98 protein-coding genes and 1 pseudogene (2 of these 99 cut by a window edge) are annotated in these 113,685 nt (G+C 67.3%); 48 read left to right on the top strand and 51 right to left on the bottom strand.

What is annotated here, in order from left to right; all coding sequences use genetic code 11:
• Positions 1 to 575 carry the 3' portion of a tripartite tricarboxylate transporter substrate binding protein gene (locus AC1DFC_RS11585; protein ID WP_007833033.1) on the top strand. Its footprint begins 388 nt before the window's first position, so only the last 575 of its 963 coding nucleotides appear in the window; the start codon falls outside the window, past its left edge; its stop codon occupies positions 573 to 575.
• Positions 576 to 727: 152 nt separating this feature from the next.
• Complete coding sequence (locus tag AC1DFC_RS11580; RefSeq protein WP_007833031.1) at positions 728 to 1,291, top strand: thioredoxin family protein; 564 nt, start codon at positions 728 to 730, stop codon at positions 1,289 to 1,291.
• Between the two features lie 220 nt (positions 1,292 to 1,511).
• Here the strand turns inward: AC1DFC_RS11580 and AC1DFC_RS11575 are convergent, their stop codons facing one another.
• On the bottom strand, positions 1,512 to 2,255 hold the full coding sequence (locus AC1DFC_RS11575; RefSeq protein WP_184641902.1) for a response regulator: 744 nt from the start codon (positions 2,253 to 2,255) through the stop codon (positions 1,512 to 1,514).
• 244 nt (positions 2,256 to 2,499) lie between these two features.
• Between AC1DFC_RS11575 and AC1DFC_RS11570 the strand changes: the two genes are divergently transcribed.
• Positions 2,500 to 3,882, top strand: coding sequence for an ATP-binding protein (locus tag AC1DFC_RS11570; protein ID WP_413332016.1), 1,383 nt, complete (start codon positions 2,500 to 2,502; stop codon positions 3,880 to 3,882).
• Positions 3,883 to 4,031: 149 nt separating this feature from the next.
• The gene (locus AC1DFC_RS11565; RefSeq protein WP_413332014.1) at positions 4,032 to 5,765 is read left to right on the top strand and encodes a cytochrome c biogenesis protein DipZ; all 1,734 of its coding nucleotides are present in this window, start codon (positions 4,032 to 4,034) and stop codon (positions 5,763 to 5,765) included.
• A gap of 226 nt (positions 5,766 to 5,991) precedes the next feature.
• Here the strand turns inward: AC1DFC_RS11565 and AC1DFC_RS11560 are convergent, their stop codons facing one another.
• Positions 5,992 to 6,237 (bottom strand): hypothetical protein, encoded by a 246-nt coding sequence (locus AC1DFC_RS11560; RefSeq protein ID WP_007833025.1) that lies wholly within the window; start codon positions 6,235 to 6,237, stop codon positions 5,992 to 5,994.
• A 263-nt stretch (positions 6,238 to 6,500) separates the two neighbouring features.
• Between AC1DFC_RS11560 and AC1DFC_RS11555 the strand changes: the two genes are divergently transcribed.
• The 11 genes from AC1DFC_RS11555 (at position 6,501) to AC1DFC_RS11505 (ending at position 17,401) form a co-directional block, all read left to right on the top strand.
• Positions 6,501 to 6,875: a DUF3761 domain-containing protein gene (locus AC1DFC_RS11555; RefSeq protein ID WP_478179276.1), complete on the top strand. Its 375-nt coding sequence runs from the start codon at positions 6,501 to 6,503 to the stop codon at positions 6,873 to 6,875.
• 210 nt (positions 6,876 to 7,085) lie between these two features.
• Positions 7,086 to 8,423 (top strand): M20 metallopeptidase family protein, encoded by a 1,338-nt coding sequence (locus AC1DFC_RS11550; RefSeq protein WP_007833024.1) that lies wholly within the window; start codon positions 7,086 to 7,088, stop codon positions 8,421 to 8,423.
• 156 nt (positions 8,424 to 8,579) lie between these two features.
• A complete protein-coding gene (locus AC1DFC_RS11545; RefSeq protein WP_413332010.1) occupies positions 8,580 to 10,235 on the top strand; it encodes a long-chain-fatty-acid--CoA ligase in 1,656 nt (551 codons plus the stop codon).
• Positions 10,236 to 10,328: 93 nt separating this feature from the next.
• Positions 10,329 to 11,558, top strand: a complete 1,230-nt coding sequence (locus AC1DFC_RS11540; RefSeq protein ID WP_413312714.1) for an ABC transporter substrate-binding protein — start codon at positions 10,329 to 10,331, stop codon at positions 11,556 to 11,558.
• Positions 11,559 to 11,572: 14 nt separating this feature from the next.
• The gene (locus AC1DFC_RS11535; protein WP_478179275.1) at positions 11,573 to 12,460 is read left to right on the top strand and encodes an SMP-30/gluconolactonase/LRE family protein; all 888 of its coding nucleotides are present in this window, start codon (positions 11,573 to 11,575) and stop codon (positions 12,458 to 12,460) included.
• A 13-nt stretch (positions 12,461 to 12,473) separates the two neighbouring features.
• Positions 12,474 to 13,226, top strand: a complete 753-nt coding sequence (locus AC1DFC_RS11530; protein WP_478179274.1) for an SDR family NAD(P)-dependent oxidoreductase — start codon at positions 12,474 to 12,476, stop codon at positions 13,224 to 13,226.
• Positions 13,227 to 13,246: 20 nt separating this feature from the next.
• The gene (locus tag AC1DFC_RS11525; protein WP_413312709.1) at positions 13,247 to 13,996 is read left to right on the top strand and encodes an ABC transporter ATP-binding protein; all 750 of its coding nucleotides are present in this window, start codon (positions 13,247 to 13,249) and stop codon (positions 13,994 to 13,996) included.
• Entirely contained in the window at positions 13,989 to 14,717 is a 729-nt protein-coding gene (locus tag AC1DFC_RS11520) for an ABC transporter ATP-binding protein (RefSeq protein ID WP_413332005.1), read from the top strand. The genes AC1DFC_RS11525 and AC1DFC_RS11520 overlap by 8 nt, the downstream gene beginning before the upstream one ends.
• 31 nt (positions 14,718 to 14,748) lie before the next feature.
• The gene (locus tag AC1DFC_RS11515) at positions 14,749 to 15,630 is read left to right on the top strand and encodes a branched-chain amino acid ABC transporter permease (protein WP_007833006.1); all 882 of its coding nucleotides are present in this window, start codon (positions 14,749 to 14,751) and stop codon (positions 15,628 to 15,630) included.
• Between the two features lie 11 nt (positions 15,631 to 15,641).
• A complete protein-coding gene (locus AC1DFC_RS11510; RefSeq protein ID WP_478179273.1) occupies positions 15,642 to 16,598 on the top strand; it encodes a branched-chain amino acid ABC transporter permease in 957 nt (318 codons plus the stop codon).
• Positions 16,599 to 16,609: 11 nt separating this feature from the next.
• A complete protein-coding gene (locus tag AC1DFC_RS11505; protein WP_413312706.1) occupies positions 16,610 to 17,401 on the top strand; it encodes an SDR family NAD(P)-dependent oxidoreductase in 792 nt (263 codons plus the stop codon).
• A 38-nt stretch (positions 17,402 to 17,439) separates the two neighbouring features.
• On the opposite strand, the gene AC1DFC_RS11500 is transcribed toward AC1DFC_RS11505, so the two are convergent.
• The 10 genes from AC1DFC_RS11500 to AC1DFC_RS11455 all read right to left on the bottom strand — a co-directional run bounded on the left by AC1DFC_RS11500 (position 17,440) and on the right by AC1DFC_RS11455 (position 29,073).
• On the bottom strand, positions 17,440 to 19,113 hold the full coding sequence (locus AC1DFC_RS11500; RefSeq protein ID WP_478179272.1) for a flavin-containing monooxygenase: 1,674 nt from the start codon (positions 19,111 to 19,113) through the stop codon (positions 17,440 to 17,442).
• A gap of 132 nt (positions 19,114 to 19,245) precedes the next feature.
• A complete protein-coding gene (locus AC1DFC_RS11495; protein WP_007832991.1) occupies positions 19,246 to 20,001 on the bottom strand; it encodes an IclR family transcriptional regulator in 756 nt (251 codons plus the stop codon).
• Positions 20,002 to 20,073: 72 nt separating this feature from the next.
• On the bottom strand, positions 20,074 to 21,282 hold the full coding sequence (locus AC1DFC_RS11490) for a porin (protein WP_007832989.1): 1,209 nt from the start codon (positions 21,280 to 21,282) through the stop codon (positions 20,074 to 20,076).
• A gap of 145 nt (positions 21,283 to 21,427) precedes the next feature.
• Positions 21,428 to 21,991: a nuclear transport factor 2 family protein gene (locus tag AC1DFC_RS11485; protein ID WP_007832987.1), complete on the bottom strand. Its 564-nt coding sequence runs from the start codon at positions 21,989 to 21,991 to the stop codon at positions 21,428 to 21,430.
• Positions 21,981 to 24,092 carry an acetate--CoA ligase family protein gene (locus AC1DFC_RS11480; protein ID WP_007832985.1) on the bottom strand — a complete coding sequence of 704 codons (2,112 nt, stop codon included), beginning with the start codon at positions 24,090 to 24,092 and terminating at the stop codon, positions 21,981 to 21,983. Before AC1DFC_RS11480 ends, AC1DFC_RS11485 begins: the two co-directional genes overlap by 11 nt.
• 10 nt (positions 24,093 to 24,102) lie before the next feature.
• Positions 24,103 to 25,203: an acyl-CoA dehydrogenase family protein gene (locus AC1DFC_RS11475; protein WP_413331994.1), complete on the bottom strand. Its 1,101-nt coding sequence runs from the start codon at positions 25,201 to 25,203 to the stop codon at positions 24,103 to 24,105.
• A 4-nt stretch (positions 25,204 to 25,207) separates the two neighbouring features.
• Positions 25,208 to 26,404, bottom strand: coding sequence for an acyl-CoA dehydrogenase family protein (locus tag AC1DFC_RS11470; protein ID WP_007832981.1), 1,197 nt, complete (start codon positions 26,402 to 26,404; stop codon positions 25,208 to 25,210).
• 42 nt (positions 26,405 to 26,446) lie between these two features.
• Positions 26,447 to 27,418 (bottom strand): Bug family tripartite tricarboxylate transporter substrate binding protein, encoded by a 972-nt coding sequence (locus tag AC1DFC_RS11465; RefSeq protein ID WP_478179271.1) that lies wholly within the window; start codon positions 27,416 to 27,418, stop codon positions 26,447 to 26,449.
• Positions 27,419 to 27,521: 103 nt separating this feature from the next.
• Positions 27,522 to 28,163, bottom strand: a complete 642-nt coding sequence (locus AC1DFC_RS11460) for a TetR/AcrR family transcriptional regulator (RefSeq protein WP_007832976.1) — start codon at positions 28,161 to 28,163, stop codon at positions 27,522 to 27,524.
• Positions 28,164 to 28,299: 136 nt separating this feature from the next.
• A complete protein-coding gene (locus AC1DFC_RS11455) occupies positions 28,300 to 29,073 on the bottom strand; it encodes an enoyl-CoA hydratase/isomerase family protein (protein WP_007832974.1) in 774 nt (257 codons plus the stop codon).
• Between the two features lie 287 nt (positions 29,074 to 29,360).
• Here AC1DFC_RS11455 and AC1DFC_RS11450 point away from each other — a divergent pair, with 287 nt between their 5' ends.
• A complete protein-coding gene (locus AC1DFC_RS11450) occupies positions 29,361 to 29,585 on the top strand; it encodes a hypothetical protein (RefSeq protein ID WP_007832972.1) in 225 nt (74 codons plus the stop codon).
• Positions 29,586 to 29,640: 55 nt separating this feature from the next.
• Positions 29,641 to 29,973, top strand: a complete 333-nt coding sequence (locus AC1DFC_RS11445; RefSeq protein WP_478179270.1) for a uracil-DNA glycosylase family protein — start codon at positions 29,641 to 29,643, stop codon at positions 29,971 to 29,973.
• Between the two features lie 20 nt (positions 29,974 to 29,993).
• Here the strand turns inward: AC1DFC_RS11445 and AC1DFC_RS11440 are convergent, their stop codons facing one another.
• From AC1DFC_RS11440 to AC1DFC_RS11425, 4 genes are all read right to left on the bottom strand, one after another.
• Positions 29,994 to 30,212, bottom strand: coding sequence for a hypothetical protein (locus AC1DFC_RS11440; protein ID WP_478179269.1), 219 nt, complete (start codon positions 30,210 to 30,212; stop codon positions 29,994 to 29,996).
• A gap of 42 nt (positions 30,213 to 30,254) precedes the next feature.
• Positions 30,255 to 30,593, bottom strand: coding sequence for a four-helix bundle copper-binding protein (locus tag AC1DFC_RS11435; protein WP_478179268.1), 339 nt, complete (start codon positions 30,591 to 30,593; stop codon positions 30,255 to 30,257).
• A 271-nt stretch (positions 30,594 to 30,864) separates the two neighbouring features.
• Positions 30,865 to 31,881, bottom strand: a complete 1,017-nt coding sequence (locus tag AC1DFC_RS11430; protein WP_478179267.1) for a CgeB family protein — start codon at positions 31,879 to 31,881, stop codon at positions 30,865 to 30,867.
• 182 nt (positions 31,882 to 32,063) lie between these two features.
• Positions 32,064 to 32,315 (bottom strand): hypothetical protein, encoded by a 252-nt coding sequence (locus AC1DFC_RS11425; protein WP_478179266.1) that lies wholly within the window; start codon positions 32,313 to 32,315, stop codon positions 32,064 to 32,066.
• A gap of 384 nt (positions 32,316 to 32,699) precedes the next feature.
• Here AC1DFC_RS11425 and AC1DFC_RS11420 point away from each other — a divergent pair, with 384 nt between their 5' ends.
• From AC1DFC_RS11420 to AC1DFC_RS11410, 3 genes are all read left to right on the top strand, one after another.
• Positions 32,700 to 33,167: a low affinity iron permease family protein gene (locus AC1DFC_RS11420; protein ID WP_007832956.1), complete on the top strand. Its 468-nt coding sequence runs from the start codon at positions 32,700 to 32,702 to the stop codon at positions 33,165 to 33,167.
• A 111-nt stretch (positions 33,168 to 33,278) separates the two neighbouring features.
• Complete coding sequence (locus AC1DFC_RS11415) at positions 33,279 to 34,361, top strand: glycosyltransferase family 4 protein (RefSeq protein WP_413332024.1); 1,083 nt, start codon at positions 33,279 to 33,281, stop codon at positions 34,359 to 34,361.
• A 3-nt stretch (positions 34,362 to 34,364) separates the two neighbouring features.
• Positions 34,365 to 36,515, top strand: a complete 2,151-nt coding sequence (locus tag AC1DFC_RS11410; RefSeq protein ID WP_413331983.1) for an amylo-alpha-1,6-glucosidase — start codon at positions 34,365 to 34,367, stop codon at positions 36,513 to 36,515.
• Positions 36,516 to 36,531: 16 nt separating this feature from the next.
• Here the strand turns inward: AC1DFC_RS11410 and AC1DFC_RS11405 are convergent, their stop codons facing one another.
• From AC1DFC_RS11405 to AC1DFC_RS11380, 6 genes are all read right to left on the bottom strand, one after another.
• On the bottom strand, positions 36,532 to 40,680 hold the full coding sequence (locus AC1DFC_RS11405; protein WP_478179265.1) for a CheR family methyltransferase: 4,149 nt from the start codon (positions 40,678 to 40,680) through the stop codon (positions 36,532 to 36,534).
• Between the two features lie 121 nt (positions 40,681 to 40,801).
• The gene (locus tag AC1DFC_RS11400) at positions 40,802 to 41,209 is read right to left on the bottom strand and encodes an Hsp20/alpha crystallin family protein (RefSeq protein ID WP_007832948.1); all 408 of its coding nucleotides are present in this window, start codon (positions 41,207 to 41,209) and stop codon (positions 40,802 to 40,804) included.
• A 48-nt stretch (positions 41,210 to 41,257) separates the two neighbouring features.
• Positions 41,258 to 41,695, bottom strand: coding sequence for an Hsp20/alpha crystallin family protein (locus AC1DFC_RS11395; RefSeq protein ID WP_413312669.1), 438 nt, complete (start codon positions 41,693 to 41,695; stop codon positions 41,258 to 41,260).
• 71 nt (positions 41,696 to 41,766) lie between these two features.
• Complete coding sequence (locus AC1DFC_RS11390) at positions 41,767 to 42,102, bottom strand: hypothetical protein (RefSeq protein WP_478179264.1); 336 nt, start codon at positions 42,100 to 42,102, stop codon at positions 41,767 to 41,769.
• Positions 42,103 to 42,246: 144 nt separating this feature from the next.
• Positions 42,247 to 42,915: a phosphoribosyltransferase gene (locus AC1DFC_RS11385; RefSeq protein WP_478179263.1), complete on the bottom strand. Its 669-nt coding sequence runs from the start codon at positions 42,913 to 42,915 to the stop codon at positions 42,247 to 42,249.
• 14 nt (positions 42,916 to 42,929) lie between these two features.
• Positions 42,930 to 43,232, bottom strand: coding sequence for a hypothetical protein (locus tag AC1DFC_RS11380; protein ID WP_007832939.1), 303 nt, complete (start codon positions 43,230 to 43,232; stop codon positions 42,930 to 42,932).
• Between the two features lie 226 nt (positions 43,233 to 43,458).
• Between AC1DFC_RS11380 and AC1DFC_RS11375 the strand changes: the two genes are divergently transcribed.
• Positions 43,459 to 43,611, top strand: coding sequence for a hypothetical protein (locus AC1DFC_RS11375; protein WP_007832938.1), 153 nt, complete (start codon positions 43,459 to 43,461; stop codon positions 43,609 to 43,611).
• 338 nt (positions 43,612 to 43,949) lie between these two features.
• Here AC1DFC_RS11375 and AC1DFC_RS11370 read toward each other — a convergent pair whose 3' ends face one another.
• Both AC1DFC_RS11370 and AC1DFC_RS11365 read right to left on the bottom strand, forming a co-directional pair.
• Positions 43,950 to 45,863, bottom strand: coding sequence for a PAS domain-containing hybrid sensor histidine kinase/response regulator (locus AC1DFC_RS11370; protein ID WP_049965684.1), 1,914 nt, complete (start codon positions 45,861 to 45,863; stop codon positions 43,950 to 43,952).
• 83 nt (positions 45,864 to 45,946) lie between these two features.
• On the bottom strand, positions 45,947 to 46,726 hold the full coding sequence (locus AC1DFC_RS11365) for a metallophosphoesterase family protein (protein WP_007832934.1): 780 nt from the start codon (positions 46,724 to 46,726) through the stop codon (positions 45,947 to 45,949).
• A 153-nt stretch (positions 46,727 to 46,879) separates the two neighbouring features.
• Between AC1DFC_RS11365 and AC1DFC_RS11360 the strand changes: the two genes are divergently transcribed.
• Positions 46,880 to 47,728: a nucleotidyltransferase gene (locus tag AC1DFC_RS11360; RefSeq protein ID WP_007832932.1), complete on the top strand. Its 849-nt coding sequence runs from the start codon at positions 46,880 to 46,882 to the stop codon at positions 47,726 to 47,728.
• A 21-nt stretch (positions 47,729 to 47,749) separates the two neighbouring features.
• Here AC1DFC_RS11360 and AC1DFC_RS11355 read toward each other — a convergent pair whose 3' ends face one another.
• From AC1DFC_RS11355 to AC1DFC_RS11320, 8 genes are all read right to left on the bottom strand, one after another.
• Positions 47,750 to 52,888, bottom strand: coding sequence for a malto-oligosyltrehalose synthase (locus tag AC1DFC_RS11355; RefSeq protein ID WP_478179262.1), 5,139 nt, complete (start codon positions 52,886 to 52,888; stop codon positions 47,750 to 47,752).
• Positions 52,878 to 54,740 (bottom strand): malto-oligosyltrehalose trehalohydrolase, encoded by a 1,863-nt coding sequence (gene treZ, locus AC1DFC_RS11350; RefSeq protein ID WP_478179261.1) that lies wholly within the window; start codon positions 54,738 to 54,740, stop codon positions 52,878 to 52,880. Before treZ ends, AC1DFC_RS11355 begins: the two co-directional genes overlap by 11 nt.
• 16 nt (positions 54,741 to 54,756) lie before the next feature.
• Positions 54,757 to 56,919: a glycogen debranching protein GlgX gene (gene glgX, locus AC1DFC_RS11345; protein ID WP_007832914.1), complete on the bottom strand. Its 2,163-nt coding sequence runs from the start codon at positions 56,917 to 56,919 to the stop codon at positions 54,757 to 54,759.
• Positions 56,920 to 57,669 (bottom strand): mechanosensitive ion channel family protein, encoded by a 750-nt coding sequence (locus AC1DFC_RS11340; RefSeq protein WP_007832912.1) that lies wholly within the window; start codon positions 57,667 to 57,669, stop codon positions 56,920 to 56,922.
• A gap of 33 nt (positions 57,670 to 57,702) precedes the next feature.
• Complete coding sequence (gene treS, locus AC1DFC_RS11335) at positions 57,703 to 61,005, bottom strand: maltose alpha-D-glucosyltransferase (RefSeq protein ID WP_007832910.1); 3,303 nt, start codon at positions 61,003 to 61,005, stop codon at positions 57,703 to 57,705.
• 15 nt (positions 61,006 to 61,020) lie between these two features.
• Positions 61,021 to 63,063 (bottom strand): alpha-1,4-glucan--maltose-1-phosphate maltosyltransferase, encoded by a 2,043-nt coding sequence (locus AC1DFC_RS11330; protein WP_478179260.1) that lies wholly within the window; start codon positions 63,061 to 63,063, stop codon positions 61,021 to 61,023.
• Complete coding sequence (gene glgB, locus AC1DFC_RS11325; protein WP_478179259.1) at positions 63,060 to 64,952, bottom strand: 1,4-alpha-glucan branching protein GlgB; 1,893 nt, start codon at positions 64,950 to 64,952, stop codon at positions 63,060 to 63,062. The genes AC1DFC_RS11330 and glgB overlap by 4 nt, the downstream gene beginning before the upstream one ends.
• A gap of 266 nt (positions 64,953 to 65,218) precedes the next feature.
• Complete coding sequence (locus AC1DFC_RS11320; RefSeq protein WP_007832904.1) at positions 65,219 to 66,130, bottom strand: formate dehydrogenase accessory sulfurtransferase FdhD; 912 nt, start codon at positions 66,128 to 66,130, stop codon at positions 65,219 to 65,221.
• 107 nt (positions 66,131 to 66,237) lie between these two features.
• Between AC1DFC_RS11320 and AC1DFC_RS11315 the strand changes: the two genes are divergently transcribed.
• From AC1DFC_RS11315 to AC1DFC_RS11250, 14 genes are all read left to right on the top strand, one after another.
• Positions 66,238 to 66,822 (top strand): DUF3305 domain-containing protein, encoded by a 585-nt coding sequence (locus tag AC1DFC_RS11315; RefSeq protein ID WP_056599854.1) that lies wholly within the window; start codon positions 66,238 to 66,240, stop codon positions 66,820 to 66,822.
• Positions 66,815 to 67,438, top strand: a complete 624-nt coding sequence (locus tag AC1DFC_RS11310; protein WP_478179258.1) for a DUF3306 domain-containing protein — start codon at positions 66,815 to 66,817, stop codon at positions 67,436 to 67,438. Before AC1DFC_RS11315 ends, AC1DFC_RS11310 begins: the two co-directional genes overlap by 8 nt.
• Entirely contained in the window at positions 67,398 to 69,476 is a 2,079-nt protein-coding gene (locus tag AC1DFC_RS11305) for a 4Fe-4S binding protein (RefSeq protein ID WP_478179293.1), read from the top strand. The genes AC1DFC_RS11310 and AC1DFC_RS11305 overlap by 41 nt, the downstream gene beginning before the upstream one ends.
• Complete coding sequence (locus tag AC1DFC_RS11300; protein WP_007832890.1) at positions 69,473 to 70,090, top strand: TorD/DmsD family molecular chaperone; 618 nt, start codon at positions 69,473 to 69,475, stop codon at positions 70,088 to 70,090. Before AC1DFC_RS11305 ends, AC1DFC_RS11300 begins: the two co-directional genes overlap by 4 nt.
• Before the next feature lie 113 nt (positions 70,091 to 70,203).
• The gene (locus tag AC1DFC_RS11295) at positions 70,204 to 70,425 is read left to right on the top strand and encodes a hypothetical protein (RefSeq protein ID WP_007832888.1); all 222 of its coding nucleotides are present in this window, start codon (positions 70,204 to 70,206) and stop codon (positions 70,423 to 70,425) included.
• A 12-nt stretch (positions 70,426 to 70,437) separates the two neighbouring features.
• The gene (locus tag AC1DFC_RS11290) at positions 70,438 to 73,425 is read left to right on the top strand and encodes a formate dehydrogenase subunit alpha (protein WP_478179257.1); all 2,988 of its coding nucleotides are present in this window, start codon (positions 70,438 to 70,440) and stop codon (positions 73,423 to 73,425) included.
• Positions 73,426 to 73,434: 9 nt separating this feature from the next.
• Positions 73,435 to 74,055, top strand: coding sequence for a formate dehydrogenase FDH3 subunit beta (gene fdh3B / locus AC1DFC_RS11285; protein WP_007832884.1), 621 nt, complete (start codon positions 73,435 to 73,437; stop codon positions 74,053 to 74,055).
• A complete protein-coding gene (locus tag AC1DFC_RS11280) occupies positions 74,052 to 74,303 on the top strand; it encodes a hypothetical protein (RefSeq protein WP_007832882.1) in 252 nt (83 codons plus the stop codon). The genes fdh3B and AC1DFC_RS11280 overlap by 4 nt, the downstream gene beginning before the upstream one ends.
• 12 nt (positions 74,304 to 74,315) lie before the next feature.
• On the top strand, positions 74,316 to 75,575 hold the full coding sequence (locus AC1DFC_RS11275) for a formate dehydrogenase subunit gamma (protein WP_007832881.1): 1,260 nt from the start codon (positions 74,316 to 74,318) through the stop codon (positions 75,573 to 75,575).
• Positions 75,572 to 75,970 carry a hypothetical protein gene (locus AC1DFC_RS11270; RefSeq protein ID WP_007832880.1) on the top strand — a complete coding sequence of 133 codons (399 nt, stop codon included), beginning with the start codon at positions 75,572 to 75,574 and terminating at the stop codon, positions 75,968 to 75,970. The genes AC1DFC_RS11275 and AC1DFC_RS11270 overlap by 4 nt, the downstream gene beginning before the upstream one ends.
• Before the next feature lie 39 nt (positions 75,971 to 76,009).
• Positions 76,010 to 77,263: a molybdopterin molybdotransferase MoeA gene (locus AC1DFC_RS11265; protein ID WP_042673310.1), complete on the top strand. Its 1,254-nt coding sequence runs from the start codon at positions 76,010 to 76,012 to the stop codon at positions 77,261 to 77,263.
• A complete protein-coding gene (locus tag AC1DFC_RS11260) occupies positions 77,260 to 79,179 on the top strand; it encodes a molybdopterin biosynthesis protein (RefSeq protein WP_007832878.1) in 1,920 nt (639 codons plus the stop codon). Before AC1DFC_RS11265 ends, AC1DFC_RS11260 begins: the two co-directional genes overlap by 4 nt.
• Before the next feature lie 42 nt (positions 79,180 to 79,221).
• Positions 79,222 to 80,058, top strand: a complete 837-nt coding sequence (locus AC1DFC_RS11255; RefSeq protein WP_478179256.1) for an ABC transporter substrate-binding protein — start codon at positions 79,222 to 79,224, stop codon at positions 80,056 to 80,058.
• A 71-nt stretch (positions 80,059 to 80,129) separates the two neighbouring features.
• Entirely contained in the window at positions 80,130 to 81,632 is a 1,503-nt protein-coding gene (locus tag AC1DFC_RS11250) for an ABC transporter permease (RefSeq protein WP_478179255.1), read from the top strand.
• A 71-nt stretch (positions 81,633 to 81,703) separates the two neighbouring features.
• Here AC1DFC_RS11250 and AC1DFC_RS11245 read toward each other — a convergent pair whose 3' ends face one another.
• From AC1DFC_RS11245 to AC1DFC_RS11230, 4 genes are read right to left on the bottom strand one after another with little or no spacing between them, the layout of a single operon-like run.
• Positions 81,704 to 83,038, bottom strand: coding sequence for an MmgE/PrpD family protein (locus AC1DFC_RS11245; protein WP_478179254.1), 1,335 nt, complete (start codon positions 83,036 to 83,038; stop codon positions 81,704 to 81,706).
• A 32-nt stretch (positions 83,039 to 83,070) separates the two neighbouring features.
• Positions 83,071 to 85,155, bottom strand: coding sequence for an acetate--CoA ligase family protein (locus tag AC1DFC_RS11240; RefSeq protein ID WP_413331959.1), 2,085 nt, complete (start codon positions 85,153 to 85,155; stop codon positions 83,071 to 83,073).
• Between the two features lie 5 nt (positions 85,156 to 85,160).
• Entirely contained in the window at positions 85,161 to 85,961 is an 801-nt protein-coding gene (locus tag AC1DFC_RS11235; protein ID WP_413312636.1) for an enoyl-CoA hydratase/isomerase family protein, read from the bottom strand.
• Between the two features lie 17 nt (positions 85,962 to 85,978).
• The gene (locus AC1DFC_RS11230) at positions 85,979 to 86,977 is read right to left on the bottom strand and encodes a Bug family tripartite tricarboxylate transporter substrate binding protein (protein ID WP_413331958.1); all 999 of its coding nucleotides are present in this window, start codon (positions 86,975 to 86,977) and stop codon (positions 85,979 to 85,981) included.
• 198 nt (positions 86,978 to 87,175) lie between these two features.
• On the opposite strand from AC1DFC_RS11230, the gene AC1DFC_RS11225 reads away from it, so the two are divergent.
• A complete protein-coding gene (locus AC1DFC_RS11225) occupies positions 87,176 to 87,973 on the top strand; it encodes an IclR family transcriptional regulator (RefSeq protein ID WP_478179253.1) in 798 nt (265 codons plus the stop codon).
• A 33-nt stretch (positions 87,974 to 88,006) separates the two neighbouring features.
• On the opposite strand, the gene AC1DFC_RS11220 is transcribed toward AC1DFC_RS11225, so the two are convergent.
• Both AC1DFC_RS11220 and AC1DFC_RS11215 read right to left on the bottom strand, forming a co-directional pair.
• Positions 88,007 to 88,864 (bottom strand): alpha/beta fold hydrolase, encoded by an 858-nt coding sequence (locus AC1DFC_RS11220; RefSeq protein WP_478179252.1) that lies wholly within the window; start codon positions 88,862 to 88,864, stop codon positions 88,007 to 88,009.
• A 134-nt stretch (positions 88,865 to 88,998) separates the two neighbouring features.
• Entirely contained in the window at positions 88,999 to 89,883 is an 885-nt protein-coding gene (locus AC1DFC_RS11215) for a LysR substrate-binding domain-containing protein (RefSeq protein ID WP_478179251.1), read from the bottom strand.
• 70 nt (positions 89,884 to 89,953) lie between these two features.
• On the opposite strand from AC1DFC_RS11215, the gene AC1DFC_RS11210 reads away from it, so the two are divergent.
• The 5 genes from AC1DFC_RS11210 to AC1DFC_RS11190 are packed head-to-tail and all read left to right on the top strand — an operon-like array spanning position 89,954 to position 93,652.
• Complete coding sequence (locus AC1DFC_RS11210) at positions 89,954 to 90,793, top strand: amidohydrolase family protein (RefSeq protein WP_413331956.1); 840 nt, start codon at positions 89,954 to 89,956, stop codon at positions 90,791 to 90,793.
• The gene (locus tag AC1DFC_RS11205; protein ID WP_007832850.1) at positions 90,790 to 91,590 is read left to right on the top strand and encodes an SDR family NAD(P)-dependent oxidoreductase; all 801 of its coding nucleotides are present in this window, start codon (positions 90,790 to 90,792) and stop codon (positions 91,588 to 91,590) included. The genes AC1DFC_RS11210 and AC1DFC_RS11205 overlap by 4 nt, the downstream gene beginning before the upstream one ends.
• 37 nt (positions 91,591 to 91,627) lie before the next feature.
• A complete protein-coding gene (locus AC1DFC_RS11200; RefSeq protein ID WP_478179250.1) occupies positions 91,628 to 92,587 on the top strand; it encodes a Bug family tripartite tricarboxylate transporter substrate binding protein in 960 nt (319 codons plus the stop codon).
• Complete coding sequence (locus AC1DFC_RS11195; RefSeq protein WP_413312630.1) at positions 92,584 to 93,111, top strand: carboxymuconolactone decarboxylase family protein; 528 nt, start codon at positions 92,584 to 92,586, stop codon at positions 93,109 to 93,111. The genes AC1DFC_RS11200 and AC1DFC_RS11195 overlap by 4 nt, the downstream gene beginning before the upstream one ends.
• Positions 93,112 to 93,124: 13 nt before the next feature.
• Positions 93,125 to 93,652 carry a hypothetical protein gene (locus AC1DFC_RS11190; RefSeq protein ID WP_478179249.1) on the top strand — a complete coding sequence of 176 codons (528 nt, stop codon included), beginning with the start codon at positions 93,125 to 93,127 and terminating at the stop codon, positions 93,650 to 93,652.
• Positions 93,653 to 93,676: 24 nt separating this feature from the next.
• Here the strand turns inward: AC1DFC_RS11190 and AC1DFC_RS11185 are convergent, their stop codons facing one another.
• The 7 genes from AC1DFC_RS11185 to AC1DFC_RS11155 are packed head-to-tail and all read right to left on the bottom strand — an operon-like array spanning position 93,677 to position 99,430.
• Positions 93,677 to 94,975 (bottom strand): MSMEG_0569 family flavin-dependent oxidoreductase, encoded by a 1,299-nt coding sequence (locus AC1DFC_RS11185; RefSeq protein ID WP_478179248.1) that lies wholly within the window; start codon positions 94,973 to 94,975, stop codon positions 93,677 to 93,679.
• 32 nt (positions 94,976 to 95,007) lie between these two features.
• Positions 95,008 to 95,292, bottom strand: coding sequence for an MSMEG_0570 family nitrogen starvation response protein (locus AC1DFC_RS11180; protein ID WP_413331952.1), 285 nt, complete (start codon positions 95,290 to 95,292; stop codon positions 95,008 to 95,010).
• Complete coding sequence (locus AC1DFC_RS11175; protein WP_413331951.1) at positions 95,283 to 96,293, bottom strand: sll0787 family AIR synthase-like protein; 1,011 nt, start codon at positions 96,291 to 96,293, stop codon at positions 95,283 to 95,285. Before AC1DFC_RS11175 ends, AC1DFC_RS11180 begins: the two co-directional genes overlap by 10 nt.
• Positions 96,290 to 96,850: an MSMEG_0567/Sll0786 family nitrogen starvation N-acetyltransferase gene (locus AC1DFC_RS11170; RefSeq protein ID WP_007832837.1), complete on the bottom strand. Its 561-nt coding sequence runs from the start codon at positions 96,848 to 96,850 to the stop codon at positions 96,290 to 96,292. Before AC1DFC_RS11170 ends, AC1DFC_RS11175 begins: the two co-directional genes overlap by 4 nt.
• Before the next feature lie 2 nt (positions 96,851 to 96,852).
• The gene (locus tag AC1DFC_RS11165; RefSeq protein ID WP_478179292.1) at positions 96,853 to 97,923 is read right to left on the bottom strand and encodes an MSMEG_0568 family radical SAM protein; all 1,071 of its coding nucleotides are present in this window, start codon (positions 97,921 to 97,923) and stop codon (positions 96,853 to 96,855) included.
• Complete coding sequence (locus AC1DFC_RS11160) at positions 97,886 to 98,932, bottom strand: Nit6803 family nitrilase (RefSeq protein WP_478179247.1); 1,047 nt, start codon at positions 98,930 to 98,932, stop codon at positions 97,886 to 97,888. Before AC1DFC_RS11160 ends, AC1DFC_RS11165 begins: the two co-directional genes overlap by 38 nt.
• Before the next feature lie 15 nt (positions 98,933 to 98,947).
• The gene (locus AC1DFC_RS11155; protein ID WP_007832834.1) at positions 98,948 to 99,430 is read right to left on the bottom strand and encodes an MSMEG_0572/Sll0783 family nitrogen starvation response protein; all 483 of its coding nucleotides are present in this window, start codon (positions 99,428 to 99,430) and stop codon (positions 98,948 to 98,950) included.
• A gap of 351 nt (positions 99,431 to 99,781) precedes the next feature.
• Between AC1DFC_RS11155 and AC1DFC_RS11150 the strand changes: the two genes are divergently transcribed.
• The 5 genes and pseudogenes from AC1DFC_RS11150 (at position 99,782) to AC1DFC_RS11130 (ending at position 105,496) form a co-directional block, all read left to right on the top strand.
• Positions 99,782 to 101,182, top strand: coding sequence for an aminotransferase-like domain-containing protein (locus AC1DFC_RS11150; RefSeq protein ID WP_413312625.1), 1,401 nt, complete (start codon positions 99,782 to 99,784; stop codon positions 101,180 to 101,182).
• A 246-nt stretch (positions 101,183 to 101,428) separates the two neighbouring features.
• Positions 101,429 to 102,859, top strand: coding sequence for an aldehyde dehydrogenase family protein (locus AC1DFC_RS11145; protein WP_478179291.1), 1,431 nt, complete (start codon positions 101,429 to 101,431; stop codon positions 102,857 to 102,859).
• A 20-nt stretch (positions 102,860 to 102,879) separates the two neighbouring features.
• On the top strand, positions 102,880 to 104,205 hold the full coding sequence (locus AC1DFC_RS11140) for an NAD(P)/FAD-dependent oxidoreductase (RefSeq protein WP_478179246.1): 1,326 nt from the start codon (positions 102,880 to 102,882) through the stop codon (positions 104,203 to 104,205).
• Positions 104,206 to 104,276: 71 nt separating this feature from the next.
• A pseudogene (locus tag AC1DFC_RS11135) lies at positions 104,277 to 104,549 on the top strand (bacterioferritin-associated ferredoxin); the annotation flags it as partial.
• Positions 104,550 to 104,974: 425 nt separating this feature from the next.
• Positions 104,975 to 105,496: an IS3 family transposase gene (locus tag AC1DFC_RS11130; protein WP_478179245.1), complete on the top strand. Its 522-nt coding sequence runs from the start codon at positions 104,975 to 104,977 to the stop codon at positions 105,494 to 105,496.
• A 181-nt stretch (positions 105,497 to 105,677) separates the two neighbouring features.
• Here the strand turns inward: AC1DFC_RS11130 and tcmP are convergent, their stop codons facing one another.
• From tcmP to AC1DFC_RS11100, 6 genes are all read right to left on the bottom strand, one after another.
• Positions 105,678 to 106,862, bottom strand: a complete 1,185-nt coding sequence (gene tcmP / locus AC1DFC_RS11125) for a three-Cys-motif partner protein TcmP (RefSeq protein ID WP_478179244.1) — start codon at positions 106,860 to 106,862, stop codon at positions 105,678 to 105,680.
• Positions 106,863 to 106,925: 63 nt separating this feature from the next.
• On the bottom strand, positions 106,926 to 108,161 hold the full coding sequence (locus AC1DFC_RS11120) for a hypothetical protein (RefSeq protein ID WP_478179243.1): 1,236 nt from the start codon (positions 108,159 to 108,161) through the stop codon (positions 106,926 to 106,928).
• Positions 108,158 to 110,500, bottom strand: coding sequence for an HsdM family class I SAM-dependent methyltransferase (locus AC1DFC_RS11115; RefSeq protein ID WP_478179242.1), 2,343 nt, complete (start codon positions 110,498 to 110,500; stop codon positions 108,158 to 108,160). Before AC1DFC_RS11115 ends, AC1DFC_RS11120 begins: the two co-directional genes overlap by 4 nt.
• A 44-nt stretch (positions 110,501 to 110,544) precedes the next feature.
• Positions 110,545 to 111,819 (bottom strand): three-Cys-motif partner protein TcmP, encoded by a 1,275-nt coding sequence (locus AC1DFC_RS11110; RefSeq protein ID WP_478179241.1) that lies wholly within the window; start codon positions 111,817 to 111,819, stop codon positions 110,545 to 110,547.
• An 8-nt stretch (positions 111,820 to 111,827) separates the two neighbouring features.
• Positions 111,828 to 112,574 carry a DUF5131 family protein gene (locus AC1DFC_RS11105; protein WP_478179240.1) on the bottom strand — a complete coding sequence of 249 codons (747 nt, stop codon included), beginning with the start codon at positions 112,572 to 112,574 and terminating at the stop codon, positions 111,828 to 111,830.
• A gap of 36 nt (positions 112,575 to 112,610) precedes the next feature.
• Positions 112,611 to 112,994 carry a LexA family protein gene (locus AC1DFC_RS11100; protein ID WP_478179239.1) on the bottom strand — a complete coding sequence of 128 codons (384 nt, stop codon included), beginning with the start codon at positions 112,992 to 112,994 and terminating at the stop codon, positions 112,611 to 112,613.
• 524 nt (positions 112,995 to 113,518) lie between these two features.
• On the opposite strand from AC1DFC_RS11100, the gene AC1DFC_RS11095 reads away from it, so the two are divergent.
• A protein-coding gene (locus AC1DFC_RS11095) for a ribbon-helix-helix domain-containing protein (protein WP_478179238.1) crosses the window boundary here: on the top strand, positions 113,519 to 113,685 show its 5' portion. The gene runs 31 nt beyond the window's last position; only the first 167 of its 198 coding nucleotides appear in the window; it begins with the start codon at positions 113,519 to 113,521; its stop codon lies off the right edge, out of view.

Raw genomic sequence — 113,685 nt, 5'->3', positions numbered from 1 at the left:
CCGCGCCCTACAAGACGGTGCCGGAGTTCATCGACTACGCACGCAAGAACCCCGGCAAGCTGAGCTTCGCGTCGGCCGGCGGCGGCACCGGTTCGCACCTCGCCGGCGAGGCATTGAACGAGCAGGCGAAGATCGGCCTGATGCACGTGCCCTACAAGGGCGGCGCGCCCGCGCTGACCGACGTGATGGGCGAGCAGGTGTCGGCCTACTTCGGCAACGTGGCCTCGACGCTGGGCTACGTCAAGAGCGGCAAGCTGCGCGCGCTGGGCGTGAGTTCCATCAAGCGCGTGCCGGGGCTGCCCGACGTGCCGACGCTGGCCGAGTCGGGCCTGCCGGGCTACAACGTGGTCGAGTGGAACGGCATGTTCCTGCCCAAGGGGACGCCGGTCGACATCGTGCAGAAGCTCGGCAAGGCGGTGCAGGCGGCGGTCGCCGATCCGGCCGTGCGGCAAAAGCTGCTGCAGCTGGGCCTGGAGCCCGCGGGCATCGCGCCCGAGGCGTTCGCGAAGTTCGTGCAGGACGAGACGGCGAGAGTGAGTGCGCTGGTGCGCTCGCGCAACATCAGGGTCGATTGACCATGCGCGTCCGCGCGGGATGTGAAACGTAGTGTGTGGGGTTCGTCCCGCGGATACAGAGGCATACGCATTTCGCTCCGCGGCGGGGTGGCCCGGCGAAGAATCGGCTCCGTTCACAGACGAACGCCCGTCACTCTTCCGAAGGAATCGCCATGCGCTTTCGCTCTCCCGCCCTCTTCTTTGCCGTCGCCATCGCGGCCTCTGCGGCAGCCCTCACGCTGACCTTTGCCGCGCCCTCGCCGCTGGGCGGCGAGGGCGCGGCCGGCGAGGCCCTGCCCGCACCGGAATTCCAGAACATCGACAGCTGGCTCAATTCGCCGCCGCTGAAGCTGAGCGAGCTGCGCGGCAAGGTGGTGCTGGTCGACTTCTGGACCTACACCTGCATCAACTGCCTCAACCACCTGCCCTACGTGAAGGAGTGGAACGAGAAGTACAAAGACAAGGGCCTGGTCGTCGTGGGCGTTCACACGCCGGAGTTCGCGTACGAGAAATCGACGAAGAACGTGAAGGACGCCATCGCGCGTCTGCAGATCAAGCATGCCGTGGCGCAGGACAACAGCTACGGCACCTGGAAGGCCTTCAGGAACCAGTACTGGCCGGCCGTGTACCTGATCGACAAGCAGGGAAAGATCGTCTATTCGCACTTTGGCGAAGGCAGCTACGGCACTACCGAGAAGAAGATTCAGGCGCTGCTGGCTGAGCCTTCTGGGACTTGAGACGGCGCAGTAGTTCGGGGTGCGATCACGACGACAGGGGACCTTCGCGGAGGGGAGCGCCCGATGCCATTCGCACGCCCCCAAAACACAAGCAACCACAACACAAGACAAACAAGAGAAATGAACAAGCTCTGGTTCGCCCTCCTCTTCCTCGCAGGCGGCATCTCGCAGGAAATCCGCAACCCGGTGAACTGCCAATGCATCCCCGCCCGCACAGGCGTCAGTCGAGCGCCTCGACGGCCGACGAAAAGACGTAGCCCTCGCTGCGCACCGTCTTGATGTAGCGCGGCTCGCGTGCGTCGTCCCGCAGGCGCTGGCGCAGGCGGCTCACCAGCAGGTCGATGGAGCGCTCGAAGAGTTCCGCCTCGCGACCTTGGGTGAGGCTAAGCAGCTGGTCGCGGCTCAGCACCTTCTGGGGATGATCAAGAAACACCATCAGCAGCCGGTACTCCGCGCCGCTCAGCGCCACCATCACGCCGCTGTCGTCGATCAGGTTGCGCGCGGTGGTGTCGACCTGCCAGTCGCCGAAGGCCAGCTTCGAGGCCGACTCGGTGGAGCGCATGTTCGGCGGCAGCATGCGCGTGCGGCGCAGCACCGAGCGGATGCGCGCCAGCAGCTCGCGCGCGGAGAATGGCTTGGCAAGGTAGTCGTCGGCGCCCATCTCCAGCCCGAGGATGCGGTCGGCCTCCTCGCTGCGGGCTGTGAGCATCAGGATGGGCGTGGCCTTGTACTTGCCCGTGCGCAGGTCGCGGCACAGCGTGAGCCCGTCTTCGCCCGGCAGCATCAGGTCAAGAATGATCAGGTCGAAAGGTCCCGACTCCTCCAGCGCCGCGCGCATGTGCCGCCCCGTGGGTACCGTCACCACCCGCAGGCCGTTCTTGACCAGGTAGGTGGAGAGCAGTTCGCGGATTTCCCGGTCGTCGTCGACGATGAGGATGTGGTCGGAGGTCTTGGCAATGTTCATGGCAGTGCGGTGATGCGCCCACGGGGCGACGGGCAGGTGCAATGTAGCCCGGCCGGGCGCCGGATCGGGCGGTTTTGTATTCCCGTGTATCCCGCTGGCCGGAGGGCCACACTATGTTGCTCGGCGGGCCCAGTGGCTGCGGGCCCCGGACGGCGGGTAATGTTGTATGTCAGGCCACGCTGCCCAACACACTGGAATACAAAGCGCCGCGCCAAGAGGCGGGACCGGGTCTATAAACCCGTCCATGCCTACTTCCGCCGCCAGCCTTCCCGCCGACATCGCGCCGGCCTCCTGCGCCCCCATGGGCCTGCGCCGGCTGCTGCCGCGCTCGCTGTTCTCGCGGGTGACGCTGATCATCGTCGTCGGGCTGGCCATCGCACAGCTGCTGACCTTCATAGCCATCGGCTACGAGCGCGGCATCGCGATGCGCGAGCTGATGATGATCGGCATCGAGCGCGACATCGCCAGCTCGGTCGCCATCCTCGACCGGCTGCCGGCCGCCGAACGCGAGGGCTGGCTGGCGCGGCTGGAGCGGCGCAACTACCGCTTCGTGCTCGGCGGGAATGCGCAGGGCAAGGCGCCCGACACGCCGTCGTCGCAGCAGTTCGCGACCGCGATCGCCGACGCGATGCGCCCCTTCGAGATCGTGAAGATCGGGCAGGTGAGCAACCCGCCGCAGGGCCTGCAGATCCAGGTGCGGCTGTCGGACGGCTCCTCGGTGGTGGTGCATGCGCGGCGCGTGGACATGCCGGTGTCGAGCTGGGTGATGTGGCTGCTGTGGGTGCAGCTGCTGGTGCTGGCGGTGTGCGCCTGGTACGCGGTGCGGCTGGTCACCCGGCCGCTGGCGCAGCTGGCCGACGCGGCCGACGAGCTGGGCCCCGACCTGAAGGGCCGGCAACTGGCCGAAGAGGGGCCGACCGAGGTAAAGCACGCGGCGCGCGCCTTCAACGCGATGCAGAAGCGCATCGCCGGCTACATGGCCGAGCGGGTGGAAATACTCGCGGCCATCTCGCACGACCTGCAGACGCCCATCACCCGCATGCGGCTGCGCACCGACCTGATGGACGACGGCCATGACCGCGACAAGTTCCGCCAGGACCTCGACGCCATGCACACCCTGGTGCGCGAAGGCGTGACCTACGCGCGCACGCTGCACGGCGCCACCGAGCCGCCGCGCCGCATCGACGCCGACGCGCTGTTCGAGAGCATGGTGGCCGACTACGAGGACTCGGGCGAGCAGGTGCTGCTCGAAGGCCGCGTGGGCGAGCCCATGATGACGCGGCCGAACGCGCTGCGGCGCATCCTGACGAACCTGATCGACAACGCGCTGAAGTTCGGCACCGACGTGCGCCTGCAGGTGCATGCAGACGCCGGCAACCGGCTGACGCTGGCCGTGGTCGACAACGGCCCCGGCATTCCGACCGACCAGCTGGAGAACGTGCTCAAGCCCTTCTACCGCGTCGAGGGCTCGCGCAACCGCAGCACCGGCGGCACCGGGCTGGGCCTGGCCATTGCACAGCAGCTGGCGACGGCGATGGGCGCGGAGCTCACGTTGCGCAACCGGGACGAAGGCGGGCTGGAAGCCCGGCTGACCATGAATACCAACGCGGCCGCGCCACCGGACTGAGCCGGCTGCGCGGCAGCCGCCGCAGCAGCACCACCGACCGAAGAAGAAAGAGAAGAGCGGCTCGCATGGCGAGACCGTGAAGGGTCCCGCTCGCTCTCGACTTCCTGTTTAGCCCTTCATTGACAACATTCACCGACTGGAATCCGATCATGCTGCTCCTCATCGTTGCCTACCTCGGTGGCGTGCTCACCATCCTGAGCCCGTGCATCCTGCCCGTGCTCCCGTTCGTGTTCGCGCGCGCCGACCGGCCGTTCCGCTCGCACGGCCTTCCCATGCTGCTGGGGATGGCGCTGGCGTTCTCGGCCATTGCCACGCTCGCGGCCGTGGGCGGCGGCTGGGTCGTGGCGCTCAACCAGTACGGGCGCTATGCCGCGATTGCGATGCTCGCGGTATTCGGCGTGACGCTGCTGTTTCCGTCGGTGGCCGACCGGTTGAGCCGGCCGCTGGTGGCACTCGGCCTGAGGCTGGCGGGGCCAGCACCGGAAACAAGGGCGTCGGTGTTCTCGCCGCTCCTGCTGGGGGTTGGCACGGGGCTGCTGTGGGCGCCTTGCGCGGGGCCGATCCTCGGACTGATCCTGACGGGCGCGGCGCTCAACGGCGCAAGCATCGGCACCTCGCTGCTGCTGCTGGCCTACGCGGCAGGTGCATGCACCTCGCTGGCGGCCGCGCTGCTCTTCGGCGGGCGGTTGTTCTCGGCGATGAAGGGCTCGCTGCGCACCGGCGAGTGGGTGCGGCGTGCAGCCGGCGTGGCCGTGCTCGCGGGTGTCGGCGCCATCGCGCTGGGGCTGGACACCGGGCTGCTCAGCCGCCTGTCGGTCGGCACCACTTCGGCCTTGGAGAAAGCACTTGTGGAGAAGATCGGCATGCCAATGCCAATCCCCGTGCCGTTGTCGCAACCTCGCGCACCGGCGCTGCCCGACGAAGGCGGCCTTCCTTCACTCGCGGGCGCCACCGAATGGCTGAACTCCGCCCCGCTGACCGCCGAGAGCCTGCGCGGCAAGGTGGTGCTGGTCGACTTCTGGACCTACTCGTGCATCAACTGCCTGCGCACCCTGCCCTACGTTCGTGCCTGGGCCGAGAAGTACAAGGATGCGGGACTGGTGGTCGTCGGCGTGCATGCGCCGGAGTTCGCGTTCGAGAAGCTGCCCGCCAACGTGCGCCGCGCGACGAAGGACCTGGGCATCGGTTTCCCCGTGGCCATCGACAGCGACTACGCGATCTGGCGCGCCTTCGGCAACCAGTACTGGCCGGCGTTCTACATCGTCGATGCGCAGGGGCGCATCCGGCATCACCAGTTCGGCGAGGGCCAGTATGCGAAGGCGGAACAGGTCATCCAGCAGTTGCTGGCGGAAGCGGGGCGGCCCGCCGTGCCGGCCGACCTGGTCTCGCCGCAAGGCCAGGGCACGCAGGCCGCGCCGGCCGAATTGCCGGCCCTGTCGGGCGAGACCTACCTGGGCTACGAGCGCGCGCACAACTTCGCTTCGCCCGGCGGCATATCGAACGACCATGCGCACGTCTATTCAGCGGCTGCGCCATCGCTGCGCACCAACCAATGGGCACTGGCAGGTGAATGGACGGTGGAGAGCGAACGCGCGGTGCTGGTCCGCGCCAACGGGCGCATCGCCTACCGCTTCCATGCACGCGACCTGCACCTCGTGCTCGGCCCGTCGGCCGATGGCAAGCCGGTGCGCTTCAGGGTGCTGGTCGACGGCAAGCCTCCGCTCGCGGACCACGGCGCCGATACCGATGCGCAGGGCAACGGCACCATCGACGGGCAGCGGCTGTACCAGCTGGTGCGCCAGGCGGCGAACGACAGGGAGCGCCTGTTCGAGATCGAATTCCTCGATGCCGGCGCACAGGCCTACGTGTTCACCTTCGGCTGAGTGCTTCGCGGCAGCGGGCGCGTGCCCGTTTCACAGGTGCTGAGCCACCAGCACCACGGCTCCGGCGATAGAGATGACGCCGCCAACGAACTTCCTGAATGCCTTCATGGCGTTCTCCTTCAATGAGGCTCCATGGTGCCGCGTGGCTGTGCGTTCGTGGGTTGGGAATTCTCATGTGCAGGATAGAAAAACCCAACCCGCAAGGCATTGCTCGGTCGTGCGGCATCTACGACCGGGCACTCGGCAAGAAAAGCCGCGCCCTCGCGAACTGGCTGGCGCGAAGCCTCACGCGCTCCACTGCCGCTTCCAGCGTGGGCTGCTGCATGAATACGAGCACTCCCTGCTTGAGCCCGCGAAGGCTCAGCTCGGCAACGCCGGCGTAGCGGCCGTTCGTGGTCCGCTGGATATCGATGCGGCTCGACCAGCCATCGGGCAGTTTGACGAGAAGCTGTAGCTGTTGTGTGACGCTCATGAGGGCGCCGAGGATAGGCGCCGCGACGTTGGCCCCCCAAGGAAATAGTTCCTTGGTATTCGAGATACTTCAAGGTTGGCATCGGGTGAATCTCCGGACCCATCCTCTTTGCAAACTGAGCAAGTTCAGTTCTGACAATCGTGAAATGCGTCCCTGTCTGGAGCTCGTCGCCTCCGATGGCATGGCCGAAGAGTCAACCGACATGCGGCGAGGACGTTGACAGCCACATGCACGTGTTTTCGTGTGACCCTTGAGGTGCAATCATGAAAAAAGCCCTGATCCTGTTGGCTGCCGGAACTGTCTTCACCGCTTCGGTCTTTGCGCAGCAGCCACCGGCTGCAGCAGCAACGACGAGCCCCGCTCCCGCTGCAAAAATGGCACCAGCACCAGCACCAGCACCAGCACCGGCACCGGCCGCGGCGCCCGCGGCCGCAGCACCCGCAGCCGCAGCGCCCGCGGCCAAACCCGCAACGACCACCACGGCAGCAGCACCTGCCGCAGGCCAGGTCTGGGTCAACGGCAAGGTCTATCACTGCGCGACCGACAAGTACTTCGGCAAGACGAAGCATGGCTCGTACATGTCGGAGGCCGACGCGAAGGCCAAGGGCGCTCACGCAGCCCACGGCAAGGCCTGCTGAACGTCGCAATGCCGGGGCGCGGGCTGCTTCGCGCTCGTGCCCCGGCGAAAACCCACGAGCAGACAGCGGCCTGCTGCTCCCCTCGCTTTCCCCCGCTCCCTTCGTTGTGGCTATCGGCCGAAACTGCTAGCATCAATTAACTTACCGGCCGGCATGTAAAACAAATCTCCAGCCTCGGCGGCCCGTGGCGCACCACAACAAGGCACCCCCATGCGACTCTTCAAACAAACCCTGTGTGCGGCCGCGATGGGCATCGTGTCGGCTATGGCTTCGGCGGCGACGCCGCAACCCTTGCTCGATCGTGCGCTCGCCCTGTCCGATGCCGCGGAGCCCAACGTGATCGCATGGCGCCGGCATATCCACCAGCACCCCGAGCTGGCCTACGAAGAGGTCGAGACGGCCAGGTACATCGCGGCAGTCCTGGCGAAGATTCCCGGCATCGAAGTGCAGACCGGCATCGCCGGAACCGGTATCAAGGCGGTGCTTCGCGGCGGCAAGCCCGGCCCGGTGGTGGCGCTGCGCGCCGACATGGATGCCCTTCCCGTCGAGGAGCGCAACGACCTGCCGTTCCGCTCGAAGGCCAAGGCCGTGTGGCGTGGCCAGGAGGTGTCGGTGGCGCACGTCTGCGGCCACGACACCCACGTGGCGATGCTGCTGGGCGCGGCGCAGGCGTTCTCGGCCATGCGCGCCGAATTGCCCGGCACGGTGGTGTTCCTGTTCCAGCCGGCGGAGGAGATCGGCCCCGGCGACCGCCCGAGCGGCGCGCTGGCCATGGTCAAGGCGGGCGTGCTCGACGACCCCAAGGTTGACGTGGTGCTGGGCCAGCACATCGGCTCGCAGTCGCCCAAGGGTTCGATCTCCTACCGGTCGGGCGCGATGCTTGCCAGCATCGACGTGTTCAACATCAAGCTCAGCGGTGCGGGCGGACACGGCGCCGCGCCCTGGGCCGCCAACTCGCCGATGCTGGCGGCGGCGGAGATCACGCTGGGCCTGCAGAACATCGTGAGCCATCGCACCAACCCGACCATTGACGGCGGCGCCACCGTGGTCACGGTGGGCATGCTGCAAAGCGGCAACCGCTTCAACATCCTGCCCGAGACCGCCGAACTCTCCGGCACGGTGCGCGCGCTGTCGGCGCAGAACCAGAAGACGGCCCACGAGCAGATCCGCATGAAGGCCGAGCACATCGCAGCCAGCTATGGCGTGAAGGCCGACGTGCGCATCGACACCGGCGGCGGCTATGGCGTGCTGGTCAACGACGTACCGTCCACCCTGGCGCTGGTCGATGGCCTGAAGGCCGCAGCGGGCAAGGACAAGGTCGCGGAAATCCTGCCGTCGATGGGCTCCGAGGACTTCGGCGCGTTCGGCGCCACGGGCATCCCGGTGGTCTTCTGGATCCTCAACGCCTCGCCCTATCCGGACCGCGCGGGTCCGACGAACCACTCGCCGCTGTTCACCATCGACGAGTCGGCCATGCGCATCGGCGTGCGCGCGCTGACCAGCGCAACCCTCGCCCAGATGACGCGTGCCAACGGCACGTCGCCTTGAAGACAGCCAACGGCTGATCCCCGGGTTTCCCCCGACCCACCCGCGTTGTGGCTGTCAGCCAAAACTGCTAGCATGAATTAACTTACCGGCCGGCATGTAAAAACAAGCATCGAGACCGGCGGCCGAGACCACAGAACCAGAGACACGAGACAACGAATGAACGCCCTGATGCAAGACAACGCGCTGCTGATTTCCAGCCTGCTGGAACACGCGGCCCGCCATCATCCGGACGTCGAGATCGTCTCGCACCTCGACATGCGGACCTGCGTGCGAACCACCTGGCGCAAGGTGGCGCTGCGCGCGGCCAGGCTCGCCTCCGCCCTGCGGACGCTCGGCATCCAGCCCGGCGCACGCGTCGCGACGCTGGCCTGGAACACGCACCGGCACCTCGAGCTCTACTACGCCGCCTCGGGCATGGGCGCGGTGCTCCACACCGTGAACCCGCGGCTCTTTCCCGAGCAGATCGGCTACATCGTCAACCACGCGGCCGACGAGTTGGTCTTCTTCGACCTGGGCTTTGCGCCGCTGCTCGAGCAGGTCGCACCGCAGCTGAAATCGGTCAAGGGATTCGTGGCGATGTGTTCGCGCGCGGAGCTGCCTGCGCTGAACCTGCCCGGCCCCCTGCTGTGCTACGAAGACCTCGTGGCCGATGCCGAGCCACTCGCCGAATGGCCCTCGCTCGACGAGAACACCGCCTCGTCGCTGTGCTACACCTCCGGCACCACGGGCAACCCCAAGGGCGTGCTCTACAGCCACCGTTCGACGGTGCTGCACTCGTGGGCCGCCTGTGCCGCCGATGGCCTGCAGCTGTGCGCGCGCGACAGCGTGCTGCTCGCGGTGCCGATGTTCCATGTGAACGCCTGGGGCATTCCCTACGCGGCGGCCATGTGCGGCGCCAAGCTGGTGCTGCCGGGCCCGGACCTCGGCGGCGAGCGCCTCTTCAACCTGATGCGTGACGAGCGCTGTACCTTCTCGCTCGGTGTACCGACCGTGTGGCTGGGCTTCTTCCAGCACGCGGAGAAGCTCGATGCGGCTGCGCGCGCCGGCCTGTGCCTCGAGCGCGTCGTGGTCGGCGGCTCCGCCGCGCCGCGCGCCATCGTCGAGAAGTTCGAGCACCTGTTCGGCGCCTACGTGATCCAGGCCTGGGGCATGACCGAGACCAGCCCGCTGGCCACCATCTGCAACCTGCTGCCGCGCCACGACGGCATTCCCCTGGAAGAGCGCTTCGACGTGCAGACCCGCCAGGGACGCGCCATCTTCGGCGTGGAGATCGCGGTGTTCGACGCCGAAGGCCGCCGGCTGCCCGCCGACGACCACACGCCCGGGGAACTGAAGGTGCGCGGTCCCTGGGTCGTGTCGGCCTACTACGGCCAGGAGCCCGGCGCCGAGCTCGACGCGAACGGCTGGTTCGCCACCGGCGACGTCGCGCTGATCGACAAGGACGGCTACGTGCAGATCACTGATCGCTCGAAGGACGTGATCAAGTCGGGCGGCGAATGGATCTCCTCCATCGACCTCGAGAACCTCGCGGTCGGCCATCCCAAGGTGAAGGAAGCCGCAGTGATCGGCGCGTACCACAGCAAGTGGCAGGAGCGCCCGTTGCTGATCGTGGTACCGAACGAAGGCGCAGAGGTCACGGCTGCGGAGATCCTCGACTTCATGCAGGATCGCGTGGCCCGCTGGTGGATGCCCGACGACGTGGTCTTCGTCGACGAACTGCCCCACACCGCCACCGGCAAGCTGTTGAAGACACGGCTGCGCGAGCAGTTCCAGGGCCACCGGCTGCCGACCGACGCGGCCGTTGCCGACTGAGGTTCGGGCGCCCCCCAAACGCGCCCCCGACGCCCGCCGGTGCTGCGGCCGAGTTCACGCGACAGCAACCCTGAAAACAATGGAGAGACAAGCATGCAACATCGATTCCGGCTCGCGGCCTCTGCGGCCATCCTTCTCGCCTGCGCGGCGGCTGCTGCGCAAGGCACCCCGAACACCATCAGCGACGACGTCGTGCGCATCGGCGTCATGGCCGACCAAACCGGCCCCTACTCGGGCAATGGCGGCCCCGGCTCTTCGCTGGCCGTGAAGATGGCGGTCGAGGACTTCGGCGGCAAAGTGCTCGGCAAGCCCGTCGAGGTGCTGGTGGCCGACGACCAGAACAAGCCCGACGTGGGCCTGAACATCGCGCGCAAATGGCTGGACACCGAGAAGGTCGACACCATCGTCGGCGGCTCGGCCTCGTCGATCGCGCTGGGCGTCTCGTCGCTGCTCAAGGAGCGCAAGAAGCCGTACCTGATTGCCGGCACGGTGAGCGCGGAGCTCACCAACAAGTCGTGCTCGCCGATGAACTTCCAGTTCCTCACGGACACCTATGCGCTGCCCAAGGCGGGCGTGCAAAGCCTGATGAAGCAAGGCGTGAAGAGCTTCTACTTCATCACCGTGGACTACGCCTTCGGCCAGGCCTTCCAGGACGACGCCACCAAGTTCATCCAGGCCGCCGGCGGCAAGGTGGTAGGCTCGGTCAAGCATCCGCTGGGCGCCACCGATTTCTCGTCGTACCTGCTACAGGCGCAGTCCAGCGGCGCGCAGGCCATCGTCATCCTCAACGCCGGCCTCGACCTGTCGAACGCGTTGAAGCAGGCGGCCGAGTACAAGCTCACGCGCAACGGCCAGATGGTGTCGGTGTTCGGCATGACCATCAACAGCGTGTCGGCCATGGGCCTGGACGTGGCCCAGGGCCTGCAGCTCACGGTGCCGTTCTACTGGGACCGCGACGACGCCTCGCGCGAATGGTCAAAGCGCTTCATGGCGCGCAACAAGGGCGTGGTGCCAACCTATATTCACGCTGGCGCCTACAGCGCGACCATGCACTACCTGAATGCGGTCAAGGCCGCCGGCACCGACGACGGCGCCACGGTCGCGGCGAAGATGAAGGCCACGCCGATCAACGATTTTTTCTCGAAGGACGTCAAGATCCGCGAGGACGGCCAGGCGCTGCGCCCGGTGTATGCCGTGCAGGTGAAGAAGCCGGCCGAGTCGAAGGGTGCGAACGACTACTACGCGGTGCGCGCCGAGATCCCGCCCGAACAGACCTGGCGTCCGCTGGCCGAGAGCAGCTGCGACTTCATCAAGGGCAAGTGAGCGGTACGGTGGGCATGCAGATCGACATCCTCGAGCCCCGGCGCGACCTGCTCGGCGAATGCCCGCTGTGGGACGCGCGCAGCCAGTCGCTCTACTGGATAGACGGCCGGGCCCAGCTCGTGCGCCGCCACACGCCCGCCACCGGCGCCAGCGCCGAGTGGCATGCGCCGCAGCACATCGGCTCGATCGCGCTGTGCGAGAGCGGCCGCCTGCTGCTGGCGCTGGAACACGACTTCTGGCTGCTCGACCCCGACAATGGCGCGATCGTGCCCATGGACGCGGGCGTCACGCATGCGGCCGATCGCATGCGCCTGAACGACGGCCGTACCGACCGCGCCGGCCGCTTCGTCGTCGGCTCGATGACCCTGGGCCGCGCCGAGCCCGAAGGCGCGCTTTACCAATTGACGGCCGGCGGGGCAGTGAAGACGCTGGACACCGGCATCGCGGTTGCCAATGCCACCTGCTTCAGCCCGGACGGCCGCTGGCTCTACTTCGCGGACAGCCACACGCACCAGATCCGCCGCTATCCCTACGACACGGCCACCGGCGCAGCCGGCGCGAGCGAAGTGCTGGTCGATACCCAGGCACTCGGCTCGGTGCCCGACGGCGCCACCGTCGATGCCGAAGGCCGCCTGTGGGTGGCGCTGGTGCAGGCCGGCCAGCTCGCGCGCTTCACGCCCGAAGGCCGGCTCGAGCGCACCATCCAGCTGCCGGTGACCTACGTCTCCTGCCCCTGCTTCGGCGGCCCCGCGCTCGACGTGATCTACCTCACGTCGATCAGCAACAGCGGCAACCTGCTGCGCAGCGACCATCCGGACGCGGGCGCGGTGTTCGCCATCCATGGTGTCGGCGTCCGCGGGCTCGAGGAGTCCCGCTTCGCCGACCTCCCTCCCCTCATCTGACAAGGCAGACAACATGGCTCGACGTTTCGAAGGCAAGGTGGCGCTGGTCACCGGCGGTGCACGCGGCATCGGCCGCGCCATCTCGGAAGCCCTGGCGGCCGAAGGCGCCGTGGTGGGCGTGCTCGACCGGCAGGAAGACCTGGCGCGCGAAGCCGCCGAATCCATCAAGGCCCAAGGCGGCCACGCCGTGGCCTTCGGTGGCGACGTGGCGCGCCGCGACACCTTCGCCCAGTCCATCCCGGCGCTGAAGCAGCAGTTCGGCCGCTTCGACATCCTGGTCAACAACGCGATCTGGGTGCGCTACGGCCCCATCGAGGCCATCACGCCCGAGATGCTCGAGCGCATGGTCGGCACCGGCTTCAACTCGGTGGCCTGGGGCATCCAGGTCGCGGCCGAGGCCATGGGCGAAGGCGGCAGCATCGTCAACATCGCCTCGTCGGCGGCCTACCTCGGCCTGCCCGAGGGCATGCTGTACTGCGGCGTGAAGGCGGGCGTGCTGGGCCTCACGCGCTCGGCAGCGGTCGACCTCGGGCCGCGCGGCATCCGCGTCAACGCGATCTGCCCGGGCTCGATCGAGACCGAAGGCGTGAAGATCAACCTGACACCCGAAAAGACCAAGATCCGCCTGGCCAAGACGCCGATGAAGCGGCTCGGCGCGGTGGACGACGTGGCCAAGGCCGCCTGCTTCCTCGCCTCGTCCGACAGCAGCTTCATCACCGGCGAATCGCTGCTGGTCGACGGCGGCGTGACGCACGCCTTTCTCTGAACACCGGGCCCGCCCACGCCATGGACACCATCCTCGAAGCGCACCAGCTCAGCCGGCAGTTCAGCGGCTTCTTCGCCGTGAAGAACGTCGACCTGCGCGTGCGCCGGCATTCCGTACATGCGCTGATCGGCCCCAATGGCGCGGGCAAGACCACCTGCTTCAATCTGCTGACCACCTTCCTGCGGCCCAGCGCCGGGCGCGTGACCTTCAACGGCCGCGACATCTCTCGCAGCGACCCGGCCTCGGTGGCCATGGCCGGCCTGGTGCGCTCGTTCCAGATCTCGGCCGTGTTCGGCCAGATGACGGTGCTGGAGAACGTGCGCGTCGCGCTGCAGAAAAAGGCCGGCGGCAGCTTCGCCTTCTGGCGCAACGTGCGCGTGCTGCGCAGCCTGGACGCGCGCGCCATGGAGCTGCTGGAGCGCGTGGGCCTCGCGCACTGGCGCGACACGATGGCCGGCGAACTGCCCTATGGCCGCAAGCGCGCACTGGAGCTCGCCACCACCATCGCGATGGACCCCGAGATGATCCTGCTCGACGAGCCCATGGCCGGCCTCGGCCACGAGGACATCGGCCCCGTGGTCGAGCTGATCCGCGATGCGGCCAAGGGTCGCACCGTGCTGATGGTCGAGCACAACATGAAGGTCATCGAGGCGCTGTGCGACCGCGTGACCGTGCTGCAGGCCGGCCAGGTGCTGGCCGAAGGCAGTTACGACGAGGTGTCGCGCGACGCCCGCGTGATCGAAGCCTATGTGGGGGGCGCGCATGCCTGAGACCCTGGAAGCGGCGGCCACCACCGCCATGCTGCGCGTGGACGGCCTGCGCGGCTGGTACGGCGAAACACTGGCGCTGCAGGGCATCGACCTGGAAGTGCATGAAGGCGAAGTGGTCTGCCTGCTCGGGCGCAACGGCGCCGGCAAGACCACCACGCTGCGCGCCATCATGGGCCTGCTCGGGCGGCGCGAAGGACAGATCCGCATCGGCTCGACCCCGTCCATCGGCCTGCAGCCCGAAGCCATTGCGCGGCTCGGGCTGGCCTACTGCCCCGAGGAGCGCGGCATCTTCGCCAGCCTCACGACGCAAGAGAACCTGATGCTGCCGCCGGTGCTGCGCCCGGGCGGCCTGAGCGTGGACGAGATCTACACGCTGTTCCCCAACCTGCTGCAGCGCCGCCACAGCCCCGGCACGCGGCTGTCGGGCGGCGAGCAGCAGATGCTGGCCATCGCGCGCATCCTGCGCACCGGCGCGCGGCTGCTGCTGCTCGACGAGCCGACCGAAGGCCTCGCGCCCGTGATCGTCGAGCGCATCGGCCAGACCATCGGCATGCTGCGCGAGCGCGGCTTCACCGTGCTGATGGTGGAGCAGAACTTCCGCTTCGCATCCACCCTGGCCGATCGCTTCTACGTGATCGAGGAAGGCCAGGTCGCGGCGCACTTCCGCCGCGACGAGCTGGACGCCCAGCGCAGCCGCATCGAGTCCCTGCTGGGGCTCTGAGCAAAGCAACCAACGCAGGACACACCACAAGATGGACGGGCTACTCGGAATTCCCCCGGCGGCACTGATCGGGCAGCTGATGGTCGGACTCATCAACGGCGCCTTCTACGCGCTGATGAGCCTGGGGCTGTCGATCATCTTCGGGCTGCTGCGCGTGGTGAACTTCGCGCACGGCGCGCAGTACATGCTGGGCGCCTTCGTCACCTGGGGGCTGCTGGAGTACCTGGGCATCGGCTACTGGGGCGCGATCGTCATCGCGCCGCTGGTGGTGGCGGCCTTCGGGCTGCTGTTCGAGCGCTGGATGCTGCGGCGCCTGTACACGCTGGACCATGTCTACGCGCTGCTGCTGACCTTCGGCGTCGCCTTGCTCATGGAGGGCGCGTTCCGCCTGCAGTTCGGCGTGAGCGGTCAGCCCTACCCCAACCCGCTGTCGGGCGGCCTGGACGTGGGCGTCACCTTCCTGCCGATGTACCGCGTGTGGGTCATCGTGGCCGCGCTGGCAGTGTGCATGGGCACCTGGTTCTTCATCGAGAAGACGAAGCTCGGCGCCTACCTGCGCGCCGCCAACGAGAACGCACCGCTGGTGCGCACCTTCGGCATCAACGTGCCGCGCATGCTGATGCTGACCTACGGCCTCGGCGTGGGCCTGGCCGGCCTCAGCGGCGTGATGGCCGCGCCCATCTACCAGGTGAGCCCGCTGATGGGTTCGAACCTGATCATCGTGGTGTTCGCGGTGGTGGTGATCGGCGGCATGGGCTCGATCCTCGGCTCGATCGTCACGGGCTTCGGCCTCGGCGCGATCGAAGGGCTCACCAAGATCTTCTATCCGGACGGTGCCGGCGTCGTCATCTTCGTCGTGATGATCCTGGTCCTCGCGGTCCGCCCCCACGGCCTGTTCGGCCGCGCCTACTGAAGAAAGCCGACATGGACGCTCTCCACCGCCGCACGAACATTGCATTGCTGGCAGCCGCCCTGGCGGCGCTCGCCATCGCGCCCTTCGCGGTCTATCCGATGTTCCTCATGAAGCTGATGTGCTTCGCGCTGCTCGCCGCCTCGGTCAACCTGCTGGTGGGCTATGTGGGCCTGCTGTCCTTCGGCCACGCCATGTTCTACGGCACCGCGGGCTACGTCACGGCGCACGCGGTCAAGGTCTGGGGCTGGGACGGCATGGCGGGCATCCTCGCGGGCGTGGCCACGGCGGCGCTCGTCGGGCTGGTCACGGGCCTGCTGGCCATTCGCCGCCAGGGCATCTACTTCTCGATGATCACGCTGGCCTTCGCGCAGTTGGTGTACTTCATTGCGCTGCGCATGCCCTTCACCGGCGGGGAAGACGGCATCCAGGAGATCCCGCGCCCGATGGTGCTGGGCCTGTTCTCGCTGCAGAACACCCTGGTGCTCTACTACTTCGTCGCGGCGCTGATCGTGTTCGGCTTCTGGCTGATCTACCGCGTGGTGCATTCGCCCTTCGGCCAGATCCTTCGCGCCATCCGCGACAACGAGCCGCGCGCCCAGTCGCTGGGCTACCGCGTCAACCGCTACAAGCTGCTGGCCTTCGTGCTGTCGGCCGGGCTGGCGGGGCTGGCCGGTTCGCTCAAGGTGCTGGTGTTCCAGCTCGCCTCGCTGACCGACGTGCACTGGGCCACCTCGGGCGAGGCGCTGCTGATCTGCATCGTCGGCGGCATGCACACGCTGCTCGGGCCGGTCGTCGGCTCGATCGTCATCGTGTCGATGGAGAACTACCTCGCCTCGTTCGCCGAATGGGTGCTGATCATCCAGGGCGTCGTCTTCGTGCTGGTCGTCATGCTGTTCCGCAAGGGCATCGTCGGCCAGTTCCATTCGCATCTCACCGCGCGCCGGCAGCGCCGCGCCGCGGCTTCCTGAGGAGCATGCCCATGGCAGCCCACGACCTTCCCTCCACCTGGCCGGCCACGCCCGGCCTGCTTTCCGGCCGGCTGGCGCTGGTGACCGGCGCCGCCAGCGGCATCGGCCGCGCCATCGCGACGGCCTATGCCCAGGCGGGCGCACGCGTCGTCGTGACCGACCTGAGCAGCGATCGCTGCGCCGAAACGCTGGCGGCCGTGCGCGCCGCCGGCGTCGAGGGCTGGGCCTACGCGCTCGATGTGTCCGATGCCCAGGCCTGCGTCGCGCTGGCCGAGGCGGTGCACGACACCGCGGGCGACATCGACACGCTGGTCAACAACGCCGGCGTGATCATCCGCGAAGGCATCGACAGCCCGCGTGCGCAGGAGAACCTGCACCGCACGATGGACGTGAACCTGTTCGGCGTATTCAACACCGTGCATGCGTGGCTGCCGGCCTTGCGGCGCACGCGGGGCTGCATCCTCAACGTGGCCTCGGGGGCCGCGTTCATCGCCCAGGGCGGCGCGCTGGGTTATTCGGCCTCCAAGGCGGCGGTGAAGATGTTCACGCAGACGCTGGCGCTCGACCTTGCGCCGGACGGCATCCGCGTCAACGCGCTCGCGCCCGGCGTGATCGAAACGCCCATGACCGAAGCCACGCGCGCCGATCCGGCGCGGCTGGGCCGATTCATGCAGCGCATTCCGGCCGGCCGGCTGGGCCAGCCGCACGAGCTCGCGGGGCCCGCGGTGTTCCTGGCCTCCGGGCTGGCGAGTTTCGTCAACGGCGTCACCTTGCCGGTGGACGGCGGCACGCTGGCCGTGTAAGGCCCCGGGACCCGCAACAGCGGGTCCACGCCTTGGCATCAGGCCGCTAGTGCTTGCTGCGCGCGTTCGAACACGAAGTCGCGATAACCGCCCTGCGCCGCCGCGGCGCAATGCTCCCGGTACTTCAGGAAGCCGCCCGTGAAGAGCGTGAGCCCTTGCGGCTTGTCCTTCACGTTCGCGCCGACGTACCAGGTCTTGGCCTTGGTCAGCAGTGTGCGCTGCGAGAGCGCGTAGACAAGGTCCATCCAGGCTTGCTCGGCCTGCGCGGTCGGCTCGATGGTCGACAGGCCGTTCTCTTCCATGTGCGTCATGGCCGCCGCGATCCAGTCGACGTCGTGCTCGCTGATGCGGATGATGTTGGCGAGCGCGGCCGGGCCGTTCGGTCCGGTGGTCATGAACAGGTTCGGAAAGCCTTCCATCATCAGGCCCAGGTGGGAACGCGCGCCGTCCTTCCACTTCTCGTTCATCGTGCGCCCGTCGCGCCCGACGATGTCGAAGGCCAGCAGCGCGCCCGTGAGGCCGTCGTAGCCGGTGGCGAAGATGAGCATGTCGAGCTCGACCTCGCCGGCCTGCGTCTTCACGCCACGCTCGGTGATCTCCACGATCGGGTCGGCGATGCAATCCTTCAGGTGGACGGTGGGCCGGTTGAAGGTCTCGTAGTAGCTGCTGTCCAGGCAGGGGCGGCGCGCGAAGATGGGGTAGCCGCGCGGCTTCAGCTTCTCGGCCGTTACCGGGTCCTTCACGGTCTCGCCGATCTTGCCGCGCACGAATTCGGCCACGTGCTCGTTGGCTTCCGGGTTGGCCAGCAGGTCCGAGAAGGTGCCGAGCATCGCAAGCCCGCCGTTCTTCCAGGCGTCTTCGAGCAGCTGTTGGCGCTGCCTGGGCGTCACGCTGAAGAAGGCCCGCGTGGACTGCGGGCGCACGCCGCCCACCGCGCTGTTGCGGGCCGATTCGCGAATGCTGGCGTAGTTGCGCTTGACCTCGGCCACATAGTCGGGCTCGAGTACTTCGTTGCGCATCGGCATGGTGAAGCTGGGCGTGCGCTGGAACACGAAAAGCTCGCCGGCTTCCTTGCCCACTTCCTGCACGATCTGGATGCCCGTCGATCCGGTGCCGATGACGCCCACGCGCTTGCCCGCGAAACCGACGGGTTGGTGCGGCCACTTGGCGGCGCGCAGCAGCTGGCCCTTGAAGCGGTCGATGCCGGGAATCTCGGGGTCCTTGGGAATCGACAAGGGGCCGGTCGCCATGATGCAGTACGTGGCCTCGTAGGTGTCGCCGCGACCGGTCGTCACGGTCCACAGCTTGCGCGCCTCGTCCCACACCGCGCGGGTCACGCGCGTCTTGAACTGGATGTGCCGGCGCAGGTCGAGCCTGTCGGCCACGAAGTTGATGTACTTCAGCAATTCAGGCTGGGCCGCGAACTGCTCCGACCACGTCCACTCCTGCTCGATCTCGGGAGAGAACGAAAAGCTGTAGTCGATGCTCGGAAGGTCGACGCGCGCACCGGGGTAGCGGTTCCAGTACCAGACACCGCCGACGTCGCCGCCCGCTTCGAAGCCCTGCACCCTGAAGCCCATTTCGCGGAAGCGGTATGTGGCGTACATGCCGCCGAAGCCGGCGCCGACCACGACCACGTCGACGCGCCTGGCGCCGGTCTGCGGGTTCAATGGATGGTGGGATGGATGCAGGTTGATGGGTTCGGCGGTCATGTGTGTGTCTCCTTGTTGATTCCAGCCACGGCGGGCAGGTTTGCGTGCAAGGGAAATGATGCCCACCGTGGGGAAGCCCATCAAGAAAATCACACTGGCGCTGAACAACATTACATCCGTGATTTCCGTGCCCTATGCGGTCCCGTCTTCGTCCAGCTGCTGTACGAGCCTTCGCATGAGCGCGGTGTAGCGCGCACGATGCGGGCGCATGCGCTCGATGGTCCCGCCCATGCCCAGCACCGCGATGCGCCCCTGCACCAGGCAAGGCAGCACCACGCCGACGGTGGCGCCGCCGAGCAGCGGCATGTTCTCCACGTAGATCGACTTGCGCTCGCGCGCATCGGCCACCTGCGCCGCAACGACTTCCAGCGGCACGCGGTCTTCCTTGCGCGGCGTGGCGATGTTGGCGCGGCGCACGAGCTTCTCGATCTCGGCATCGGAGCGGTCGGTCAGCAGCAGCCACCCCATCGCCGACAGTGTGAGCGGCCGCATGCTTCCCTCGTCGGTGTGAAAGCGCAGCTGGTGCGTCGACTGGATCACGCGGATGTACTGCAGGTAGATGTCGTTGAGCATGCAGATCGACACCGTCTCGCCCGTGGCGCTGTGCAGGTCGCGCATCACCTCGACGACGCGGCCTTGCCCGAACAGCGCCTGCGTGACCCAGTCGCCCAGCGAGGCCACGCGCGGCGTGGGGAAGTACACGCGATCGGCGCGGTTGTAGTTGAGGTAGCCCAGTGCGATGAGGTTCTTCAGCAGCACCGTGGTGCTGGACTGCGGATACCCCAGCGCGTCGCTGATCTGCTTGAGGGCCAGGGGCGTGCGCACCTGCGCGAAATGCTCCAGCACCTGAAGCACCCGCGTGGCCGATTTGACTGTGCCGATGGGCATCGATGTCCTTCAGAAATCACGCATGCGATGGTAGTTGTCGCACATGCGTGCCTCCACCGGGTGAACCATAGGCTAGAACGCCACGCGCACCCCGACGTGGGTGGCGTGGCTGTTGCCGCCGCGATCCAGCCCGGCCTGGGTGGTGGCGCCCGTCACCGCATACGCCGCGCCGTTGCGGTTGCGGATGCGGCCGTAGTCGGCGTACAGGCTGGTGCGCTTCGACAGCGCGTAGATGTAGGCGATGCCGAACTGCGTGGCGTCGCGGTTCAACGGCCCCTTGTCATCCACACGCACCACCTGTGCGAGCACAGTGCTCACGCCAAAGGGCACGGCGATGCCGATCGACGCGCTGCGGTCGTCCTGCCCGCTGTAGTAGCCCACCAGCGGAAAGCCCGCGAACATGAGGTTGTTGTCCGCGGCGGCATGCGTGGCCGGCGTGACCGCAGCACCCGGATTGCGGAAGGTCGCGTACGAGCCGAACAGCTTGGCCGCACCGAAGTCGTAGGCCGCGGCGGAATGGAACCAATGCAGGGTGCTCGCGTCCGCCAGTTGCCTGTAGGTGGAATAGCCGATGGCGGCGCTCAGCCCGCCCTTGAGGTAGAACACCGACGCGGCCGTGCTCGCGCCGGACCTGGAGCTGGTCGCCGTTCCGCTGGTCACGGTGGTCTCCCCCGGCGAGTAGGACAGCTTGGCGATGAAGCCGCCGAAATTCGGCGACTGGTACCAGATGGTGTTGTTGACCCGCCCCGGCGCCGGCTGGATGCCCTGCAGGTTGCCGCCGCCGCCCAGGCCGAAGGCGTCGCCCACCGCCTGCACCTCGGAGCCGATGGCCACCACGGTGCGCCCGAGCCGGATCTCGCCCATCGAGCCCGACAGGCCGACGATCGCTCCGCGGCCGAACGACTTGGCGCCCGCGCCCTGGTTCTGGCCCATCGTTCCCGCATCGGAGTTGAGGCCCATCTCCAGCAGGAAGTTGGCGCGCAGTCCGTCGCCCAGGTCTTCGCTGCCCTTGAACCCGAGGCGCGAGCCGTTCATGTGGCCGCTGTCCATCCGTCTCACCCGTCCGCCGGCATTGCTGGCCGATGCCAGGCTCGTGTCGACCAGGCCGTACATCGTGAGGCTGGACGGCGAGGCCGCCATGCCGCCCGCCGGCTGCACGATCTGGCGCAACTCTTCCTTCTGTGCCTGCTGGGCCAGCGCTGGCGATGTGCCACAAAGGCCGGTGGCAAAAAGCGTCACAGCGAGCGGCATGCGACGCGGGGTGTTCAAGAAACTCGACAAGATTTGTCTCCTCGTATGGGATTTCTGGTTGCAGGCCCGCCTTGCAAAGGGCCTGGCCGCCGTCAACGCGTGGTTGTCGGCCGGCATGCAGAAAGCCGCCCTGCGGCAATGCCGGGGGCGGAAGTCGAAGAGAACGGAGGTTTCGTCAGGTAGTTGCCGGGGGCAGCGACGCCAGGAGCGCGTACCAGGGGTCGTCGGGCGCGCGCCCGCCGATCGGCTGGCGCACGCCGAAGCGCTCGGCCTCGGTGCCGGCGGGCGCTGCCGACTCGCGGATCCAGTCGTACGCCACGGTGCGCGCGGCCACCCGCCATTCGCCCGCGCCGCGCCGCTCGAAGCGGTCGATGTAGCGGCCGCACAGGAAGGTCTCGCGCTGCTTGCCCTGCGCGTCGGTGTCGGTCTGGAAGGCCTGGAAATAGCTCTCCACCGCCGCCTCGGCGCCACGCAGTTCGATCGCGATGTTGCCGATCGTGTGGATCACGCGGCCGCCCTCCTTGAGCTTTGCCAGCGCCCAATCGATGAAGCCGCTGGCGCTGCCGCTGTAGGGGCCGTGCCGATCGGTGGCGTCGGGCCAGTACGACGAGCGCAGCGCGGCCTCGTCGCAGCGGTCGATGCCGCGGCAATAGCGATAGAGGCATGCGCGGATCGCCTCGCGCGCGCTCAGCGCCTCGAGCCGGGCCTCCAGTGCGATCAGGCGTCCTTCAGTCTGCATGCGAATGCTCCTTCGTTTCCGTGCCGCGCAGCACGATCACCGCGTCGAGGCAGGCGGCACCGTCGGTGCGCACCACCAGGGGATTGATGTCGACGCTTTCGAGCTCGTCGGCATGGGCGATGCCGAAGTCGGACAGGCGGCACAGGGCGTCGGCCAGCGCCGCCTCGTCGTAGCGCGGGCCGCCGCGCCAGCCGCGCAGCAGCTGCGTGGAGCGCACGCGCTCGATCAGCGCGGCGGCACGCCCGGGCGTCAACGGCGCGGAGGCGAAGGCCACGTCCTTGAAGAGCTCGACGGCCGTGCCGCCCGAGCCGTACATCACCATCGGCCCGAAGGTCGGGTCGCGGTGGATGCCGAGGATCACCTCGACACCGCCCTGCAGCATCGGCGCGACCAGCACGCCTTCGAGCCGCGCGTCGGGCCGCGCCTTGCGGGCGCGTGCCATCAACTCGTCGTACGCGGCCTCGACCGCCGCCGCGTCCTGCAGGCGCAGCATGACGCCGCCGACCTCGGTCTTGTGGGGAATGTCGGGCGAGACGATCTTCGCAACCACCGGAAAGCCCAGCGTCCGCGCGGCAGCCGCCGCATCGGCGGCGCTGCGGCACAGGCGCTCGGGCAATACCGGCAGGCCCGCATGCGCCAGCGCGCGCTTGGCACCGTCCTCGGTCGACACGTCGCCGCGCAGCGGCACAGCAGCCGCACACCGCACGGGCTTGTAGAGCGTCTCGCGGCGTGCGCGGATATGCGCGAGCGCGGCCAGCGCACGCACCGCGCGCGACGGGTCCTCGAACACCGGAATGCCGTGCTGTTCGAGCGCGCGGTTGACTTCGGGCTTCGACAGCATCACCAGCACCATGAGCCGGTCCGGATGCCGCTGGCGCTGCGCGATCAGTTCCGCCTGCGTCGAGGCGAAGCGCTCGGGCGACAGGCCCACGTGCGCGAGGTAGGCGAACACCGTGCCGTAGTCCGCGTGGTCCAGCATGACGCCCACCGTGCGCGACACGCCGCTGGGCACCGAGGTGACCTGCGCCGTCATGTCCAGCGGATTGCTCGCCACCGCGAACGGCAGCAGGTCGAGCGCGGCGCGGCGTGCCGCCTCGGGCAGCGGCGGCAGCGACATGCCGCGCCCACCGGCATCGTCGGCCATCAGCACGCCGATGCCGCCGGAGCCGGTGACGATGCCCATGCCGGCGTTGTGCGGCAGCGCCCGCGCGACCGAGAACGCGTAGGCGATGTCGAGCATCTCCTCGATCGATTCGGGCCGCCATGCGCCGCACTCTGCGAAGACGGTGTCATAGACCGTGTCGTTGCCGGCCAGCGAACCGGTGTGCGTGGAAGCCGCGGCGGCGCCGACCTCGGTGCGGCCCACTTTCATGATGAGCACGGGCTTGCCCGCAGCCGCGGCCTTCAGCAGCGCGCGCCGCAGGCGCTCGCCGTCGCGGCACGACTCCAGCGCGGCGCAGATGACGCGCGTGTCGGCGTCGTCCACGAGGTAGTCGATGCACTCGGCCACATCGACGTCGCCTTCGTTGCCGGTCGCGATGATCTTGCTGAAACCCAGGCCGCGCAGCGAGGCCATGCCGTAGGCCGCGGAGCCGAAGGCGCCGCTTTGCGTGGCCAGCGCAATGGGCCCGGGCACGGGCTTCAGGCCGTTCAGCGCGGTCGAGAAAGTCGAGAAGAAGCGCGTCGGCACGTTGAGCAGGCCGAGCGAGTTCGGCCCCACCATGCGCACGCCGGCATCGCGGCACATCTGCACCAGGCGGTCCTGCAGCGCACGGCCCGCGGCGTCGATCTCGGCGAAGCCGGCGGTCAGCACCTGGATCGCCTTCACGCCCTTGCCGATGCTGTCGCGCACGGCCGCCTCCACGCCGGCCACCGGCACGGCAATGACGGCCTGGTCGACCGGGTGCGGAATGTCGAGCACGCTGGCGAAGGCGGGCAGGCCCTGGATGGTGTCGCCGCTCTTGTTGACCGGGTAGAGCGGCGCCTCGAAGCCGCCTTCGAGCATGAAGCGCAGCGGTCGTCCGCCGATGCGCTCGGGGTCGGACGAAGCGCCGATCAGCGCCACGGAAGAGGGATTGAAAAGCGAATCGAGCGAATGCACCACAAGCTCCTCAATGCAGCACGGCGTCGGCGGCGAGCCGGTCGAGCTGGCTGAAACGATCACCCCACTGCTGGCTGCAGGCCAGCGCATGCATGGCGAGCCGCGCCGCCGGCAGCTCGCGCGACATGCCGATGCCGCCGTGAAGCTGGATGGCAGTCTCCGCGACTTGCCGGCCGGTGACGGCGAGGTACAGCTTCACCAGCGCCAGTTCGCGCCGCACCTCGCGTCCCGGCAACGCCGAGCCCATGCCGTCGAGCACCAGCACCTGCTGGCGCACCATGCCGCGCACATTCTCGTAGGCCACGTACATCTCGACCACCTTGTGCCGCAGGGCCTGGAAGGTGGCGAGCGCCACGCCGAACTGCTCGCGCGTGCCGAGGTACTCGATGGTCTGCTCGATCATCGCGCCGATGGCGCCGACCATTTGCGCGCACGACAGCARCGCGCCGACCGCGTTGGCGTGGTCCACCAGCGGGCGGACCGCGGCGCCGCTCAGCAGGACGGCGGCCTCGGGCAGCGCGAGGCCCTCGACGTCGATGTCGGTGGTGTGGCGCGCATCGATGCCCGTGTAGCTGCGTGCGGCGCCGGCCAGCACAGCGCGCGGCAGCAGCACCAGCGCGTCCTTGCCGTCCAGCGCGACGAGCGCCAGCAGGTGCGTCACGGGTTCGGTGAGGTCCGCGCCGCGCAGGCTGCCGTGCAGCACCACGCGTCCGCCTTGCAGGCGGGCGGCAGGGGCTGCGTCGTCGAGCGCCAGCACCGGGCAGGCCGAGGCCTCGCCGCTCGCGATGTCGCCCAGCAGCGTTTCGGCGGCGGGGTTGCCGCCGATGCGCGACAGCAGCGTGGGCACCACGGCGCAGCGCTCGACCAGCGGCGCGGCCAGCGCGTGGCGTCCGGCCGCCTCGGCGATGGCGGCGATGTCGCCCAGCGAGGCGCCGGCACCGCCGCTGGCTTCGGCCACCAGCACGGCCTGCCAGCCCAGGCCCAGGAACTGGCGCCAGGTTGCGCTCGATGCATGGGCATCGGCATCGGCGGTCGTGGTGGCAGCGGCGGCAACGCGCAGCGTCGTGTCGTAGAGGTCGCCGGGGAACATCGGCTCTGCGTGGAATGGCATGGATTCAGGCTCCGAAAAGGTCGCGCGCGATGACGTTCTTCTGAACTTCGCTGGTGCCGCCGGCGATGGTGCGCGAGCGGTAGAAAAGATAGGTGTGCACGAGCTCGCGCTGCAGGTCGACATCCTGCTGCGCGTCGACGCCGGTGGCGGCCACCAGCCGCGCCGCGTGCGCCGGGCCCGCGATGTCGAACGCGATGCCGATGATCTGCTGCGACAGCTCCGAACAGTAGAGCTTCAGCGCCGACGACTTGGAGGCCGCGAGCGTGCCCTGCATTTCTTCCTGGATGGCGCTCAGCAGCATCTCGCGTGCGCCCTTCACGCCGGCCTGCGCGAGATAGAGGCGCTCCAGCAGCACGTGGAAGCTAGGCGAGGCGCTGGCGGCATTGGCGTCGCGCCGCGCCGTCAGCAGCTCTTCGACCTGCTCGGCGAGCCGCGCCAGCCGCGGCACGGTCGCGGGCGACAGGCGTTCGCGGTCGAGCAGGAACTTGGCGCACCTCCAGCCCTCGCCTTCGGCGCCGACCAGGTTCTCGCACGGCACGCGCACGTCGTTGAGGAACACCTCGTTGACGTGGTGCCAGTGGTCGATGGTGGGAATCGGGCGCACCTCGATGCCCGGCGTGTTCATCGGCACCAGCAGCAGCGAGATGCCGGCCTGCTTGCGCCCCTCGTTCGAGGTGCGCACCAGCGTGTACATCATGTCGGCCTCCTGCGCGTGCGAGGTCCAGATCTTCTGGCCGTTGAGCACGTAGTGGTCGCCGTCGCGGCGCGCGGAGGTCTTGAGCGAGGCCAGGTCGGAGCCGGCGCCGGGCTCCGAGTAGCCCTGGCACCACCACTCGCTGCCGTCGAGGATGCGCGGCAGGAAGCGCGCCTTCTGCGCCTCGGTGCCGAAATGCAGGATCACCGGGCCGATGTGGCCCAGGCCGTGGTGGTACTGCGGGGGGCAATCGGCCTGCGCGGTGATCTCCTCGAACAGGTAGCGCTGCTGCAGGTCCCAGCCGGTGCCGCCGTGGGCCACGGGCCAGTTGGGCGCGGCCCAGCCGCGGGCGAACAGCTTCTCTTGCCAGATGCGGTATTCGTTGCGCGTGATCTTCTGGTTGCTGCGCACGAAGCGCTTGAGGTCTTCCGGGCACTGCTCGGCGGCGAACTGGCGCAGCTCCTCGCGAAACGCGGCGTAGGGATCGGTCTGTGTTGGCGTTGTCATGTGTCGGTGTGCTTTTTTTCGAAGGCGGTCATCGGGTCTTGCTCAGTCGAGCTGGATGCGGCGCTCGCGGATCACCGGCGCCCAGCGGTCGTGCTCGGCGCGCAGGTAGGCCGCGAACTCCGGTTGCGTCATGAGGCGCGGCTCCACGCCGGCGCGCTCGAGGGCCGCGCGCATCTCGGGCGTCTCGAGCACCGCGCGCAGGTCGGCGTAGATGCGTTGCTGCAGCTCGGCGGGCGTCTTGCTCGGCAGGAAGAAACCGAACCAGCCGCCCGCGGCGAAGCCCGCAAGCTGCGGCACGCCCGAGCGCGCGATGGGCACCACCTCGGGCATCCGCGCCACCGGCGCGTCGCTGGCAACGCCGAGCGCCTTGAGCCGGCCTGCGCGCACGTAGGACATCGAGGCGGCCGAATCGAACATGGCCTGCACCTGGCCGCCCAGCAGGTCGTTCAGCGCAGGACCGTTGCCGCGGTAAGGCACGTGCACGATGTCGATGCCCGTCAGCGAGGCCAGCAGCTCGGCGGCGATGTGCGGGCTCGATCCGTTGCCGGAGGACGCAAACACAACCCCCTTGGGATGCGCCTTGGCATAGGCGATCAGCTCGGGCACCGTGTTCACCGGCAGCCTGGCCGACACGAACAGCACGCTCGGCGCGTCGGCCACGATGGTGACCGGCACCAGCGCGGCGGGGTCGTAGGGCAGGTTCTTCATCAGCAGCGGATTGCCGATGTAGCCGAAGGCGGTGAGCAGCAGCGTGTAGCCGTCGCCCGGCGCACGCGCGGCCGCGGCGGTGCCGATGGAGGTGCCTCCCCCGTTGCGGTTGTCGATCACCACCGGCTGGCCCCAGCGCGCCGACAGCGCCGGGGCAACGATGCGCGCGAGGTTGTCGGTCAGCCCGCCGGCCGCGTACGGAACGATGAGCTGCACCGGCTTGTCGGGAAACGCCAGGGCCATGGCCGGCACCGCGGCAAGCGCGCCGCAGCACATCGCGAGAAGGAATCGTTGAAGGACTTGCATCGCTGGATTTCGAAGGAAGTTTACTTAACGGCCGGTAAGTTACGAATCGGGTTTACCCTTCCAGGCGATGCGGCGCGCGTGGGCGCCGCAGCGTCGCCAAGCTTCAGCGCTTTGGTGTCGCGCGCAGGCCGCCGAAGGCCATGTCCAGGTACTGCTCGATCACCTCGCGGGTGCTCAGGCGGCCCTTGGGCGAATGCCAGCGGCAGATGTGGTTGAGCATCGACAGCAGCATGCGTCCCGCGATGGCGGGGTCGACCTTGCGCACCTCCCCCTTGGCGATGGCCTCGGCGATGCAGTCGCGCAAGAGGTGCTCGTATTCGTCGCGCAGGTAGACGGCCCCTGCGCGCGGATCGCCCTCGCTGCCGGACCAGAACGCGTTGGAGCCCGCGATCCAGGAATTGCGGCTGCGGTCCAGGAAGTCGGCGGACGACTCCATGAACAGGCGCACCTTGTCCAGCGGACTCTTGCCGCGGGACATCGCCTCGCGCACCGAGTCCACCAGCGCCTGCATCGACTCCAGCACGATGCGCTCGTACAGCGCTTCCTTGTTGGGGAAGTGATAGTAGAGCGCAGCCTTGGTGATCTTGGCTTCGTCGGCGATGTCGCGCAGCGACGTGCCTTCGTAGCCCTTCTTGGCGAAGAGCCGGCAGGCGATTTCGGTCAGCTGCTCCTGGCGCACGTCGGACTTGCGCCTGGAGCCCCGTTCCGGATCTGCCGCCTCGGCGACGTTGGACTGGGTTGCCATGGGCGAAGGTCCTCTTGAAATTCTTGGCGTGGGAGCTTGCGGGGGCAGCGGCTGAACAGCCATGCACTCGGTCCGCAATCGATCAAAAAATAATAGCACGCACCATGTAGCCGCAAGGCCCTGGTGCCGCGTGCCATCAGCGTCCGGTGTAGACGGGGGCGCGCTTCTCGAGGAAGGCGCGCTGCGCTTCCTTCGCGTCTTCCGTCTTCGACAGCGCCACCGTGTTGCCCTGCTCGTAGCGGTAGGCATCGCGCGACGGCATCACCTGCGTCATGCGGGCCGCTTCCTTGGCCAGGCGCAGCGCGATCGGGCTCTTGGAGGCGATCTCGGCGGCGATCTCCATCGCGTAGGGCATGAGTTCGTCGGCCGGCAGGCAGGCTTCCACGAGGCCGAGGCGGTACAGCTCCTGGCCGGTGACCTTCATGCCCGTGTAGAACATGCGCCGCGCGCGCGAGCGGCCGAACACCTCCTGCAGGAAGGTCACGCCGCCGGCCAGGCCGACGTTGATCTCGGGCATCGAGACGAAGGCGTCCTCCGACGCCACCCAGATGTCGGAGGCCATCACGAGGCCGAAGCCCGCGCCCATGGCCGGGCCGTTGATGGCCGCGATGACGGGCTTGGCGCACTCCACCACCGCGTAGTACGACTCGCGCACCAGGCGGTTGTGGCGGCCATAGGCGCCGGGCGTGGCGCCGAGGTTGGGCCGCTCGCGGATGTCCGCGCCGGCCGAGAAAGTCTTGCCGCTGCCGGTAAGCACGATGACCGAGACGTCGTCGCGGTCGGAAAGCTCGTCGAACACCTGCGTCAGCTCGCTGCGCAGCTCGGCGTTCTGGGCGTTGACGGGAGGGCGATTAAGCGTGAGCACCGCGATCCGGTCCTTGACCTCGAGCAGCAACGTATTGAAAGTCATCATGTCTCCTTGGGTGTCCTTGAAAATATTACCTGTCGCACGGTAAGTTATTTTGGAGCAGGCGGCGCTCTTTTGGCAACTGCCGCGGCCCAGGACAGGTCGCGGTCGGGACAGCCGCACCGAAGCCATCTACGCCAGAGGGGCCGATGCGGGCCGCATGTGCGCCGCGCAATTCAGGCGCTCATAATGCCCGCGACCCATGCCAGAGGTCACCCTCGAACCCCGAGGCTCCGCGCCCTCCAGCCGGGCCGGCCGCTCTCCTCTCCTGGCATTTACGGGACGACATCATGAGCGCACTCCACATGTTTCTACCGGCGTGCGAGCCAGCGCGCAGCGAGATGCTCGCGCAGCTGGCGAAGACGCACCACGTACCTCGCCACCTCGTCAAAGGCATCGTGCCCAGGAGCCACGGCGCGCGCGTGGAGACCACTTCGGCCGATGCGCCGCAAGGCCAGCAACAGGCGCAGCAAGCGCCGCCGCAGGAATCCGGGGCACCGGCCGCGCAGGAGTAATTGCCGCGCGCATCGGGCGACAAGCTGGGCACGATCGACCACCTCATGACATCGCATGGCGGCGCAGCGCGGCAAGCGGCGCATGCACAAGACGCCGGCCCAGTGCGAGGCCGAAGCCTGCCATCACTGGCTTCAGGACGAGATCGATCTCGTGCGTCCCCCTGCCCTCGTCGCCCTGGGCGCCACGGCAGCGCGCGCACTTCTCGGACGGCAGGTGGCGGTGACGAAGGAGCGTGGCCGCTGGCACGGCGACCCGTCGGGGCGGCCCGTGCTGGTCACCCTGCATCCCTCCGCATTGCTGCGCGGCGCCCCCCGGCAGCGCGACGAGGCCTGGCAGGCGTGGCTGAAGGACCTGGGGGTTGCGCTGCCGCGCAAGGCGAAGGACTGACACGAGCGGTGGGCCGTTTCTCACACGCGCGGCCCGCGAATCCTGCAGATTGAAGTCTGCCCAGTTTCGACCCCGAAGGACTTCCATGATTGCCAGCATTCCCGGCTCATCATGATGTAGCGCGAACCCTTGATCGCGAATTCGAGTTCGCGGCGCTGCGCAAGCCCCCGCGGATAGAACTTGCCGCGCCACGGCGCGTATTTCCATCCGGAGATCCCGATGCGTGTTTCGCCCGGCATGGCGCTTCCATACGCCCGGGTACCGGCTGCGCGGCGACGTCCTCAGGGTGCGCTCGCCGCCATGTTGCGGCACTCCTGCGCGCAGCTCCTGCAGGCCGTCGCGCACGCCTGGCAGTGATCGTGGTCATGGCTGGCGCATTCGTCGCCGCAGGCACTGCAGACCTCGGCGCACAGCCGGCAGGCGGCTCTGGCGTGCACGCTGCCGCGGGCCATCAGCGATGCGCAGAGCCTGCACATGGCCTCGCAGTCGGTGTCCAGCGCGATGCACGCGGCCAATGATTTCACGTCCGGTTCGCGCAGGCATGCCGCCGCGCAGCGGCCGCATGCAGTGGCACAGGCATTGCACGCGGCAATGCATCGATCGAAGAGTTCCTGGGTCATCAGAGTCCTTCCTTGCGTTGCGGCAAGAGTTCCGTTGCGGCGCGCAACGGGCGGGGCCCGGGCTCCCGGGGTGCATCGGTCGGCGCGCTTCCTGGTGCACTTCCGGAAATCGGCCATCGCGAGCGCCGGTCGTCCGGGCCAAGCCAAGGTTCGGCCCGGGCGGCGCGCGCCTTCATCGTGTGCCGCTCGCGCGCGGCCCGTGTCGTCTACACCCGATGGCGGCTGTAAGCCTTCTCCGAGGTGCAGCATCCCGCGGGCGGGAACTGCCGCTTCATGCAACCAGCCTCCCCGCGGAAATGGAGGAGTCGCCCGGATCGAGTTGCGCGAGGATGGCGAACAACTCGTCCACGCGGTGCGCGCAGGTGTGGCGGGCGAGCACCGTGGCAAGGCCGTGCTGCGCCAGCGAATCGGCGAATTCGCGGTCCCCGAGCACGTCGTGCAGGTGTTGGCGCATTGCGGTGCCGTCGTTCGCGACGAGGAAATCGCGGCCCGGCGTGAACAGCTCCTCGGTGTCGTGCCAGGGCGCGCTCACCAGTGGAATGCCGCACGCCAACGCCTCGAACGTGCGGATGGTGGGAACGCCGCGCAGCGCTTCCACGTGGGGCCGGTGCGGCAGGTGCACCGTTACACGGTGGCGCGCGAACACGAGCGGCACCTTGTAGTTGGCGATCCATCCGCCGTACTCGATGCCGGCCCCGCTCAGGCGGTCGAGCGCGGGATCGGGGTAACGAACGCCGTGCACCAGGGCCTTCAGGCCGAGGTCGCGCACCGGTCCGAGCAGGAATTCGTCGAGCTCGGCCACGCGCTCGTCGTCGCCCCAGTTGCCGATCCACACCAGGTCGCCGGTGCGTGCCACCTCGGGGCGTGGATGAAAACGCCGCACGTCCGCGGCCTCGTGCCACGTCCACGCCTCGCGTGTCCAACCCTTGCTGCGGTACAGGTCGCGAATCACATCGCCGAAGGCCAGCGCGCCGTCGTAATGGGCGAGGTCGTAGGCGGCCATGGATCTTTCGTCCGTCACCGCGCGGTGATGCGTGTCGTGGAACAGCAGGCGGTAGCGGCCGCCGTCGCGCCGGTGCAGGCCGATGCGGCGCACCAGCGCAGGCTCATTCCATTCGTGCACGAGGACGACGTCCGCACCGTCGAGCACGGCATCGAGGTCGAGCGTCGCGCGATCGTACGGCGTGCTTCGCAGTTCGGGGTAGGCGCGCGCGAAGCCTTCCACGGGCCTGCGGCCGTGTCCGGCCTCGAGGTTGGCTCGGCTCCAGCCGCGGCGCGGTTCGTACACGGCCACTTCGTGGCCTCGCGCGACAAGCTCGCTGCAGATGCCGCGCAAGAAGTGAGCATTGCCATGGTTCCAATCGGAAACGAGTGAATGGCAGAACATCACGAAGCGCATGAAATCTCCCTGTTTTGCTGTTTTGCTGTTGGACGGCAAGGTGGAAGCAACGGGATCGGCGACCCCGGGCCTCAGTGCCTGCGCCTCGCCACGAGATAGCCCGCCGTGGCGGCCAGTGCCAGGGCGCCTCCCGCCACGACGATGCCCGCTGCCAGCCCCGGCATCTCCGGGCGGGGCGGCGTGCGCTGCGCGGTGGCGCGCGCCGGTGCGGGCGCCGCGGACACCGGCATCGACTTCGACACGCTCACCGACACCGGATCGCTCGCCGGGAACGACTCTTCGATGCCGTGGTCGATCGCGTCCTCGTGCGGCATCTCGGTCACGGCCCGGGCAGGGGGCGTCCCGCCGCTGTGCGCGGGTGGAGCGGAGTGATCCTCCGACGTGGGGAAACGGAAGGCGCGGTCCTCGTCCGGGGTGCTGCTGGAAGTGGGGATGCTCATGGAAGGACTCCTGGATATGGTTCGGCTTCGGATCAGATTGCCGGTCTATCCAAGCGCCGCACCGCCGTGTGTGGGAGCCCGGGGTCAGCGCCTGTAGGAGCGGCGGACTAGGGCCGGCCACACGGGCGCGGCGGGAAAAAAAGCCCGGCCGGTATGGGTGCGCTCCGACGCGAAGACGGGATTCCGGGACGCGGTGGCCGTCGCTTCCGGACGACGCCTCCACGGGGCCGGCGCAACCAGCATCGGGGCCCCAGGAGGAATACGCCCATGGACCGACTCTTCGCTTCGTTCGCCAACCACGTCGCGCGCATCGCGGGGAGCCCGACGACCTTCCTGCTCTGCGTCGCGGTGGTGGTGGTGTGGGCCGCCACGGGGCCCATGTTCGGCTTCTCGGAGACCTGGCAGCTGATCATCAATACCGGTACGACGATCGTGACGTTCCTGATGGTGTTCCTGATCCAGAACACCCAGAACCGCGACGGCCTGGCGCTGCAGACCAAGCTCGACGAACTCATCCGCTCGTCCGACGCGCAGGACGAATTCATGGGCATCGAGAAGCTCACCGACAAGGAACTGGTCGTGCTGCACCAGAAGTGCGAGGCGGCTGCGAGACAGAGCCAGGCCACGCTGGAGCGCGCGCTCGCCGAACGCCGCAGGCGCGGCCACACGGGCGTGCCCAAGGGCGAGCGCCAGCAGCAGGCCGATGGCCGGAATCGCGGCATGGGCGAACCTTGAATTCGAGCGGCCGAGACCGAATAATGGGCCGCAGGCGCTGCCCCTGCCGCCCCTATCCGTATCCGCCGCGTTCCTTGTTCATTCATCCCTTTCGAGGAGATCGTCTTGACAATGAAGATCGCGCAGATTGCGCCACTGTACGAAGCCGTTCCACCCAGGTTTTATGGCGGCACCGAAAGAGTCGTCGCGTACCTTGCCAATGCGCTGGCGGACCTCGGCCATGAGGTCACGCTGTTCGCCTGTGCCGACGCGCGCAGCCGCGCGAAGGTGGTGCCGATGCGCGCCCAGGCACTGCGGCTGGACCCCGCGCCACTGAAGTCGGACCTGGCCAGCCACCTGACCATGCTCCACGAGGTTCGGCGCCGCGCCGGCGAGTTCGACGTGCTTCATTTCCACGTCGACCTGGTGCACTTCCCGTTCTTCGAGGACATGGCCGAGCGCACGCTGACCACGCTGCACGGGCGGCTCGACATCGCCGACCTGCCCGAGGCCTACATGCGCTGGAACAGGTATCCGCTGGCATCGATCTCGCGCCACCAGCGCCGCCCCCTGCCCTTCGCCAACTGGCTCGCGAACGTGCCGCACGGGATCGATGAATCGGCCTACGCGTTCGGACAGGGCACGGGCGGCTACCTGGCGTTTCTCGGCCGCATCTCGCCCGAGAAGCGGCCGGACCGCGCCATTTCGATCGCCAGGAAGGCGGGCCTGCCGCTGCGCATCGCCGCCAAGGTGGATCCCGCCGACCGGCACTATTTCGAGCAGGAGATCCGCCGCCTGCTCGACGATCCGCTGGTCGATTTCATCGGCGAGATCGGCGACGAGGACAAGGCGGCCTTCCTCGGCGGCGCGCGCGCGCTGCTGTTTCCCATCGACTGGCCGGAGCCCTTCGGGCTCGTGATGATCGAAGCCATGGCCTGCGGCACGCCGGTGATCGGCTGGCGCTGCGGATCGGTGCCCGAGATCGTCGAGGACGGCGTGAGCGGTGTGATCGTCGAGAGCGAGGCGCAGGCCGTCGCGGCGGTGCACGAGATCGACCGGCTCGACCGCCGCCTCGTGCGGCAGGCCTTCGACAGCCGCTTCTCCGCGCGCGCCATGGCCAAGGCCTACCTGGAGCTCTATGCGCGCCTCGTGGGCGGCGGCAGCCCCCTGCCGGAGAAGCAGCCGCCGCTGCCGGTTCTCCAGAAAGCGGCCTGAGACATGAGCACCGATGCAGAAGCCACCGCCGCCGACCAGGCCGAGCCGGCCACGGAGCGCGCCGTGCAGCAGGCCTTCGTCCTGAAGGAAGGCGACACCTATTTCGTGATGGACGCGCTGGGCGACGTGGGCGGTGGCGTCGACGGACTGTTCCACAACGACACGCGCATGCTCTCGACCTTCGCGCTGAGCCTCGACGCGCAGCGGCCATCGCTGCTTTCCAGCGGCGTGAGCCAGGACAACGTGTTCTTCATCGCGAACCTCACGAACCATCCGCTGCCCGTGCTCGGCTCGACGTCGATGCCGCAGGGCGTGATCCACCTGGAGCGCAAGCGCTTCCTGTGGAACGCCCGCCTCTTCGAACGCATCCGCCTCGTGAACTACGGCGAGCAGGCGGCCCACGTGCCGCTGGGCCTGCGCTTCGGCGCCGACTTCCGCGACATGTTCGAGGTGCGCGGGCAGCGCCGCGCCCGGCGTGGCGACTTCGACGCCCCCGAAGTGCGCCCCGACGGCGCGACGCTTCGCTATCGCGGGCTCGACACCCTCCTGCGCAGCGCCTGCATCGACTTCTCCATGACCCCGCGCAGCATGGACGCCGGCAGCGCCGAATTCGATGTGCGGCTCGCCGCGCACGGCGAATGGACCTTGCATGTCGAAGTGGGCGAGCAGCCCGTGCGGCCGACTCCGCAGCGCTTTCGCGAAGCCTGCACGCTCGCGCGGTGGCGCATGCGCGCGCGGCAGCGCAGGGGCGCCCGCCTGCTGAGTTCGGGGCGCCTGTTCCAGGCCTGGCTGGAGCGCTCGCGCGCCGACCTGGCGCTGCTGACCACCGACTTGCCCACCGGGCCCTATCCGTACGCCGGCATCCCCTGGTTCTCCACGCCTTTCGGGCGCGACGCGATCGTGACCTCGTTCCAGACGCTGTGGATCGATCCGCGGCTGGCCGAGGGCGTGCTCACCTTCCTGTCGGCGAGACAGGCGCGCCAGACCTCCACCTTCCGCGACTCCGAGCCGGGGAAGATCATGCACGAGACCCGCAAGGGCGAAATGGCCGCCGTGGACGAGCTGCCCTTCGGCGAGTACTACGGCGGCGTCGACACCACGCCGCTGTTCGTGGCGCTCGCGGGCGCCTATGCGCGGCGCACCGGCGACCACGCCGCCATCGCGCGCATCTGGCCCTCGCTGTGCGCCGCCTGCGACTGGATGGAGCGCAACATGTCGCGCCACCCCGAGGGGCTGCTGGCCTACCAGCGCGGCGAGGCCAGCGGCCTCGTCAACCAGGGCTGGAAGGACAGCCACGATTCGATCTTCCACGCCGACGGGCGCACGCCCATGGGGCCCATTGCGCTGGTCGAGGTGCAGGGCTACGCGTACGACGCATTCCTTGCGATGTCGACGATGGCCGAATGGCGCGGCGACGCGGCCGCGGGGCGCTGGCGCCGGCGCGCCGAGGCGGTGCTCGAGGCGGTCGAGAGATGCTTCTGGCTCGAGGACCAGCAGTTCTATGCACTGGCCGTCGACGGCCTGGGGCTGCCCTGCCGCGTCCGCGCCTCCAACGCCGGCCATCTGCTGTTCTTCGGCCTGCCGGACCAGGACCGTGCCGCGGCGGTGGGGCGGCAACTGATGTCGTCCTCGTTCACCTCCGGATGGGGCGTTCGCACGCTGCCCACGGAGGCCGTGCGCTTCAATCCCATGTCCTACCACAACGGCTCGGTGTGGCCGCACGACACCGCCCTGTGCGCGGCGGGCCTGGCGCGGTACGGCGAGCGCGAGGGCGTGATGCGCATCCTCGACGAGCTCTTCGAATCCGCCGCGCATTTCGGCATGCGCCTGCCGGAACTCTTCTGCGGCTTCGACCGCCAGCCCGGCCAGGCCCCCGTGGCCTACCCGGTCGCATGCCTGCCGCAGGCATGGGCAGCGGGTTCGGCGTTCATGCTGGTCCAGGCCTGCCTGGGCGTGGAGATCGACGGCATCCGCAACAAGGTGCGCATCGTGCAGCCGCGCCTGCCGGCGAACATCGAGCAGCTGCGCGTGGAACGGCTGAAGGTCGGCCAGGGCCTTGTGGACCTGAGGTTCCAGCGCATCGGCAACCGCATCGTGGTTTCGGCGGAATCGCCGCCGCGCGGCCCGCACGTGGAGGTGGAGCTTTGCCTCTGACGCCCGCGACGGGTGTCTAGAGCCCGCCGACGATGGTCTTCAGCTCGTCGATCGACGCCGGTTTCGGCAGGTGCGCATTGAAGCCCGCCTCGAGCGCGCGGCGCACATCCGCGCGCCGGCCCAGGCCCGACATCGCGATCGAGCGCAGCTCGCGCGTCGCGGGCCGGCGGCGCACCTCCGCGATGAGCTCGAAGCCATCCATCTGCGGCATTCCGAGGTCGGACACGAGCAGGTCGTAGGTGTTTTTCTCGAGCAGATCCAGCGCTTCCCTGGCGCTCTCCGCGACGTCGACGGTCGCGCCTTCCAGCCGCAGCACCTCCGCGAACGGAATCAGCGCGTCGGCGTAGTCATCCACCGCCAGCACGCGCCAACCTTTGAAATCGACCTCGGCCTGCGCCTGTGCCTGCGTTGCCGCCTGCTCGGCGCCCTTGCCTTCGAGCGGAAGCCACACGCTGAACTCGCACCCTTTCCCGATGCCGGCCGAGAACGCCTTGACCCGCCCCTGGTGGGCATGCGCGAGTTCCTGCACCAGGGCCAGGCCGATGCCCATCCCGGCGTTGGACGGCGCCGCCTCGTCGACGGCCTGGTTGAACATGCCGAACACATGCGGCAGGAACTCGCTGGAGATGCCGCAGCCGCTGTCCGTCACGGTGAGCCTGGCGAATCCGCCCTCGGCCTCCACGCGGGCGCAGATGCGCCCGCCCGCGGGCGTGAACTTGACGGCGTTGCTCAGCAGGTTCCAGGCGATCTGCTCAACGCGCACCCGGTCGCCATGGCACTCGATGCCCGGTTCGCAGTGCGTCTCCAGCACCAGCTTCTTCTCGGTCGCGGCTGCAACGGCGGCATTCGCGGCAGCCTGCACGATCTCGCCCAGGTCGACGCGCACCCGGTTCAGCCGCAACTTGCCGGTGCGGATGCGCGAGAGGTCCAGCAGGTCGTTGATGATGCGGGTCTGGCTGCCGACGGCGCGCTTGATGGTCTCGCTCACCCGCCGGACCTTGGCGTTTTCCATGGCCTCCGGCAGGTGCAGCAGCAGTTCCGCGTTCATCTGGATCAGGTTGAGCGGCTGCTTCAGCTCGTGCGACATCACCGCGAGGAACCTGTCCTTCAGCTCGTTGGCCATCTGGGCGTTCAGGCTCGCCTTTTTTTCCTTGACCAGCAGATGGTCCAGCGCGAGCTCGTGCCGCTTGCTGCCGGTCATGTCCCGCGCGATCTTGGCGAAGCCGCCTCCCGCCCTGTCGTCCAGCAGCGTCATCGCGCCGCTGCAGAAGAAGCGCGTGCCGTCCTTTCGCTGGTGCCAGCGCTCGTCTTCGGCGCGGCCGGACTGCGCCGCGCAGCGCATTTCCGCTTCGGGTACGCCGTGCGCGCGGTCCTCGGGCGTGAAGATGGTCGCGATCGGGCTGCCGATCATCTCTGCCTCGCCGTAGCCGAAGATGCGCTCGGCACCGAGATTCCAGCTGGTGACGATGCCCTGCGGGTCGGCCGTGATGATGGCGAAGTCGCTCGTCGTCGCGGCCGCCCGCCGCAGCCGCTCCTCGCCCGCACGCACGCGCTCTTCCGCGGTCCGCAATTCGGTGATGTCGAAGAAGTTGAGGATGGCCCCCTCGATCCGGTCCCCGGCCGTCCGGTACGGAAGGATGCGCGCGAGGAAATGCCGCCCGTCGGCGCTCTTCACGTGGCGCTCGCTCGCGCGCAATTCCCTGAAGGCCGACGCCGTGTCCTCGGCCAGCTCGGGGTAGTCGAGCCGGGTCGTGATGTCGAACAGCGAGCGTCCCAGGTCCGAAGGGATCAGGTTGAAGAGGTTGCTCGCATGCGGCGTGTAGCGCTTGATGTGCATGCTCCGGTCGACGAACACGGTGGCGATCTCGGACGAGGCGATCAGGTTCTGCAGGTCGTCGTTGATGTGCTCCCATTCCTCGACCTTGATCTTGAGCTCGAAGTTGACGGTCACCAGCTCCTCGTTCATCGACTGGAGCTCTTCCTTGCTCGTCTCCAGTTCCTCGCTGGCCGAGCGCAGTTCCTCGTTGATGGCCTGCAGCTCCTCGTTCGAGGCCTTCAGTTCCTCGGTCGATGTCTCGGAGCTCTCGATGGTGTCCTGCAGGTGGAGCTTGAGCTGCCTGATTTCCTCCTCGAGCTGGGCGACCAGCTGTTCGCGCGCGGCGTCGGGCGGTGCGCCATCGTCCGGCCGCGTGCTCTCCTCGACCTCGTCGAAGACCACCAGGATCAGCTGCCTGCTCCCCGGCTCCTGCTGCACCGGTCGCACGGTGATGTTCAGGAACACCTGCCGGCCGTCTTCCTGGCGCAGCACGAGCCGCGCCTCGACGCTATGCGACGACTGCGCCGACTTGAACAGCGCGGTGCGCAGTTCGAGCCGGATGTCCGGGCGCACGTTGTTCAGCAGGTTGTCCGAAGGCTCGCCGCTCGCGCGCTCGAGGAAGCGCCCGGCGCCGTTGGACAGGTGAAGCACGTTGTGGTCGCTGTCGATCAGCACGCTGGGCGGCGAGAACTGCTCCAGCGCGCGCTGGTGCAGCTCGGCGAGGCTGGGCCGTTCGCCGCCATTGCGCCTGGCTGCACGCAGTGCCTGCATGACGGGGCCGGTCGGCAGCGCGGTCAGCGCCTCGCTGATCACCGGCACGTGCCGTGCGGGCGGAAACTCGGGGTTGACCTGGAAGATGCGGTGGCGCTTGTCGACGGCGGCGAACAGGTTCGCGGCCGCGTCGGTCGACTCGGAGGTGCCGAGGAACAGGAAGCCGCCCGGCTTGAGCGCGATGCGGAACATCCCGAGCACGCGGGCCTGGGCGTCGCGATCGAGATAGATCAGCAGGTTGCGGCAGCAGATCATGTCGAGCCTGGAGAACGGCGGATCGCTCAGCAGGTTGTGCTGCGCGAAGAGCACCGGCTCGCGCACCGCGGCCGACACGCGGAACTGGTCGCGGTCCTTCAGGAAGTACCGCCGCAGCCGGCCCGGCGCGATGTCTTCCGCGATGCCCTGCGCATACACGCCCTTGCGGGCCGTGGCGATGGCGCGCTCGTCGACGTCGGTTGCGAAGACCTGGATGTCCAGCGGCTTCGACAAACGATCGGCGTGCTCGCGCAGCAGCATGCTGACGGAGTACGCCTCCTCCCCGGTCGCGCATCCTGCCACCCAGACCCGCAACGGCTCGCCCGGTTGCTTGCGCTCCACCAGCGGCCCGATGACCTCCCCGGACAATGCCTCGAAGGCATCGCGGTCCCGGAAAAAGTTGGTCACGCTGATCAGCATGTCCTGCAGCAGCGGCGCGGCCTCCTCCGGGTGCTCCCGGAGGAAGTCGCGGTAGGCCGGCAGGTCGGCCAGCCGGTTCACTTGCAGCCGGCGCTCGATGCGGCGCAGCACCGTGGCGCGCTTGTAGTGGAGGAAGTCGTGCCGCGTGTAGGTCTTCAGCAGCGCCATGACCTCCTGCAGCGCCTTCTCGGCGAGCCGCGACGAGGCGAGGCCCTCCGGCTCCTCCACGAAAGCGCCCACCTCGGACGTGTGGGGAAGCTGGATGTGGCGCGCGTTGCGCCATACATCGACCAGCCGCTCGCCCATCTGGTCGGCCGGAAGCACAAAGTCGACCATGCCGGTGGCGATGGCGGCCAGCGGCATTCCACCGTAGGTCGCGTCCTCCGGCGACTGGGCCACGGTCAGGCCCGCATGCTCCTTGATTCGGGTGAGCCCGACCGCGCCGTCGCTGCCGGTGCCCGACAGGACGATGCTGACCGCGCGCTCGCGGTGCACCTGCGCCAGCGTGCGGAAGAAGACGTCCGCCGCGGTTGCGCGTCCATAGGGCCGCTCTCCCTGCGTGACCTGCAGGTTGCCGCCGTTCATCGTCAGTTCGACGCCGGGCGGGATCACGTAGATGTGATCGACCTCGATCGGCATCGTGCCGGCCGCCCGGGCCACGGGCAATGCCGTCGTGCGCTGCAGGATCTCGGGGGCGCTGCTTTCATGGTCCGGCGACAGGTGCAGGATCACCACGAAGGCCATGCCCGGCCGCTCGGGCATGTGCTCGAAGAAGCGCATCAGCGCTTCCATTCCGCCGGCCGATCCGGCAAAGCCGACGACGGGGAAACTCAGCGAACTTGGCGCCAGCGTCGCGGGTGCGGAGGAAGGCGCAGGGGCACCGGAGGTCTGGGACTCGGGCATTCTGGCTCGCAGGGAAAGTGCGGCATTCGGGAGGAGCGATTTTGCGCCCAAGTCCGGCAACCCCGGTACGAGCATTCCCTGCGCGGCGCCCGCCGCGGGAGCGGGGACGCCGTGCAAGCCCTCAGGCGGCCTGGATCTCGATGCGCCGCGCCTTCGCGTGCGCAGCCTTGGGAATCCGCAGCCGCAGCACGCCCTGCGCCAGTTCGGCGGTGACGTTCTGGGTGTCGAGCTCCTTGCTCAGCGTGAACACCCGCCTGAACCTCGCGAGGCCCACCTCCGTGTGGCTGGAGTTGAGGCCCTCGGGCGTTGTCAGGCTGGACTCGGCTTCGATGGTCAGCGTCGCAGCTTCCACGTGGAGGTTCAGCCTGTCGCGGCTCACGCCGGGCAGGTCGGCGTAGAGCGTGATGCCGCCGCTGTCCTCGATCACGTCGACGGCCGGCGTCAGCGCAGCCTCGGCATGGCGAGACGAGTCCTTCTGTGCGAGCTTGCCCGGTTCGGCGGCCGACGAGGCCTGGAGATCGCGTTTCATGGTGTGGCTCCTTTCGTTCGGTTCGTTCGGGATTCCTCCTCCGGCTCGCTACTGGATGGCGATCCGGCGCGGCTGCGCGGACGCGCGCCGCTGGACGGTGATGTGCAGCACGCCATCGCTCATGCTGGCGTTCACGGCGTCGGGGTCGGCGTCTTCCGGCAGCGTCATGACGCGGCGGAATGCGCCTTCGAAACGCTCGTTGATGTGCACCGCGGCCTTGTCGCCTTCCTCGGGGAGCGCGCTCTTGCGCTCCCCGGAGATGGTCAGCAGGCCGCGCTCGAGGTTGACCTCGAGCGTAGAGGGGTCCACGCCCGGCGCGAACGCATAGATTTCCAGCGTCTGCGGGGTGCTGCCCACGTTCAGCGCGGGGAAGCCGTTCCAGGCAATGCCGCGGATGGAGGGAGACAGGTCGAAAGCCTGCTGCACGTCGCGCTGCAGGCGGTCCATCTCCGCAAAGATGTCGCGAGGAAACAAGGATCGATACATGGCGAAACCTCCGTAAGAAGTTGAATGCGGAAACAACGAAAAGCCGGCGGCGTGCCCCCGTGCTCCAGGCGCTACTGGAGCCTGCTCGATTCGCGCTGGGCCGGGGGCGGCGCCGTCGGACCGGCGCGCGCGAGCGTCTTGATTCGCGGCATCCGCAAGCGCCAGCGCGGCGGGCGGGTCACCGGATAGTCGAACTTCGCCAGTTCTTCCCGCCCCTTGCTGGTGATGGCGAGCACCTGCGCCGCGGACGGTGTGCCCGCAAGCGCGACGGGGTCGGAGGGCGACGGCACCAGGGCCACTACGAGGCCCGCGGCCCGAAGCAGCCGGACCTTGTCGATGTCCTCCGTCCGGTAGAAGGACACGGGCAGGCGGGAGGTGGCGATTTGCCTCAGCAGGTTCATGGTCATTTGAGTGCCTCCTTTTCGGTTTGACCAGGTTCCAACGGAAGTCAACATAGTTTCACTCGCCAGGATTTCAAGAGGGGAAATCGACAGCCGATCTTCAGTGTCAGTGCGCCGCGTTTTCGCTGTCTCCTTCCTCATGAAGGTCGCTCATGGACGGCTCCACGAAGCCAGGGTGTCGCGCACCTCGTCGTCGCTGGGCGGATCGAAGACGCCGTACCACGCGCCCACGGCGTGGAAAGGATCGGGCATGTGCATGCAGACCACCTCGTCCGCACGCGAGCCCATGCGCTCGAGGTCGCTGCGGCCCGCGAACTCGCTCGCCGTCGCGGGCTGCGCCAGCGCCTGGCACGCCGTGGCTTCGCCGACCGGCACCGCGGCAATGACTTTCGCCGCGCCGAGCGACCGCGCCGCGATGATCGCGGCGCGCATCGACAGGCCGGTGGCGAGGCCGTCGTCGACCAGGATGACGGTCTTGCCGCCCAGGTCGCAAGGCGCCCGGCCGCCGCGGTAGGCGCGTTCGCGGCGCGCCAGCTCCCGCTGCTCGCGTTCGAAGACGGGCGTCAGGTCGGCCCAGGGCTCGCCGGTCACGCGCACGCCGCCCGCGGCGATCGCCCCGGCCGCATATTCCTCATGGCCGGGAAGCCCCAGCTTGCGCACCACCATGATGTCGAGCGGGAGATTCAGTGCCCGTGCGACTTGCGCACCGACAGGCACGCCGCCTCGCGGCAGCGCCAGCACGAGCGCATCCGGCGCGTCGCGGTACTGGCCGAGCAGCGTCGCGAGCTGGCGGCCTGCATCGACGCGGTCCCGGAACATGGTCGGCCTCCCGCCTATGAGCGGCCTCGCCGCAAGGCCGGGTCGCTGGGCGAATTGGTCGGCGACAGCTGTTCGGCTGGGGGCCCGAGCAGGCCGCTGTCGCCGCCCTTGGCGTGCGTGGTGCCGCCGCTGCGCACCTTGTAGCGGCCCGAATAGATCTCGTCGTCGTCGAAGTTCAGCGGTGCGGTGTCGGGGGTGCCGCCGCTTTGTACCGCGCCGCGCGACGGCGGGTTGTCGTCGTGGGGGCCGATGGCGTCCTGCACCGGGGCGCCGGCCTGGCGGCTTTTCGTGGCTGCGGGCTTGTGCGTCGTTTTCATGGTTCGTTCCTTTGCGCGATGGAGACCGGAAACAGGCCTCTAGAGTTCGGGTTTCGACCTTGCAGCGCAGGTCCGCTGTGGGAGCGGCCAGGCAGCGAATGTAGGAACAGAAACCCTTGTCGCGTGCCGCCGCACTCGCGCTCCCTCAGAGCGAAGTGAACCCGTCCGACAGACGGCCGGCGCCGGCGGCGCAGATTGGTCCTGCCAAGTGAAAAAGGAGCGCGCAATGATCCGGAAACTCGCTTCGGGCGAATACCGCCTGTATTCCCGCAAGATCGATCCCAAGACGGGCAAGCGCCGCAACCTGGGCACCTTCGCCTCGCAGGAGCAGGCCCGGCAGCACGAGCGCGAAGTCCAGTACTTCAAGCGCCACCACTGAAGAGCCCGCGTGTCGCGAAGGAACGGGACCTCGCGCCACGGAGCCGGGGCGGGCCGGCAGCTCACAGCATGAACGAATCCCGGCTGCGCGCGGCGGGGCCTGCCTCGCTCGCGCTGCCTTCATCGTCGGCGGTAGCGATGCGCAGGCGGGCGCGTTCGTGCCTGCGGATGAGATCGCCGCACCGTTCGCGGTCGGCCGTATCGGCGGGCGGGTCTTCGCCGCAGTCGATGAGGAACTGCGACTCGTCGAAGCTGAGGCCGTGCAGGATCTCCTGGTCCCGCGAATTGAGGGCGAGCAGGTTTTCGCTCGATAGCTGGGCGCGCCGCCGGGCTGCCGGTTCAGGTCCTGGCGGCGTAGATCTGGTCGAGCATCGAGCCCAGCCGATCGAAATCCACCGGCTTCGTCAGATGGGCGAAGAAGCCGGCTTCGAAGCTGGTGTCGCGGTCGCTGGGCTGGCCGTAGCCGGTGATGGCGATCAGCGCGGGCGGATTGATCAGGTCGGCGCGCAGGCGCTTGGCAACGTCGTGGCCGTTCATGCCGGGCAGCCCGATGTCCAGCAACACCACGTCGGGCCGTTTCGCCTTGACGGCCTCTATCGCGGCAAAACCATCGTGCTCCACCGAGCACGAGTAGCCCAGCGATTCCAGCAGCAGTGCCAGGGTTTCCGCCGCATCGCGGTTGTCGTCCACGACCAGCACCAGCTTTTCGCCCTCGCCGCGTTCGGTCGGCCGAGGCATGTCGGGTGTGGGCGCCGCCGGCAGGCGCACCACGAATTCGCTGCCCTCCCCCGCGCGCCCGGTGCTGAACACGCTGACGTAGCCGCCATGAAGCTGCGTCAGCTGCTGCACGAGGCTCAGGCCCAGCCCGAGCCCGCCGCGCGTGCGCGCCAGTTCGTTTTCGCCTTGCACGAAGAGTTCGAAGACCCTCTCGAGATCCTTGCGCGGGATCCCCGGGCCGTTGTCCTTGACGCTGATCTCCGCTTCCGAGGCGTTGGCACCGTGGGTGCCGAGGCGGATCGCGATGCACCCGCCGTCGGGAGTGAACTTGGACGCGTTGTGAGCCAGGTTGCCGATGACCTGGATCAGCCGCGCCCTGTCGCCCGTGACCCAGGGATCGGCCCCGTCGACCTGCAGTTCCAAGACCTGCGACTTCAGCGCCATGGCAGGGCGCATGGCCTCCACCCCTTCGACGACCACTTCGCGAAGCCGCACCGGCTTGGCTTCCAGGTGGATGCGCCCGCTCGTGATCCGGCCCACGTCCAGCAGGTCGTCGATGAGCCGCGTCATCTGCCTGAGCTGGCGATCGATGATGCCGCGCGTCCTGTTCAGCACCAGCGAGCCCGTCTCCTCGCGCTTGAGAAGCTCCAGCGCGTTGGAGATGGGCGCGAGCGGGTTGCGCAGCTCATGGCCCAGCATTGCAAGGAAGGTGGTCATGCGCCTTCCCTCGTCCTCCAGCGTGATGATGCGGCGGCGCTCGGTGAGGTCGCGGGTGACCTTGGCGAATCCCTTGTGCTGCCCGGCGGCGTCGTAGATGGCCGTGATCACCACGCTGGCCCAGAAGCGGGTTCCGTCCTTGCGCACGCGCCAGCCTTCGTCTTCGAAGCGTCCCTCGCGCAGCGCGTTGGCCAGTTCCTCGGCGGGCCATCCGCGCGCGGCGACATCGGGCGGATAGAACTTCGAAAAGTGCTGGCCGATGATCTCGTGTGCCTTGTAGCCCTTGTTCTTCTCCGCGCCGAGATTCCAGCTGACCACGTGGCCGCCGGGGTCGAGCATGAAGATCGCGTAGTCCTTGACTCCTTCGACGAGCAGGCGGAACCGTTCCTCGCTGGCGCGCAGCGCATCTTCGTGCTTTCGCCGGTCGCTGTGATCGCGAATGATCTTGGAATACCCGCGCGTGGCGCCGTTGGCGCCTGGCAGGCGGGTGATGACGATATTGGCCCAGAAGCGCGTGCCGTCCTTGCGCAGGCGCCAGCCCTCGTCCACGAAGCGCCCCTGCTTGCCGGCCTGCGCCAGCTCCTCGTCGGGCAAGCCGCGCGAGAGCGTCTCCTGCGGATACAGGACGGAAAAATGGCGCCCCAGGATGTCGGCGCCGTCGTAGCCGCTGAGCTGGCGTGCCCCGGCGTTCCAGCTCACGATGTTGCCGTCCGGGTCCAGCAGGATGATGGCGTGATCGGTGAGGCCGTCGACCATCTGGCGATAGTCGGCATCGGTCAGGGAGGCGACGGACAACCCGGGCTGTTCGCTGGCTTTCATCGGTTCAGCAGGCATGTCTGGCCCCGGCTCGTGGAGTCTTGCAAGTGTGGTCCATTGCACTTGAACAGCCCGTGGGAAGATTCCTACTCCGGAGCGGAAGCCGAGGCCTCCTCGGCCGCTTCGCGCGGCAGTTCGTACAGGAAGAATGGCGGCACGCCGGGCCGGCTGCGCTGCAGCAGGGGCTTGGCAACGTTGTAGACCGGCACGCCGTTGATGGTGCGCGCCTCGAGCGTGCCCCGGTGCGCGTGGCCGTGGAACACCGCATCCATCGGGTAGCGCAGCAGCGGCTCCTCCAGCCGGCTGCTGCCCAGGAAGGGAAAGATCTCCACCGGCTCGCCCTGCACCGTGCCGGCGATGGGCGCGTAGTGCAGCAGCGCGATGCGGCGCCGCGTGCGCAGCTTGGCCAGCGCCGACTCCAGCTTCATCGCCTCGTTCAGCGCCTCCTGCACGAACAGCTTGATCGCCGGCTCGCCCCAGGCGCCCAGCGAGCCGCGCCCGAAGCCACCGGCAAAGCCCTTCACGCCGGCGATGCCCACGCCCTCGATCTCGCAGGCCGAGCCATCGAGCACGCGGACGCCGGCATGCATCAGCGCACCGGTCACCGCCTCGGGCGTGCCGGACTCGTAGTCGTGGTTGCCCAGCACGGCGACGATGGGGATGTGGATCGCACCCAGCTCCTCGACCAGCACCCGGGCCTCCTCGGCCGTGCCGTAGTCGGTGAGGTCGCCACACAGCAGCAGCGCATCGGCCTCGTCGGCGGCCTGGGCGAAGAGGCTGCGCAGCGTGCCGGCGGAGTCCTTCTGGACATGGATGTCGCCGACGGCGGCAAACCGGATGTGGGAGGACGATTTGGGATTGGGCATGGCGACGCGGCTCGATGAATGCGAGCGCCAGAATGTGCCGCGCCGCGGTTCGCCGTCATCGGCCCCATCCCGCAGCGGCTGTAGGCGCATGCCGACGTTCGATGGGGCCCTTTGCTCCGGGCCGCCGCCTGTGGCCAGCCCTAGCTTTCATGCATGTCGCCCTTCACCGCGCTCGCGCCTTCGCTGGAAGAAGAAGTCGACCCCCACGTGGCCGATTTCTATCGGCAGACCTTGCGCGCCTTGAACGGTGCGGGCATTCCCTTCCTGGTGGGCGGAACCTTCTCGCACGCGTGCTACACGGGCATCCGCCGCTCGACCAAGGACCTCGACCTGTTCATCCACCGCGAGGACTACGAACGCATCGCGCAGCTCGTGCGGCGGCACGGCTGGCGCACCGAGCTGACCCATCCGCACTGGCTGGCCAAGGTGTACGACGGCCCCGAGTTCATCGACCTGATCTTCAATTCGGGCAACGGCGTGACGCCGGTGGACAAGCGCTGGTTCCGCGGCAACTGCCGCGCCGAGATCCTGGGCGTGCCGGTGCTCATCGCCAACGCGGAGGACAGCCTGCTGTCCAAGGCCTTCATCATGGAGCGCGAGCGCTACGACGGCGGCGACATCGCCCACCTGCTGGAGGCCAATGCGCAGCGGCTTGACTGGGTCAGCCTGCTCGAGCGCTTCGGCCCGCACTGGCGGGTGCTGCTGGCCCACCTCACGCTGTTCGGCTACATCTACCCCGGTCAGCGCCATCACATTCCGGACTGGGTCATGTCCCGGCTGATGGAACGCCTGGCCGATGAAATGCGCGAGCCGCCGGCCACGCACGAGAACGTGTGCGCCGGCACCCTGCTGTCGCGCGAGCAATACATCCACGACGTGGAGCGGCTGGGCTACGTGGACGGACGCCTCACCGGCGCGAGCAGCATGACGGCCGAGGACGTGGCGTTGTGGACCGCGGACATCCACGCCAGGAAGCCGCATCGCACCGCGGACGGGCCGTAGCCTGCGCAGTTGCGTCGGGGTTCATGCGGTGCGGGCAGCCACCAGCGCCGCCCACGGCATGCGGCGGAAAGCCACGTCGAGGCTCACGGTGCCGCCGGCGGCCGCCACGGGCTCGCCGGTCAGCACGTTCTTCAGCACGCCCCCGTCGTGGCCTGCGGGAAGCCGCACCGCCGTGCCGCGCCACCTCGCCGCATCGGGCAGGGCCGGGGCATGGTCCATCGCTTCCCGATGCGGAAGCCCGACGAACAGCCGGCTCGCCACGATCACGAGCATGCGGTCGCCATGCAGCCGCCCGAAAGCCACGACGTTCCTCGACAACGGCCCCTCGACCTCCAGCGGTTCGTAGCTGCCCTCCTGGAACAGCAGCGGCTGCTGCCGCCGCAGCGACAGCAACCGCCAGATGAACCAGAGCTTCGCGCGGCCGTCGTGCGGGGCCGCCGCCAGCGCACCGACCCGCTCGGCAAGAGCGTCGCCCTCGGCCACGGCATGCAGCTCGTCGAGGCGCTGCTGGCGCAGCGCGTAGTCGACCGGGCGCCGGTTGTCCGGATCGACGAGGCTCAGCTCGATGAGTTCGCTGCCCTGGTAGAGATCCGGCACGCCGGGGGAGCCGTACTTGAGCAAGGTCAGGGTCAGGCTGTTCCACGCGCCGAACCACGCCAGCCTGTCCGCCATGCGCTGGATGTCGGACAGGCAGGCGCCTTCGCTCGGGTCGCCCAGGATCTCGCGCACGAAGGTCTCCAGCACCGCCTCGTAGTCGGCATCGGGATGGGACCATCGCGTGCGCAGCTTCGATTCGCGCGCGGCCTTCTGCATGTAGTGCCAGATGCGGTTGCTGTAGCCCGCGACTGCATCTGCGGCCAGCCCGCCCACCGGCAGGGTGCCGAGCAGCGTCTGGTAGAGCAGGTATTCGTCCGCGCGCGAGGGAGCCTCGCCGCCGGGCAGCTTCCTGTGCGCGCCGCGGCACTGCGCGTGCCATCGCGCCAGCGCGTGCATCCATTCATCGGGCATCTCGGACAGCACGTCGATCCGGTTGCGCACGTCCTCCGAGCGCTTGTTGTCGTGCGTCGAGGTGGCCAGCATCGTGTGCGGCCAGCGCAGCGCGCGATCGGCGCTGAGCGCGTGGAATTCCTCGACCTCGATGCCGAAGCGGTCGGGCTCGCCGCCCACTTCGTTGAGCGAGCAGAGCGGAAAGTAGCGGTAGAACGCGGTGTCCTCCACGCCCTTGGCCGCCACCGGCGCGCTGAACTGCTGGAAGCGCCGCGCGAAGTGGCGCGCCCGTTCGCCCAGTGCCGGCGCGGCCTGGACGGCCTCTCCCCGCAGTGCGCTGCGCACGAAGAGGAAGATCGAGCGGTCGGCATCGCCGCTGCTGCGGGCGGCCGCGTCGACGGCTTCGTCGATGACCCGCTCGTCCTGTCCCGAGAGGCCGTCGACGATGTAGGTGCGATACACCGGCATGCACGAAGCCACGCCCGCGAGGGCCCGGCGCAGCGCGTTGAGCGTGTAGTCGCGCGTGCTGCGGTCGGCGCGAGCGATGCGCAGCAGCTCGGTGGCCAGCACGTTGAGCTCCGACGCCAGCGCGTTGCGCATCACCTCCCGCCGGCCCGACCGCGCCACCGCGGCAAATTCCTGCGTGTCGCCGGTGAAGCGCTGCCAGGCGTGGAGAACATCCGACTCGGCTGCCGTATCGACCAGCACGCCGTTGGCAACGTTGGCGAAGCGATAGCCCGTGGTCCCGTGCACGTGCCAGGTCTCGGGCACTTCCTCGTTCGCGCCCGCTATCTTCTCGGCCACCACGTACAGCGGCCGCGCGGGCCGCCCTTGCGCGTCGGCGGCCGGCAGCATGAGGCCGGCACGGCGCGCATAGCCCTCCTGCAGCTTGCGGAAGTAGCCGGCGGGGTCGTAGAGCCCGTCGGGGTGGTCGATGCGCAGGCCGTCCACCGCCCCGGACGCAGCCAGCTCGAGCACGAACGACTGCGTGGCCTCGAACACCTCGTCGCGCTCGATGCGGATGGCGGCCAGGTCGTTGATGTCGAAGAAGCGCCGGTAGTTGATCTCGTCGGCTGCCATCCGCCAGTGCGCGAGTCGGTAGGCCTGCGCCTCGATCAGCCGGTGCAGTGCGTCGCGCGCTTCCGGCAAGGCGAGGTTCAGCTCCGCCACCGACGCCTGGATCGCCTGCGCCACCGCGGGGCGCCGCCGCACGAGCAGCGCAAGCCGCGCCTTGAGCAGCTCCTTGTCGCGCACACGTTCCGCGCGTTCTTCCGGCGACGCCGCATTGCGTCCGGGCAGGTGGCCGAACGCGGTGGCAAGGCTTGCGAGATGCCCGGAGGCGGTCGCATCGCCAAGCCGCGCGAGCGCCCGGTGCAGCACCGCCGGATAGCTCTCCGGCGCGAGCGGAAAGCGGTGATCGAAGTAGCGGATCGCCAGGCTGCCGGCCGCATCCTCGAAGCGAAGAACCAGGTCACCGTTTTCCAGCACCTCGCCATAGTGCCCACCGAGCACGGGCAGCAGCACCCTGCCGGCAAGCTCCACGTTGAGCGGTTGCCAATCGATGTCGAAGTGCTGAGCGAACGGAGAGGCTGGGCCGTTTTCCAGCACGTCCATCCACCATGCGTTGTCGGCGCCGAACACGCCCATGTGGTTGGGCACCATGTCCAGCAGCTGGCCAAGGCCGTTGGCCTTCAGCGCGGCAACGAAGCGCGCGAAGCCTTCGGCGCCACCCAGCTCGGGGTTGATCTCCGCGTGCGCCACCACGTCGTAGCCATGCATGCTGCCGGCGCGCGCCCGCTGGATCGGCGAGCAGTACACGTGGCTCACGCCGAGCCTTGTGAGATACGGCAGCACGCGGATCGCCTCGTCGAAGCCGAAGTCCTTGTGGAGCTGCAGCCGGTAGGTGGCGCGCGGCACGCGGGTCTGCAGGCCCGGCGATGCCGCGTGTTCGACAACGCGCGGCCTCTGGGCACGCAGCAACCGGCCGAGGCCGCGCATGCGTTCGCCGCCGGCCAGCGCCGTGCTCGAGACGGGCAGCTTGCGCCGCCAGTTGGGATGCGTATCGACCGTGCCCGGCATGTTGGCCTGGGCGACCACCTCCGCCACGTCTTCGAGCTGGACCAGCATCAGCGCCGACGGCGAGGCCGCCAGCAATGCATGCGCCGCTTCCACGATGCGGCCGGTCGGCATCGCAAGGCCGGCGGCCTGCGCCATGTCTTCGCGCGACAGCAGGCCGGCCCGCAGCATCGCGTGCATCAGCTGCATGCGCTCGTGCGCCCGGTCCGTCAGCTGTTTGTCGAAGATCGCCGGATCGGGGAACAGGCCAAGCGCGAGGCGCTCCCGAAGGTCTTGCGCCGTCCACCAGCCCGCGAAGGTCGCAAGGTCGTGCGTGCTGACCGCGGCCAGCGCGGCCGGCGGATAGGCGGCGGGCGGCTTGAATCCGCCGCCCTGCGGCTCCTTCTCGAAATACAGCAGGCGATAGGACAACACGTCGGCACGCAAGAGCGCGTCGCGCAACGCGTCGTCGACCGTGCCCAGGTCTTCGCCCACCACCATGCAGCGGTGCCGGTGGCTCTCTATCGCCACCACGGCCAGCATCTCGTCCAGCGCGTGGTGGACGTAGGCGCCCTCTTTCGCATCACGCCCGGGCGGAATCCAGAACAGGCGCATCAGGCCCATCACGTGGTCGATGCGCAATGCACCCGCGCCACGCATGCCGGCACGCAGCGTGTCGATGAAGTAGCGGTAGCCCTCCGCGCGCAGGCGGTCGGGGCGCAATGGCGGCAGGCCCCAGCCCTGTCCCGCAGGGTTGAACTCGTCAGGCGGCGCACCGATGCTGGCACCTCCGGCAAGGCCCTGCTGCAGGGCCCAGGCATCGGAACCGGCGCGGTCGACCGACACCGCCAGGTCCACGTACAGGCCAACACCCATGCCGAGCGCGCTGCAGCGCGCGGCGGCCGCAGCCAGCTGGCGGGCGGCCAGCCACTGGAGGTACTGGTGGAACTGCACGCGCTGCGCATACACCACCGCGAATGCACTCACCTCGGCGGAATCCGGGTCCTGGTAGGCACTCGGCCACGCGTGCCAGTCCCACGCGCCCCCTTCGTGCGCGAGGAAGTGGGCCTGCAGCGCTTCGAAAAGAGCGTGCCGGCGCAGCGCCTCGCCACGCTCCGCGACGAAGGCCATGAACTCCTGGCCCGTTTCGTCGGGCGGCCCTTCGGACGGCAGATGGCGCTCGCAGAAATGGCTGAACAGCAAGGCGAGCACTTCGAACTTCGCGGCAGCCACGCCGGGGTAGTCCACCAGGGGCGTGGCGCGCAAGGCGGCAAGGCGCGACTGGAAATCGGGCGAATGCACCCGCTCGCGGGCCGGCGCGCAATCGGCGAAATCCGGCACCGCCTCCACGTCGATGTAGAGCGCATTGAGCTGCAGGCGGGACGAAGGGCTGTAGGGGCTCGCGTGCTGCGGGGTACTGGCGAACAACGCGTGCAGCGGGTTGAGGCCGATGATGTCGGCGCCCTGCGCCGCCATCTGCACGGCCAGTTCTTCGAGATCGCTGAAGTCGCCGATGCCCCAGTTGCGCGGCGAGCGCAGGCTGTAGAGCTGTAGCGACACGCCCCACGCGCGGCCGCCGTCGCGCACCGCGGGGGGCCGGTAGCAACGGCCCGGCGAGACCAGCACCAGCGTCTCGCCACGCAAGCCTTCGCCTTCGATGCGCAGCCGGCAGTAGCCTGCTTCGAGGCTCGATGGGAGGTGCAGGACGCGCTCGCACACATGCCCGCCGCTTTCGATGCGGCCGGTTTCGGGCAGCGCCCCGGCATCCGCTTCGCCCTGCCGCGCACGGCCTTGTTCGTCGATGAGCTCCCATCGAAGCCGGCCCGTCGAGACCGGCAGCCGCAGCGGCACCTGCCACCCGCGGCTCGACGCCTGCACGGCCACGGCCGGCGGCAGCACCTCGGCGCTGCGCGCGCGGTGTGCCGCCTCGAGGGCGTGGGCCGCGTCGGCCGCATCGCCGATGTGCACGCCGAACTCGGCGAGCAGCGCAATCAGGCTCTGCGCAGAAACCTCGCGACGCACGCCGAATGCGTCGACATAGCCGGTGTCAATGCCGAAGTGCTCGCACAGCCGCCCAAGTTCGCCTGTGACGCCGTGGTGGTGCGGTTCATGCGCCATGCAGCTCTTCCAGCGTCACATGCACCGCGCCGCGTGCGCAGCGCAGGCTGCCCTGGCAAGCGGCCGCGCCGTCGCTATGGATCACGGCGCCCGGCGGCGGCTCGACGCCATCGGCCGGCTGCGAACCGAAATGAGCGAGCAGGTACAGCCGCGCCCCAGCCTGGCCTTGTTGCAAGGGCCCCAGGCTCCACTGCACCCGGAGCAGGCCGTTCTCGCAGCGGTAGCTGCCCGCGCCTGCGGTACCGGCGAGCCGCGGCACCACGAAGCGCTGGCGCAGGCGCAGCAGTTGCGTCACCTCGCTGAGCCTCGCGAAATGCGCGCGCGCGCCGCGCTCGCGCCAGTGCAGCTTCGACGCGAGAAAGGTCGATTCGGCGTTGGGGTCCGGAATGCGCGCGCGGGCTGCCTCATCGGCAAACGCCGCGAAACCGCCGAACTCCGAACGCCGCCCATCGGACACCGCCGCCGCCAGCTCGGGGCCGAAGTCGCAGAAATACTGGAACGGCGTGGAGGCGGCGAACTCGTCGCCCATGAAGAGCATCGGCACATGCGGGCACAGCAGCAGGCAAGCCATCGCCGCGCGCAGCAGCACCGGATCGCCGAGCGCGTGGATGCGCTCTCCGAATGCGCGGTTGCCGACCTGGTCGTGGGTCTGAAGGAAGGAAACGAACGCCTGTGGCGGCAGCCGCGTGCTCGGCTCGCCGCGCCGATCGCCCTGGCGGAAGAGCGAGGGCTGCCCCTGATAGACGAAGCCCTCGGCCAGCGCCTGCGCGAAACGGCAGACCGGGTCGTCGGCATAGTCGGCGTAGTAGCCATCGCGCTCGCCGGTGGCCAGCACGTGCACCGCGTGGTGCAGGTCGTCGTTCCACTGCGCCGTTGCCGCGACCGGCAGGCCGTGGTCGTCGCGTACCAGCATCGAGGCCTGGTTGGCATCGTTCTCCACCACCAGGTGGATGTGGCGCTCGCGGGCGGGGCCGGCGTCCAGCGCCTCGCGGATCTCGCGCACGATGTGCGGCCGCGTTTCGTCGTGGATCGCGTGGACGGCGTCCATGCGCAGGCCGTCGAAGCGGAACTCCTCGATCCAGTAGAGCGCGTTGTGCAGGAAGAAGTCGCGCACGGTGCGCGAGCCCGGTCCGTCGAAATTGATCGCGGCGCCCCACGGCGTCCGGTGCCCGGGGTTGAAGAACTCGGGACAGTAGGCATGCAGATGGTTGCCCTCCGGGCCGAAGTGGTTGTAGACCACGTCCAGCAGCACCATCAGCCCGAGCGAGTGCGCGGCATCGACCAGCGCCTTGAGGTCATCCGGCGTGCCGTAGGCCGCGTCCGGGGCGAACGGCAGCACGCCGTCGTACCCCCAATTGCGCCGGCCCGGAAAGTCGGCCAGCGGCATGAGCTCGATGGCGGTGATGCCGAGTTCGGCCAGCTCGCCGAGCCGTTCCCGCGCCGCATCGAAGGAGCCCTCCTGCGTGAAGGCGCCGACGTGCAGTTCGTAGACCACCGCCTCCTCCCACGGGCGGCCGCGCCAGGCGTCGTCGGTCCACCCGAAGCGGTGCGGGTCCATCACGGCGCTCGGGCCGTGCACGTCGTCGGGATTGAATCGCGAGGCCGGATCCGGCACGCGCGAGCCGTTGGCCAGCAGGTAGCTGTATCGGTCGCCGTGCCCTGCCTGCGGCACCAGCAGCCGATGCCAGCCGCGGTGGTCGCGCTCCATCGGCCTGGAGACCGCGCCGCCCCCGGCGGCGCGGTGTTCGAGCACGACGGACGGCTCCGAAGGCGCCCAGAGGGCGAACTCCACCCCGCCACCCCCCGCCTGCACGGTGGCGCCGAACGGCATGTGGTGCGAACGGGTGCTCATGGGGTGCCTCCGGGGTTCATGGCCTCATGCCGGGCCGATTCAACACCGCGAGCGAGCGGCATTGCAGGGGATAGGCCGGCTGCGTCCACGCCGGGGCCGGCGTGGCGGCGTCGACGGTGGCGAGCGGCGGCGCGCTGCCGGCGGTGTCGACCAGCAGCCGCCAGGCCCCATGCGGGGTCGCCGGCAGCGTGAAGGGAATCTCGTCGTGGTGGGCGTTGAACAGCACCAGGAAATCGTCGTCGTGCTGCGCCTCGCCGCGCGGCCCGCGGTCGACGATGCCGCCGCCGGGGATGTACATCGCGATGCAGCGCGCGTTCGCGTCGTTCCAGTTCTCGGGCTGCATCTCCGTGCCGTCGGGCTTGAGCCAGTGCACGTCGGTCACGCTCTCGCCTTCCGCCGGCTGGCCCGCGAAGAACGAACGGCGCCGGAACGATGGATGCGCTCGGCGCAGCGAGATCATGCGTTCGACGAAGCTCGTGAGCGCCGAACTCTCCGGCGAGGGCATCCAGTCGAGCCAGCCGATCTCGTTGTCCTGGCAATAGACATTGTTGTTGCCCTGCTGCGTGTGGCCGCGCTCGTCGCCCGCCAGCAGCATCGGCACGCCCTGCGAGAGCAGCAGCGTGGCCAGCAGGTTGCGCTTCTGCCGCTCGCGCAGCGCGAGCACTTCGGGGTCGTCGGTGGGGCCCTCGGCGCCGCAGTTCCACGAGACGTTGTGGTTGTTGCCGTCGCGGTTGTCCTCGCCGTTGGGCTCGTTGTGCTTGTCGTTGTACGAGACGAGGTCGTGCAGCGTGAAGCCGTCGTGCGCGGTCACGAAGTTGATGCTGGCGGTGGGCTTCTTGCCGGACCAGCCGTACAGGTCCTCGGAGCCGGTGACGCGCCTGGCCATCTCGCCGAGCAGGCCGCCATCGCCCTTCCAGAATCCGCGCATGCCGTCGCGGTACTGGTCGTTCCATTCGGCCCAGCCGAGCGGGAAGTTGCCCACCTGGTAGCCGCCGTGGCCCAGGTCCCAGGGCTCGGCGATGAGCTTCACGCGGTTGAGCGTCGGGTCCTGGCGGATCGCGTCGAAGAAGCCGCCGAGGTTCTCGACCTTGCCCGACTCGCGCGCCAGCGCCGAGGCCAGGTCGAAGCGGAAGCCGTCGACGTGCATCTCCTCGGCCCAGTAGCGCAGCGAGTCCATCACCAGCTGCAGCGCGTGCGGGTGCTCCAGGTTCACGGTGTTGCCGCAGCCGGTGAAGTCGTCGTAGTAGCGGCGGTTGTCGGCGTTGGCGATGTAGTAGGAGGCGTTGTCCACGCCGCGCATCGACAGGGTGGGCCCGAGCTGGTTGCCCTCGCAGGTGTGGTTGTAGACCACGTCGAGGATCACCTCGATGCCTGCCGAATGCAGCGTCTTCACCATCGTCTTGAACTCCTTCACCTTGCCCGAGGCGCTGTAGCGCGTCTCGGGCGCGAAGAAGGCCAGCGTGTTGTAGCCCCAGTAGTTCTGCAGGCCGCGCTCGGCAAGGTGCCGGTCGTTGAGGAAACTGTGCACCGGCAGCAGCTCCACCGTGGTCACGCCCAGGCGCTTGAGGTAGTCGACCACCGGCGCGCAGCCCAGGCCGGCGTAGGTACCGCGCAGCGCGGGCGGCACGTCGGGGTGCGTCATGGTGAAGCCGCGCACGTGCATCTCGTAGATCACCATGTCCTGCCACGGCACGAGGGGGCGGCGGTCGTCTCCCCAGGTGAAGGCGGTCTCGAGCACGCGGCCCTTGGGCATCAGCGGCGCGCTGTCGCGGCGATCGAAGGAAAGGTCCTCGCGCTTGCTGCCCACGGTGTAGCCGTAGAGCGCGTCGCCCCAGCGCAGCTCGCCCGCCAGGTCCTTCGCATACGGGTCGACCAGCAGCTTGTTGGCGTTGAAGCGGTGCCCCTCCTCCGGCTTGTAGGGGCCGTGCACGCGGTAGCCGTAGGCCTGGCCGGGGCGCGCCTCGGGCAGGTAGCAATGCCATACGCCGTCGGTGCGTTCGCGCATCGCGATGCGCTGCAGCTCGTGGCGTCCGCGCTCGTCGAACAGGCACAGCTCGACGCCGCTCGAATGCTGCGAGAACAGGGCGAAATTGACGCCCCCTCCGTCCCAGGTGGCGCCGCGCGGATACGGTCGGCCGGGCCAGACGGCCGTGATCGACGGATTGGGTTTTCGTGTCATTCAGTGCGGCAGGTGATCATTGCCGGGACGCGGGGTGGAACTGTCGACAGTGGTCACGTTCGGCGGCGGCGGCTTGCCGCCCCTGATCTGCCTCGGCCACCAATGTTCGATCTGCGCCTTCGCCCAGTCCTTGCCTGCCAGTCCGAAGGCCAGGGCGAGCGCGAAGACCACGCCGGCGAGGATCACGAGGAAGCTCTCGCGCACGATGTCGCCGCCGACCTTGATCTGGTCGAGCGCGATCAGGATCACGAAAGCCATCACCGCGTACTGCGCCACCTTGCCGAAGAGGGCCGCGTCCTGCATCTGGATGCCGCGGAAGTAGCTCGACACCGCATCGCCCACGAAGCGCGCGAAATAGGAGCCGAAAGCCAGCACCAGCAGCGCCACGAACACGTTCGGCACGAACCAGACGATGCGCCCGAGCAGGTCGGCGATGTAGCTCAGCCCCATGCCGTTGAAGGCGATGAGCAGCGAGGCGAAGATCACCAGCCAGTACGCGAGGATGCCGAACAGGCTGCTGGTGTCCCCCGCGAGCCCGCCCTGGCGCAGGAAGTTGTCGAGCCCCGCGCGCTCGGTCAGCACGTTGAAGTTGACGGCGCGCAGCGCCCTGGTCACCGCGAAGCGCACCGCCTTGGCGACCAGCCAGCCGGCGATGACCACGACCACCGCGATCAGCAGGCGCGGCACGAAGGCGCCGACCTGGTAGAGGATGGCGCGCAGCGGCTCCAGGTGAATGCCGAAGTTTTCCATGGTGTGAGCTCCCTTGGGGTTGCGTCGACAACGTCAGGCGCGGGACGGTTGGATGAGCGCGAGCACGCCTTGCAGCGGCACCTGCGCCCAATCGACACGGTTGTCGAGTTCGTAGCGCAACTCGTAAAGGGCTTTCTCGAGTTCGAACAGCGCGAGCAGTTCGCCGTCGAGCGCCCCGCCGTAGCCCGCCAGGAAAGCTTCGCGCGTCGCCTGCTCCCACGCGACGGCCGGGGCGGCCAGCCGCTCGGCCTCGTCGGGGTTCTGCGCCACCCGGCGCAGCGCCGACCAGCGCGCGTAGTTGAACGAGCGCAGCATGCCGGCCACGTCGCGCAGCGGCGAGCTCTTGGTGCGTCGCTCCTCGAAGCTGCGCGCGGGCTCGCCCTCGAAATCGATGATGACGAAGTCGTTGTCCTTCACCAGCACCTGGCCGAGGTGGTAATCGCCGTGGTAGCGGCTCTTGATGCCGGTGCCTTCCACCGGCCGTCTCGCCTCGATGCCGGCCTGCAGCGTGCCGGACGCCGCGAGCAGCGTGCGGGCGTCGGCCTGCACCGTGGGCGGCAGCAGGTCGAGCCGTTCGCGCAGCAGCGCGAGCGTTGCCTCAGCGTCGCTCGCGGCATGGGCCTTGAACCCGGCGAAGTCGGCAGACGCCAGCGGCTCGGGGTCGAATGCGGCGGCGCCCGTGCGCACGGCGAGCGCCTGGTGCAGCTCGGCCGTGCGGCGGCCCAGCGTGGCCATCAGCGCGAGGAAGCCGCCGTGCACCTCCGACACGGCGGGCGCGCCGCCGTCGGTGGTGGCCACGTCGCGCAGGAAGCGCTCGAGGTAGCCGAGCGTGTAGTCCCAGCCGTCGCCCTGGTTGGACACGTAGCTCTGCACCATGGCGAGCGTGATCGTGCGGCCGTCGTTCGCCATGTACTCGAGCGCGCCGAGCACCGGCACGCAGTGCGGGTAGCGCGCCACCTCGGTCAGGAAGCGGCCCATCTCCAGCTCGGGGTTGATGCCTTCGCGCACGTGCCGATAGCCCTTGAGGAACAGGGTCTCGTCCAGCGTGACCACCGTGTTGCTGCTCACGCCGCTCGGGCGGCCCACAGGCAGCGCGTCGATGTCGGCGCCGACTTGCGCGAAGGCCGCCGTCGGCTTGAAGACCAGCCTGCCGTTCGCCGTCGCAAGCTCGGTCCCCTTGCCGATGGCACGCACCAGCTCGCGGCAGAAGGCCTCGTCGTAGAAGGCGTCGCCCATCAGCCCGACCTGCGCCTGCTGCCGCACCTTCGCGATCGCGGCCTGCGCCACGCCGGCCATGCGCTCCTCGTCGCGCTCTTCCCACGCCAGCGCGAGCGGCATGAAGTAGGCGGCGCCGCCGGGCGGGCCGTCGAGGTCCAGCAGCGGCAGCATCCAGCTCAGGCCGCCGACCTCCCACACGGCATGGTCCACCAGCCGCGCGCGCCCGATGGCCGTGCCCTTGGAGGCATACCAGCGCTGGATCTCGATGTGGCGCGGCAGGATCTCCAGCTCGAACTGGTTGCGCATGCGTTCGGCCATGTTGATGCGCCAGGGCATCACGCGGTCGCGGAAGAAGCTGGTCCAGCCGTCGAACAGCACCAGCGTGGGCCACTCCTGCAGCGCCACGCCTTCCTGGTGCCAGCTCGGCGCATCGGCCTCGGCGGCGAGCTTGAACCAGTAGAAGCCGTACGAAGCCAGCGTGAGCAGGTACGGCAGCTCGCCGATGGGCGGGAACGGTGCGCGCCCCAGCATCTCGATGGGCACGAAACCCTTGAACTCCGACAGGTCCAGCTCCACCGGCTGGGCCGCGCGCGACAGGTTGAACACCGTCAGCACCACGTCGCTGTCGTACTCGCTCAGGTAGGCCAGGATCTTGCGGTTGCCGGGCTTCAGGAAGCGGCGCCTGCCGCGCCCGAAGGCGTGGCTGGTCTTGCGCACGGCGAGCATGCGCCGGGTCCAGTTGAGCAGCGAGCTGCTGTCGCGCGCCTGGGCCTCGACGTTGAGCGCCTCGTAGCCGAACATCGCGTCCATGATCGGCTGCAGGTAGAGGCGCTGCGGGTCGGCGCGCGAGAAGCCCGCGTTGCGGTCGGGGCTCCATTGCATCGGGGTGCGCACGCCATTGCGGTCGCCCACGAACACGTTGTCGCCCATGCCGATTTCGTCGCCGTAGTAGATGATGGGCGAGCCCGGCATGGACAGCAGCATGCCGTTCATGAGCTTCACGCGATCGGGGTCGTTCTCCATCAGCGGCGCGAGCCGGCGGCGGATGCCCAGGTTGATGCGCGCGCGCATGTCGGCGGCGTACATGGTGTACATGTAGTCGCGCTCCTTGCTGGTCACCATCTCGAGCGTCAGCTCGTCGTGGTTGCGCAGGAAGATGGCCCACTGGCAGCCCTCGGGGATGTCGGGCGTCTGCGCCATGATCTCGACGATCGGGTGCCGGTCTTCCTGTGCGATGGCCATGTACATGCGCGGCATCAGCGGGAAGTGGTAGGCCATGTGGCACTCGTCGCCGTCGCCGAAATACTCGCGCACGTCCTCGGGCCACATGTTGGCCTCGGCCAGCAGGAAGCGGTTGCGGTACTGCGCATCGATGGCCGCGCGCAGCCGCTTGATCACCGCATGGGTCTCGGGCAGGTTCTCGTTGCTGGTGCCGTCGCGCTCCACGAGGTAGGGAATGGCGTCGAGCCGGAAGCCGTCCACGCCCATGTCGAGCCAGAAGCGCATGGTCTTGAAGATGGCTTCCATCACCGCCGGGTTGTCGAAGTTCAGGTCGGGCTGGTGGCTGAAGAAGCGGTGCCAGAAGTACTGCTTGGCCACCGGGTCCCAGGTCCAGTTCGACGTCTCGGTGTCGGTGAAGATGATCCGCGTTCCCTGGTAGATCTGGTCGGTGTCGCTCCACACGTAGAAATTGCGCTCGGGCGAGCCGGGCGGTGCGAGCCGCGCGGCCTTGAACCAAGGGTGTTCGCTCGAGGTGTGGTTGATGACCAGCTCGGTGATCACGCGCAGGCCCCGCTTGTGCGCCTCGGCCAGCATCTCGCGGAAGTCGTCGAGCGTGCCGTACTGCGGGTGCACGTCCTCGTACTCGGAGATGTCGTAGCCGTCGTCGCGCAGCGGCGAGGGGTAGAAGGGCATCAGCCAGATGGTGTTGACGCCCAGCTCCTTCACGTAGTCGAGCTTGGCGGTCACGCCCTTGAAGTCGCCCATGCCGTCGTTGTTGGAGTCGAAGAAGGCCTTGACGTTGAGCTGGTAGATCACGGCGTCGCGGTACCACAGCGGATCGTCGCTGTTGTCGATCTCGACGGTTTCGAGTGCGATGTGCGAGACGGGTGCATTCATGGGCCGGCGACCTCCTCACAGGAAATAATCGAAGTCGCGCTCGTCGCCATGGCGCCGGCGGACCACGAAGATGTGTGCGGGCACGCTGCGCGGATCGAGCCGCACGTAGTGCCAGTCGCCCTGCCAGGTGAAGCGCTGGCCGCTCAGCAGGTCGTGCATCTGGAAGGCCCGCGAGGAAGGAACGCCGACGCTGCCGGGTTCCAGCCCGAGCCAGCCCGACTGCGGCTCGTGTGGATCGAGGTTGACGACGGTGACGATCACGTTGAGGCCGTCCGGCGATTCCTTGGCATAGGCCAGCAGCCGGTCGTTGTCGATGTGCAGGAAGCGCAGGCTCCGGTCCCGCTGCAGCGCCGGGTTCTCGCGGCGGATGCGGTTCACCCGCGCGATGAAGGGGGCGAGGCTCGCGGGATCATCGTGGTTCCAGTGGCGCAGCTGGTACTTCTCGGAGTCGAGGTATTCCTCGCTGCCGGGTCCGCGCGGCAGGTGCTCGCGCAACTCGTAGGCCGGCCCGTAGATGCCGTAGTTGGCCGCCAGGGTGGCCGCCAGCACGAGCCTGGCCATGAACACTGCGGGCTCGCCGGTCTGCAGCTGCTCGTGCAGGATGTCGGGCGTGTTGGGCCAGGCATTCGGGCGGAAGTAGTCGATGCCGGGGGCGCTCGAAAGCTCGGTGAAGTACTCCTGCAGCTCCTGCTTGGTGTTGCGCCAGGTGAAGTAGGTGTACGACTGCGAGAAGCCCAGCTTCGCGAGCCGGTGCATCACCTTGGGCCGCGTGAAGGCCTCGGCAAGGAAGATGGTGTCCGGGTGCTCGCGCTTCACCTCGCCGATGGCCCACTCCCAGAACGGGAAAGCCTTGGTGTGCGGGTTGTCCACCCGGAAGATGCGCACGCCCTCCCCGATCCAGTGGTCGATCACGCTCTTGAGCTCGGCCCACAGCTCGCGCCATTCCTTGCACTCGAAGTTGAACGGATAGATGTCCTGATATTTCTTGGGCGGGTTCTCGGCGTATTGCACGCTGCCGTCCGGGCGCCAGCGGAACCAGTCGGGATGCTCCTTCACGTAGGGATGGTCGGGTGCGCACTGGAAGGCGATGTCGAGCGCGATCTCGAGGCCGTGTTCCGCGGCGCGTGCAAGCAGCCGCCGGAAGTCTTCGGGCGTGCCGAGCGCCGGAAGGATCGACTTGTGCCCGCCTTCTGCCGCCCCGATGGCCCATGGGCTCCCCACGTCTTCGGGGCCGCTGGCGAGCGCGTTGTTGGGGCCCTTGCGCTGCACGCGGCCGATCGGGTGGATCGGCGGGAAGTACAGCACGTCGAATCCCATCGCCGCGATGGCCGGCAGGCGTGCTTCGACATCCTTGAAGGTGCCGTGCACGCCCGGCTGGGGACTGGTGGAGCGCGGGAACAACTCATACCAGGTGCTGAAGCGCGCGCGCTCCCTGTCGACGGCCAGCGGCAGCTCGATGGGGTAGCGCGCCTCATGCCGCCTGTCGGGATGGCGGCGCACGAGCGCGGCATATTCCTCGTCGAGCGCCAAAGCCTTGAGCGAACCGATGTCGCAGCCGGGATCGGCCGCCATGGCGTCGAGCTCGGTCGCCCAGCGCTGCAGCTCGATGCGGTCGGTACCCTCCGCCCGCGCGGCGGCGGCGGCGATTTCGAGCGCACCGATCTGGGCCGCGATGCGCACGTCGGCGGGATCGACGCGCCGCGTGAGTTCGTGGTGCCACGAGTCGAAGGAATCCACCCACGCAACGCAGGTGTAGACGTAGCGACCGAGGGACGGCGGCGAGAACGCGGCCTCCCACACGTCGTTGCCGAGCGGCTTCATCGGTACTTCGCGGAAGTCGGCCTGCTCGTGCGCGCGCCAGCACAGCTGCACCCGCAGCACGTCGTGCCCGTCGGTGAAGCAATGGGCGCGAACCCGGACCCGCTCGCCGACGACGCACTTGACGGGAAATCGCCCGTTGTCCACGCATGGCAGGACGGCATCGATCACGGCGCGCACGGCGCCCTTCTCGATGTCTGCCGCCGCGGGTACGGGACGCGTCGCAAAGATGTTCTTCATGAGGCGCTGTGCTCCAGGATCAGCGTGGACAACGGCGGCAGCGTCAGGCACACCGATTGCCTTCGGCCGTGCGAACGCACGGGGGCCGCTTCGACGCCCCCGAAATTGCCCCAGCCGGAGCCGCCGAATTCGGTGGCGTCGGTGTTGATGAGCTCGCGCCAGTGGCCGCCGAGCGGCACGCCCAGCAGGTAGTTGGTGCGCGGCACCGGGGTCATGTTGCTCACGACGAGCAGCGGCGGACTGCCGTCGCTCGCCTTGCGCAGGAACGCGAACACGCTGGCGTCGGCATCGTCGGCAGCAATCCATTCGAATCCCGGCGACGAGAAATCCAGCTGATGGAGCGCGGGCGCGCCGCGGTAGACGTGGTTGAGCCGGGCCACCAGGCGCTGCAGCCCGCCGTGCCCCTCGAGCTCGCACACCCACCACTCGAGCTCGCCGTCGTGCGTCCATTCACGGCGCTGGCCGAATTCACCGCCCATGAAGAGCAGCTTCTTGCCCGGATGCGCCCACATGAAACCGAACAGCGCGCGCAGGTTGGCGAACTGCTGCCATTCGTCGCCCGGCATCTTGTTGAGCAGCGACCCCTTGCCATGCACCACCTCGTCATGCGAGAGCGGCAGCACGAAGTTCTCGTGAAAGGCGTACACCAGCGAGAAGGTCAGCTTGTGGTGGTGGTACTTGCGATGGACCGGCTCTTCCTTCATGTACGCTAGCGCGTCGTGCATCCAGCCCATGTTCCATTTCTCGCCGAAGCCGAGGCCGTCCATGTCGGTGGGCCGCGATACGCGCGGCCACGCGGTCGATTCCTCCGCCACCGTGATGGCGTCGGGGTGCTCGCGATAGACCGCCCGGTTCAGCGTCTGGATGAAATCGATCGCCTCCAGGTTCTCCCGGCCGCCGTGGCGATTGGGAATCCATTCGCCATGCCCGCGCGCGTAGTCGAGATAAAGCATCGAGGCGACGGCATCCACGCGCAGGCCGTCGACGTGGTACAGGTCGAGCCAGAACAGGCCGGAAGACACCAGGAAGCTGCGCACTTCGGGCCGGCCGTAGTTGAAGATGCTTGAATTCCATTCCGGATGGAAACCCTGGCGCGGATCGGCATGTTCATAGAGGTGCGTACCGTCGAAATACGCAAGGCCGTGCTCGTCCGTCGGAAAGTGCGAAGGCACCCAGTCGAGCAGCACGCCGATGCCCTGCTGGTGCAGGTGATCGACGAGGTACATGAAGTCCTGCGGCGAGCCGAAGCGCGACGTGGGCGCGAAGTAGCCGGTGGTCTGGTAGCCCCACGAGCCGTAGAACGGATGCTCGGTCACGGGCATGAGCTCCACGTGCGTGAAGCCCATCTCGTTCACATAGGCGGCGAGCTGGCGCGCGAGCTCCCGGTAGTCCAGGAACCGCCCGTCGCGGCGGCGCCATGAGCCAAGATGCACCTCATAGACCGACATCGGGGCGTCGAGCGCATTGCGCGAGCCGCGCGTGGACATCCACTGCGCGTCCGCCCATTCGTACGAAAGCTCGCAGATGCGCGATGCGGTCGCGGGTGGCGGCTCGGCACTGAAGGCGACCGGGTCGGCCTTGTCCACCGAGTAGCCGCCGTAGCGGGATCGAATGCGGTATTTGTAGGCCTGGCCGATGGTGGCATTGGGAGCATGGCCTTGCCATATGCCGGTGCCATCGGCACTGGGCCTCAGCGGATCGGCATCGCCGGACCAGTAGTTCCAGTCTCCCACTACCGACACCGACTCTGCATTCGGCGCCCACACGGCGAAATGGGCGCCGCCCTCTTTGGAGGGATGGCAACCCAGCACGTCATACAGGCGGGAGTGGGTCCCCTCGCGGAAAAGATGGACGTCTTGCTCGTTCTGGAGTGAATGATTCAACGGCACCGGCAACCCTCGGATTGAAGCCGGCGGAACGATGGTCAAGGAACGACGTCGGTTTCCGCAGGGCTTGGTGCCAATCTGCAGCGAGCCAAGGCAGCGCAGGTACGGCCTGCACCGCCTCGTCTTGTCGGAGAGTTGCCTGTTCGCCGGGGTTTCGCTTCGCGCAGCGTGCAGGACATTTGGCATAACGCCTGGTGCCCGGGGCGACGCCGCGCACTGGAAAGGGGCGCTCAGCGCGCAATCGGAATGATGGGCGGAGGCCTAATGACTTACTGCGCAGTCTTGTCCTGCGGCTGGTCGTGCGGCAGCGGCTCGGCATCGAAGCGCTCGAACCCGCAGTAGCAGAGAAAGTGGCGATTGGCGGCTCGGCCGAACAGCGTCATGCCGAGCTTGCCTGCCAGCTCGTGCCCCATCGCGGTGACGCCATTGCGCGAGGCGATGATCGGCACACCCATGTGGGCCGACTTCATCACCATCTCGCTCGTCAGACGCCCTGTCGTGTAGAAGACCTTGTCGCCACCGTCGACGCCATGGACCGCCATCCACCCTGCGATGGTGTCAATGGCGTTGTGCCTTCCGACGTCTTCCACGAACACCAGCATGTCGGTTCCGCGGAACAGCGCACAGCCGTGCACCGACCCTGCGTGCCGATGCACGCTGTTGCGCGATCTCATCAGTTCGAGAATCCGCAGCAGCGTGCCTTGGGCGATGCGTGCCGATTGCGCCGGCGGCAGGCGGACGGAGGCGAGCTGGGCCATCGCATCGCCGAAAACGGTGCCTTGTCCGCAACCTGTCGTCACGACCCGGCGCGCGGTCTTCTCCCCGAGTCTGGCGACGCCGCGATGCGACTTCACGGCGGCCGCATCCACGCTCCAGTCGACATCGATGCTCTCGATGTCGCTTGCGCGCTGGATCAGGTCCTGATTCAGCAGATAGCCCAACACCAGCAGCTCCGGCGAGGCGCCCAAGGTCATCAGCGTGACGAGCTCGCGCTTGTCCACGAAAACGGTCAACGGCCGCTCCGCCGGAATATCGATGTCGCGCCGTTCTCCGTGCTGGTCGACGATCTCGATCCGGCGCAACAGCGGGCTGCGCGCCTGGTTCAGGCGAGGCGTGCCGGCACGCGTGGAGAGCTGTACCGCATCAAAGGCCAGCGGCGCTTCGTCTTCAGGTGGGGCCATGCAGGAATCCTACGCCACCGGACTGCCGCGACATGCCGGATCCGCGGGCCTCCCGTCGAAGGGGATACTTCTCGCAGGCTTTCGTGCCATCGGCTATCGTTCGTTCGATGCCTTCCTCGGACACTCCTGCCGCCAACGGCCGCCCGGCGCTCGACGTCGCGGTGGTCATGCGCCGCGAGCGCCTGCACGGCCCCTCGAGCCACTGGCAGCCCTGGCGCTGGACGCTCGACAGCGTGCTGCCCGACGAGCCCGGCTTCGGCACCGAGCCGCGCCTGCTGCGCAATGACGGCGGCGAGCAGCACTGGCTGCATCCCGGCTTCAAGGTCGAGCTGTTCCGCGACGAGGCCGAGGGCTACCACCTCAACGCGATCACGCCAACGCCGTGCTGGTTCGTGCTGTGGCGCATGGACGAGGAGGCAACGCTCGCGTCCGAGCCCATCCCCCGACCGGTCGTGGTGACTCTGAGCTACTACGAGGCCGGGCGCTGGCTCGATGCGCAGGAAACGGTAGAACAGGTTCCGGCACCTGCAGAGGTGGTCGACTGGGTGCGCGCCTTCGTGGACGAGCACTACGTGATCGAACCCAAGCGCCGCCGGCGGCCCGAGAGCTTCCGGTCGCTGGTCGACCGTTTCGGCAACGCCGCGAGCGTGACGACCGAGAAGAAGCGCGGGCGGGGCGCTGGCGATGTCTGAGGGTTTTCTCGGACGGTGGTCGCGCCGCAAGCAGGAGGTGCGGGCGGCCGAGACCGCCGTGGAAGAGAAGGCCCCGCCGGCAGCGGCACCTGTTCCGACGCCAGCGGCGGCACCCGCCCCCGTCGCGGAGGCTGCCGCCCTGCCCCCGGCGGGTGAACAGGAAGCTCCGCCGCCACTGACGCTCGCCGACGTGGACGAGCTGGGCATCGAGTCGGACTACAAGCCCTTCCTGGCCAGGGAAGTCGCGCCCGAGGTCAAGAACGCGGCCTTGCGCAAGCTCTTTTCCGATCCGCATTTCAACGTGATGGACGGCCTCGACACCTACGTCGACGACTATTCCCGATCCACCCCCGTGCCCGAGAGCGTGCTGCGCCAGATGGCGAGCGCCAAGTTCCTCAAGCTCTTCGACGAGGTGCCCGAGGACACTCCCCCGGAAACCCCCGACGACGCCGAGGCAGCGAAAGTGGCACAGTCCAGGGAATGTGAAACGCTTCCCAGCCCGCCGGTTGCCGAAATGCAGCCCGCCAGCCAAGAAACCGATGACCACCACGCTGATTTGCGACTGCAACCAGACGATGCCGCTGAAGCCGAAGACCCTCGGCGCGGCACTGGCTGAAACGCTTCCGCTGCATTCGTCGCTGTGCCGCCGCGAGGCGACTTCCTTCCAGCGCGCCATCCAGTCCGGCGACGAGGTCGTGGTCGCCTGCACCCAGGAAAAGCGGCTCTTCGGCGAACTCGCCACGCAGACGCCCGACGCGACCTCGCCGGTCCGCTTCATCAACATCCGCGAGACGGGCGGCTGGAGCCGCGACGCCAAGAGCGCGATGCCGAAAATCGCCGCGCTGCTGGCCGCCGCCAGCCTGCCCGAGCCGGAGCCCGTCCCGACCGTGAGCTACACCAGCCAGGGCCGCCTGCTGATCATCGGTCCGCTCGACGAAGCCGAGCGCGCCGCGGCGCTGGTCGGCGACACGCTCGACGTGACCTTGTTCGCGCAGGGTCCCGGTGCGGGCGGCGGCGCCCAGGCGCGCCGCTGGCCGGTGATTGCCGGGCGCATCGATACGCTCACCGGCTGGCTCGGCGCCTTCACGCTGCACTGGACGCGCGACAACGCGATCGACCTCGACCTGTGTACCCGCTGCAACGCCTGCGTCGTCGCCTGCCCCGAGCAGGCCATCGCGCTGGACTACCAGATCGACAACGCGCGCTGCACCTCGCACCGCGATTGCGAGCGCGCCTGCAGCGCGGCGGGCGCCATCGATTTCAGCCGCAAGCCCCAGGCGCTCGATGCGGCGTTCGACCTCGTGCTCGACCTTGGCCCCGCGCCGCTCATCGACTGGCACGCGCCGCCGCAGGGCTACTTCCACCTGTCCGGCGGCGTCGCGCACGCCGATGGCCTGCAGACGCTGCTGCGCGTGCGCGAACTGGTCGGGGAATTCGAGAAACCCAAGTTCTTCGACTACAAGCAGAAGCTCTGCGCGCACAGCCGCAACGAGGTGGTCGGCTGCAATGCCTGCGTCGACGTGTGCTCGGCCCATGCCGTGAGCAGCGACAAGGAACGCCAGCGCATCGTGGTCAACCCGAACCTGTGCGTGGGCTGCGGCGCCTGCACCACGGTGTGCCCGACGGGCGCGCTGGGTTACACCTACCCGCGCGCGCCCGACCAGGGGCTCAAGCTGCGCAAGCTGCTCGCCACCTATGCATCGGCGGGCGGCCGCGACGCCGCGCTGCTGCTGCACAGCCAGGAAGGCGGCCAGGCGCTGCTCGAGCAACTCGGCCGACAGGCGCAGCTCGGCAAGGCGCAGGGCGTTCCGGCGCAGGTGATCCCCGTGGGCCTCTTTCATGCGGCCAGCACCGGCATCGACCTGTGGCTGAGCGCGATCGCCTTCGGCGCCTCGCAGGTGGCGGTGCTTTGCACCGGAGAGGAAGCGCCGCAGTACCTCGCGGCACTCAGGCAGCAGATGGACATCGCGCAGGCGCTGTTGCTGGGCCTGGGCTACACCGGCACGCACTTCCGCGTGATCGAAGCCGACTCGCCCGCCGTTCTGGATGCCGCGCTGGCCAGCTTGCGCGCGACCACGCAGCGCGTGCCGGCCGCCCCCGCCCGCTTCGCCGTCGGTGCCGACAAGCGCGACCGGCTCGAGATGGCGCTCGACCACCTGATGGGCACGGCGCCCGCCCTGCAGACGCAGCTCGACGCACCGCTGGCTTTCGGGTTGCCGGCAGGATCGCCCCTGGGCGCCATCGCGGTCGACAAGGACAAGTGCACGCTGTGCCTGGCCTGCGTCGGCGCCTGCCCGTCGGGCGCGCTGCTGGACAGCCAGAGCGCACCGCAGCTGCGCTTCATCGAAAAGAACTGCGTTCAATGCGGCTTGTGCGAGACCACATGCCCCGAAGACGCCGTCTCGCTCTTGCCGCGCCTGCTGGCTGCGCCCGAGCGCAAGCAGCAGGTGCTTCTGAACGAGGCCAGGCCCTGGGTCTGCATCCGCTGCAGCAAGCCCTTCGGTACGCAGAAGGCGATCGAGGCCATGCTCGGCAAGCTGGCCGGGCATGCGATGTTCCAGGGCGAAGCGCTGGAGCGCCTCAAGATGTGCAGCGACTGCCGCGTCATCGACCTCTACAGTGCCACCAACGAAGTGAAGATCGCCCCGCTATGAGCCAGACCTTTCCCGCCTCTTCCGCACTCGACGAGGAGGTGGCCCGGGCGGAGCTCTACGGCCTGCTGGCGCGGCTCTGGTACGCCGCACCCGATGCCGGGCTGCTGGAGGCCTTCCAGGTGGCGCCCACCGAGGCGCCGGCCGCGGGCGCCTTTCTCGAGGAACCGTGGCGCCAGCTGGTCGGCATCGCGCGCGACACGAGCGCGGCCGCCGCGCACGACGAATACGACGCGCTCTTCGGCGGCATCGGCAAGCCCGAGGTCTTCCTCTTCGGCTCGCACTACCTGAGCGGCTTTCTCAACGACAAGCCACTCGTGCAGTTGCGCAACGACCTCGACCGGCTGGGCCTGGCGCGCACCGAGACCACCTGCGAGACCGAGGACCACATCGCCTGCCTGTTCGAGGTCATGCGCTACCTGATCGCCGGCGAAGACGCAGCGGTCGCCAACCTCACGCAGCAGCAGGCCATCTTCTCGAAGCACATCCAGCCCTGGCTGCCAGCCCTGTGCGAGGCCGTGTCGCAGCATCCGAAGGCGCGGTTCTACGCGGCGCTCGCCGTCTTCACGCGCGCGTTCGGCGACGTCGAGGCACAAGCCTTCGACATGCTGGCCTGAGGCAACGGAACGCAAGGGCTATTCAGGTTGCTCACCGGTTGCTGCTGGTCTAGTATTTGTAAGGGCGGACGGGTTTTCTTCTCTCGTCGGGCCCAGCCACTCCAGGGGTCAGCATGCAGGACAGCAAAAATACCGGCCTCGAGCCGGCATCCCGTCGGGGATTCTTCCTCGGTGCCGCAACGGCCGGCGTCGCCGCAGTGGCCGTCACGGCGCTTCCGAAGGTGGTGCAGACGCCCGTCGCCGCCCCCTCCCCCCTGCCACCCGCGCCTGAAAACGGCGGCGGCTATTCCCTGAGCGAGCACGTCAAGCGCTACTACGCGACCGCTTCAGCCTGAGGAGTACCTGTTGTGCTTCTGACCAAAAAATCCCCAGGCACCGCGAGTCAACCTGCCTCCGGCGCGTCCACCCACGCGTCGCCCTTCGTCCACAGCCTTCGGCGCGGCCTCGCGAACGCGCTGCCGACGATGGACCGGCGCGCCTTCCTGCGGCGCTCCGGCCTCGGTGTCGGTGTGGGCCTGGCCGCCAGCCAGCTCACGCTGATTCAGAAAGCCAAGGCCGCTGACGGCAAGCCCGCGGCCATCGGCGCCGGCAAGATCGAGGTGAAGCGCACCGTGTGCTCGCACTGCTCGGTCGGCTGCGCGTCCGACGCCGTGGTCGAGAACGGCGTGTGGGTCCGGCAGGAACCCGTGTTCGACTCGCCCATCAACCTCGGCGCCCACTGCGCCAAGGGCGCCGCGTTGCGCGAACACGGCCATGGCGAATATCGCCTGCGCTACCCGATGAAGCTCGTCAACGGCAAGTACGAGCGCATCAGCTGGGACACAGCGCTCGACGAAATCACGGCCAAGCTCAAGGAGCTCACCAAGGCCAGCGGGCCCGACGCGATCTACTGGATCGGTTCGAGCAAGCACAGCAACGAGCAGTCGTACCTGCTGCGCAAGTTCGTGAGCTTCTTCGGCAGCAACAACTGCGACCACCAGGCGCGCATCTGCCACTCGACCACGGTCGCGGGCGTGGCGAATACATGGGGCTACGGCGCCATGACCAATTCGTACAACGACATGCGCAACGCGAAGGTCGCGATGTACATCGGCTCGAATGCGGCCGAGGCGCACCCCGTGAGCATGCTGCACATGCTGCACGCCAAGGAACACGGCTGCAAGATGATCGTGGTCGACCCACGCTTCACCCGCACCGCGGCCAAGGCCCACGAATACGTGCGCATCCGCTCGGGCTCGGACATCGCGTTCCTGTTCGGCATCCTGCACCACATCTTCAAGAACGGCTGGGAAGACAAGCGCTACATCAACGACCGTGTCTACGGCATGGACGAGGTGCGCGCGGACGTCATGAGCAAGTGGACGCCCGACAAGGTCGAAGAGGCCTGCGGCGTCGGCGAAGCCCAGGTATTGAAGATCGCGACCATGCTGCACGAGAACCGCCCCGGCACCGTGGTCTGGTGCATGGGCCAGACGCAGCACACCATCGGCAATGCCATCGTGCGGGCTTCGTGCATCCTCCAGCTGGCGCTCGGCAACGTCGGCACGTCGGGCGGCGGCACCAACATCTTCCGCGGGCATGACAACGTGCAGGGCGCGACCGACGTCGGCCCGAACCCCGATTCGCTGCCGGGCTACTACGGCCTGGTCGAAGGGTCGTGGAAGCACTTCGCCGCCACCTGGGGCGTGGACTTCGAATGGATCAAAGGCCGCTTCGCATCGCCCGCGATGATGAGCAAGCCCGGCATCACGGTGTCGCGCTGGATCGACGGCGTGCTCGAGAAGAACGAGCTGATCGACCAGGACTCGAACCTGCGCGGCGTCTTCTACTGGGGCCATGCGCCCAACTCGCAGACCCGCGGCCTCGAGATGAAGCGGGCGATGGACAAGCTCGATCTGCTCGTCGTCGTCGACCCCTATCCGTCGGCCACGGCCGCGATGGCCGCGATGCCGGGCAGGCCCGAAGACGCCAATGCGAACCGCGCGGTCTACCTGCTGCCCGCGTGCACGCAGTTCGAAACCAGCGGATCGGTGACGGCGTCGAACCGGTCGGTCCAATGGCGCGAGAAGGTGATCGAGCCGCTGTGGGAAAGCCGCAGCGACCACATGATCATGCAGCAGTTCGCCGACCGGCTGGGCTTCGGCAAGGAGCTCAGCAAGAACTACAAGATGCAGAAGGTCAAGGGCATGGACGAGCCCGTGCCGGACGACATCCTGCGCGAGATCAACAAGTCCTGCTGGGCCGTCGGCTACTCGGGCCAGAGCCCCGAGCGGCTGCAGGCGCACATGCGCAACATGGCCGCCTTCGACGTGCGCACGCTCAAGGCCAAGGGCTCCGTCAAGGACAAGGTCAACGGCTACGACATCTCGGGGGACTACTTCGGACTGCCCTGGCCCTGCTACGGCACGCCCGAGCTGAAGCATCCCGGCTCGCCCAACCTCTACGACACGTCCAAGCACGTGATGGATGGGGGCGGCAACTTCCGCGCGAACTTCGGTGTCGAGCGCAATGGCAAGAACCTTCTGGCCGAAGACGGCTCGTACTCGCTCGGCGCCGACATCACCACGGGCTATCCCGAACTGGACCACGTGTTGCTCAAGAAGCTCGGGTGGTGGGACGAGCTCACCGAGGCCGAGAAGCCCAAGGCGGAAGGCAAGAACTGGAAGACCGACAGCTCGGGCGGCATGATCCGCGTGTTCATGAAGAACCACGGCTGCCACCCCTTCGGCAATGCCAAGGCGCGAGCCGTCGTGTGGAATTTTCCGGATGGCATTCCGCAACACCGCGAGCCGCTCTACGGCACGCGTCCCGACCTGGCCGCGAAGTACCCGACCCACGACGACAAGATGGCCTTCTGGCGCCTGCCCACGCTCTACAAGACCGTCCAGCAGAAGAACATCGCCGACAAGATCGCCGAGAAATTCCCCTACATCATGACCTCGGGCCGGCTCGTGGAATACGAGGGCGGCGGCGAGGAAACACGCTCCAACCCCTGGCTGGCCGAGCTGCAGCAGGAGATGTTCATCGAGATCAATCCGAAGGTGGCGGCCGAGAAGAACATCCGCAACGGCGAGCGTGTCTGGGTGCACACGCCCACCGGCGCCAAGCTCGACGTGCAGGCTCTGGTGACCGAGCGCGTCGGGCCCGACACGGTGTTCATGCCCTTTCACTTCTCGGGCCGCTGGCAGGGCCAGGACCTGCTCGCCTACTACCCGAAGGGCGCGGCGCCCGTCGTGCGCGGCGAGGCCATCAACACCGGCACGACCTACGGCTACGACAGCGTCACCATGATGCAAGAGACCAAGACCACTGTCTGCAACATCGAGAAAGCATGAGGAATCACCATGGCAAGAATGAAATTCGTCTGTGATTCCGAGCGCTGCATCGAGTGCAACGGCTGTGTCACGGCCTGCAAGAACGAGAACGAGGTGCCCTGGGGCGTGAATCGCCGCCGCGTGGTCACGCTCAATGACGGCCTGCCGGGCGAGAAATCGATCTCGGTGGCCTGCATGCATTGCTCCGACGCACCCTGCATGGCGGTGTGCCCCGTGCAATGCTTCTACCGCACCGAAGAAGGCGTGGTGCTGCACGACAAGGACGTGTGCATCGGCTGCGGCTACTGCTCGTACGCCTGCCCCTTCGGCGCGCCGCAATTCCCGTCGCAAGGCACCTTCGGCGCACGCGGCAAGATGGACAAGTGCACCTTCTGCGCCGGCGGCCCCGAAGCCAACGGCTCCGAAGCCGAGTTCGAGAAGTACGGCCGCAACCGCCTGGCCGAAGGCAAGCTGCCGGCCTGTGCCGAGATGTGCTCGACCAAGGCGCTGCTGGCCGGCGACGGCGACGTGGTGGCCGACATCTTCCGCACCCGCGTCGTGCAACGCGGCACGGGCGCCGAAGTCTGGGGCTGGGGCACGGCCTATGGCTCGCAGCAGGCCGGCACGCCGACTACCGGAGGCACCAAGTGAAGCGCGCGGTCGCGACCCTCGTCGTGCTCGCTTCGGGCGCGATGCTGCTTGCGGCCTGCACCGAGAAGCCGCAGACGAACGCGGAGGGCGTCAAGCACGATGCAGTGCCCTGGAGCGGCACCGGCACGCAGGCCAACACCGGCACGGCCTTCACCGCGCCCGGCTGGAAGGTGGGCGACAAGACGGCGTGGGAGCAGCAGATCAAGGTTCGCTCCAACGGGCAGAACGAGTACATCCGAGAAAACTGAACCGGAGGCCGCATGAGCGTCACCATTCGCACCAGGCGGGCGTTCCACGCGCTGTTGGCGACCGCGCTCCTGGGCTGTGCGGCGGTGGCGCTGGCCCAGGACGCCAACCCGGCCGCGAGCGGCGCCGTCGCGGCTTCGCCCGCCCCTGCTTCGCCTGCTTCCGCTTCCACCGCCGCTGCCGCACCGAAGGCCGAGGGCGGCATCCGCAGCCAGAACATCTTCGAGGTCAAGCCCGAGGCCAGCGCCGACCCGAACTACCTCAACCAGACCAACGGCGAGCGCAACAAGGTGCAGCCCGGCAACAACGCACCGATGTGGCGCCAGGTGAGCGGCGGCATCACCGGCTACAGCAGCCTGCCCGTGAGCGAGGCGCCCGAGGCCGGCAACCTGATCCAGCGCTTCGTGCAGTACCCGGGCTCGCGCTTCACCAACGCGGGCGAGGCCTGGCGGCAGGTGCGCAACAGCTGGATCATTCCGTACGGCGCGGCGCTGCTCTTCGTCACGCTGCTGGCGCTGGCCATCTTCCATTTCACGCGCGGGCCGATCCGGCTGCACGGCGCCGAGACCGGCCGCAAGATCGAGCGCTTCACGCCGTTCGAGCGCGCCACGCACTGGTCGAACGCGCTTGCCTTCGTCACGCTCGCGCTGTCGGGCATCGTGATGGCCTTCGGCAAGTTCTTCCTGTTGCCGGTGCTCGGCAGCGCGCTGTTCGGCTGGCTCGCCTACATGCTCAAGACCGTGCACAACTTCGTCGGACCGCTGTTCGTCGTGACCACGCTGTTCATGATCTTCACTTTCATCCGCAGCAACTGGCCGCGGGCGGAAGACCTCAGCTGGCTGCGGCACGGCGGCGGCCTGTTCGGCGGCAAGGAGCCCGCATCGCACCGCTTCAACGCCGGCGAGAAGGCCGTGTTCTGGGGCGGCGTGCTCCTTCTGGGCAGCATCGTCATCGGCTCGGGGTTGTTCCTCGACAAGCTGTTGCCGGGCTTCGTCTACACGCGCGGCGAGATGCAGATCGCGCACATGGTGCATGCGGTGGCCACGCTGCTCATGATGGCCATGATCCTGGGCCACATCTATATCGGCACGCTGGGCATGACCGGCGCCTACAAGGCGATGCGCGAAGGCTATGTCGACGAAACCTGGGCGCGCGAGCACCATCGCCTCTGGTATGACGACATCGAGGCCGGCAAGATCCCGGCGCAGCGCTCGGCGCCCCCCGACGCATCGGACCCGGCGCGGCCGGTGACCGCGCAAGGAACCTCCGCATGAAGCACACGCTGACCCTTCTCTTCGCGCTGGCGCTACCGCTGGCTGCATCGTCCGTTTTCGCCAAGCTTCCCGCGCCCACGCCGGAAGCGCAGGCGAAGGCCGCCGAGGCTGCAGCCCGCACCGCATGGAGTACCAAGACCGACGCCTACCTGCTGTGCAAGGCACAGGACCAGGTCGCAGCCAAGTACCGCGCCAGCGCCCAGTCCGCAGGCAAGCCGGTACCGGCCGCGGCGACCACACCGCCCTGCGTGGATCCGGGCCCTTACGCCGCGGCGCCCGCGGGCGAAACCAAGCCCATCGAAGCCTCGGGCGCACATTCCCCGGCCTCCACGGCTGCATCGCCGCCCAGTACGAACCAGCCCTCGGCACAGACCCATCCCGCACCCAAGAATTAAGTCAGCCGCCGCGCGCAAGCGCGGGCGAGACTGAACCTGATGCCCCCACCCGAACGAACTGCCTCGACCGATGTGCGCATGCGCGGCTTCACCCAGCGCGCGGAGGTTCCCGATGCGCTCGCCTGGATCGACGCCCACACGCCGCTGCTGCCGGGCGAATCCGTGGCGGTTGAAGAGGCCGCGGGACGGGTACTGCTGCATGAGGTGATCGCACCCATCGCGGTGCCCGAATTCGACCGCTCGGCCATGGACGGCTATGCGCTGCGCGGCGGCGAGACCACGGGGGCCGGCGAATACAACCCGTTGGAGTTTCCGATCGCGGGCCATGCCTGGCCCGGCCGGCCTTTCGATGGCGCCGTGCCCGCGGGCGCAGCCATCCGCATCATGACCGGCGCTCCGGTACCGCTGGAACTGGATGCCGTGGTGCCCGCCGAATATGCGAGCGAGCAGGACGGGCGCCTGGCCATCACGCGGGCTGTGGCACCGGGCCAGCATGTGGGCCGCGTCGGCGAGGACATCGCGCGCGGCAGTACGGCGCTGGCCGCGGGACGCCGGCTGCGACCGCAGGACGCGGGGCTGGCGGCTTCGCTGGGCCTGGCGCAGTTGCAGGTGGTGCGCCGGCCCCGCGTGCGGCTGCTCGTGACCGGCAATGAAGTGCGCGCACCCGGCACGCCCAAGGGGCCCTTCGACATCTACGACGCCAACTCCGTGACCTTGCGCGGCCTCGTGGCGCGCGACGGCGGCCTGCTCGAGTCGCACCAGCGCCTGGGCGACGACCCGCAGGTCATTGCCCAGGCGCTGGCGGCGTCCGATGCCGACGTGGTGCTCGTCTCCGGCGGCTCCAGCGTGGGCGCCGAGGACCATGCGCCGCGCCTGCTGGCCGAACTCGGCGAGCTGGCCATCCACGGCATCGCGATGCGGCCCTCCAGTCCGGCCGGCATGGGCCGCATCGGCGACACGCTGGTCTTCCTGCTGCCGGGCAACCCGGTCTCCTGCCTGTGCGCCTACGACTTCTTCGCCGGGCGTGCGATCCGCCGGCTCGGCGGCCGGTCCGCCGACTGGCCCTACCCCCGCACGCGCGCAACCGTGGCGCGCAAGATCGTCTCCCAGGTCGGACGCGTCGACTACGTGCGCGTGAAGATCGGCGAAGAAGGCGTGGAGCCGCTCGCGCTGTCGGGCGCGTCCATGCTGAGTTCGACCACGCGGGCCGACGGCTTCGTCGTCGCGCCCGCAGAAAGCGAAGGCTTCGGGGCCGGGATCGAAGTCACTGTTCATCTTTACGAGTGCCTGTGAAACCCCAATCGCAATTTCTCGATGTCGTCACGCGCGACGAGGCCGAACGCCGCTTCCGTCGACACCTCAGGCTCGCGCCACTGGGTCGCGAGACCGTTCCCCTGCACGAGGCGCTGGGCCGTGTGCTGGCCGAAGACGTGGTCGCCGCGATCGACGTGCCCGGCTTCGACCGCTCCAACGTCGACGGCTTTGCCGTGCAGGCCGCCGACACCTGGGGCGCAATGGAAGAACAGGCCCGCCTGCTGACGCTCGCCGACGAGACGTTGGCGCCCGGCATCGTGCCGCAGCGCGAAGTGACGGGCGGCCATGCGACGGCGATCGCCACGGGCGGCATGCTGCCTCGCGGCGCCGATGCGGTGGTGATGGTGGAGCACACCGATGCCGAGGACGGCCGGGTGCAGATCCGCCGCGCGGCCACCGAAGGCGAGAACGTCAGCTACGCCGGCACCGACATCGCGCGCGGAGAAACGGTGCTGCGTGCAGGCCAGGCGTTGAGCTCGCGGGAGATCGGCGTGATCGCGGCACTCGGCCTCGCCGAGGTCGGCGTGTACCGCAAGCCGCGCGTGGCCATCTTTTCCACCGGCAACGAGATCGTCGCGCCCGGCGCGCCGCTGCCCACGGGTGCGGTGTACGACTCCAACGCCGCCATCATCGGCGCCGCCGTCGAGGAACTGGGCGGCCAGCCCGTGCGGCTGGGTGTGATTCCCGACGACGAGGCCGCACTGTCGGCCGCGCTCGCGCAGGGGCTGGCCTGCGATGCCGTGGTCTTCTCGGGCGGCACGTCCAAGGGCGAAGGCGATCTTTCCTACCGCGTGGTCGCAGCGCTCGGCGATCCGGGCGTGGTGGCGCACGGTGTGGCGCTCAAGCCCGGCAAGCCGGTGTGCCTGGCGGTCACGGGCGGCAAGCCGGTCGTGATCCTGCCGGGCTTTCCGACCTCGGCGGTCTTCACCTTCCACGAGTTCCTGGCCCCCGTGATCCGCGCCTTCGCCGGCCGGCCGCCGGAGCGGCGCGAGCATGTGGACGCCAAACTGCCGATGCGCGTGAACTCCGAGCGCGGCCGCACCGAGTACCTGCTCGTGGGCCTGGTGCCCACCGACGAAGGCCTGGCGGCCTACCCGATGGGCAAGGGCTCGGGCTCTGTCACCACGTTCAGCAGCGCGGACGGGTTCATCACCATCGGCCAGCACACCGAGATCGTCGATGCCGGCGCGCCCGTGCAGGTGCAGCTGCTGGGCCATGGGCTGGACGCCGCGGACCTGATCTTCATCGGCAGCCACTGCGTGGGCCTGGACTGGCTGGCCGGGGAGCTGGTGCGCCAGGGCATTCGCATCAAGGCCATGAACGTGGGCAGCACGGGCGGGCTGATGGCCGCACGGCGCGGCGAATGCGACGTGGCGGGCATCCACCTGATGGACCCGGCCACCGGCGTCTACAACCGGCCACTGCTCACGCGGGAGCTGGAACTGATCCCGGGGTATGGCCGCATGCAGGGCATCGTCTATCGCCCGTCGGACGCGCGCTTCGAGGGGCGCGATGCCACCGCGGCCATCGCCGCCGCGATCGCCGGGCCCGGCTGCACCATGGTCAACCGCAACGCCGGCAGCGGCACGCGCATCCTCATCGATCGCCTGCTCGGCAGCGCCAAGCCGCCCGGCTACGGCGTGCAGACCAAGTCGCACAACGCGGTGGCCGTGGCCGTGGCGCAGCAGCGCGCCGACTGGGGCCTGGCCATCGACACGGTTGCACGGCAGTACGGCCTGGGCTTCATCCCGGTGCAGGAAGAGCGCTACGACTTCGTGGTGCCCAGGGCACGTCGCGAGCGCGCGCCCGTGCAGGCGTTCATTGCCTTGCTGCAATCGGCCGCCGCACGCGAGGCGCTGAGCCGGCTGGGCTTTCGCGTCGATCCCGCTGTCTGATCCAGCAGGACGGTACATCCTCAACTTCCAAGGACCCACACGATGACGATGGCCTCGCGCAGACGCCTCAACTTCCTCGCCCTCGCTGCTGCCCTCGTCGGCACGCTGCTCGCGCCGATCGCCCAGGCGCAAGAAAAGTTCATCGTGCTGGCTTCCACCACCTCGACCGACCAGTCCGGCCTGTTCAAGCACCTGCTGCCGCAGTTCACGAAAGCCTCCGGCACCGAGGTGCGCGTGGTGGCCGTGGGCACAGGCCAGGCGCTGGACATGGCGCGCCGCGGCGATGCCGATGCGCTGTTCGTGCATGACCAACCCGCCGAGGAAAAGTTTGTCGCGGAGGGCTTCGGCCTCCCGCGCCGCGCGGTCATGTACAACGACTTCGTGCTGATCGGACCGAAATCCGACCCGGCCGGCGTGCGCGGCAACGACATCGCGGCCGCGCTCAAGCGGCTGGGCGCCACGGGCGGTGCCTTCGTTTCGCGCGGCGACAAGAGCGGCACCCACGCGGCCGAACTGCGCCAGTGGAAACTGGCGGGCATCGACCTCGCGGCCGCCAAGCCCGCCGGCTACAAGGAGTGCGGCTGCGGCATGGGCCAGGCGCTCAACATCGCCGCTTCCACCAATGCCTATGTGCTGTCCGACCGCGGCACCTGGCTCAACTTCAAGAACCGCGGCGACCTGGGCATCGTGGTCGAGGGCGACCGACAGCTGTTCAACCAGTACGGCGTGATCGTCGTGAATCCGGCCAGGCATCCGCACGTCAAGAAAGACCTGGCGCAGGCTTTTTCCGACTGGGTGGTGTCGCGCGACGGGCAAGCCGCGATCGCCTCGTACAAGATCGGCGGCGAGCAGCTCTTCTTCCCGAACGCGAGCCAGTGAACGGTGGCCCAGTCGATGGATGGGCCGCGTGATGAGCATGGCCTCGCGCTTGCATTGAGAGCCGTCCTTCGATGAACACCATGACCGAAGGCTGGGCACTGGCCTGGCAGCTCATCACGCACGCCGACCCCGAACTCGTACGCATCACGGCGCTCTCGCTGCAGGTCAGCGCCACGGCCTGCGCAATTGGCGCGCTGTTCGGCCTGCTGCTGGGCGCCTGGCTGGCAGTGGCGCGGTTCCCGGGGCACGTGCTGGCCGTGTGGTTGGTGAACACGCTGCTCGCCCTGCCCGCCGTGGTGGTGGGCCTGCTGGTGTACCTGCTGCTCTCGCGCTCGGGACCGCTGGGCGAACTGGGAATCCTGTTCACGCCTTCAGCGATGGTGGTGGCGCAGAGCGTGCTCGTCACGCCGCTGATCGCCGCCCTGTCACGCCGGCTCGTGATGGCGGCCCTGGCCGATGGCGGCGACCAGTTGCGCTCCCTGGGCGCCGGGCCGCTCACCACCTCGCTGCTGATGCTGGTGCACGACCGGATGGGCGTGGCCACCGTCCTGCTCACGGCCTTCGCGCGGGCCATTGCCGAGGTAGGGGCCGTGATGATCGTCGGCGGCAACATCGCCGGCGTCACGCGCGTGATGACCACCACCATCGCACTGGAGACCAGCAAGGGAGATCTTGCGCTGGCCTTGGCGCTGGGCATCGTGCTGCTGGCGGTGGTCGGCGCGGTCAACGGCGCCATCGGCCTGTTGCATTGGCTTGCCACGCGCCCGCTGCGCGCCGCCTCTCAGGTGCCGCCGCATGCGGCGCCCCGGACGCCCACTCCTCGCGCCCCTCGCACGCCGGCTGCCACCGAGGCGGCGCCGTTGATCCGGGCCGACCGGGTCACGGTGCGCTTCCGCTCGCTGATGGCGCTGAACGACGCATCGCTGACCGTGCGCCGAGGTGACCGGCTCATCCTCATCGGAGCCAACGGCTCTGGCAAGACCACGCTGCTGCGGCTGCTGCATGGACTTTTGCCCTGCGAAGGTCGCTGCGAATCCTTGCCGCTGCAACCCGAAGGCCGCCTTCCGCGAGCGGCCATGCTGTTCCAGCGCCCCTTCCTGCTGAGCCTCTCGGTGTGGCGCAATGTCTGGGTGGGCCTCTGGCTTTCCGGCGTGCCGGCCTCCGAGCGCAGCGAGCGCTGCCGCCAAAGCCTGGCAAACGTGGGCCTGCTCGAACACGCCGCGCGATCTGCCCGTTCGCTTTCGGGTGGACAGCAGCAGCGCCTTGGCCTCGCACGCGCCTGGGCGCTGCAGCCGGACATCCTGTTCCTGGACGAGCCGACCGCCAGCCTGGATCCCGGCGCCAAGAATGAAATCGAGGCCCTCATCGAGGAGGTCGCCAACAGCGGCGTGACGATCGTGATGAGCACCCACAACCTCGGGCAGGCCAAGCGCCTCGCCACGCGCGTGGCCTATCTGCATGCTGGACGGATCGTCGTCGAGCGCCCCGTGGCGTGCTTCTTCGACGCAGAGGATCTGCCCGCCGAGGCCGCCCAGTTCCTCCAGGGCGAACTTGGCTGGCGCCTGCGGCCGTAGGCAGGGCCGGCCTGGGCGCCCTGGGCGAAGCCGCTTGCGCTCCCCTGGTGGGCTCGACGCCCCCTGCCTCATCAAGATTCGTATGCAAGACTGGTCGCACTCTCCAGGCGCCACAGCCGCTCGAGAAGCCTGCGCGCCCGCGCGGCACCGATCACCGGCGTGGACAGTTCGAGAAACTTGCTTTCCAGGTCGGCGTCACTCAGTGGCTCCTCGGGATCGCCCTTCCGATTGGGCTGCAGATGGCTGAGCCGGCGCCCATCCGCGGTGTCGATCTCGATGCGTGCGGCACGCTGGCCCGGGAATGYCGCGTCGAGCGCCGGATCCACCGCGACCTCCATGCGCTCCATCAGGGCGCGCGTTGCGGGATCCTCGAGGCGCGCCGGCTCAAACGCCGCCATGCGCACGCTGCCATGCACGAGGGCAGACGCCACCATGTACTTCAAGCTGAAGCGTGCTTCGTTGGCGGAAGCCGGTCGCTCGTAGCAAGCGATATCCAATGCTGGCCGATAGGTGCCTACACGAACGCGAACGATGTCTTCAGTCGCAATACGGTGCTTCGACTGCAGCGCGAGGGCGCCGTCGATCGACGGAAAAGTGTGGCCGCAGCCGATATGGTTCTTGAATGTCAGGCGTGTGATGTGAAAGTCCTGCCCGAGCGTCGCGCCGACCTGCGACCAGTCGGGCCCGTTGCTCATGGCCTGGCCGAGCCCGGCGTCGCCATCGAGGACATCCAGCGAACCCGTCAGGCCGCGCCGCGCCAGTTGGGCAGCGAGGAGGCCCGCCTCGGCTGCACGCCCCGCATGCAGTGGTTTGGACATCGAATCCATCCGGAACGCCTGCTGCAGTCCCGCCGTGAAGGTCGCAGCGGTGGCGAGCGCGTGCGCGAAGGCAACTTCGTCGAGCTCCATCAATCCGCCAGCCGCCGCAGCCGCTCCGAAGCTACCCACGGTGCCCGTGCTGTGCCAGAACTTGTAGTGCGGCCGGCCCATCACGACGCCGATTCGCGTCGAGATCTCGTAGCCAAGCACCACGCCGCGCAGAAACTGAAGCCCTGAGGCACCGATGTCCTGCCCACCGGCCATTGCGGCCGCGATGGTCGCAGCGCCTGGGTGGTACATGGCCTCGCGAAAGCTGTCATCTACCTCTGCGGCATGCGCAGCCGTGCCGTTGATGAGCGCAGCAGCGCGCGCAGTGGCCGGGCGCCCTTGCGCCAGGAAGGCGCCACCGCGATCGAGGTCGTCGCCCAGGGCTTGCTCCAGCATGCGCACCGGTGCCGCATCCAGGCCCGGGAAAAGCGATGCATACCAGTCGATCACTGCGCGCTTGGCATGATGAATGACCTCGGCAGGGAGCGGCTGCCGGTAAAACTCGGCCGCGTATCGCGCAAATACTTCCGTTGCATGCATCCAGGTTCTCCTGATTCAGGGGTTCAATTTCTTCAGGCAAGAACGACCACGCCATCGGCAGCACGCACGCCCTGCCCCTGCGGCAGCACGAACACCGGGTTGATCTCGGCTTCGACCAGACGGTCACCCAGTTGGGCCGCCATGTGAGAGAAAGCGACGATGGCCGCCAGCAGCGCCTCGACATCGGCCTTGGGCCGGCCGCGAAAGCCGTCCAGCAGCGGCCACGTCTTCAGTTCCTGCGCCATGCCCAGTGCCTCGTCGCGGCTCAGGCCACCTTGCGCCGGCAGAAGCCGCATCGCCGTGTCCTTGAACAGCTCTGCGGTGACGCCGCCCATTCCCAGCAGGATGGCCGTGCCCAGCGCATCACGGTGCATGCCGAGGATCAGTTCGGTACCGCCGGCCACCATTTCCTGCACCAGGAATCGCTGCGGCCTCGAGCCGGCGTTGGCCTCGACATCGGACGCCATCTGCAGCAGGCGCGCGCCCACCGTGTCGGGCGTGAGGTTGACCGCCACACCGCCCACGTCGCTCTTGTGCGTGACCTGGGCCGACAGGATCTTCAACACTACGCGGCCACCCAGCTCACGCGCAGCGGCCTCGGCCTGCGCTGGCTCGGTGACGACAAGCTCTCGCGCGCACGGCACGCCGAAACGGCTGAAAAGCTGCTTGGCCTGCGCCTCGTCGAGCGAGCCCGAAGGCAGATCGCCTACCGCAACCGGCTGCATGGCGGCGGTCGGCTCGCCCGGGTCTTTCCACTGGCTGGCCCGCAGCATGGCGCCGAGCGCAGCGGTGCAGCTTTCCGCCGCGGCAAAAGCGGGGACACCGCGCTGTGTCAGCAGCGCGCCGATTTCCGGCGCGTGCGGGCTCACGTAGGCAATGACGGGCTTGTCCGAGGTCGGCAGGCAGTCCTGGATCGCGCCGGCCATCAATTCGGGCATGGCGAGGCTGGATGAGCCGACGATGATGGTCAAGGCGTCGTAGCTGGGACTCTTCAACAGCACGTCAATGGCGCCGCGCAGCAAGTCAGGCCGCAGGCCCGCCAGGGTCACGTCGATCGGGTTCCGATCGAGCACGGCATGGTCGCCGGTCTGCAGCGCGCGCAATGCTTCGGCCGTCGCGGCATCGGGTGCGGGCGTATCGAAGCCGGACAGGCCCAGGTCGTCCGACACCAGCGTCCCGGCGCCGCCGGTGGAGGTCAGGATCGCGACCCGGTTGCCGCGCAGCTTACGGCCGGTGGCCAGTGCGGCGGGGATGTCCAGCAGGTCATTGAATGTCCGGGCGCGGATCACGCCCACCTGCCTGAAGAGCGCGTCGTACATGCGGTCGGCACCGGCCAGCGCGCCGGTGTGCGACACCGCCGCCTTTGCGCCCGCCTCGGAGCGGCCGATCTTGAACACGACCACAGGCTTGCCCGCGCGTGCCGCCTTCAGCGCCGCAGCGCGGAACTTCTCCGGATTGCGCACCGTCTCGACGTACAGCGCGATGACCTTCGTGGCGTCGTCTTCGGCGAGATGATCGATGAAGTCCGCCAGCTCCAGGTCGACCTCGTTGCTGGTCGAGATCAGCTTGGACAGGCCGATACCGCGCACCGCAGCGCGAGACAACAGCGAACCGAGGATGCCGCCACTCTGCGACACCACGCCGACGCCGCCGACGGGAAAGTGCGCCATCTCGAGCGCACCCGTGGCCGACAGCACGATGTTGTCCGTGAGGTTGACCAGGCCGATGGTGTTGGGCCCCAGGATGCGCATGGACCCGGCCGCGTCCATCAGCTGCCGCTGGCGGCGCGCGCCCTCTTCACCGGTCTCGGTGTAGCCGCTGGCCAGCACGATGGCTGCCGCGGTGCCGCGGGCGGCCAGGTCGCGCACCGCCAGATGGGCGCGCTCGGCCCCGAGCAGCACGATGCCCACGTCAGGCACCGCCGGCAGCGAAGCCACGTCCGCATAGCAGGCCAGCTCGCCGATGCGATCGGCCTTCGGATTCACCGGATAGATTTCGCCCGAGAAGCCGTGCTTCACGAGGTACGAGATGGGCCTGCCAGCGGTCTTGGTGGCGTCGCCCGACGCTCCGATGACGGCGACGCTGCGTGGCTTGAGGAGTCGGGAGATGGCATTCATGGCGCTCACTCCTTGCCGGCCGGGGTGGAGGTCTTGGCCAGGAACGCCATCACCGATTCGCGATGCTCGGTGCTGGTGTAGCAAATGCCTTGCGCCTGGCTGCCTTGGGCGAACACCTGATGGGCCGACAACTCGAAGCTCTGGTTGAGGATGGTCTTGCCCAGGGCCAGCGCCGTGGCGGAGCCCTTGCTCATTTCGGCGGCCCAGCGCTGTGCCTGCGCAATCAGGCTGTCCGCATCGGCCTTGCGATCGGCGATGCCGAGACGAAGCGCCTCTTCGGCCTCGACCTTGCGGCCGCTGAAGATCAGCTCCTTGGCCTTGGCCAGGCCGACGCGGCGAGGCAGAAAGTACATGCCGCCGCCGTCGGGAATGATGCCGCGGTTGATATAGGACCAGGTGAAGCTCGCCGCATCCGACGCAATGATGAAGTCGCAGGCGAGCGCCGTATCGGCACCCAGGCCCGACGCGGCGCCGTTGACTGCGGCGATGGTCGGCTTGGGCATGGTGTGCAGCAGCGACTGCGCGTGGTGCACGCGTTGCTGGCGGCTCCAACCGTTGAAGCCGACCTCGCCCGCGGGCGCTTGCATCCGGCGCTCCATGCCGGCGATGTCGCCGCCGGCGCAGAAGCCATTTCCCTTGCCCGTCAGCACCAGGGCGCGAATCGCCTTGTCGTTCGCCACGCGCTCGAGCGCGGCGATGAATTCGGTGCGCATGTCGTCGCTCATGGCATTGCGCTTTTCCGGGCGGTTCAACCACAGCGTGGCGACGCCGTCGACGACTTCGAGTTGGATCAGGTTTTCGGTCATTTTTTTGCCCTTGGGCCTCAGTCAGTGGTGATGTGGTTCTCTTTGACCACCTTTCGCCAGCGGGCCTCTTCACCCTTGGCATAGCGGTCGAACGCCTCCGGCGAACCCGCGTCGATCACGAGGCCTTCGCTTTCCACGCGCTTGCGGAAGGCCTCGGTCTGGACGGCTTTCCTTGCGGCGGCGTTCAGTTTCATGATCACGTCCCGTGGCGTTCCGGCCGGCGCATAGAGGCCATACCAGCTGTCCGCCACGTAACCGGGCACGCCGCTCTCCGCGACGGTGGGCACCCTGGCCAGCGAGGGCGCCGTGGAGCGCGAGGCGGTGGTCACGGCCAGCGCCCGCAGCTTGCCGCTTTCGATGAACGTGCCGACCGCGGCTGCCGTGGCGAACATCACATCGACCTGGCCGCCCAGCAGATCCGTGATGGCCGGGCCGGCGCCGCGGTAGGGGATGTGCGTGATGTCGGTCTTGGTGAGATTCTTGAAGAGTTCGCCTGCGAGATGAGCCGATGTGCCGGCGCCCTGCGATGCGAACGAGAGCTTTCCGGGATGGGCCTTGGCCGCGGCGATGATGTCGCCCACGGACTTGTAAGGACTTTCGGCCCGGACGACGAGCACGTTCGGCGAAATTCCCACCAGCATGACCGGCGCAAATGCCTTCTCGTAGTTGTAGGGAAGCTTTGGCAGGAGGCTCGGATTCACCACGTGCGCGACGGTCGCCATGACGAGCGTGTAGCCGTCGGGCTGGCTCTTCGCGACGGCGTCGGTTCCGATGATGGTGCCTGCACCGGGCTTGTTGTCGATGATCACCGGTTGACCCAGCTCCTGGCCCATGGTGATGCCCATGGTGCGCGCCACGAGATCGGTGCCTCCGCCCGGCGCGAATGGCACCACGATCTTCACAGGCTTGTCCGGAAACGCCGCGAAAGCGGGGAACGCCGTCAGGCTTGCTGCAACGGTGGCGCAAGAGAAAAGGACGGCTCGTTTGGCACGCGCCAGGGTCAGCGTGATCTGCATGGATTTGTCTCCGGTTTGACAAGGGAAGTACGGGAAGCCCCATCGACGGCCGCGTTGGGCTGCGGTTCTCATCGAATGGGTGAAGCTTAGGTTTGCCAAGCGGTTCGCGCATCCCCCTATTTCCAACAGATGGAAATCGGTGATACGCTGCCCGGCGCCTCTCCCCACGTTTTCAGCGCCACACGCCACTCGCGGAACATGTCGAACACACTCTCTGAAAAAGCGCGCCGGCCACACCACGAAGACCCGATGCTCAACCGGTCGCTCGTGCGCGGTGTCGAAGTGCTCAGAGCGTTCAGGCCAGGCGCCGATCTGCTTGGCAACGGCGAGCTCGCGGAACGCACGGGACTGTCTCGTGCCACCGTGAGCCGCCTGACGCAGACGCTGGTGGAAACCGGCCTGCTGGAGCACGATCGCGCCCGCCGGGCCTACCGCCTCGCCGCACATGTCTTGAGCCTGGCCCATGCGATGCGCGCGGGCTCGCCGGTGCTGAACACGGTCGCCCCGCTGATGCGCGCGCTGGCCGAAAAGATGCGCATCAACGTCGGCCTGGCGGTGCCCGATCGCGACGAAATGGTCTATCTCGAATCCGTTCGCTACAACCGCCGCGTTGCGCTACGCCATGTGGTGGCAGGTCAACGGGTGCCGATGGAACTCACTTCGTTGGGCCGCGCCTATCTGGCGGTCGCTCCGGAATCCACGAGGCGAGCGCTGCTGGCACTGTTCCGCAGCAGACGCTCCACCGGATGGGGGCAGTTGCGAGACGAGATCAAGTCCGCGAAACTCAGCATCGAGCAGCGCGGCTACTGCAGCGCCGCATGGCAACCGGAAGTGATCGCCCTGTCAGCACCGATCGTGCTGGCGGATCGCCCGATCTATGTGCTCAACGTCAGTGTCGCCACCGCCGCCAACATGGACGACGTGGAGCAGGAACTCAGCGGCCCATTGCTTTCCCTGCGGGAGAAAGCGACAGCCGCTCTTCTGGCATCCGCCTGAGCAGGCCTTCGGCCGCAAACCTGCATTCACCACTCAGACAGCGAGGTACACCTTTCGCGCGAAGGATGCGATCGCGTCGCTCATCGCGCGCGGTTGCTCTGGAGCCATTGCATGCCCCGCGTCGCGAACGATCTCGACGGTGACACGATCGCCCAGCATCGGCTTCATGATGTCGGGGACGACCACGGCGTCATGCTCGGCCTGAAGGTCGAGGATGGGTACGCGGTCGCCCGCGGAGAAGTAGTCATCCACGGGGGTGATCTCCCGGGCGCGACCTTGGGCATCGTGGGCCGCAGGAAACCAGCCGCCAAGCCACACGCTGGGATCGTGCCCCGGCGCAAAGAAAGCCTTGCGAAGGCACTCGAGCCTTCGAGGCTCCGACAGGGAGAGATCGCCCGCACCGTCGATCTCATCGCGCAGGCGGCTGTAGGGCTTCTCGGTCGACCCGGGAGGAAGCTTGCCGGCGGAAGCCGCCGCCATGACGACACCGCGTACGAGATCCGGCCGGTCTGCCGCCAGTGTGCGGGCGGGTTGACTGCCCCACGCATGGCCGACGATCACGATCGGACCGACTGCCTCGCTGTCGAGGACCGCGGCGACATCGCTCGCGAAGTCGTGCAAATCGAGCTCTTCCATCGGCCCCTCACTGCGACCGATGCCGCGCGGTTCAGGTCGAAGGACGCGAAAGCCTGATGCTGCGAGATGGGCTGCAACGACGTCATAGTCTCGCCCCGATCGAGCCAGCGACGGCAGGATGCAGACAACGGGCCCCGTGCCCTGGTCAGTGAATTCGATCTGGACATCCGCACTCGCGCGTGCCGGGCGGTATGAGATCAGCTTGCTCCGTGAAAGAGCCCCGCCTGCGGGAGTTGACTGGTTTTCGATGGACATGGTGCCGGAGTCTCCGTGGCGATACCAGTATTCGTAAGCTGGTCGCTCCTATATCAGCTATGTCTGCCAGCTATGCCTGTGCTCGCATTCGAGATCGCGAGCGACTTGTACCTACGGCCGCAGGTCCGACCCGGCTAGCGCTGCCGGAAATCCAGTTCCTGCAAGAGCTGTGCGGTTCCCCGTGTCAGGCGCGTTGCGGGACGCGCCACCGGCGTCGCCAGCATCAACGCATTCCAGATCGTCGGCGGACCGATGGGCGCGCGCTGCAGCTTCTCGTTGCCGCTCGCCCGGAGTGCGCTTTCCGGAAGGATCGTGCATCCAACACCCGTAGCGACCAATGCGAGCACGGTCTGGACGGCACCGACTTCCGCAAGAACCTGCAACTGGATTCGACGCGGATTCAACACGGAGTCAAGCAAATGGCGAATCGCATTCGGAGCGCTCGGCAGCACCATCGGGTAGTTCGCCAACGCGGCCAGGCCTACTTTGGCCGGCAATCTGCTTGCGGGCGGTGCGACCAGCAGCAGCTTCTCTCGCATCAGCGGCTGGAACGTCAACTGGGGTGAGGCCGCGGGGTCGAACAGAAGCGCAAGATCCAGCCTTCCCGCAATCAACGACTCGCGCAGTGCCACGCTCAGTCCTTCGAGCACCGTGATCACCGCGCGCGGGAACCTCTCTCTGAATCGCTGGACAAGCGGCGTACTCAGCCCCAACGCCACGCGGGGCGGCATGCCGACGATGATCCGGCCGGCAGGGCTTTCATCCATGTCGCGCAACTCGTCACGGGCTTGCCGGGAAATGTCGAGCATCGCGCGGGCATGAATGAGCAAGGCCTCCCCCGCCTCGGTCGGCACCACGCCACGCCCCGTTCGCACGAGCAGCCGTTGTCCGAGGTCGGCCTCGAGAAGTGCGATCTGTCTGCTCAGACTGGGCTGGGCGAGATCGAGTACCACAGCACCTCGGCTGAGACTTCCGGCGTCGACCACCGTAACAAAGTAGAGAAGCTGCCGCAATTCCATAGCGGATGAGCATAGCTGATATAGACACGCATACCTATCACCGATATCCGCGGGTTGCAACACTCGCGGCATGACATTGACTCTTCCATCCTGGGCATGCAATGCACATTGCCATGTCTTCGGCCCTCGATCACGCTTTCCATATGCACCCGGGGCCACCTTCGTTCCCCAGGAAGATGCGCCCAAGGAAGCCCTATACGCGCTGAACGACAGCCTGGGCCTGACGCGCTGCGTGGTGGTCCAGTCGAGCTGTCACGGCTTCGACAACAGTGCGACAGAAGACGCCGTCACATCACGTCCTAGCGACTATCGTGGCATTGCCCTGCTGCCAACGGACGTCCACGATGCCGAACTTCAACGCCTCCACGCAGCCGGTTTCCGGGGCGTTCGCTTCAACTTCATGGGACATCTGGGACGGCATACGCCGATCGAAGACGTCCTTGCACTGGCCGCGCGCATCGCGCCGCTGGGCTGGCACCTGCAGATACATGGTGACCCTGCCCTGCTGACCGATCTGGCGCCGGCGCTGCGACGCTCCCCGACACCCGTGGTGATCGACCATATCGGCCGGATCGACGCGGCCCTCGGCCTGAACCAGCCGGACTTCCAGGCGCTGCTGATGCTGATGGCCGACGAGCGCTTCTGGGTGAAGGTCAGCGGCATGGACCGCATCACGCGCCTGGGGCCTCCTTACGCAGACGCTCAAGCCTTCGCCAGGACATTGGTCGCGGAATTCGGCAACCGCGTGCTGTGGGGCAACGACTGGCCCCACCCCAACCACGGAGGGCCCATTCCGGACGAGCGGCAACTGGTCGATCTCATCGCCGAGATCGCACCGAGCCAAGCCGCGCGCGAAGCGTTGCTCATGCACAACCCCCAACGACTTTATCAATTTGGAGACAACCAATGAGCTTGCGATTTGCGAACAAGGTGGCCATCGTGACCGGCGCCGGATGTGTCGGTGCCGGCTGGGGAAACGGCCGCGCCATTGCAGTGCGGCTGGCGGAAGAAGGCGCCAGGGTGCTGGCGGTCGACCGCGATCGTGCGCGGCTTGACGAAACCCTGGAGCTCGCCGGCGCTGCACGCGCCTCGATCACGCCCTGGGTCTGCGACGTGACCAGCAGCGACAGCGTCGCTGCCATGGCGGCGGCTTGCCTGCAGACCTACGGAACGATCGACATCCTGGTCAACAACGTCGGTGGCTCCGCCGCCGGAGGGCCGGTGGAACTTGCCGAAGACGCATGGGATTCGCAGATCGACATCAACCTCAAGAGCGTGTTCCTGACCTGCAAGCACGTGCTTCCCACACTCCTGGCCAAGGGCGCGGGCTCCATCGTCAACATCTCGTCGACCTCGGGCATGCGCTGGACCGGCAGCGCGCAAGTGGCCTATGCGGCGACCAAGGCGGGCGTCATTCAAATGTCGCGCGTCATTGCCGTTCAACACGCCGCGAAGGGCGTGCGGGTCAACAGCGTGGTGCCGGGGCAGTTGCACACACCGATGGTCGAGACGCGGCTGGCCAGGCAGCGCGCAGGCGGCGACGTCGAGGCGCTGCTCGCCCAACGCCAGAAACGCATCCCGCTCGGCTTCATGGGCGACGGCCGCGACACCGCGAGCGCCGTGCTGTTCCTGGCCAGCGACGAGGCACGCTTCATTACCGGCACGGAGCTGGTCGTGGATGGCGGCATGACAGCACGTTGCGATTGAACGCATTCCAACAATTCCCCTGACGGAGACAAAACTCGTGATCAAGCAATTTCTTCTCGCCGCCGCGCTCGGCCTTTCCATCGCAACCAACGCAGTTGCTCAACCGCAAGTCATGCGCATCGTCGTCACCTTCGCGCCGGGAGGCCCGGTCGAACTGGTCGCACGAATCATGGCGGAACGGCTGGGCAAGGAACTGGGGCGCACGGTCATCGTCGAAAACAAGCCGGGCGCGAACGGAGCGATCGGCGCTGTGAGCGTGGTGCGCTCCCCGCCGGACGGCAACACGGTCTGGCTGACCAGCGTGGGCGCCGCCGCCATCAACCCTGCGCTCTACAAGAGCTTGCCCTATGACATGCAACGCGATTTCGCGCCCGTTGCCGTGGTCGTCAACAACGTCGAACTGCTGGTCGCGAATCAGGACGAACCTTCGAAGGATGCCGCCGAGTTCGTGGCGGCCACGAAAAGCCGCCCCAACCCCACCGCCATCGCGTCGTCCGGCATCGGAAGCATTCCGCACCTGGCCATCGAGCAGTTGAAGGACGCCACTGGTGCCAAGCTCCTGCACGTTCCCTACAAAGGCGGAGCCCTCGCCATCACCGACCTGATGGGCGGGCAGGTGCGCGGCTTCTTCGGTGATGTGCCGGGGCTGCTCAACTACGTGCAGGGCGGACGTCTCAAGGCACTTGGCGTGGCGTCGCCCAAGCGCCTGCCGTCGTTGCCGGACGTCAAGACCCTGGAGGAGCAAGGCATCAAGGGCGTGGACACGAACAACTGGTACGCCATGTTCGCGCCTGCCAAAACGCCTGCGGCCGTTGTCGACGCACTCAACAAGGCCGTGCGCAACACGCTGGCCGATCCGCAGGTGCGGGAGAAGCTGCTCAAGGCGGGCACCGAGCCCGCGCCATCGACGCCCCAGGCGCTGGCCGCGCTGCTGAAGCACGACACCGACAAATGGGCCAAGCTGATCCAAGACAAGAACATCAGGATCGATCAATGACCACCTCCCACATCCGCGTGCCTTTGGTGCAACCCGGCACGGTGCCCGAACTGGCCGAGGTCGAGTCCCGCATCATGGCGGAGCGCGGTCGCGTCTCCCTGCTCTACCAGGTGCTGCTCAACAGCGGCCCGATCGCTTCGGGCTGGGAGCGCCTGCTCACGGCCGTGCGCAACCAGACCGGCGTGCCGGCGGATCTGCGCGAACTGATCATTCTTCGCGTCGCCGTACTCAACGGCGCGAGCTTCGAGTTCGACGCGCATGTGCCCCACGCACAGAAGGCCGGCGTCGGCAGCGAGAAGATCGCGGCCGTTCGCGACGAGGCATTGCCGGACGTCTTCACGCCGATGGAACGCCTGGTGCTGGAACTCACCGACACCATGACCCGGCAGATCGTCGTGCCGCAGGCCCTCATGACGCAGGTGCAGCAGCACTTCGATGCCAGGGGCGTCGTGGAGCTCGTGGCGACGGTGGCGGCCTACAACATGGTGTCACGGCTGCTCGTGGCACTGAACGTCGCGCACTGAAACGAAACGAGCGATGCAAGACCTTTGGCTGCTCAAGCTGGACGCACCTGCTGCATCCGACGAATTGCTCATGGCCGAACTTCATCGGCTCCATCCGGAAGCCCGGCCCTGGCAGGCCGTGGACGACGGCACGATCTACCTCTACCTGCCGGGCGACGCATTGCCGATCGACGCACTCCCGCGCGGCGGCTCCGGGTGGCATCGCCTTGTCTGCACACAGGAGATAGCGGGCGCTTCGCAAGGCCGGGTCGCCCCGTTCCACTACGTTGTGGAGACAGACGTACTTCCGGAATTCGAGGAAGAACTCAACGCCTGGTATGCGCAGGAGCATCTGCCCGGGCTGGCCGCGGTCAAGGGAACGGTGCGGGCCTCGCGCTACGTCGTTGCTTTCGGCTCTCCCCGGTACTACGCCTGCTACGACCTCGAAAGCCCGGACGCACTCGACAGCCCGGCATGGCTGGCGGTGCGCGCAACGGCATGGAGCTCACGCGTTCGACCGGCATTTCGCAATGCGCGAAGGACAATGTTCTTCAAGCGCTGAACACCATCGGCACATGTTCGATCACTAGGCGGCATGGAGTGTTCGTGCCGCTGCGGCATGGGCCTCGCGCAGTTTCGATCTTCTATTTTTGATGGTTTCCGCGAGGAACGCCGCATCACCGGCTACGCCCGAGAAGCGCCCCGACCCCCAAGTGTGCAGCCACGGCAGGCCCAGGAAGTACAGGCCCGGTTCGTTCGTCACCCCGCGCAGGTGCACCGGCGCACCGCGCCCGTTGAACACCGGCGCATCGACCCACGCGAAGTCCGGCGAGAAGCCGATGCACCATATGACGCTGCCGATGCCCGCCGCCGCAAGGTCGAGCCGCGTGCGTTCTTGCGTCGGCTCCCACACGGGCGTGTAGACCGAAGGCGGTGGCGCCTCGATGCCCTTCGCCGCAATGTGTTTGTCGATCGACGCGTTGATGCGGTTGTAGGTGTCGTCCGCCGCATCGAGGTTGTCGCGCAGGTTGGGCTGCAGCTCGAAGTTTCCGCTGTCGAAGCCGCTCAGCACCCCATACAGCTCCATGCCTTCGAGCGCAAAGCGCCGCAGGTCGATGTCGCGCCCGCCGTCGCGGCCGGTCACGTAGTGGTTGGTGTTGTCGCGCACGCCTTCGCGCAGCGGATGCTCGGTGACGGGCATCTCGTAGTACTTCATGTCGGCGAGCCAGTCGACCACCTCGCGGCCGCGGTAGAAGCGCGCGCAGCGCGGCGCGTGGCCTGTGGCCAGGTGAACCTTGCGGCCGGCCAGGTGCAGGTCTTCGGCAATCTGCGCGCCCGACTGGCCGCAGCCCACCACCAGCACCGCGCCCTCGGGCAGCTGCGCCGGGTTGCGGTACTGCGCCGAGTGGAACTGCGCCACACCCGCAGGCAGCTTCTCGGCGAGGCGCGGCACGATGGGGCGGTGGTAGCCGCCCGAGGCCACGACCACCTGGTCGGCGGTGTAGAGGCCGGCGTCGGTCTGCACGTTGAAGCGCTCGCGTTCTCCATCGCGCGAGACGCGCTCGACCGTCACGCCCTCGATGGCCGGTGCCTTCACATGATCGACGAAGCCTGCGAGCCATTCGTTGATCTGGTCCTTGACCATGAAGCCGTGCGGATCGCTGCCGAGGTAGCTCCATCCCGGCAGCTGGCACTGCCAGTTGGGCGTGACGAGGCAGAACGAGTCCCAGCGCTGCGTGCGCCAGGTGTGCACCAGGCTGCGCTTCTCGATCACGAGGTGGTCGATGCCGCGCTGCTGCAGGCAGTGGCTCAGCGACAGGCCGGCCTGGCCGCCGCCGACGATGACGACGCTGTAGTGGCTGCGTCCGCCGTAGGGGTGTGACATGGGGTTCTTCTTTCTCTCTGGGGATGGAGTCGTCAGTCGAAGGCGACGACGGTGACCTGCGCGCCGGCGGTTTCCGCGAAGCGCGCAGCGATGTGTTCGATCTCCGCGAGCTGGTCCATCGCCTGCGAGCACGCGAAGCCGTACTTCGCGCGCACGCGCTCCCTGGCGAGGCCCAATGCCTCGCGCGCGTGCTGCATGAACTCACCGAGGGCATAGGGCTCGCCGGGCACGAGGTGTTCGCGCACCACGCTGGAGGGCGAGTAGCAGCGGGTCTCGCTGGCGTCGGGCCAGCGCACGCGGAAGTGCGTCACCGGCATGCGGCGGCCTCCAGTCGAATGGCGGGTGGCTGGATGAAGGCGTCGCTGCCGAAGTCCCACAGCAGGGCTTCTTCTCCACCGGCACGCAGGTGCACCTGACGCGTGGCGTCGACCTCGCCGATCACGCCGCAGGCGATGTCGCGCGCGGCGAAGCGCGCCAGTACCGGGCCCGCCTGCGCAGGCGCGACGCTCAGCACGAAGCCGTAGCTCGGAAACGAGGACAACCAGCGCATCAGCGGCACGCCCGCGGGCCTGGGCAGTGCGTCGAGCTCGATGCGCGCGCCCACGCCCGAGCACTCCAGCAGCATCATGGCCGTGCCCACCGCGCCCGCCATGCTGATGTCCTTGGCTGCACGGCACAGGCCTTCTTCGGCCAGCGCGGGCAGCACTTCGAGGTCGGCGCGCAGGCGCGCGGCGGGCGCGGCGGTCGATGCGTTCCAGTAGGGAAAGGGCTCCTCGTAGGCGCCGCGCAGGTCGGCCGCCATCACGAGCAGGTCGCCGGGCTTCGCATCGAAGCTGCTGAGCAGACTGCGCGCATGGCCGAGGATCGCGACCGCGAGCTGCGGCCGCTCGCTGCGGTTGTTGCTGTGGCCGCCGACGATGGGCACGCCGTAGCGCACAGCCGCCTCGGCCAGCCCGCACAGAACATCGTCCGCAGGGCTCATGCCGGTGCTCCACAGTGCATCGACCACGGCGGTCGGCCGACCGCCCATGGCGTAGATGTCGCTCACGTTGACCATCACACCGCAGTAGCCCGCGAACCACGGCATGCGCACGATGAAGTCCTCGACCAGCCCCTCGATGGCGAACAGCAGGTAGCCGCCGTGACCGTCAGGAATGGCGGCGCAGTCGTCGCCGATGGGCACGGCCTGCGCGAGCGCCGCGTGGCCGCCCGGAAGCGCCCGACCGAGGGCGGAGACCACATCGCTGATGTCGCGCTTGTGGGCGAAGCCGCGCGTGGCGCGAAGGGCTTCGGCGATTTCGTGGACGTTGTTGGTCATGGCAGCACCTTGGAGCGCGTGACGAAACCGCTCACGGGGTCGTGGCAGGGCGGGTACCAGCCGAGCTCGGCCTGCATGCGTGCATGCGGGCGGCCGTGCACGCCGGTTTCTTCGAGCAGTTGCCAGCCCAGCTTGCGAAAGAGCGGCACGTTCTGCATCTGCACCTGCGCGAAGAAGCGCTTGCAGCCGAGCGCGTTGGCGCGCGAAACCGCCAGGCGGATCAACGTCACGCCCAGGTGGCCCTGGCTGCGGAACGCGGGATGCACGGCAAGGCGTGAGCCCCACCATTCGCCATCTGCCTCCCCGCGGTGGATGCGCACCGTGCCCACCACCTGCTCCGGCATGCCCGCCGCGCAGGACATCGCCACCAGCAGTTGCGCGTGGTCGTCGATGGCATCGCGGTCGTCGCGCACGAAGATGCCCTGCTCGATGCAGAACACCGCCCGGCGCAGCCCCATCGCTTCGTCGCGCTCCCACTGCTGCGCCGCCTCGCGCACCAGGTACTCGACCGGCGCGTAGTGCAGGTCGAGTTCGCTCAGGTCGTCGATGCACAGCATGGTCAGCTTTCGTAGACGGACAGCGACGAGCACGCGCCGCACTTGCCGCAGCCGGCCTTGATGTCGGCCGAGCGCAGGCCCGCCGCCACCACGCGCTCGCCCAGCGGCGCGAGCAGCGACTTCATGAACTCGGGCGTGGGCGCCGGATGGTCTTCGAGCGGCGTGCCGCTGATCGGCACGAAGGGCACGACGAAGGGGTACACGCCGCGCGCGAGCAACTGGTCGCAGGTGTCGAGGATGGCTTCGCGCGTATCGCCCAACCCCGCCAGGATGTAGGTGCTGACCTGCCCGCGTCCGAACACGCCCACGGCCGCCTCGAAGGCGCTCATGTAGCGCGAGACGGGCACGCTCGCCTTGCCCGGCATGAGGCGTTCGCGAACCTCGGGCGTCACCACTTCCAGGTGCATGCCCAGCGTGTCGATGCCGGCCGCCTTCATGCGGTGGAACCACTGCTCGTCGTCGGGCGGCTCGCACTGGCCCTGGATGGGAATATCCACCGCGGCCCTGATGGCGAAGGCGCTCTCGCAGAGGATGGCGGCGCCGCGGTCGGTGGCGTTGGGCGTGCCGGTGGTCATCACCATGTGCTTCACGCCGTCGAGCAGCACGGCGGCGCGCGCCACCTCGGCGAGTTGCTCGGGCGTCTTGCGCGCTACCGTGCGGCCGGCCGCGAGCGACTGGCCGATCGCGCAGAACTTGCAGCTCTTTTTCCGGCTCTCGTAGCGGATGCAGGTCTGCAACACCGTGGTGGCGAGCACGTCGCTGCCGTGCAGCGTGGCGATGTGCGAATAGGGCACGCCGTCGAAGGTCTGCATCGCGTAGAAGCGCGGCTGCTTCGGAAAGCTGATGCTGGCAATGGGAATGCTGCCGCGCATCACGCGGCTCATGCCCTGCGCGTCGGGCGCCTCGGCGGTGAAGGGCGAGTGCCAGGCCGTGGAGGTATGGACCGGCACCATGATCGTGTGGCCGTCCACCGTCACGGCCTTGTGGTCCGAGGGGCCCGCGCCGCCGCGGCGGCTCGCAACGCCCGCCGAAGGATCAACCAGCCGCAACCCGAAGGACTGGAGCTCGGTCATCAGTTGCCGGCTGTCTTGCTGTGTCGTCGTGGTGGTCATGGTCGGAGCTCCGTTGAACAAAGGGTTGCGTGAGATGCATCGGCACGGTGGTTTGCGCCGGCCGGTCGTTGATGGCGAGCGACAGCAGTTCGGGCCGCGCATAGTGGCCGACCGAATCCATCATTCGCTTGCGCTTGGCGATGAGCGCCATGTCGAGGTCGGCCACCACCATGCCCTCTCCCTCGGTGAGCGGCGGCGCGAGGTGCTTGCCCTCGGGCGAGACGATGGCGGTGTGGCAGCCGCCGCGCAACGCCTTCTGCAGGTTGGCGTCGGGCGTGACCGAGCGGATCTGCTCGTCGCTGAGCCAGCCGGTGGCGTTGACCACGAAGCAGCCCGACTCCAGCGCGTGGTGGCGGATGGTCACTTCCATCTGCTCCGCGAAGATCGGGCCGACCAGCGAGCCGGGGAACTGCGCGCAGTGAATCTCCTCGTGCTGCGCCATCATCGCGTAGCGCGCGAGCGGGTTGTAGTGCTCCCAGCAGGCCAGCGCGCCGACGCGACCCACTGCGGTGTCGACCACCTTCAGCCCCGCGCCGTCTCCCATGCCCCAGACCATGCGCTCGTGGTACGTGGGCGTGATCTTGCGGCGCTTGAGCGCGAGCGTGCCGTCGGCATCGAACACCAGCTGCGTGTTGTAGAGGCTGCCGTGGTCGCGCTCGTTCACGCCGAGCACCACGACCATGCCGTGATGGCGCGCGCGCTCGGCCACGGCCTGCGTGACCGGGCCCGGCACGACCACCGCGCGTTCAGCCAGCCGCAGGTGCGGCGCACCCTGCAGCACCGGCGGCAGCACGAAGCTGAAGTAGGGGTAGTAGGGCACGAAGGTCTCTGGAAAGACCGCGAGCTGCGCGCCCTTGGATGCGGCCTCGTCGATGGCGCTGCACACCCGGTCGAGCGTGCCGTCGGGCCGGTCGAGGTCGGGCGCGATCTGGATCGCCGCGGCACGCACGATGCGGGATGTGGAAGCCATCGCCGGTGCCCTGCCCTACAGCGTCCAGGTGTCGAGGATGACCGCGCCGGCCTTCTTGTGCAGCAGCACCAGGTCCAGCACGTCCAGCGGGTTGATCGGCGTGATGCCTTCGATCAGCGCCCCTTCGCCGTGGCCGTACAGCGCCTGCAGCGCGAAGCGGCAGGCGTAGACCTTGCCGCCTTCTTCCATGAACTTGCTGATCTGCTTGTTGAAGTTCTGGTGGCCCGGGAAGGCCTCGTCGCCCAGCGTGGGAAAGCCGCGCTGCACGCCCAGCGTCACGCCGGGGCCGTACAGCAGCACCGAGGTTTCGTAGCCCTTGCGGCGCAGGCGCGTGGCCTGCAGCAGGTTCACGAAGCCGATGGAACCTTCGAAGGCGACCGTGTGGAAGGTGACGAGCGCCTTCTCGCCGGGGTCGGCCTTGACGTCTTCGAACACCTTCTCTTCGTAGTCGACGAGGTACTCGCCTTTCTCGTTGCGGGGGCGGGTGACTTTGGGCATGGGGTACTCCGGTTGAGGGGTTGAACGCAGGTCTTGCGTGCCTTTCTCTTTGCAGGCGATGTGCCAGCGTGCGGCCGGGTGCGTGCGATCAACTCGCGATCAATGCGCAGCGGTGCGCCTTGCGTGCGGATAAAAAAATTCGGAAGGCCGCAAAGGCGGGCACGCACAGAGGCTGCCGGCCGGTTTCCGCACCGCGACGACGCATCCGCCATGCGATCAATGCACCCGATCAATGAGGTTGATCGCACCCGATCGAAGCATTCGGCGCCTCCGCGGCAGGCGCGATTCCTGCGTGCTTGATCGGTGGCCCGATGCAATCAATGGATGCAATCAACTTCGACGATCCGCCCCATGCCCACGATCACCACCCACTGGCGCAAGCAGCTGCGCAACAGCGACCGGCCGGCCTACCTGCTGCTGGCCGATCTGATCGCCGACGACATCAAGACAGGCCGCCTTGGCGTGCGCGACCGCCTGCCTACGTTGCGCGAGCTCGCGGCCGACCTGGATCTCAACTACACGACGGTGGCGCGCGGCTATGCCGAGGCGCGCAAGCGCGGCCTGATCGACTCGCGCGCCGGCACCGGCACCTTCATCCGCTCCGGCAGCCCCAGCCTGCGGCTGCGTGGCGGCAGCGGCGCCGAGATGACGATGAACATGCCGCCAGAGCCCGACGACGCGCACCTGATGGCGCGGCTGCACGAGAGCGCGAGCCGTGCCTTCGCCGAGATCGACTTCCACGACCTGCTGCGCTACCAGGACTTCGGCGGCACCGCGCACGACCGCGAAGTGGCCTTGCAATGGCTGCGACCCTTCGTGCCGCATGCGAGCGTGGACCGCATCCTGGTGTGCCCCGGCATCCACGGCGTGCTCACGGCGCTGTTCTCGCAGCTCGCGCGGCCGGGCGAGCTGATCTGCGTGGAGTCGCTCACCTACCCGGGCGTGAAGGCCATCGCGGCGCAACTGGGCGTGCAGCTGCATGCGCTGCAGCTGGACGACGACGGCCCCATCGCCGATGCCTTCGAGCATGCCTGCAAGACGCTCAAGCCCAAGGCGCTGTATTGCAACCCGACGCTGCTGAATCCGACCGCCGGCACCGTGTCGCGCGCACGGCGGGAAGCGTTGGCCGACGTGGCGCTGCGCTATGCCATTCCGATCATCGAGGACGACGCCTACGGCATGCTGCCGCGCCAGACGCCGGGCACCATCGCCACGCTTGCCCCCGCGCTCACTTACTACGTGAGCGGGTTCTCCAAATGCTTCGGCGCGGGACTGCGCAGCGCGTATGTGTGTTCACCGACGGTGGTGCAGTCGCAGCGCCTCGCGGGCGCGATGCGCGCCACCACCGTGATGGCCTCGCCGATCACCAATGCGCTGACCACGCTGTGGGTGGAAGACGGAACGACCGAGGCGATGCTGCAGGCGGTGCGCGCCGAATCGGGGGCGCGGCAACTGCTCGCGACGCGCCATCTAGGCGACAGCGGGTTGCAGGCACACCCTGAGGGCTTTCATGCATGGCTGCCGCTCACACCGGGCTGGAGCCCGGTGGAGTTCGCGTCCTACCTGCGCACCCAGAACGTGGGCGTGGTGGCGAGCGCAGCATTTTCGACGGATGGCGATCCGCCAGATGCGGTGCGCATTTGCCTGGGCGGGCCGATGTCGCGGGAGCAGTGCGATCAGGCGCTGAGGCTCATCGCCGACACGCTGGCGCATCCGCTGCATCCGCACTCGACATTGCAGAAGCGCGGTTAGCCGATCACATGGGGAGCGAGATCGAGGCGTCGGCAGAACGGATGGCGTGATGGCACGATCTGCTGTAGCGACTCGCACAACCGCAGTCTGCTTTGTGCAAGACCCCCATTGCAGCACCGGCGCGAGGGGCACGCGGCCTAGACTTTTGGACATCCACAAGTCCGACCTCAGCCCCTTTTCCAAAGGACCAACTCCGTGAACTCCTCCATCGTCGAACGCCTCCGGAGCACTGGCCGTCTGGACCGCATGTTCGTCGACGGCGAGTGGGTGCTGCCCCAGGGGCAGGCTCGCGCCTCTGTCATCGACCCGTCGACCGAGGAACCCGTTGCGGAGATCGCGCTGGGAACTGCGCAGGACGTCGATGCGGCGGTGGCTGCGGCGCGGCGCGCCTTCGCCGCCTGGTCCGTGAGCTCCGTCCGGAGCAGGGTCTTGCTTCTCGACCGTGTCCACGCCCTGATCCTCGAACGAGCAGAGTCGTTCGCCCAGGTGATCTCGCAGGAGATGGGCGCTGCCATCGGCTTTGCGCGCAGCACACAGGTGCCGGTTGCGGCGCAGCACATCCGCGTGGCCCGGGACAATCTGGCCAGCTATCCGTTTCTCACCCATCGGGGGGACGTGGCCATCGTGCGCGAGGCCATCGGCGTGTGCGGCCTGATCACTCCCTGGAACTGGCCGCTCTACCAGATCACCGCCAAGGTCGGGCCGGCCTTGGCGGCGGGATGCACGCTGGTCCTGAAGCCCAGCGAACTGTCGCCGCTGAGCGCCCTGCTCTTTGCGCAGGTGATGCAAGACGCCGGCATCCCGCCGGGCGTTTTCAACCTGGTGAGCGGCACTGGGCCGGAGGTCGGCGCCGCGCTGTCGGCGCATCCGGACGTGGACATGATCTCGATCACCGGCTCGACCAGGGCCGGCGTCCTGGTGGCCCAGGCGGCCGCCCCGACGGTGAAGCGCGTGGCTCAGGAACTCGGCGGGAAATCGCCCAACGTGATCCTGCCGGACGCGGACCTGGCGCGAGCCGTGCCAGCAGGTGTGGCGGCCGCCTTGCGCAACGTCGGCCAGTCGTGCAGCGCGCCGACGCGCATGATCGTGCCGCGTGAGCACCTCCAGGAGGTCGAACGCATCGCGCACGAAGCGGCGTCCAGCTTCGTCGTGGGCGATCCGCGCGCCGAGCAGACCACGCACGGCCCTGTGGCGAATCGCGCCCAGTTCAATCGGGTGCAGGAAATGATCGGCATCGGAATCGCCGAAGGCGCGCGGCTCCTTTGCGGCGGCCTCGGCCGGCCCGAGGCCTTGAGCCGCGGTTTCTACTGCCGCCCGACCATCTTCTCCGCGGTGCATCCGCGGATGCAGATCGCGCAAGAGGAGATCTTCGGGCCGGTACTCGCGATCATTCCGTACGACAGCGTCGACGAGGCCGTGGAGATTGCCAACGGCACCGTCTACGGCCTGGGCGCTCACGTCCAGGGGCAGGACCTTGCAGCGGCACGCGCCGTCGCGGCGCGCATCCGCTCCGGGCAGGTGCACATCAACTATCCGGCCTGGAGCCCCCATGCACCCTTCGGCGGATACAAGCGCTCGGGGAACGGCCGCGAATACGGCATCGAAGGTCTTGAGGAGTATCTGGAAACCAAAGCCATTCTTGGCTTCGAGGAAAGCAGCGAAAGCGTCCAGGCTTGAATCGACGAGCGAGATTCATCATGTACCCTCCGCTGCACCATCTCAACACTTCCTCCAAGCCGCCGGCCTCCGCTGACGTCGTCGTGATCGGCGGCGGCATCATCGGCGTCTTCACCGCCTACTACCTGGCCAAGCGCGGTGTATCGGTCGCCCTGGTCGAAAAGGGAAGGATCGGCGCCGAGCAATCGAGCCGCAACTGGGGCTGGTGCCGGCAGCAGAACCGGGACGCTCGCGAACTGCCGATGGCGAGCAAGAGCCTTGATCTCTGGGAACGGTTTGCCGCCGAAAGCGGGGAAGACACGGGCTTCCATCGCTGCGGGCTCCTGTATCTCAGCAACGACGAGGCCGAGCTGTCCCGTTGGTCCAACTGGCGCGATTTTGCGAAGACCGCCGACGTGGCGACCCACGTGCTCGGCAGCCGCGAGGCCGCCGAGCGCGGCCGAGCGACCGGCCGCGCCTGGAAAGGCGGCGTCTTCTCGCCCAGCGACGGCACCGCTGATCCTGGCAAGGCTGCGCCCGCCGTGGCCGCTGCGCTCATCAAGCTTGGCGGCAGCGTCAACCAGAACTGCGCGGCCCGCGGCATCGAGACGGAAGGCGGGCGGGTCAGCGGCGTCATCACCGAAGCCGGGGTCATCAGGACCAGGACGGCCGTGCTGGCCGGGGGCGCGTGGGCCTCCTCGTTCTGCCGCCAGCTCGGCATCCGTTTTCCGCAGGCCTCGATCCGGCAATCCATCCTCAGCGTGTCCCCCGTGGAGCACCGCCTTCCGGATGCCCTTTTCACCTCAGGCGTCTCCGTGACGCGCCGCAACGACGGACGCTACGCACTGGCCATCAGCGGCCGCGCACGCGTGGACGTGACACCCCAGTTCATGCGCTTCGCCCCGCAATTCGTGCCCATGTTCGCCAAGCGCTGGCGCAACCTTCTTCCGGGGGGCCTGGAAGGCATTCGCGGTGGCCACGAAACGCTGGGGCGGTGGCGGCTCGATGCGCCGACGCCGATGGAGCGGGTGCGCATCCTCGATCCGAAGCCATGTTTGTCCACGATCAGGGAGACCCACCGACGCGCCGTCGAGCTCCTGCCCGAACTGCGCGAAGCAAGGATCACGCACGCCTGGGCCGGCTTCGTCGACAGCACGCCGGACGGTGTGCCCGGCATCGGCGAAGTGCCGGGCATGCCGGGCTTCATCCTGGCCGCGGGCTTTTCCGGACACGGCTTTGGCATCGGCCCCGGCGCCGGCCACCTTGTCGCGGACCTTGCCACCGGTGCCAAACCGATCGTCGATCCCATACCGTACCGGCCCGAGCGGTTCAGCGACTCAGCATGGGGCAAGGTCGCTGATTTCTAGGCCGCGCCTGCGACGCGCCGAACCCTGCCCTGCATCTACGGCATCGCGACAACGGAGATCAAAGGCTCCAGCATCGCGTGCCGGCCGACGACGTGATTGCCTGCCGCTGCCAGGAAGTCACGGCCGGCGAACTGCGCCGATCGGTTGCCCTGGGCTGCCTGGGGCCGAGCCAGGGCAAAGCCTTCACGCGCTGCGGCATGGGCCCCTGCCAGGGCCGCCTTTGCGGCCTCACCGCCACCGAGGTCATCGCACATGAGCGCGGCGTCTCTCCGGCCGAGGTCGGTCACTACCGGATCTGCTCTCCCATCAAGCCGATCACGCTCGAAGAGCCTGCCGCACGTTGATTCCGGCCAGACGCAGACCTGGTCGAGCCGCTCGCCGGCCAACTGGGGCTGCCGGTATTCGTCACGCGTTCTGATCCTGAGCCTCAGTCGCGTTCGGTGTGATCGACACCGAACCACCCGGTCCGCAACTACGGGTGGACTCTCCTGGGGCCTCGCTCGTCGACAGAGGGCGTTACGGCATGCGGCATCGGTCAACGGCATGGGGTACATCCAGGGGGTGGGGGTACAAAACTGCCGTCCCAGGGGGTTCAGGAGGTTTGTACCCCCTCCGGTACCCCCACTCGGCGCTGGCAGTCACCGGATTTCAGTGTCTGCCTCCGAACGCGACTCGCCCAGTTCCCCAATGAAAAAGGGCGTCCGGAGGATGATTCCGGACGCCCTTGGACGTTTTTGTGAAACCGATCTAAAGATGGCCTGAAACCCGCATGGATATTGGATTTAGTCAATTCGAAAAAGCTCTTGTACCCCCTTTTGTACCCCCACTCGCGCTTTGCACCAACATCCCAACCCCACACGCCGATGAGAACGCGTTTGTAGTTCCGTCCGACTATGTTGAACTCCGCCGATCTCTGACCCGAGATTGGATCGGGCTTCCGCGCAGCACGTTCTACTACCGCGCCAGCGAAGCCGGCGACCTCCTGAGCGATTTGCAGGTGATGCATCTCATCGAGAGCATCCAGGATGAGCTTCCCGGCCACGGCTATCGGCGTGTGACCCATGAGCTGCGCCGCCGCGGTCACCTCATCAACCACAAGCGCATCGCGCGCCTTATGAAGATGCATGGCCTGGGGATCAAGCCGCGCCGGCGGTTTGTTCGCACCACCTACGGTGACCACGACTCGCCGATCTTCCCGAACCTATATCGCAACGTGATCCCCGGCTTCCCGAATCTCGTGTGGGTGGCAGACTTCACGCACATCCGCATCGAGACCGGGTTTGCCATCTAGCAGCCATCCTCGATGCGTGCAGCCACGAAGTCGTAGGCTACCCTCGTGAAACCACTCCATCATCAAGGGTCTACAACCCCGTGGCTAGAGGGCTTGGCTTCGCCGATTCAGCGGGCGTTGCCCCAGGGACGCGCGCTATTTCGGTACCGAGAGCGACAGGCTTTACTGCCCTGGCAGTCGCTCAAGAGCCGATCAGACGCAACCGTTCCGCCTTGTCAAAATGGAGCAGTCTCGTGCGGCGCCTGGACACATCGGCATCAAGATTTAGCAGCGTACCGGCCTTGAAAAGTCGAACGAGCGATGCTTGCAGTTCGCCCGGGAGCCAATTTGTTGCCTCAAGGATATCGGCGAAATCGGCGATGCCGATACGACGCTCTCCACCCGCCAGATAGTCGCACCAGAACGAGTCGACATCCTCTGCGCCGTTCCTGCTGTACGCGGGCTCAGTCAGGGCGTCTACAGCGAACATGTCGGGCATCCCCGACTTCTTCTCGCGAACGTCAAACTGCTTCGCAGCTCGAACGCGGGCCTGCACGAGGTCAACCTTCTGCGAGATGTCCATGAACTCGACGATGCCTGTCGGATGGCTCGTTAGGTAGATCAAGTGATACTTCGTCCTTCGATGGACCGGATCGAGAACGCTCACGTATGCAGTCCTCGCGGGATACCCAGGGCTGCCGATCTGGGCGCACGCCTTCAGGCCATCACGGTATGCATTGACAAGTGCTTCTTCGCGCTCAGAAGGGCCCAAGCCAGTGAGATCGACAGCCCTGCCCAGCAGGCGGACCATCGCGTCCTGCCAGTCCTTCATCGACGCCGTGCGATTGATGAAGTTGTAGGCGAAATTGACTAGGAATTCCGAGCGTGGCCGCTGTAACAGAGGCTGCATCGTTTCGACAATTATGTCCTTCCAGCCCTTCGGATCGACAAAGAAAAAAGCAAAAGCGTCTGGGCCGCACCAATCGAGTATTTCGGCGCGAAGGGCCACGAAGTCGCCATGCCTGCAGTCATGCTCGACGGCCGCTGGCGCACCGGTTTGAAGGAAAGCTGACAGCCTCTGAAACGCTGATGCGTCTCTTTCGACGTAGAGGGCGCGCATCCGCACATCTACGTTCAGGCTTGCAAGCTTCTGCTTGCATGAGGCCAGCGTTTTCAGAGACAGAGAGATCGACGTTCCATCAAGCGTGTGATCAGATGTTCCCCACGGTCCGGCAAAACAGTCGACGTAGCATATTTCGGTGCGCCCCTTGTTTCTTGCTGCCATGCCGATGATCAGCACAAGCTTCTCAAGATAGCTTTCGAGCAGCGCGTGCTTCACCATTGCCTGCTCGCGCCCGTCGTAGACATCCGGAATTATCGAGGTCATGCTTCACGTCCTCCAACGAAGGAGTTTCAGATCCGACGCGTTCATGCCCCGCGCCCAGGCGATTCAATTGGCGAAGCGGTCTCCGCCGGAGTGATCCTGGTAGCCCTGAACGTGCAATCCACGGTGAGCCCACATTGGTCGAATCTGTGAAAGAAATGGATCGGACTCGAATCGCTCGCAAATGTAAGCGAGCTCTTCGTCACTAATCCCCAGTGCACGAGATGCCACTTGATCGATCCGCGCGCGCGCGTCGTCGAACTCGCTGGCTGCACTTGATTGATATGCCTCGCGAATCGCCGTTGCTACCGGGGCGATACTGCTGGGGATTTGGCAATTGCCGACGAACGCCACCGGAACATCTGAGCCATCGGCCAGACGCTTGCGGTCGATCATGTACCAGAGCACCGCGCGTAGATCGGCATTGGGAACGATCATCTCAAAAGCACCTTGATCGCCGCGCAAGCCATCTTCGGTGATGTCAATTTCGTCGGGAAGCATGTCATCGATTTCGTGGACCGGGAGGACAAGACCTTCGACCAAAGGTGATCCCGATGCGATGAGCTGGTTGATCGACTGATTTGATGCTCCAGTCAACAGCAATTCGACATGCCGCCACCGGTCCGCCAAGTTGTCGTCTTTTTCGATCAGCGCTTCTGTGGCACGACGCACCTCTTCTGCAACGTTCCCAGTGATCTCTGCCGGCATAGGCAGTAGCCCCAAATTCTTCGGGTACCAGTGGCAGCCAAGATCTTCGATGATGGTCGAGCGCAAGCATGTCGCCGCCGCAAACATCACGGGGCGGGAGAGCACCCATCCATTCAGGGGAAAGCGCTCTCGGAGCTGGATCAGATTGACAGTGTTGTTGAAGACCACGTTGTCGGGCACCGGCGCGATTGTCGGAAGCTGCGACAGCTCTCGTGCGACAAACAGCCGTCCGTTGACGAAGAGCTCGTCGTACTTGTACGTCCGTATTTCGAGCGGCGGGACCGTGCCGTCCCATAAGCCCATCGGGTTCCCACGAAGTCTCCCCGGGAACACGTTCAACCCCTTGAAAACTGCGCGCCCGGTCGGTGTAAACATCTTCTTGCCACCGAGCTTTAAGCCCATGCCGATCAGCTTGCGAGCCTCCCAATCGAACTGCCCCGCGCCCTTCGGAATCTCTGCCATAACCTGCCCGCGTCCAACGCCTCGTGCTTTGCGATACACCACTTGCAAGTAATCGTTCACCTTGGCACCTGCACCGAGCTTTAGAAGAATCGGAACATCACCCGCTTGAACTTTGCTAGTGAGCCACGTCATGCTGCAACTCCCGCCAGTTCTTCTTCGTCGACCGCGGCGCCGAAGTAGTTCCCCACAAGTAGATGTCGCCGCGCGATCTGCGACGATGTAGCCCGATTCAGGTCGATCTGGTCGCTGGGGCCGTCGTAGCACTCGATACCAGCGATCCTCACTGTCACAAGGTCGTCGTCTGACGCTGGCGTGTTCTCAAGGACAAGGATGATCGTCTGCTTCTTGACGCCTCTAAAAGTCAGTTTGCGCAACGGTTCAAGGTCGACGATCTCGATCAGGCGGTACTCTGCGAGTACCTTGCGCAATCCCTCTGCGTAACCGGCTTCGAGCACGGCAATTGGAATGATGAAGGCTGTCCGCCCGCCTGGTTTGAGCCACGATCTGAGCGTTCGATAGAGGAACATGCAGTAGAGGTCCACCTGTCCATCCATAATCCGCTGATACGCCCGCCGCGTCCGGTCATCTAGAGCAAGCCGATGGGCACGCACGTAGGGTGGATTCGCAACGACCACGTCGTACTGTGCCGTGGCGATGGCCTTAAGCCTGCGCCGAATCTGTGCTCCGAACGCACCAGAAAACCTTGCTCCGCCATTGTCTCCTTGGCCGAGGTCGAGGTCGATGGTGGTCTGCAACTCCATCGGTTGGTCGAAAGTATCCAGTGACGTGTGTCCACCCTCGATCATGATGTGCGGGATCAATGCCTTGGCCGTCGTCCGCTGCTCGTCCGGCGTCAAGTAGGCGAATACATCCAGCAACTGCCAAAGCATTTGAATCTGCGACAGTACAACCGAGAACGGGTTGATGTCCAGTCCGTAGATTCGCTGCAAAACACTCTGCACCGCCTCGACATTGAGAGCATTGGAAGAACGAAGCCGCTCAAGTTGCGAGTGGAGATGTTCGACCAGGAAGGTGCCCGATCCGCATGCCGGATCGAGAACGGTGTCGCCCGGCTTCGCATCGCAGCGGCTGAGCATGTAGCGACAGATCTCGGGACGGGTATACACCTCGCCAAGTGCCCGGCGCTTTGCGACATCGAGATACTTGTCATAGACCCCAGCAAGGATGTCACCCTTGACTGTCTTGAAGTTCCAACGTGACAACAGCCACATCGCGTGCAGGAGCGCGTTGCTGAGCGTCGGATCATCGCCCTGCACCGCCCAATCGAGCGCCTCGGCCGAGAAGACGCTGGAGTACAAGTCTCGTGCCTTCCGATAAACCTCCCGCAGTAGGCCTTGGGCGCCAATGTTGAAGTGTTCAGCGAATTTCGAGAACTGCTCGATCCCTCCGTTGCAGATGTAGTGCTTAAGCAGCCCGTGGTCTTCGGCGAAGCGCACCATCAACATACGCGACAGAATCATCGACGCAGTCTCGTAGCCCAGCGAGTCGATCGCTTTACCGGCAGGCGTCAGCTTTCCCTTCTTGTCCTTGATGTCGTCGAGCAACGAAACAGATTCGTCGAACCCCATCCGGAACGCCGTGCGCGGCAGAACAACTGTCTCAAGCTTCAGAGCTGAAACGTAAGGCTCGATCGCGAGGACAACGCGGTCCACCTCGTTTTCGTAGGCAAGGAGGTCGGTACCGGTCAGGGTGCTGCTGCCAGCGTAGGTGATCTGCGGCAAGGTGGCGTCGGTCCACGTCAGCGCCCAATCACCCCATCGATCCTTTAAGCCGTCCAGGGCAGAGCGTGCGATCGTCACCTGTCCGATCAACACATCGCGAACGACGACTTGCACGGCCTCGCGAATGGTGCTGGCGGCGACTCGTACCGCGTCGATGAATTCGCGGCGGGTGGTCTCATTCACATCAACGTAGGCAAACCCGGTATGGCCACCTTTGAACGCCTCAATGGCGTTGGCCACTTTCGCGAAATCGGCGCTGATCGGCGAGAACGCCTTGATGAAGGAGTCGTCGTGGGCAAGCTTCGGCCAAGTCCACGTTTGCCGATTCATCACGTTGCCACCCGGCGCAACCTGGTAGCGGATGACGCGTTTCTGATCTATGAGGAAGAAATGGCGAGTGGTAGATGTGATGTACTTCCACTTGTCCGCCAACACTACATCTTCCGCGTCTGCTAGGTGGTTTCCGCGTTTGACTTCGATGGAGGCGAAGACGTGCGATGCCGTAACCACGGGACGACCATTCTCGCCCAACAAATAGAGCGTAAGGTCCGGCGCGCAACGCGTTCCCGGAATTGGCGAATCAATGACAACGCTCGCAGAATCACAGCGAGCGGGGGATGCACTGTCTGTCAGCAGTTTCTTAAGGCTGTCGTAAAGGTTTCGCTCGGCCCCTGGTGCTTCGCAGAATGCTTGAATGAGCTTCACCAATCGAAGATTTTTTGTTGCCATTGCTATTAGCTCTTTTGATAGTTCTGCGTAGCCACATGCTCTTGCTACTGGTCAACGAACAGCGTTCGTTGTGAGGGAGGAACGATCTGATCGCTTCCTTTGATCTGAGACGCGGATCGTCGTTTGGTGCCATCCGCGGCGACCACCTCGATGGCCTTTTCGTCGAGCAGCTTTCCAATGGATTCGCGATAGATTTCTGCCGACGCCGGCGAATTGTTGCAGGTGGTGGCGAACAGTTCACCAAAGCTGATGCCTTCGTCATTGGCGTAGACGCGGCGCGGAATGTGCTCGTTCAGAGCAAAGATGCTGGATTTCCTTGCAACATCGTCGAACTCAAAGCCAAGCGCTGACTGGCCGCGATGTTCGGCGTCATGTACCGGGTCGTAACCGACCATGTGGAACATGTCGAGGCCTGCGCCGCCGTAGTGGATGAAATAGTTGTTATTGGCCCAGTGAACTTCGGTCATCACGTCCCGAGCGCGGTGGTGTTGGGAGAGATGAATCAACCAGTAGTCGCCGTGCCCGCTGCGATTGCGAATGAAGAACGGTGTGTAGTGCCTAGCGCCGCAGTTCTCAACCAAGGAGCGGTAGAGAGCACTCTGAATGAACAGTCGCCAGTCGCGCTCTGACGCCTTGATCTCATCGATCGTCCGCCCCTGCAAGACGCCTGGAAGTCCGATGCCATCGAGCAACTTCTGGGTCAGCTTGGCGTCGCCGGCAAAGTTCAGGAACGAGTCGACGCCGAAGGTCAAGATAACTTCCGCGCTTGGTAAGTTTGCGAAAATCTTGCGAATCAGGTCGGTTGGTACGTCCTTGTAGCCGTACTGGTCGAGCGAGAAAATGGAGCGACCGTTGCGTGGACTCTTCTTCTTGATGAACTCGATTATTGCGTCCGCCTCGTCTTGAAACTTGGCATGGCGCAGAAAGACGCTGTTGCCGATTCGGTCGCCGTAGCCCGCCTCACGCAGAACCTTGTCTAGATGCTGGTGGGCGTGCCTGTCGGGTTCGGCGAAGAAGTAGTCCACCCGGAGGTCTACCTTCTTGTGCCGATCCTTATTGATGAGGTATTCGGCTTCGCGCGTCGCTTCCAGGAAGATGAAAGGCGATCCTTTCACGAGTTCATTGGTGTCGCTGTGAATGTAGAGCCCGCCGCCGGCAAAGCCGTCGACGAGCGTGAGGCGCATGACTTCTTGATTGGGCGAACTGACGAGCGTCTTGAAGTAGGCGGCCAAGTACGCTTGCAGGATTCGGTGCTTCGCGACGCTGTGCTGCTGTATGAGGTCGGGGCCGTTCTTCCAGTTATATTGTTTCAGCGCCATGCGTGCCTTCAGGCAATGGCGGACAGTTCTGGCATGTCATCCCATGTACGACCGGCCAAGAGCCGGCCGTTGGCCTTCTTGCTGCGGCGTTTCCCGTCAGCGCCCCATCCGCCCCACTGTTTGAAGAAGAATTGCACGCCCTGTTCCTCGCATTGCGAACGGATATTTTCGACCCATTCCAATTTCATCGGCCGTGCCTTTGGACCTGATTCGCCTCCGACGATGACCCAATGGATATCAGTAAGATTCAGCTCGCCCACTTCCTCAAGCAGAGGTTCGACTGACAGAAAACGAATTCGGGCATCGACCTGTCGGAGCCCATCGATCCGTGGCACGCCGTACTTGCGATCTTCCACTGAAACTCCGAGCCAAGCGTTCGTTGGCACCTCACGATTGCGGAAGAAGGAAGCCATACGGTCCGCTCGCTTGGTCAGGACCTGGAAGGTGTGGTGTGGGCAACGCCGGATCACGTCGAATACCTGCGCGATGTAGTCGTCGTCGACGCCCTTGTGAAACAGGTCGGACATTGAGTTGACAAAGTACACCGTCGGCTTCTTCCTCGCCAGCGGCTCAGCCAGTCGGTCGGGCAGGATAGTCAGCTTGAAGCCGTTTTCGTACCCAGGCGTGCCCATGGCCTTGAGGCGTTTAGCCATGGACTCGGCGTAGCAGTTCTTGCACCCAGGCGAGATCTTGGTGCATCCGACGGTCGGATTCCAAGTTGCTTCGGTCCATTCGATGCGGCTTGTTTGCGACATGAGAGCCTCCAGTTCAATTCAGGTTCTTGATGCTTGTCAGAGCTTGCGGACCAAACAGATCACAACGCCCCAAATGCGAAGTTCGTTCTTGCCAGTGACAACAAGGTCAGGAAAGTCAGGGTTCGCTGCGCGCAACAGCCAAGCGCCGGCCGAGCGCTGCAGCCGCTTGACGGTCAACTCGCCGTCGACCTCTGCAATGACGATGCGTCCAGGCTCAGCGGTGAGCGAGCAGTCCACAATGAGTTCATCGCCATCGGCGATGCCGGCATCGCGCATCGATTGGCCTTCAACCTTCACTACAAAGGTCGAAGTTGGGTCGCGAACCAGATATCGGCCCAAATCAACCGTGTCCTCTTGGTAGTCGTCGCCTGACGTTGGTTTGCCTGCTCGCACTCGGCGGCCAAGCGTAGGAACGCTCATGGCAGTTCGACTGGAAGCGACGGCCCTCGCGTTCGCGGCATACAACTCGGGCTCATGGCCCGGGGGGTGTTTCAGGCTCTCCAAGTACCCAACAACCACGGCAAGCTGGCTAAGAGGCACCCGCACTGTTTTGGTCGGTTCGCCAAAGGCAGGCTTGCGCCCGGCTCCCTCCCGGGAGCCGCCATGGCGAAGCTTGGAATGCTGAGCTTGCATGATTTTGTGACGAAATCAAGATTAGCACGACCCACGAGTAATAGGAAGCCACATGTACCCGTGTCCCTCGATTTCGTACAAAGCCACAAGTTACTTCGCGATATCGGGGTGGGCGCCGCTCAAGCAGGCCCAGCTAGCGCTTCAATGAGTCGCACAACCATCTCGCTCCCATCTACATCGGCCGGCTGTCCGATGACGAAAGAGATGGCGTGGGCATCTGGGAGCCCGAGCCGCTCGCGGCAGAGCGCCCCCGCTGAAAAGCAAACGCAGTAAGATGAAGCAACTTGATGCAAGTCGCTGCTGATTGACCTATGACCCGTTCTGTCGACACTGAAATTAAGCGCGTGACCGTGACGTTGCCCAAGCGGCAGCTTGACGCCCTGCAGACGATCGCCACGCGGGAAGACGTGAGCGTGGCATGGCTGGTGCGCAAAGCGGTCGACAAGCTGTTGCGGCAAGGCCCTGAAATTCCCGTGGC

It is taken from the genome of Variovorax sp. 10L421 (assembly GCF_056395365.1).
This window is presented reverse-complemented; position numbering and strand designations above follow the sequence as displayed.

Coding starts and splice junctions, on each gene's coding strand:
- AC1DFC_RS11580 (WP_007833031.1), top strand. CDS start 728: ATGCGCTTTCGCTCTCCCGCCCTCTTCTTTGCCGTCGCCATCGCGGCC.
- AC1DFC_RS11575 (WP_184641902.1), bottom strand. CDS start 2,255: ATGAACATTGCCAAGACCTCCGACCACATCCTCATCGTCGACGACGAC.
- AC1DFC_RS11570 (WP_413332016.1), top strand. CDS start 2,500: ATGCCTACTTCCGCCGCCAGCCTTCCCGCCGACATCGCGCCGGCCTCC.
- AC1DFC_RS11565 (WP_413332014.1), top strand. CDS start 4,032: ATGCTGCTCCTCATCGTTGCCTACCTCGGTGGCGTGCTCACCATCCTG.
- AC1DFC_RS11560 (WP_007833025.1), bottom strand. CDS start 6,237: ATGAGCGTCACACAACAGCTACAGCTTCTCGTCAAACTGCCCGATGGC.
- AC1DFC_RS11555 (WP_478179276.1), top strand. CDS start 6,501: ATGAAAAAAGCCCTGATCCTGTTGGCTGCCGGAACTGTCTTCACCGCT.
- AC1DFC_RS11550 (WP_007833024.1), top strand. CDS start 7,086: ATGCGACTCTTCAAACAAACCCTGTGTGCGGCCGCGATGGGCATCGTG.
- AC1DFC_RS11545 (WP_413332010.1), top strand. CDS start 8,580: ATGAACGCCCTGATGCAAGACAACGCGCTGCTGATTTCCAGCCTGCTG.
- AC1DFC_RS11540 (WP_413312714.1), top strand. CDS start 10,329: ATGCAACATCGATTCCGGCTCGCGGCCTCTGCGGCCATCCTTCTCGCC.
- AC1DFC_RS11535 (WP_478179275.1), top strand. CDS start 11,573: ATGCAGATCGACATCCTCGAGCCCCGGCGCGACCTGCTCGGCGAATGC.
- AC1DFC_RS11530 (WP_478179274.1), top strand. CDS start 12,474: ATGGCTCGACGTTTCGAAGGCAAGGTGGCGCTGGTCACCGGCGGTGCA.
- AC1DFC_RS11525 (WP_413312709.1), top strand. CDS start 13,247: ATGGACACCATCCTCGAAGCGCACCAGCTCAGCCGGCAGTTCAGCGGC.
- AC1DFC_RS11520 (WP_413332005.1), top strand. CDS start 13,989: ATGCCTGAGACCCTGGAAGCGGCGGCCACCACCGCCATGCTGCGCGTG.
- AC1DFC_RS11515 (WP_007833006.1), top strand. CDS start 14,749: ATGGACGGGCTACTCGGAATTCCCCCGGCGGCACTGATCGGGCAGCTG.
- AC1DFC_RS11510 (WP_478179273.1), top strand. CDS start 15,642: ATGGACGCTCTCCACCGCCGCACGAACATTGCATTGCTGGCAGCCGCC.
- AC1DFC_RS11505 (WP_413312706.1), top strand. CDS start 16,610: ATGGCAGCCCACGACCTTCCCTCCACCTGGCCGGCCACGCCCGGCCTG.
- AC1DFC_RS11500 (WP_478179272.1), bottom strand. CDS start 19,113: ATGACCGCCGAACCCATCAACCTGCATCCATCCCACCATCCATTGAAC.
- AC1DFC_RS11495 (WP_007832991.1), bottom strand. CDS start 20,001: ATGCCCATCGGCACAGTCAAATCGGCCACGCGGGTGCTTCAGGTGCTG.
- AC1DFC_RS11485 (WP_007832987.1), bottom strand. CDS start 21,991: ATGCAGACTGAAGGACGCCTGATCGCACTGGAGGCCCGGCTCGAGGCG.
- AC1DFC_RS11470 (WP_007832981.1), bottom strand. CDS start 26,404: ATGACAACGCCAACACAGACCGATCCCTACGCCGCGTTTCGCGAGGAG.
- AC1DFC_RS11465 (WP_478179271.1), bottom strand. CDS start 27,418: ATGCAAGTCCTTCAACGATTCCTTCTCGCGATGTGCTGCGGCGCGCTT.
- AC1DFC_RS11460 (WP_007832976.1), bottom strand. CDS start 28,163: ATGGCAACCCAGTCCAACGTCGCCGAGGCGGCAGATCCGGAACGGGGC.
- AC1DFC_RS11455 (WP_007832974.1), bottom strand. CDS start 29,073: ATGACTTTCAATACGTTGCTGCTCGAGGTCAAGGACCGGATCGCGGTG.
- AC1DFC_RS11450 (WP_007832972.1), top strand. CDS start 29,361: ATGAGCGCACTCCACATGTTTCTACCGGCGTGCGAGCCAGCGCGCAGC.
- AC1DFC_RS11445 (WP_478179270.1), top strand. CDS start 29,641: ATGGCGGCGCAGCGCGGCAAGCGGCGCATGCACAAGACGCCGGCCCAG.
- AC1DFC_RS11440 (WP_478179269.1), bottom strand. CDS start 30,212: ATGCCGGGCGAAACACGCATCGGGATCTCCGGATGGAAATACGCGCCG.
- AC1DFC_RS11435 (WP_478179268.1), bottom strand. CDS start 30,593: ATGACCCAGGAACTCTTCGATCGATGCATTGCCGCGTGCAATGCCTGT.
- AC1DFC_RS11420 (WP_007832956.1), top strand. CDS start 32,700: ATGGACCGACTCTTCGCTTCGTTCGCCAACCACGTCGCGCGCATCGCG.
- AC1DFC_RS11415 (WP_413332024.1), top strand. CDS start 33,279: ATGAAGATCGCGCAGATTGCGCCACTGTACGAAGCCGTTCCACCCAGG.
- AC1DFC_RS11410 (WP_413331983.1), top strand. CDS start 34,365: ATGAGCACCGATGCAGAAGCCACCGCCGCCGACCAGGCCGAGCCGGCC.
- AC1DFC_RS11405 (WP_478179265.1), bottom strand. CDS start 40,680: ATGCCCGAGTCCCAGACCTCCGGTGCCCCTGCGCCTTCCTCCGCACCC.
- AC1DFC_RS11400 (WP_007832948.1), bottom strand. CDS start 41,209: ATGAAACGCGATCTCCAGGCCTCGTCGGCCGCCGAACCGGGCAAGCTC.
- AC1DFC_RS11395 (WP_413312669.1), bottom strand. CDS start 41,695: ATGTATCGATCCTTGTTTCCTCGCGACATCTTTGCGGAGATGGACCGC.
- AC1DFC_RS11390 (WP_478179264.1), bottom strand. CDS start 42,102: ATGACCATGAACCTGCTGAGGCAAATCGCCACCTCCCGCCTGCCCGTG.
- AC1DFC_RS11385 (WP_478179263.1), bottom strand. CDS start 42,915: ATGTTCCGGGACCGCGTCGATGCAGGCCGCCAGCTCGCGACGCTGCTC.
- AC1DFC_RS11380 (WP_007832939.1), bottom strand. CDS start 43,232: ATGAAAACGACGCACAAGCCCGCAGCCACGAAAAGCCGCCAGGCCGGC.
- AC1DFC_RS11375 (WP_007832938.1), top strand. CDS start 43,459: ATGATCCGGAAACTCGCTTCGGGCGAATACCGCCTGTATTCCCGCAAG.
- AC1DFC_RS11370 (WP_049965684.1), bottom strand. CDS start 45,863: ATGAAAGCCAGCGAACAGCCCGGGTTGTCCGTCGCCTCCCTGACCGAT.
- AC1DFC_RS11365 (WP_007832934.1), bottom strand. CDS start 46,726: ATGCCCAATCCCAAATCGTCCTCCCACATCCGGTTTGCCGCCGTCGGC.
- AC1DFC_RS11360 (WP_007832932.1), top strand. CDS start 46,880: ATGTCGCCCTTCACCGCGCTCGCGCCTTCGCTGGAAGAAGAAGTCGAC.
- AC1DFC_RS11355 (WP_478179262.1), bottom strand. CDS start 52,888: ATGGCGCATGAACCGCACCACCACGGCGTCACAGGCGAACTTGGGCGG.
- treZ (WP_478179261.1), bottom strand. CDS start 54,740: ATGAGCACCCGTTCGCACCACATGCCGTTCGGCGCCACCGTGCAGGCG.
- glgX (WP_007832914.1), bottom strand. CDS start 56,919: ATGACACGAAAACCCAATCCGTCGATCACGGCCGTCTGGCCCGGCCGA.
- AC1DFC_RS11340 (WP_007832912.1), bottom strand. CDS start 57,669: ATGGAAAACTTCGGCATTCACCTGGAGCCGCTGCGCGCCATCCTCTAC.
- treS (WP_007832910.1), bottom strand. CDS start 61,005: ATGAATGCACCCGTCTCGCACATCGCACTCGAAACCGTCGAGATCGAC.
- AC1DFC_RS11330 (WP_478179260.1), bottom strand. CDS start 63,063: ATGAAGAACATCTTTGCGACGCGTCCCGTACCCGCGGCGGCAGACATC.
- AC1DFC_RS11320 (WP_007832904.1), bottom strand. CDS start 66,130: ATGGCCCCACCTGAAGACGAAGCGCCGCTGGCCTTTGATGCGGTACAG.
- AC1DFC_RS11315 (WP_056599854.1), top strand. CDS start 66,238: ATGCCTTCCTCGGACACTCCTGCCGCCAACGGCCGCCCGGCGCTCGAC.
- AC1DFC_RS11310 (WP_478179258.1), top strand. CDS start 66,815: ATGTCTGAGGGTTTTCTCGGACGGTGGTCGCGCCGCAAGCAGGAGGTG.
- AC1DFC_RS11305 (WP_478179293.1), top strand. CDS start 67,398: ATGCCGCTGAAGCCGAAGACCCTCGGCGCGGCACTGGCTGAAACGCTT.
- AC1DFC_RS11300 (WP_007832890.1), top strand. CDS start 69,473: ATGAGCCAGACCTTTCCCGCCTCTTCCGCACTCGACGAGGAGGTGGCC.
- AC1DFC_RS11295 (WP_007832888.1), top strand. CDS start 70,204: ATGCAGGACAGCAAAAATACCGGCCTCGAGCCGGCATCCCGTCGGGGA.
- fdh3B (WP_007832884.1), top strand. CDS start 73,435: ATGGCAAGAATGAAATTCGTCTGTGATTCCGAGCGCTGCATCGAGTGC.
- AC1DFC_RS11275 (WP_007832881.1), top strand. CDS start 74,316: ATGAGCGTCACCATTCGCACCAGGCGGGCGTTCCACGCGCTGTTGGCG.
- AC1DFC_RS11270 (WP_007832880.1), top strand. CDS start 75,572: ATGAAGCACACGCTGACCCTTCTCTTCGCGCTGGCGCTACCGCTGGCT.
- AC1DFC_RS11265 (WP_042673310.1), top strand. CDS start 76,010: ATGCCCCCACCCGAACGAACTGCCTCGACCGATGTGCGCATGCGCGGC.
- AC1DFC_RS11255 (WP_478179256.1), top strand. CDS start 79,222: ATGACGATGGCCTCGCGCAGACGCCTCAACTTCCTCGCCCTCGCTGCT.
- AC1DFC_RS11250 (WP_478179255.1), top strand. CDS start 80,130: ATGAACACCATGACCGAAGGCTGGGCACTGGCCTGGCAGCTCATCACG.
- AC1DFC_RS11240 (WP_413331959.1), bottom strand. CDS start 85,155: ATGAATGCCATCTCCCGACTCCTCAAGCCACGCAGCGTCGCCGTCATC.
- AC1DFC_RS11235 (WP_413312636.1), bottom strand. CDS start 85,961: ATGACCGAAAACCTGATCCAACTCGAAGTCGTCGACGGCGTCGCCACG.
- AC1DFC_RS11230 (WP_413331958.1), bottom strand. CDS start 86,977: ATGCAGATCACGCTGACCCTGGCGCGTGCCAAACGAGCCGTCCTTTTC.
- AC1DFC_RS11225 (WP_478179253.1), top strand. CDS start 87,176: ATGTCGAACACACTCTCTGAAAAAGCGCGCCGGCCACACCACGAAGAC.
- AC1DFC_RS11220 (WP_478179252.1), bottom strand. CDS start 88,864: ATGTCCATCGAAAACCAGTCAACTCCCGCAGGCGGGGCTCTTTCACGG.
- AC1DFC_RS11215 (WP_478179251.1), bottom strand. CDS start 89,883: ATGGAATTGCGGCAGCTTCTCTACTTTGTTACGGTGGTCGACGCCGGA.
- AC1DFC_RS11210 (WP_413331956.1), top strand. CDS start 89,954: ATGACATTGACTCTTCCATCCTGGGCATGCAATGCACATTGCCATGTC.
- AC1DFC_RS11205 (WP_007832850.1), top strand. CDS start 90,790: ATGAGCTTGCGATTTGCGAACAAGGTGGCCATCGTGACCGGCGCCGGA.
- AC1DFC_RS11195 (WP_413312630.1), top strand. CDS start 92,584: ATGACCACCTCCCACATCCGCGTGCCTTTGGTGCAACCCGGCACGGTG.
- AC1DFC_RS11190 (WP_478179249.1), top strand. CDS start 93,125: ATGCAAGACCTTTGGCTGCTCAAGCTGGACGCACCTGCTGCATCCGAC.
- AC1DFC_RS11185 (WP_478179248.1), bottom strand. CDS start 94,975: ATGTCACACCCCTACGGCGGACGCAGCCACTACAGCGTCGTCATCGTC.
- AC1DFC_RS11180 (WP_413331952.1), bottom strand. CDS start 95,292: ATGCCGGTGACGCACTTCCGCGTGCGCTGGCCCGACGCCAGCGAGACC.
- AC1DFC_RS11175 (WP_413331951.1), bottom strand. CDS start 96,293: ATGACCAACAACGTCCACGAAATCGCCGAAGCCCTTCGCGCCACGCGC.
- AC1DFC_RS11170 (WP_007832837.1), bottom strand. CDS start 96,850: ATGCTGTGCATCGACGACCTGAGCGAACTCGACCTGCACTACGCGCCG.
- AC1DFC_RS11165 (WP_478179292.1), bottom strand. CDS start 97,923: ATGACCGAGCTCCAGTCCTTCGGGTTGCGGCTGGTTGATCCTTCGGCG.
- AC1DFC_RS11160 (WP_478179247.1), bottom strand. CDS start 98,932: ATGGCTTCCACATCCCGCATCGTGCGTGCCGCGGCGATCCAGATCGCG.
- AC1DFC_RS11155 (WP_007832834.1), bottom strand. CDS start 99,430: ATGCCCAAAGTCACCCGCCCCCGCAACGAGAAAGGCGAGTACCTCGTC.
- AC1DFC_RS11150 (WP_413312625.1), top strand. CDS start 99,782: ATGCCCACGATCACCACCCACTGGCGCAAGCAGCTGCGCAACAGCGAC.
- AC1DFC_RS11145 (WP_478179291.1), top strand. CDS start 101,429: ATGTTCGTCGACGGCGAGTGGGTGCTGCCCCAGGGGCAGGCTCGCGCC.
- AC1DFC_RS11140 (WP_478179246.1), top strand. CDS start 102,880: ATGTACCCTCCGCTGCACCATCTCAACACTTCCTCCAAGCCGCCGGCC.
- AC1DFC_RS11130 (WP_478179245.1), top strand. CDS start 104,975: ATGGATATTGGATTTAGTCAATTCGAAAAAGCTCTTGTACCCCCTTTT.
- tcmP (WP_478179244.1), bottom strand. CDS start 106,862: ATGACCTCGATAATTCCGGATGTCTACGACGGGCGCGAGCAGGCAATG.
- AC1DFC_RS11120 (WP_478179243.1), bottom strand. CDS start 108,161: ATGACGTGGCTCACTAGCAAAGTTCAAGCGGGTGATGTTCCGATTCTT.
- AC1DFC_RS11115 (WP_478179242.1), bottom strand. CDS start 110,500: ATGGCAACAAAAAATCTTCGATTGGTGAAGCTCATTCAAGCATTCTGC.
- AC1DFC_RS11110 (WP_478179241.1), bottom strand. CDS start 111,819: ATGGCGCTGAAACAATATAACTGGAAGAACGGCCCCGACCTCATACAG.
- AC1DFC_RS11105 (WP_478179240.1), bottom strand. CDS start 112,574: ATGTCGCAAACAAGCCGCATCGAATGGACCGAAGCAACTTGGAATCCG.
- AC1DFC_RS11100 (WP_478179239.1), bottom strand. CDS start 112,994: ATGAGCGTTCCTACGCTTGGCCGCCGAGTGCGAGCAGGCAAACCAACG.